This is a genomic window from Ureibacillus terrenus, from assembly GCF_006569205.1.
GTDB classification, from domain to species: Bacteria; Bacillota; Bacilli; order Bacillales_A; family Planococcaceae; genus Ureibacillus; species Ureibacillus terrenus.
On the sequence record NZ_VIGD01000010.1, the window covers coordinates 1 to 115,343 of the forward strand.

A 115,343-nucleotide genomic window follows, 5' to 3' on the forward strand; every position below is an offset into this window, starting at 1 on the left:
CCAAAGATTCTAGGCATCCACCCTCGCACCTAGATACACGCCCGAAGTGTGCCCAAATGCCTCCGATCCCTTTTGTATCAAGGGGCGAGAGGCATTTTGTTTGCCTAGTGACTGTCGAACTCGGGTCCATGTTTCCTGCGTAATTAAATATGCTTTGTGTTCGGATAAAATGGAGAGAAGCTCTTCTTTTGTATATCGTTTTTCTTCGACTTTCTTACCGGTCACCATTTCCACGACTTTACTCCAACTAGAAAAGTGATTTTTATATGTGGCGGAAATCGGCAAATCATGAGATTCCGCAAAAGCATCCCATTCTTTTTGGGAATTCAAATATTGTGGGTATTTTTGGGCCACGGAAATTAAAAACTTTTTCTTAATTTCATCTGGTGTTAAACCTTCATGCACCAGCATTTGTACGGTTTTCCAATTGCCAAATAAAGAGCGATAGTTTTTTGCTTCCGGCAACTGATGTTTTCTTTCATAATCATCCCAATATTTCGGGGTGTAGAAATAATCTTGATGATTTTTGGCGATCAGTAAATACACTTCTTTCTTAAATTGTTTCCAACTTTGAAAATCGCTTTTAATGGTTTCATAATCAGGAAGACCATGTTCTTCAGCATACAGCTCCCAATTGTCTCTGTTTTTCAAGCATGAATAATCTTTGGCTGCGATGATTATTACGTGTTTCATTCCATTCATACTCCTTTTTCTATTTCGTCTCTTTTTTATAAAAAAAACCCCAAATAAAGCGGATCGCTTTACTTGGGGCATCCGGGGGGTATGATGGATTTTCTTCGGGGCGATTTTTATCGTTTTAATTTTAATTTCACAATTGTTAGAATAGGGATAAAAGCAATTCTTCTTTTTGAATATTCTAGCAAAGGATGGGAGATTTCTGTGAAAATTGGAATACCAAAAGAAATAAAAAACAATGAAAATCGGGTAGCCATGACACCTGCAGGGGTGGTTACTTTAACAAGCGCAGGACATGAAGTGTACATTGAAACGGGAGCGGGACTTGGATCTTCATTTACCGACGAGGATTATATTGCAGCGGGTGCAAAAATTGTACAATCTGCGGAAGAAGCGTGGTCCCAGGAGCTCATCTTAAAAGTAAAGGAGCCCATAAAAAGCGAGTATCAGTATTTTTATGAGGGGCAAATCCTGTTTACTTATCTGCATTTGGCCCCTGAATTCGAATTGACGCAGGCGCTTTTGGACAAAAAAGTGACCGGAATTGCTTATGAAACAGTCCAATTGCCGAACGGTTCATTGCCATTGCTGACGCCGATGAGCGAAGTGGCGGGAAAAATGAGCGTGCAAATCGGGGCCCATTTTTTAGAAAAGCTGAACGGAGGCAACGGAATTTTATTGGGCGGCGTATCCGGTGTTCCAAGGGGAAAAGTGACCATCATCGGCGGTGGAGTGGCCGGAACCAGCGCCGCACGGGTTGCAATCGGAATGGGGGCGGATGTGACAATCATTGATGTCAATCCGGACCGTTTGCGTCAATTGGAGGATATTTTCGGCTCCTCCATTCAAACCTTGATGTCGAATCCATATAATATCGCCGAATCTGTGAAACATTCGGATCTGGTCATCAGTTCGGTGCTGATTCCGGGTGCAAGGGCTCCAAAATTGGTGACGGAAGAGATGGTAAAACAGATGAAGCCGGGCTCCGTCATTGTGGATATTGCCATCGATCAGGGGGGAAGCACCGAAATTACCGCAAACAATCCGACATCCCATGATAAGCCGATTTTTGAAAAACATGGAGTTCTGCATTATGCGGTGCCGAATATCCCGGGCGCTGTGCCGAGAACATCGACCATTGCGTTGACGAACGTGACAGTTCCATATGCGCTGCAGATAGCCAATAAGGGATTCAAAAAGGCTTGTTTAGAAAATGAGGCTTTGAAAAAAGGGCTCAATACGCTAAATGGACATGTTGTCTACAAAGCCGTCGCGGATTCCCAACAACGGGAATATGTTGCCGTTGATACTTTGCTGCTTCCATGAGAATATCTACTACTTGGAAAATTGGTTTCCAAGTAGTTTTTTTATTTTGTTTATTTTTTGTAATATTTTTAAAATTCGATTAATAGAATGAAAATTAGAGATTTTTATACTTAAAAACAACAAATTAATAGAAAGGTGTTTAAGGGGGAGCATGATGAAAAAGTACCAGCGCATTTTATTCACTGTATTTGCAGCGATGATCTTGCTTCTTTTAACAGCATGCGGAGACGGGGAAAAAGATACGTCTGCGAATACGGAGGAAACGGGAGACGGCGTCATCCATGCAGCAATTAGGAAGAGAGTTGTTGAATCTGGCAAAAGGATTGGGAATTGAACCGGGTGATTTCGGATTAAGAAATAACCAATTTGTTTATTTATCCCTTGCGGCGATGTTGACGCTTATCGTGCTGATTATTTTATGGTTTGTGATTCGTCAGCAAAACTCAAGAATCGGACGGGCTTTCTCTTCGATCCGGATGGATGAAAAAGCTGCGGAATCCATGGGAATCAATCTTACTTATTATAAAGTGCTGGCATTTGCCTAGGGAGCTTTCATAGCCGGTCTTGCCGGGGCGCTATATGCGCATACCGTCGGCTATATTTCCCCCTCTGATTTTTCGTACCACCGGGCAGTGGAAATTTTAATCTTTACCGTTTTTGGAGGGAGCGAAGTGGTCATCGGTTCCGTCTTTGGGGCAACCATTCTGACTTTACTTCCTGAGGCTCTGCGCTTCCTAAGCGATTATCGTTATATTTTCTACGGCATAATGCTGGTCATTTTAATGGCGGTCCGCCCTCAAGGGATTTTAGACCTTCAGTTGTATTATCGAATGAAAGGAAAAAACGCATCAGAAGGGGGAGCGGCGAATGGTCCTTGAAGTAAGGAATATTACGAAAAGATACGGAGGAATCACGGCCCTCAAAGATATATCCTTTTCCATTCGGCAGGGCGAGGTATACGGATTGATCGGACCGAATGGAGCCGGAAAAACGACAATGTTCAATTGCATTACCAATTTTGTTGAACCGACCAGCGGAGAAGTATATTTCAAAGGAGAAAACATTACCGGCTTAAAACCATATAAAATCACCGAAAGAGGGATTTGCAGGACATATCAGAATATTCGCCTGTTCCCGCAAATGACGGTTTTGCAGAATGTAATGGTCGGAGGGCATTCGAGGCTTTCATCCGGAGTGTTCAAGAGAGTTTTCCGGATGAAATCGCAAAAACATGAGGAGAAACGCCTAATGGAAAGAGCGAAAGAATTGTTGGAGCTGGTTGGATTGGGGCAGATGGAAAAACTGTTTGCCGAAAATTTGTCCTATGGCCAGCAAAGAAGATTGGAAATTGCGAGGGCATTAGCGGCCAGTCCCACGCTTTTGCTGCTTGATGAACCGGCAGCAGGCATGAATGAAACCGAGACGGAAAACTTGTATGAATTGATCAAAAAGATCCAATCGATGGGCGTTACAATTCTAATCATCGAGTATGATATGTCCCTTGTGATGAGGTTGTGCGACCGGATTGCGGTATTGAACTTTGGGGAGAAGCTGGCCGAAGGAACGCCGGAAGAAATTCAAAACGATCCGGCAGTGATTGAGGCCTACCTCGGCAAAGAGGAGGAAGAGACGATTGCTTAAGTTGACAAACATCGAAACATATTATGGACAAATCCAGGCATTAAAAGGGATTCATTTGCAAGTGGAAAAAGGGCAGATCGTGGCGCTTCTCGGAGCCAATGGGGCCGGAAAATCGACGACGATGCGGACGATTGCAGGATTAGTAAAACCGAAACAAGGAACCGTTGAATTTTTGGGGGAAGATGTGACAGGATTGCGTCCGCATCAACTATTAAGGAAAGGGATTTCCCTTGTTCCGGAAGGTCGCGCGATTCTTGCGGGCATGACGGTTCTGGAAAATCTCGAAATGGGGGCATATCACCGAAAGGACAGCAGAGTGAAAAATGATATCCAAAATGTGATGAGGCGCTTTCCGATATTGGAGGAACGCCAAAATCAATTGGCCGGAACCCTTTCGGGAGGACAGCAACAAATGCTTGCGATTGCCCGTGCGTTGCTTTCAAAACCAAAGCTGCTATTGCTGGATGAACCGTCTATGGGCCTGGCGCCGATCATCGTTGCCGAAATCTATAAAATCATCAAGGACATCAAAGAAGAAGGAACGACCGTGCTGCTGGTGGAACAAAACGCAAAACAAGCTTTGAAAATTGCGGATTATGGTTATGTCATGGAAACCGGAAAGATTATTGCGGAGGGAACGGCGGAAGAATTATTGAAAGATGAACGGATTGTCGAAGCGTATCTGGGGAAAAAATCTGCCGCAGTTTAATGCAAAAGAGCTTCCTGCCTGGGAAGCTCTTTTAATTTAGCGGACGATGATCAGTTCTTTTGGATATTTTGTCAATACTTCAACCCCATCTTCTGTTACAACAACGTCGTCTTCTATGCGGACGCCAGCTGTATCCGCTTTATAAATGCCGGGCTCGATCGTAAACACCATCCCCGGTTTGAGCGGCAATTCATTCGTTCCTGCAACGGATGGAAATTCATGAACCGAAATGCCGAGTCCGTGGCCTAAACGATGGGTGTAGTATTCGCCGTATCCGGCTTCCGTAATTATGTCCCGGGAAATTTTATCTAAATCCATGCAGCGGACGCCGGGCTTTACGGCTTTGATGGTTTCTTCGTTTGAACGTTTTACAGTTTCGTATATTTTCCGTTGTTCTTCTGTAATCTCTCCAAAAGCGACCGTGCGCGTAATATCGGAACAGTATCCTTCATAAACCACTCCTAAATCAAACAGCACAAAATCGCCTTTTTGAATTTTCCGGTTTCCGGGAGTGCCATGGGGTGAAGCCGCTTTCGGACCTGATAATACCGTCGTTTCAAATGACATGGAGCAGCCTTTCTCTTTGATGGCATTTTCGATGATGTGCACGATTTCCAGTTCCGTAATGCCTTTTTTTACCGCGTTGACACCGACTTCGATGGCAAAATCGGCAAGTTCGGCCGCTTTTTTCAATTTTTCAATTTCAACCTCATCTTTAATTACTCGAAGCCGATTGATTTGTTCATCAATTGAAACAAACCGGACATGGGGAAAACGGGATTGAAGGGCCTCATATCTCTCGACGGTTAAATGTCCTTTTTCGATGGCGAATGCCGAAATTTCTTTTGCGCGGGATTGAATTTCATTTGCTAATAGTTCCCAAGGCTGATCCGTGTCGCTATGGCCAATCACATCAAATGGCCAACCGGAGGCCTTTGCATCCGAAACTTCCATTTTCGGACAAATCATGAAAGGGTCGATATCTTGGAAAATGACCAATCCCAATAACCTTTCATGCGGATTGCTCCGAAAGCCCGAAAAATAAAAGATATTGTCCGGGGTTGTTACAAAAGCAAGATCAATGCGGTTTTCCTTTAAATAAGATTGGATTTTTTTGATACGTTTGTCCATGAAATTTCCTCCAATGTTGGATTTTCCGGCATCATTTGAAATCATACAGTAATAGTATAGCAAAAAGAAGGAAAATTTAAGGATTTGTAGAAATATTCAAGTGGATTTTAATTATATAAAGGGGGAATTAATAGAATGGAAATCTCTTACCATGGACATGCCGTCGTGAAAATTAAAACAAATGGTACAACAATTTTAATTGACCCTTTCATTACGGGAAACCCATTAACTGATTTAAAAGCGGAAGAAGAAAAACCGGATGTCATTTTGTTGACTCATGGACATAACGACCATGTGGGAGACACGATTGCCCTTGCAAAAGCAAATAATTCACAAGTAGTGGCATTGAATGAATTGGCCGTTTATTTGCAAAAACAGGGGGTAAACGCGCATCCGATGGGCGTTGGCGGCGCGTACCAGTTCCCGTTCGGTAAAGTGAAATATACCCTCGCTTTCCACGGTTCCACATATGAAACCGAAACGGAAGTCGTGAATGCAGGAAATCCTGGAGGCATTTTATTCTTTGCGGAAGGGCTGACAATTTACCACGCCGGCGATACTGCGCTGTTTGGCGATATGAAATTGATTGGCGACCGCAATAATATTGATGTCGCTTTCTTGCCTATCGGCGATAATTTCACGATGGGGCCTGAAGATGCGGCATATGCGGTCGAATTATTGAGACCGAAAACGGTTGTGCCGATTCACTACAATACTTTCCCATTAATCAAGCAAGATCCTAACGAGTTTGCAAAATTAGTGAAAAATAGCAAAGTGCAAATATTAGAGCCGGGCCAAAAAGTCGAATTGCCTTAATTCGTTATATGTGAAACAGGCTCATCAAAAAGATTAAAATTGGAAAGCGGGTTATGGAAGAAGGCATTTCATTGAAAAATACCATGCCCGCTTTCTTATTTTTTTCAATACATACTTGAAATGTGTTACACTATTGGAGGAGAAAGTACGATGAAAATAGGTGATATCGATGTCAACGAAACATGAGAAGATCTTGCAATATATCGAGTCACTACCTATTGGCGAAAAAATATCGGTCCGGCAAATCGCGAAAGAAATGCAGGTAAGCGAAGGGACGGCTTACCGTGCCATCAAAGAAGCCGAAAATCGCAGTCTGGTAAGTTCCATTGAACGGGTGGGAACGATTCGGATTGAAAAGAAAAAGAAGGAAAATATTGAGCGGCTGACTTTTGCGGAAATCGTCAATATCGTAGATGGGCAAGTGCTCGGTGGAAAAGCGGGGTTACATAAAACTTTAAATAAATTTGTCATCGGCGCGATGCAGCTGGAAGATATGATGCGCTATACGGATCCGGGAAGCCTCCTCATTGTCGGCAACCGTTTTAAAGCGCACACCAACGCTTTAAAAGCGGGCGCGGCCGTATTGATTACGGGCGGTTTTGATACAACGGAAGAAAATAAAAAGCTTGCGGATGAATTGGAGCTTCCGATTATTTCATCCAGCTATGATACATTTACCGTTGCGACGATGATTAACCGTGCCATCTATGACCAGCTAATTAAAAAAGATATTTTATTGATTGAAGATATTTATGTACCTTTGGAGGAGACGGCAAAACTTAGAAGCGGGCAGACGGTGGCAGATTTCCACGCTTTAAATGCGCACACAAACCACGGCGCTTTCCCGGTTGTTTCAAAGAACAATAAATTGGTCGGAATCGTGACGGCAAAAGACGTGATCGGGAAAGACGAAAAAGAGCTGATTGATAAAGTCATGACAAAACACCCGATTTCCGTTTCAATGAAGACAAGCGTCGCTTCGGCAGGGCACCGGATGGTTTGGGAAGGGATTGATCTGCTTCCTGTCGTCAATGATGACGGCTACTTGCAGGGGGTCATCAGCCGCCAGGACGTATTAAAGGCGCTGCAGACATCCCAGCATCAGCCTCAACATGGCGAAACGATTGATGACATTGTGAAAAGTGAAATGAAAGTGCTCGGCACCGAAGATGTCGTAGTCGAATTTACGGTGACGCCGCAAATGACAAACCAATATGGGGCAGTTTCTTACGGCGCTTTCACCACTCTGCTTACGGAGGTCGGGTTAATTGCATTAAAAAGAAGGAAACGTGGAGATGCCGTACTGGAGAATATTTCAACCTATTATATCAAGCCAATCCAAATGGACAGCGTGCTGAAAGTGGTGCCGCATATCCTGGATATGAGTAGAAAATTCGTGAAAATGGATTTTGATGTATTTCTCGAAGACATGCTTGTCGGAAAAGCGATGGCCACCTTCCAGCTGCTTGACCGGTAATGCAAAAAAGTTGTCCAAAGAGAATGGACAACTTTTTCAAAGCGCATTTCTTACTATTGCTGTTTATTTAATTCATATTCTTCCTGAACAAATTTTCCTTCATGTTTTGCCCTTTTGAAGCTATAGTAGGATTCTACGAGTCCCACAATTACAAAAACCGCGCCCACAATATAGCCTAATAATGTATCTTGGACAACGAATGTGTTTAAGCCGAAAAATACAACAAAGAGGCCCAATGCAACTCCGGCTTTTGCTTTATACCATTTTTTCTGGATTGGCAAAGTGGATCGAAATTGTTTTGTTTTAAAGTAAAAATAGGCGGCAAATGAAGCGATAATAAGTGTAACAAAAATTGCATTTAGCATTTTCAGAACCTCCTAAACAAACTAAAATTATTGTAACGATTTTTTTGTAAAAATGCTAATATACTAAAAAAATTTTTTGCGTATGTGGAGGGTAATCATTTGAAAAGACAAATCATTGACAAAATTGAACAATATGACACTATCATCATTCACCGGCACATCCGTCCAGACCCGGATGCTTACGGATCCCAATTTGGATTAAAAGCGTTAATTCAAGATAACTATCCGGACAAAAAAGTGTATGCGGTTGGCACCCATGATGAATGTCTCTCTTATCTGGGCTGTCCGGATACCGTTTCCGATGAAGAATACAAAGGTGCTCTTGTCATTGTAACCGATACCGCAAATACCGGCAGAATCGATGACGATCGGTATTCCCGAGGAGATTTTCTCATAAAAATCGATCATCATCCAAATGATGACGCCTATGGGGATTTGTTATGGGTCAATACAGGATCCAGTTCTTGCAGCGAGATGATTTATGAATTGTATGAAGAAGGCCGGGAATATAAAAATTGGAAGTTGTCTGAAAATGGCGCGAAATTCCTTTTTGCGGGAATTGTCGGGGACACTGGGAGATTTTTATATCCAAGCACGACGACAAGAACTTTTGAAATTGCTGGGCAATTGATCAATTATCCATTCGACCGCAACGCAATTTTCAATGGCATGTATGAGATGGATTCAAACCTGTTAAAATTGCAGGGGTACGTGTATCAAAACTTTGTAATGGATGAAAATGGTGCCGCGTATATCAAACTTCCGAAAGAACTTTTGGAAGAATTTGGTGTGACGGTTTCCGAAACCTCCTCTTTGGTAGGGTCTCTCAGCAATATTAAAGGGGTCCGTGCATGGATCATGTTTGTTGAAGAACCGAATGAGATCCGTGTAAGACTGCGCTCAAAGGGTCCCGTTGTGAACCAGCTTGCAAAAAAATACAATGGCGGCGGACATCCTCTGGCGGCAGGGGCAACCGTCCATTCATGGGAAGAAGCGGAACAGGTCATTGCGGATTTACAACAACTTTGCAAAGAGTACCGATAAATTCAGGAGGGATGCAGATTGTCCGTTTACCCACAAGTACGTACAAGCGCGGATTTATTAAAAAGTACGATCCGTTTGGAGGAACTCATCCCTTTTTTAGTTGAACAAAAGGCAGAAGCTTGTGCAATTGTCAATTCCAAATTGTACGGGCTTTTGCCTTTTTACCATGGTTTAAAAAAGGCGGGGATTCATCCGGTCGCCGGTCTTTCGGTACAAGTACGGTTTGAAGGGATCGTTCTGCCCCTCCTGATTTACGCCCAAAACAACGATGGATATAAAAATCTCTTAAAGATTTCCAGCAGTATAGCCATCACGGAGGATGAACAATTGCCGTTCAAGTGGCTCAAAGGCTATTCAAAGGGAATCTGTGTGGTGATTCCGGCTGACAAAGATCATGCCATCTGGTTGAAGCATGTTTCCTCCATTGAAATTTTGCAAGGAGTTTTTCGTGGACGGATATGGATTGGAGTTTCCCGGGGCGAAGGGGAAAAATCACCTGCCGAGGACGAAATTATCCGTTTGGGGGAAACATTTAACATCCCCATTATGGCCCTTCATGAATGCCTCTATTTAAAACGGGAAGACGCATTCAGCTATCGGGTTGCACGAAGCATCGATCAGGGAATCAAGCTAAGCGAACAAATGCAAATGAGTGAAGAAGAACACCATTATACTCCGACCGGAAGCGAATGGATGGAATGGTTTCATGATCATCCGGAATGGCTGGAAGAAAGCAGGAAAATGCTTTCCGGCTGCCATGCGGATATCGAATCGAAGGGGCACATCATGCCCAAATATCCTTTGCCTGCAGGACAAAGTGCGGAAAAGGTGCTGAAAGCATTGGCCATAAAAGGATTAAAAGAGAGGTTAAAAACGGATGTCCCGGATCCAGTCTATCTTGACCGCCTGGACCATGAATTGGAAATCATCTGTTCGATGGGCTTTGCAGATTATTTTTTAATTGTGGCAGACTTTATGAATTATGCCCGGGAGCAGCGAATTTTGACGGGGCCCGGAAGAGGATCTTCAGCAGGTTCGCTCGTTGCTTATTCTTTATACATTACCCAGGTGGATCCGATTCGTTACGGGCTTTTGTTTGAACGTTTTCTAAATCCTGAGCGGGTTTCAATGCCGGATATCGATATAGACTTTGTGGATACAAGACGGCACGAAGTCATTCAATATGTTGCAAAAAAATATGGGGAAAAACATGTGGCGCAAATCATCACCTTCGGAACTTTGTCTGCAAAAGCCGTCGCCAGGGATGTTGCAAGGATGTTCAATTTTGAACCGGAAACCTTGGAAATGATTTCCCGCCTGATTCCAAATAGATTGGGCATCACGTTAATAGAAGCTTACGACGCAAGCGAACCGTTCAGAAAATGGATCGGGGAGGAACCCATCCGAAAACGTTGGTTTGAAACGGCATTAAAGTTGGAAGGGTTGCCCAGAAATGCATCCACCCATGCCGCAGGGGTGGTATTATGCCCAATGCCATTGGTGGAAGTGGTACCAATTGAAAAGGGGCATGACGGGATTTTCATCACCCAATGGCCAATGCAGGAAGTGGAACAGATGGGCTTGTTAAAAATGGACTTCCTGGGGCTGCGCAATTTAACAATGATTGAACAAATTCTAAAAATGATTCATTATAACCGAAATATATACATTGATTTAAATGAAATTCCATTGGATGACCGGAAAACGTTTGAACTGTTGCAGCATGGGGATACATTGGGGATCTTCCAGTTGGAATCGGAAGGCATGAGAAATGCATTGCGGGAAATTGTTCCTACCCGTTTTTCCGATATTGTTGCAGTCAATGCCCTTTACAGACCCGGACCGATGCAATTTATACCGGTTTATGCGAGAAGAAAAAAAGGGTTGGAGCCTGTTGTGATGCCCCATCCGGATTTGGAGCCGATTTTGGGGGAAACGTATGGAATCATTGTGTATCAGGAACAAATCATGCAAATCGCCCATCGATTAGCAGGGTTTTCTTTGGGGCAGGCCGACTTGCTGAGACGCGCGGTGAGCAAGAAAAAACGGGAAGTGCTGGAAGAGCAGAGAAAGGCTTTTGTCAATGGGGCAGTAAAAAATGGATATGGCAAGGAAGTGGCCGAATCGGTGTACGAACAGATTGTCCGGTTCGCCGATTACGGGTTTGCGAAAAGCCATGCGGTGGCATACAGCATGATTTCTTACCAGATGGCCTACTTAAAGGCCAATTTCCCATTGGAATTCTATGCGGTCATGATGACCTTTGCAGCGGGAAACCAGGAAAGATTGTTCTCGTTTATTGTCGAAGCCCGAAGCAAAGGCATAACCGTTTTGCGCCCTTCCCTTCATAAAAGCAGCCGGGGGTTCACCGTGGAAAATGGAAAGATCCGATACGGTTTGTCTGCCATATCGGGCCTTTCCCAATCATTTTTGCAAAAATTGATACAGGCCCGAAAGGAGCAAGGAGAGTTTCATGATTTGTTCGATTTGGCCGTTTCTTTAAGCGGCAAGCATTTTAACCGCAAATCAATCGAATCATTGATTAAGGCGGGGGTGCTCGATGACTTCGGAAAGGATCGGGCAACGCTTCTTGCGACGATTGAAGCGGCGGAAAAGCATGCTAAAATTGCCCGTCCGACGGATGAAGATGATTTGTTCGCTTCGCAAACTTCTTTATTTGGCAAGCCCAAATACCAGGAAGCAGAACCGATGCCGGATAAGATCAAATTGCAATTTGAAAAGGAAGTATTTGGATTTTATTTATCCGAACATCCTGCCACAAATGTCCGAAAACGAATACAAGTGAATACAAATACGCTTCTTGTAAAAAGCGCTCCCCAAGATGCGTATGTTAAATTGGTGGGGATGGTCGAGTCCATTCACCAAATTCGCACGAAAAAAGGGGAACTGATGGCTTTTGTCCAAGTGCAAGATGAGTTTGGTGCAATTTCGGCCACAATCTTCCCGAAACTGTATAATGACTGCCTTGGATGGATCAAGGAAGACGCAATGGTGTATATGGAAGGGAAAGTGCAATACCGCTTCAATCAGCCGCAAATCGTCGTAAAAATAATAAAATTCATTCAATAACGAGATAATTTTATACAGGAATTACGAAAACTGTGCAATTTTGCACAGTTTTTTCTTTACAAATCGGAAGACATTTTGTAAACTGGAACAAAAGTGGTCTGACCACTTTTGAAGAGGCATATACTTATTATGGATAGAATGAATGCTCGATATAAGGGGTTGTTAAAAAAATCTAAAGTGGACATGAATGAAAAACAAGAAAATAAAAAGGTCTTTTTGGAAATCGTTAGTAAATTGAAGGACATCATCATTACCCAAAAACTAAAACCCGGGGATAAACTTCCCTCCGAAAGAGTTTTATCCGAAATGTTGGGCGTTGGACGTTCTTCAGTGAGAGAAGCGTTGCGCAGCCTGGAGCTGCTTGGAATTATCGAAACCCGCCACGGGGGAGGGACGTTTTTGGCTTCCTCCCAGCAATACCGGTTGGTTGAATTGTTGGCGACCTTTATCCTGCAGGAGAACCAGTCGATCCAAGACGTTCATAAAACGAGGGAAATTCATGAAAGGGAAGCCATCCGCATTATTTGTTCAAATGAAAGATTAAGAGAACTTCCCGTATGGGAAAGCTTGTTTTTGAATATCGAATTGGAAACAGATGTTATTCGGGACCATATTTTGCGTGAACTTATGATCGCTTCTGAAAACCGGCTGGCTTTGAGAATATGGATTCAACTCGCCGCTTATAGCGCAGGTTCATTAAGAAAAGTCACTACAGAGGAAGAAAAGCCCATTTTACAAAGGCTTTTGAAGTCATTGCAGCTTGGATATGAAAAGGAAGCATTAGAAGCATATAGTGAATGGATGGATTATTTGAAAAAACATGATGATAAAAATGATTAATTAGGAGGAAAAAGTGTGGCAATAAAAAATTTGCTGACTATAAACAGAAAAAAGACGAAAGGGGCTCTCGCCAATCCGAAAAAAGAAAGCTCGTTTCCGGCGGATTTGATGACGAAATGTCCATCATGCCGAAAAATCTTTCTGACAAAAGAAGTGGAAACGAATCTGAAAGTATGCCCTAATTGTGATCATCATTTTAAAATGACCGCTTGGGAGAGAATCGACTCTTTCCTGGATCCGGAAACATTTACACCGTTTGACGAGCATTTGCGTACGACAAATCCTTTAAATTTCCCATCCTATATCGAAAAAGTGGAAGCGGACATGAAGAAGACGGGACTTTCTGAAGCGGTGCTCACCGGCAGCGGAACATTAAAGGGAGAAAAAGTCGTTGTAGCGGTGATGGATTCCCATTTCCGCATGGGTTCAATGGGCTCTGTAGTGGGTGAAAAAATTACCCGCGCCATCGAGAAAGCGACTGAAATGCAAGTGCCTTTCATCATCTTTACCGCAAGCGGCGGTGCCCGGATGCAGGAAGGCGTCATTTCTTTGATGCAAATGGCGAAAACAAGCGTTGCTTTAAAACGCCATAGCGAGGAAGGATTGCTGTTTATTTCCATCATGACAGATCCGACGACTGGCGGCGTTTCTGCAAGTTTTGCTTCTTTGGGAGATATCAACATTGCCGAACCGAAAGCCCTCATCGGTTTTGCCGGTAGAAGGGTGATTGAGCAGACGGTTCGGGAAAAATTGCCTGATGATTTTCAAACCGCAGAATTTCTATTAGCCCATGGCCAATTGGACGCAATTTTCCATCGAAAGGAAATGCGGGATAAAGTGGCGACGATTGTGAAATTGCACAAGAGAGGGGGAGTTTCTGGTGTCTAAGTCGATGTCTTTTGAAGAACCGATTATTAAGCTGAGACAAAAAATTGAGGAATTGAGGGAACTGGCGAAGTCGGCGGATGTGGATATGTCCGAAGAAATCAGAACATTGGAAGAACGTTTGCACCAATTGGAGTTGAAAATTTATTCAAACATGGAACCATGGGACCGGGTGCAGGTTGCGAGAAATCCGGAACGTCCGACAACGCTGGATTATATAGAAAAAATATTTACGGATTTTATCGAACTCCATGGCGACCGTTGTTTTGGCAATGATGAAGCAATTGTTGGAGGAATCGCGTTTTTTGATGGCCAACCTGTCACGGTCATTGGACATCAGCGCGGGAAAGCAACCAAGGAAAACATACGGCGGAATTTTGGGATGCCCCATCCGGAAGGTTACCGAAAAGCATTGCGTTTAATGAAGCAGGCGGAAAAATTTCGCCGTCCTATTATTTGTTTTATCGATACGAAAGGGGCTTATCCAGGGAAAGCTGCGGAAGAACGTGGGCAAAGCGAAGCCATCGCAAGAAATTTGTTTGAAATGGCCGGCTTGAAAGTGCCTGTCATCTGCGTTGTCATTGGGGAAGGAGGAAGCGGTGGTGCATTGGCGCTGGGGGTGACCAACCGCATCTATATGCTGGAGAATTCCACATACTCCGTCATTTCCCCTGAAGGTGCCGCTTCAATTTTGTGGAAGGATGCCGCCCTTGCAAAACAGGCGGCTGAAGCGATGAAAATAACGGCCCAAGACTTGAAAAAAATGGGAATCATAGATGAAATTATCCCTGAAGTGACAGGAGGGGCCCATCGCGATCCGGAAACACAAGCAAACATTTTAAAGCAATATTTGAAAAAAGGGCTTGATGAATTATCGGCCATGTCGGAAGAAGAAATTATTCGGGACCGGTACGAGAAATTCCGGAAAATAGGGGATTTTATTGAAGAATCCGTTTAACGGGATGTGAAGAAAATTCTCCAAGGAAATGACAAAATCCAACTATCCATGGATTTTGTCATTTTATTTTATAATGAATGTTAAATGAACAGATTGAAGTTTCTAGTTCCAATGGAATTTTTTTATGTTATTGTAAACATTGGAGGGAGATACGTGAGAAGAATTGGAGTATTAACGAGCGGCGGTGATGCACCCGGCATGAATGCGGCCATTCGTGCCGTCGTTCGAAAAGCAAATTATCATGGTGTCGAAGTTTATGGAATATATCATGGATATGAGGGATTTATTCAAGGTAAAATGGAATTGTTGGATTTGGGCTCCGTTGGCGGCATCATTCAGCGAGGCGGAACGAAATTGTATTCTTCCCGATGCGCCAAATTTAAGGAACAAAAATATCAATTGCAGGGGATAGAAAAAATGAAGGATGCGGGAATTGAAGGGCTGATTGTGATTGGTGGGGACGGCTCTTTCCGCGGGGCTTACGCATTGGCGGATTTGGGATTAAAATGTATTGGTGTTCCTGCAACGATCGATAATGATGTTCCAGGCACGGAATATACCATCGGCTTTGATACGGCGTTAAATACGGTTGTGAATGCCGTTGACAAAATACGGGATACAGCAACAAGCCATGAAAATACTTTCATTATTGAAGTAATGGGCAGACATTCCGGAAATATCGCTTTATGGTCAGGACTTGCTGCAGGGGCCGAATCCATTATCATTCCAGAAGAACCCTATGATATAGATGAAATCATTGCGCGCATAAAACGCGGAGAAGCTCGCAGGAAAAAACATAGCATCATCATCGTCGCCGAAGGGGTAATGCCCGCCTCGGAACTTGCACGCATGCTAAAGGAAAAATCAGGAATCGATATGAGGATTACCGTGTTAGGCCATATTCAGCGGGGGGGTTCGCCATCGGCCTATGACCGGGTCATGGCAAGCCGATTTGGCGCCTTTGCAGTGGAACTGTTATTGGAAGGAAAGACCCGACGCGCCGTCGGTATAAAAAATAATCAATTATATGATTATGATTTACAGGAGATTTTTAAAACGGAACAGAAAAATACTAGCGGCTTATATACTTTATCAAAAGAACTTTCAATATAAATCAAACTGAAAATGGAGAGAATGGATATGAGAAAGACAAAAATCGTTTGTACAATCGGACCTGCAAGTGAATCTCCCGAGGTTCTGGAAGAACTTATAAAAGCAGGAATGAATGTTGCGAGACTGAACTTTTCCCACGGAACCCATGAAGAACATGCAATGCGGATTGCGACGATACGGGATGTTGCCAATAAATTAAATAAAATTGTCGGCATCCTGCTCGATACAAAAGGTCCCGAAATCAGAACACACGATATGAAAAACGGGGAAGTTCACTTGCAAACGGGACAAGTCATTGATATTTCGATGAAGGAAGTCCTCGGGGACGAGACTTGTTTTTCCGTAACGTATGACAAATTAATTTATGATGTCGACCAAAACGATATTATTTTATTGGATGACGGACTTATTCAATTGCGGGTGCTAGCCAAAGATTATGAAAAAGGATTAATTCATACTATTGTTGAAAATGCCGGGGTGTTGAAAAACAAAAAAGGTGTAAATGTGCCGGGGGTCTCCATCAAACTGCCTGGCATCACGGAAAAAGATGCAAAGGACATATTATTTGGAATTGAACAAGGAGTAGATTTTATCGCCGCTTCCTTCGTCCGTACCGCAAAAGATGTGTTGGAAATCCGGGAGCTTCTCGAACAAAACGGCGGAGGGCACATTCAAATCATCCCTAAAATAGAAAACCGGGAAGGCGTGGACAATATCGACGAAATCATCGAAGTGTCCGACGGATTAATGGTTGCCCGGGGTGATCTAGGGGTGGAGATTCCTGCGGAAGAAGTCCCTCTTGTACAAAAAGCGTTGATAAAAAAATGCAATCAATTGGGGAAACCGGTCATTACGGCAACCCAGATGCTGGATTCCATGCAGCGCAATCCTCGGCCAACCCGTGCAGAAGCAAGCGACGTAGCAAACGCAATCCTCGACGGAACGGATGCGATCATGCTTTCGGGAGAAACGGCTGCCGGCCTTTATCCTGTGGAATCGGTAAAAACGATGAACAGAATAGCGGAATTTACGGAAAACTCGTTGGATTATCGTGCGATTGTCCAAACGAGAAGCCGCGAAAAAGAAACTACGATGACAGAAGCCCTTTCCCAGGCGGTTTCACACACATCCATTAATTTGGGGGTAAAAGCGGTGCTTGCGCCGACAGCGGGCGGTGTGACGGCCAAATTGATCGCCAAATATCGTCCAGGCGTGCCGATTATCGCCATTACGGATAACCCTTCAACAGCGCAAAAATTGACGCTTGTTTGGGGTGTCTATCCGATTGTTACCCATAAAGCGAAGACAACGGATGAAATATTGGAATTGGCGGTGGACGAAGCGCTGAAATATGGTTATGTAAACCATGGAGATGTTGTCATTATCACTGCGGGAGTTCCTGTGGGCGAATCAGGAACGACAAACTTGATGAAAGTCCATGTAATCGGCGACCTGTTAGCCCGCGGCCAAGGAATCGGCAAACAATCGGTGGTAGGAAAGGCGGTTGTTGTGAAAAACGCGGAAGAAGCGCAAGCATATGATGTGGAAGGAAAAATTCTCGTAACCGTCGGAACGGACCGGGAAATGATGCCGGCAATTGAGAAATGCATTGGCATTATTACGGAAGAAGGCGGATTGACAAGCCATGCGGCAGTAGTTGGTTTAAGTTTGGGAATCCCTGTCATCGTAGGTGTGAAAGAGGCGACATCCATCATCCGTCATGGCCAGGAAATTACGATGGATGCGGAAACGGGAGTCATTTATAAAGGTCACGCAAGTGTCCTATAAGCAATTAATGAGTAGAAGGGCTGTCTAAAAAGTAAACACTTTTTAACAGCCCTGTTTTGGTCAATTAATCAATACCGTGATGGAAACATCGTGAAAAGGGAATATTGAGAGGAAACTTGCCGAAAGATTTTTAGTACACTGAAACTTTTTTCTATATTTTCGTAATAAAATTTTGTAAAGGAAAATTACTTTAATGGAGGGTAGTCGTTGAAAAAAATCTTCTTCGCTTCTATCGCGTTTATTCTGTTTGAAATTGCGATGTTTATTGTTGTCGGGAATTGGCTGGGAGTTTTCCCTACATTGCTCCTCATCATACTGGCAAGTTTGGCAGGGATTGCCATCACGAAAAATCAGGGGTTGAAATCCATTCAAAATATACAGGAAAGCATTTATAGGGGAGAACCACCCGGACATGCAATGATTGATGCATTTTTGGTTTTTTTGGGAGGGGTATTGTTCTTGATGCCCGGATTTATTTCGGATTTAATTGCCATGACATTGGTTCTTCCATGGACAAGAAAAATGTATAAACCTGTAATAATCGAGTGGATTCGAAAAAAAATGGAAAATAAACATGTGATTATAATCCAGAGATAGATTTTTGTTTTATTTTCACGGCAATCAACAAGAAAAACGGACTGAGCAAAATTCCATATACGCCGAACAGCAAAATGGATGCCGCGCTGATGAGAAAGGTGTGGACCGTCCGCAATTGAAAAGTGGATGCCCACAGCAATGATTCGGTAAGCTGCCTTGTAATTTGTATAAAAATATAGAGCAATAATATGGCCAGGCTCAAAAACTTTTCCCCGATTGCAAAAAAGTAAATCGAAATAGGGATCAGAAACAGACCGATACCGAAAAACGGCAAAACATCCGCGAAAGAAATCAAAAACGCTTTGTTGACCGGATTTTCAAATCGCAGCAGTGCAAGTCCAATGCTGAGCAGAAAGAAAGTGATTATAAACAATTGAAAATTCACGAACAAAAAATAGCTGAATAAACTGGTTGCTTTCGCAAAATACTTTTTCCAAATGGTGCGGTATTGTTTTGGAACATAGATAAAAAACCAGTGCCGGTCCCTTTTGGATTCGAATATGGCAAAGAAGAAAGCTACGAAAAAAATAAATATTTCAAACAAATACTGGAAGATATCCTGCAAATAACTAGCCATTCCCATAAGGGCGGTATCGATATATTTCAATGATTGTTTAAAAATGTTTTCTAAAATAATCATGTATTCGGAATCAAATAGCTGAAGTTCTTCCACCTGCTTTTTGATTTCGGGATAAATGGCTATAATGCTTTGAATTGTAATATAAAAAAAGGAATAAAATGATATAAAAATAAATATAGATATAATGATGGCGCTTATGATATAAGGTAGTTTCAATCGTTGATGGCAAAATTGGATCATCGGATATAATAAATACGCAAAGAAAATGGCAAGGGAAATCGGCAATACCAGCCAAAGCAGCACAAAATATAGGACGAGGACAAAAAATTGGAGAATATTTTTGTTAGAATAAACAGAAAATTTATTCAATTGCAATGCGGATCACCCCTGGTTTAAGTAAATATAATCTCGTTAAAACGAAAATATTCTCGAAAAATCAACATTTTTATTGCAAATGCGGTTTTTTCTTTATTTTTGAAAAATTATTCACAAAGCCGTCAAAATTTATTATAATAGTCGTTGTAAGCGATTTAATAATAGGTTCATTTTGAGCGAAACGACCGTAAGTCTCATAGAAGAAAAAGAAAGCACTTACAAGGTGGGACTGACACTCATTAAATTTTAAGAGAGGGAGCGATTTTTTATGACAGCAACACGCGGATTAGAAGGTATTATTGCTGCTGAATCTAAAATCAGTTCAATTATCGATGATACACTTACATATGTAGGGTATAGCATCGATGATTTGGCTGAAAACTCTTCTTTCGAAGAAGTGATTTATCTATTGTGGCATCAACGCCTGCCAAATAGAGAAGAATTGGAAGAACTTAAACAACAACTTGCCGAAAACGCAGAAATTCCTCAGCAAATTATAAATTTATTCAGAGCAATGCCACTAGACAAAGTTCATCCAATGGCTGCATTGCGTACAGCTGTTTCTTTGTTGAGCGCATACGATGATGAAGCGGATGTAATGAGCGAAGATGCCAACTATCGCAAAGCGATCCGCATCCAAGCGAAAATCGGGACAATCGTAGCCGCATTCTCTCGCGTACGCAGAGGTTTAGAGCCTGTTGCTCCAAAACTTGAATTAGGATATGCTGCTAACTTCCTCTACATGTTGCACGGCAAAGAACCGGATCCAATCGAAGTGGAAGCATTCAATAAAGCGCTAGTGTTGCATGCTGACCATGAATTGAACGCATCTACATTCACTGCCCGTGTTTGTGTAGCGACATTATCAGACGTATATTCCGGAATCACAGCAGCAATCGGCGCATTAAAAGGTCCTCTTCATGGCGGAGCAAACGAACAAGTAATGAAAATGCTTACTGAAATCGGTTCAATCGAAAACGTTGAACCTTATATCATGAACAAATTAAAAAATAAAGAAAAAATTATGGGATTCGGTCACCGCGTATATCGCAAAGGAGACCCACGCGCGAAACACTTGCGTGCAATGAGCGAAAAATTGACTGCGCTTAAAGGCAAACCTGAATTATATGAAATGTCAGTGAAAATTCATGATATCGTAGTAAGAGAAAAAGGTCTTCCAGCCAACGTTGACTTCTTCTCGGCATCAGTTTATGATTCGCTTGATATTGAGCATGATTTATTCACTCCTATCTTTGCTGTATCCCGTACTTCAGGATGGCTTGCCCACATCCTTGAACAATATGCGAACAACCGCTTAATCCGTCCACGTGCAGAATATGTTGGACCAAAACATCAAAAATATATCCCAATTGACGAAAGATAATTTATAAATGGTGAGAGAAAATTTCTAGAAAATATGCTAAAATACACTAGGACTGTGTTGCATGACACAGTCCTAGACTTATGAATATAGGAGGCAACATACATGACTAACGGTAAAATTACAGTAGAAAATGGTAAATTAATAGTTCCTAACAACCCTGTCATTCCTTTCATCGAAGGAGACGGTACAGGACCAGATATCTGGGCAGCCGCTGTTCGCGTATTCGATGCAGCTGTTGAAAAAGCATATAACGGCGAAAGAAAAATCCAATGGAAAGAAGTTCTTGCCGGAGAAAAAGCATATAAGCTAACTGGCGAATGGTTGCCACAAGAAACTTTGGACACAATCAGCGAATATTTGATCGCCATCAAAGGTCCTCTTACAACTCCTGTCGGTGGAGGAATCCGTTCTCTTAACGTAGCATTGCGTCAACAATTAGACTTGTACGTATGCTTGCGTCCAGTACGTTACTTCCAAGGCGTGCCATCTCCTGTAAAACACCCTGAATATGTAGACATGGTTATCTTCCGTGAAAACACAGAAGATATTTACGCTGGAATCGAATATGAAGCGCAATCAGAAGAAGCGAAAAAATTGATTAAAATCCTTCAAGACGAATTCGGCGTAAAGAAAATCCGCTTCCCTGAAACTTCAGCTATCGGTATTAAACCAATCTCCATCGAAGGTACTGAACGCCTCGTTCGCGCCGCAATTGAATATGCAATCCGCGAAGGCCGCAAATCTGTAACTTTAGTTCATAAAGGTAACATCATGAAATTCACAGAAGGCGGATTCAAAAAATGGGGTTACGCATTAGCTGAGCGTGAATTCGGCGATAAAGTATTCACTTGGGAACAATACGACCGCATCAAAGCGGAAAAAGGTGTAGAAGCTGCAAACGAAGCCCAAGCGGAAGCAGAAGCAGCCGGCAAAATTATCATTAAAGATACAATTGCAGACATCTTCTTGCAACAAGTATTAACTCGTCCAAAAGAATTCGACGTTGTGGCTACAATGAACTTGAACGGTGACTACATCTCTGACGCATTGGCTGCACAAGTTGGCGGTATCGGTATCGCTCCAGGTGCCAACATCAACTATGTAACTGGACATGCCATCTTCGAAGCAACTCACGGAACTGCACCTAAATATGCAGGTTTAGATAAAGTTAACCCATCTTCCGTAATTCTTTCCGGTGTGTTAATGTTCGAACACCTTGGATGGAAAGAAGCTGCTGACTTAATCATTAATGCAATTGAGAAAACAATCGCTTCCAAAGTGGTAACTTATGACTTCGCCCGCTTAATGGAAGGCGCAACTGAAGTAAAATGCTCTGAATTTGCAGATGCTGTTATCAAAAATCTTTAATCTCTAAAATATGTTCGGAATTTTACCGTATATGATCAAAAGGTCGTCCCAGGCTTGCAACGGGGGCGATCTTTTTCATTTTCTCATAGAATCTGTTGAATTCGGCAATATTTGCCGCAACATCGCAAGATTTGCTATTATTGTAGCTATTTTCTGAAAAAAATGATACTATGGAACTGATGTTAATATTTAGGGGGAATCGTTCAATTGTTAAAAGGGGCTAGAACCAAGACCGGTAAAAAAATTGATGAACTGACTGTCGGCGAAAGGATCCACTTGGTTGAAACCATAGAAGACAAAGATTTGCTATTATACTTGGGTTTAACCAATGACAGCAATCCTTTGTACATTCAACATGAATATGCCAAAGAGACAGCCTTCAAAAAACCGATTGTCCCGCCAATCATGTTGAATGGGATTGTAACAAGCGCCATTTCGAAATATTTGCCCGGTCCAGGTTCGCATATCCGGGAACAGAATTTAATAAACTTGGAACCGGTATATCATTATGAAACCATCGAAATTTTGTTGGAAGTTCAACAAATTGATTATGAAAACAACCTTGTGATGATTCAAGTCAATGGAATGAACAAAAAGCATCAGCTTGTATTGCAAGGAATCTTCAAAGTTTTCCCTCCAATGAAATAACAAATTCCTGGTTTGAAATGGGGGTTTCAAATCATTACGCACTTGATGGAGGAAAAAATGACAGACAAAAAAACTATTTTAGTCGTAGAAGATGAAGCACCTATTGCGACATTGCTGAAATATAATTTGGAACGTGCAGGGTATGAAGTTTTAGTTTCCAATGACGGAAAAGAAGGATTGGAAATTGCCTTAAACGAATCGCCGGATTTGATCTTATTAGATCTTATGTTGCCCACGATGGATGGGATCGAAATCTGCAAAGAATTGAGGGGACAAAAGAAAAACATTCCCATCATTATGTTGACAGCCCGGGACGATGAGTTTGATAAAGTGTTGGGGCTTGAATTAGGTGCCGACGACTATATGACAAAACCTTTCAGTCCAAGGGAAGTCATCGCCCGTGTTAAAGCGGTTTTGCGCCGTTTCCATCCAGCGCAGCATGAACAGGAAAAAAAGAAATATTATCAGTTTGGCAATCTGGAGGTTTATCCGGACCGATTTGAAGCGTTTTTAGATAAACACCCCCTTGAATTTACACCGAAAGAGTTTGAATTGCTTGTTTATTTATTGGAAAACAAAAATCGCGTGTTGACCCGTGAACAATTGTTAAGCGCCGTATGGAACTATGATTTTATGGGGGATACGCGGATCGTTGACGTTCATATCAGCCATTTGCGGGATAAAATTGAAGAGAATAGCCGGAAACCGAAGTTTATCAAAACAATAAGGGGAATCGGTTATAAATTTGAGGAGCCGAAATGATGAAGCTGCCTAGTAATCGCTTGTTTTTTATTTTCATTGCGTTAACCGGTTCGGTCATAGCTGTCCTTGGCATTGTACTGGGTCAGCTATTTCCTTTCCTTATGGAAAAAATTTTTTTAACAAATCATATTCCCTTTACCGAAGAACAAATTGATGAATTGAAAATTCAGTTTGCCTTTGTCCTTGCGCTCCTGTTGCTCATCGCGTTTTTGCTCATTGCATACATCGGAAATCGCCTCATTCAGGAATTGCTCAATCCGATTGAAAATGTAACCCAAACGGCCCGTGAATTAATAAAGGGAAATTATCTCGCAAGGTCATATGCGAACGGTCCGGCAACGATCCTTGAATTGCGGAAATCCATCAATATATTGGCCCGCAATCTTCAAGAAATTGAAAAGATGAGGGAAATTGAAGAGGAGCGCCTAAAAACGTTAATCGAAAATATGGGCAGTGCTCTCATCATGATTGACAGGGAAGGGACCGTTTCCATCGCCAACGCCCTTTTTTTGGAAGAATTTCATTTGACCTTCCTTGAAGTGGAGGGAAGGAACTTTCTATCCCTCGGTCTGCCACGGGAATTGGAGAAATTTATTGACCAAGTGTTTTTAACGGAGCTGCCTTATCGGAAGCAAATTGAAATGGAAATAAACAACGAAAAAATATACAAACAAGTATATGGGGCGCCCGTTGTAGGGGAACATGGACGATGGCTCGGAATCGTGATTGTGGTGCATGATATCACCGAATTAATACGTCTGGAACAGATTCGAAAGGATTTTGTGGCGAATGTTTCACATGAACTCAGGACTCCAATTACTTCGATTAAGGGTTTTTCTGAAACGTTGCTGGATGGGGCGTACAGAGATGAAAAGATGCTCCTTTCCTTTTTGGAGATCATTTATCAGGAAAGCAACCGCCTTCAAGTTTTGATTCAGGACTTATTGGAGCTGTCAAAAATTGAACAGCATGGTTTCAAGGTGCAATTGGAGCCGACAAGTCTGAAAGATGTCTTGATTCGGGCGGTTGAAGTGACGAGTCCAAAAATGGATGAAAAAAACATGGAATTTGATGTGGATATTCAACGGGATATCAAAGTGTTCGGCGACAAAAACCGCCTGATTCAAATTTTCACAAATCTTATAACAAACAGCATTACCTATTCCCCTCCTCATACGGTGATCACATTAAGAATCAAAGAAGATGGAGACCATGGAATCGTTGAAGTGGAGGACGAAGGAATCGGCATTGAAAAAAGTGAAATTCCGAGAATTTTTGAAAGGTTCTACCGGGTGGATAAGGCCCGCAGCAGAAATTCGGGAGGCACCGGTTTAGGCCTTGCCATTGTGAAACACTTGGTGGAAGCCCATCGGGGAAAAATAGAAGTGGAAAGCACAGTGGGCAAAGGAACATGTATGAGGGTAAAGATTCCTTTATACAGGGAAAATTAACATTCTTTTTACAATCCTGTAATGAAAACTTCATACTAGGCATTTATAGTACTATAGTGAAACCCCTATTCAATCAGGATTTGTCCTCTTATCAAAAAAGCCGCCTTTTTTGGCGGTTTTTTGTATTTTTATCGCATTTTCGAGTTTTTTTAGTAATTTTTAAATTTTCTTTGAAACTTTCATTGTAACTATTTCGTAAATCAATTAACTTAACTTTTACAGAGAAAGAGAGGGAGAACATATTGAGCGTTAAGAGGGCTTTGTTTATTTCAGGATTAACAATTATTTCAATTATTTCCATTATTATCATCTTTACAACCTGGTATACCGTAGATGAATCGGAACAGGCGGTTGTGATCACCTTTGGACAGGCGACAGAAACGGTTACAGATTCCGGGTTGCATTTTAAATTGCCTTGGCCGATTCAAAAGGTGGAAGTGCTCTCAAAAGAAACCTACAGTCTGCAGTTCGGTTATGAAACGACAAAAGACGGGGAGATTATCACAAAAGACAGCGAAACGAAAATGATTACCGGTGATGAAAATATCGTGCTCACCGATTTGGTCGTTCAATATAAAATTTCCGATCCGGTGAAATATTTATTCCATTCGGATGATCCAAAACAGCTGTTGCATCACGCGACATCAAGCGCCATCCGTTCCATCATCGGCAGTTCCACCATTGATGAAGCGTTAACGGATGGAAGGGCGGAAATCGAGAATCAAACAAGGGATTTATTGGTGTCTGTGACGGAAAAATATGATATCGGTGTGACGATTTTGGCAGTAAAATTGCAGGATGTGGAATTGCCGAACAAGGAAGTCCGCGCTGCTTTTACAGCTGTAACGGATGCGCGGGAAACGAAAAACACGAAAATTAACGAAGCGAAAAAATATGAAAACCAAAAACTCAGCGAGGCCCAAGGGGAAAAGGATGCAATCATTTCCCGCGCGGAAGCCGAAAAAATAGCCCGCATACAACAGGCCCAGGGGGATGTGGCCGTTTTTAATAAACTTTACAATGAATATGTGAGAAACCCGCAAGTTACGCGTCAGCGCCTCGTTTTGGAAACATTGGAGGAAGTGCTTCCAGGGGCAAAAATTTATATCATGAACGATAAAGGAGAGACATTGAAATATTTACCGCTGCAACCACAGCAAACTGCCGGAGAGGACGGAAAAAAGAGCGGTAATGAAGGGAGCGGTAAAAAACAATGAGCAACAATTACTATGACGGAGACTTAGATAAATTCCTCCGGAACCTTTTTGGAAACAAAAATAAAGGAAAGAAAAATGCTAAGGTAAACAAAAAGGGGCCGGACGATAAAAAAATCATCAGGACTGCCAAACCGCCAATGGAACCGAGGAAATTTATAAAACCTGCCATCATTCTTACCGCGATTGTCGCAGTCATTGTTATATTCATTTCAAACGTTTATGTTGTAAAAGAGAATGAGTTTAAAATTGTCCGCCAGTTTGGCGAAGTGGTGAAATATCAGGATAAGCCGGGCCTTTATGTAAAAATCCCGTTTATCCAAAGCGTGACGACTTTACCGAAGAATTTAATGATTTACGATATGTCATCGGAAGAAATTAACACGTTGGATAAAAAGCGGATTATTATTGATAACTATGCGGTATGGCGTGTAACCGATCCAAAGGCGTTAATTACAAACGCAAGATCTTTGGTGAATGCCGAAGCGCGGATGGAAGAGTTCATTTATTCGGTATTGCGGACAGAACTTGGGCAAATCAATTATGATGAGATCATCAACGATGAAAATTCAGGGCGGGGCAGCCTTTCCGACAAAATCACAAAAAATGTAAATGAATTATTGAAAAAGGACAATTACGGAATTGAAGTGGTGGATGTCCGAATCCGCCGTACAGATTTGCCGGAAGAAAACGAAGAGTCTGTTTATAAACGGATGATTTCCGACCGTGAATCCATCGCACAAAAATATTTATCCGAAGGGGATGCGGAAAAGAACCGGATTGAAGCCAATACCGACCGCCAAGTGGAAGAAATGATTTCCACAGCGAAAAAAGAAGCGGCATTGATCATTGCGGAGGGGGAAGCGGAAGCGGCGAAAATTTATAATGAAGCTTTCTCGAAAGATCCGGAATTTTATGAATTGTACCGCACTCTGGAAAGCTACAAGAAAACAATCGGCGATGATACGGTCATCATTATTCCTCAGGACTCCCCTTATGCCAAACTATTGTCGGGATATACCGAAAATCGATAATTACGAAGAGAGACTTGTATTTTTGAAGGATGGTGCCGGATTGAGGATCAGATAATGGAGGATAGGGAAACGTTGATGTTTCCCTATCCGCTTTCTTTTTTGAATCAATAAAAAATGATGGATAGATTAGCAATAATTACAACTTTATCAGCCTATCAGCCTCATTATATACTACTATATAGTAATAATGATAGAATTGAGGCGATTTTATGAGCCGCTTAAATCGATGGATCCAGAACAGTTTATTGGCGGTCGTAATGGCTTGCAGTGTTACTGCGTTATTTTATTCGACGCCGTATGCTTGGTCCAAATTGGAAATTTTACATATTCCAGTATTATTTATCATCGTTTTTCCCTTTTCCATCATCATTGCGGAAGATGTACGCACCAGCTTCAAAAAAGTGTTCCGTTATGAACAGCGCCGCAACAAGCGTTCCATCTGGCAGGTGGGGGTCGGAATGATTTTTTATTTTGCACAGGTGGGGATTGTCGAAGTGTTTTTCCGGTCCTGGATGGAAGCGGAGTTGGGCGGCATGCCATTGTACTTGGTCATTTCCTTTTTGAACGCTTTTCTGCTTACCGTCATTTATGAAGAAATTTTTTATACGGAAGAAATCAATCAGCCGCGTACAAAATGAATAAAGTTTGGAAAAAAACACGTATTTGTCGTTTTTCGGCAGATACGTGTTTTATAATGGAACTAACTGTGAAACAGTAATGGAAGACGATTTATTTCCGAAGGAGTGCAAATGAGTGGGAAAAGAGAAAGTGCTTTTATTGGATGGAAACAGTTTAGCTTATCGGGCTTTTTTTGCATTGCCGCTTTTATCGAATGACAGCGGCATTCATACAAATGCCGTTTATGGTTTTACGACCATGCTTCAAAAAATATTGGAGGAAGAAAAGCCGACAAAAATGCTTGTGGCGTTTGACGCCGGAAAAACGACGTTCCGTCATGAATCCTTTGAAGACTATAAAGGCGGCCGTTTGAAAACGCCTCCGGAATTGTCGGAACAGATTCCATATTTGCAAAAACTGATCGATGCTTACCGCATTCCAAGGTACGAATTGGAGATGTATGAAGCCGACGATATCATCGGCACCCTTGCCAGACAGGCGGAAGAAAAAGGCATGGATGTGGTCATTGTTTCGGGAGATAAGGACCTGACGCAGCTGGCGACAGAGAAAGTCAAGGTTTGCGTCACACGAAAAGGAATGACGGATATTGAACAATATACGCCGGAATATATCAAAGAAAAGTACGGACTTACGCCGGAACAAATCATCGATATGAAGGGACTTATGGGAGATGCGTCCGACAATATTCCGGGAGTTCCGGGCATCGGGGAAAAAACGGCGATTAAATTATTAAAAGAATATGGAACGATTGAAAATTTATATGAACACATCGGCGAGATGAAGCCGTCCAAAATGAAAGAAAAGCTGATCGAGAACGAAGAACTGGCGAAGTTGAGCAAACAGTTGGCGACAATTCATACAAATGCGCCGATTGAAATCACCCTTGATGATATCGATTACCCGGGGCCGGATGAGGAAGCGGTGCTTGAAATTTGGAAAGAGCTTCAATTTAAATCGTTAATTGAAAAGCATGATTTCAACATCGAAGAAAAAGAAAAGGCCGCCATCCATTTTGACATTGTCCGGGAACTTTCGGAGGACCTGTTCCGCGATGAAATGGCGGTTCACGTAGAAATGGAAAATGAACAATATCATACGTGCAACATTCTGGGGTTCGGCTTCACGGACGGTTCAAAGACTTTCTTTGTACCGGTAAACGTCTTCAAAGGGAACGAAATCCTGAAATCCTACTTTGAAGATGAAACAAAGAAAAAATATATGTCGGATTTAAAAGCGGCCCAATGCATTTTGAAACGCCACGGCATCCAATTGAAAGGCGTGGAATTTGACTTGCTCCTTGCTTCCTATATCCTCAATCCTGCAATTTCCGGCGACGATGTGGCGACGCTTGCGAAAGAATTCGGTTATACCGATGTTTATTCCAATGAATCGGTTTATGGAAAAGGAGCAAAATGGGCATTGCCGAAGGAAGAAGCGCTGGCCGAACATGTCTGCAGAAAAGTGCTTGCCATTTGGAACTGCAAAAATCGGGTTACTGAAAAACTGAAGGAAAATGAACAGTTCGATTTATACCATGATTTGGAATTGCCATTGGCGGTAATTTTGGGCGAGATGGAGAGCCGGGGGATTAAAGTGGATCTTTCCACCCTCGAAGAAATGGGAAAAGAGCTGCAGGAAAAAATTGCGCAGCTGGAGGAAGAAATCTATGAATTGGCCGGAGAGAAATTTAATCTCAATTCACCGAAGCAATTGGGCGTCATTTTGTTTGAAAAACTGGGGCTGCCGGTCATCAAGAAAACGAAAACCGGTTATTCCACTGCGGCGGATGTCTTGGAGAAATTAAGATACCACCACAAAATTGTTCAATTGATTTTGGAATACCGGACACTTGCGAAGCTGCAATCCACTTATATTGAAGGATTGATCAAAGAAGTCCATCCGGAAGACGGCAAAGTTCATACCCGATTTATGCAGGCATTGACTTCGACGGGCCGTTTATCTTCAACGGATCCGAACTTGCAAAACATCCCGATCCGTTTGGAAGAGGGAAGGAAAATCCGGAAAGCCTTTGTGCCTTCCCGTGAAGGGTGGCTTTTGTTCAGCGCCGACTACTCTCAAATCGAATTGCGGGTTCTTGCCCATATGTCAAAAGACAAAAACCTGGTGGAAGCATTCAAACAAGGAATGGATATTCATACACGGACGGCAATGGAAGTGTTCCATGTTTCCCATGATGAAGTGACTCCGAATATGAGAAGGGCGGCAAAAGCGGTGAACTTCGGCATCATCTATGGAATCAGCGATTATGGCTTGTCCCAGAACCTGGATATTTCAAGAAAAGAAGCCGGCGAATTTATCGAAAAGTACTTCCAAAGCTTCCCGGGCGTAAAGGAATATATGGATAACATCGTGCGGGAAGCCAAATTAAAAGGCTATGTCACAACGATTTTAAACCGCCGCAGATATTTGCCCGATATTACGAGCAAAAACTACAATTTAAGAAGCTTTGCCGAACGGACGGCTATGAACACGCCGATCCAGGGAAGCGCAGCGGATATTATTAAAAAAGCGATGATTGACATCGATGCGAGATTGAAAGAGGAAGGATTGCAAGCGAAACTTTTGTTGCAAGTGCATGACGAATTGATTTTCGAAGCGCCGAAAGAAGAAATTGAAAAGTTGAAAGAAATCGTGCCGGAAGTGATGGAAAATGCCATTGCCCTTGATGTACCATTAAAGGTGGATATCGCTTATGGCGAAACTTGGTATGATGCAAAATAAGGAAGTGAAATAATGCCTGAATTGCCGGAAGTGGAAGGGGTTGTTCGGGCGCTTGCCCCAAATATAGAAGGGAAATCGATTCTGGAAGCGACCTTGTCGGAAACCGTTTGCGAAGCTCACCGGCAAGGTAAGCAATGTATTGTGAAAAATATGGAGCCGGCGGACTTTGAAAGGAAAATGCGCGGCATGACGGTCAAAAAGCTGAGCCGGCGGGCCAAGTACATTTTCTTTGATTTGGAAAAAAATAATGAAACATTCCTGATGGTCAATCATTTAGGCATGACAGGCGCCTGGTTTATCGTCCAACATGAAAATGAAATCCTGGAGGAAAAGTTCCGGAATCATATTCATGCAAAGTTTTCGTTGTCAACAGGAGAGCTTCTCATCTTTTCGGATATACGGAGATTTGGAGAGTTCCGGTTGCTTGGAACCATTGATGAGCATCCGCCGCTTCTTCAGATGGCTCCGGAACCATTTGATGATCAGGCGTTAGACTATTTTTTGGAAAAATGCGGTCTTCCGAAATATAAAAACAAGCCGATCAAGGAAGTCATTATGGATGGACAAGTGATTTCCGGCTGCGGCAACATTTATGCGACGGAAGCCCTCTTTCGCGCAGGCGTCCATCCAGCGAGAAAAGCGGGAAGAATCAGCAAAAAAAGAAAGATCGACTTGTTTGAAGCCATTAAAAATGTGTTATCGGAAGGAATCGAAATGGGAGGTTCAACGATTTCCGATTACCGGAACATCAATGGGGAAGCAGGCGGAATGCAGCACAGGCTGAAGATGTATGGCAAAAAGGTTTGCCCAAACTGTTCCGCGAAAACAAAATCCATGATAATTGCGGGAAGAACAAGCGTCTATTGTCCAAAGTGCCAACATTAGAAAGGTGTTTATGTATGATTATCGGTTTAACGGGTAGCATTGCCAGCGGGAAAAGCACTGTAAGCAAGATGTTAAAAGAATACGGATTTCCAATCGTTGATGCGGATGTGGTGGCGCGCCAGGTGGTGGAACCCGGCAGTGAAACGTTGAATAAAATTGCCGAGGCTTTTGGAAAAGAAGTTTTGACAGAGACAGGGGAGCTTGACCGGAAAAAGCTTGGCTCCATCATCTTCAACGATGAAGAAAAGCGGCAGCTGTTAAACAGCATCATCCATCCGGCCATCCGCAAAGAAATGCTCCGGCAGCGGGATGAATATCTTGCAAAAGGCGAGAAAACGGTCATTATGGACATCCCCTTATTATTTGAAAGCAAATTGCAGCATTTTGTTGATAAAATTTTGGTTGTGGCCGTATCGGAAGAGGTGCAATTGGAGAGATTAATGAAAAGAAATCAATTATCCGAGGAAGAAGCAAAAGCGCGCATCCGTTCCCAGCTGCCGATGCCGGTGAAAGTGCAGGGAGCCGATGCGGTGATTGACAATAACGGCACCATTGAAGAAACCCGCCGGCAGCTTGAAAAAATTTTGAAAGAATGGGGAGTCCTTTAATCGGAGAAAATTTTTCTTCCATCCCATGGCGGGCAAATCGTCAACATAGGTCTCATCCCATGTTGCCAATGCGTTTTTTTCAATTTATGAGGAAGCATTATCCGTACTTTCGGCTTTTTTTCAGAAAATAATGATTTTTTAATTCTTATAATTGTTGGTACACGATTATTCATAATATGCTATACTAATTGAGAAATAGTAAACATAATTGAAGTAAAATAGGAGGCTATATAATGACAGTTTCGATTGCAATAAACGGCTTTGGTCGAATTGGTCGTATGGTATTCCGACAAGCAATTGTTCAAGATGATTTAAATATAGTAGCAGTGAATGCAAGCTACCCTGCAAAAACTTTGGCACACATGGTCAAATATGATTCCATCCATGGACATTTTGAAGGAACTGTTGAATATGAAGAAGATGCATTAATCGTGAACGGCAAGCGTGTGCAACTTGTTGCCGAACGCGATCCTGCGAAATTGCCATGGAAAGATCTTGGAGTAGACATTGTTATCGAAGCAACAGGCAAATTTAATGACCGTGAAAAAGCGGCTCTTCATTTGCAAGCCGGTGCGAAAAAAGTTATCCTGACAGCTCCAGGAAAAAATGAAGATGTAACGATTGTTGTTGGAGTGAACGATCACGTATTGGATGTGTCAAAACACGATATCATTTCCAATGCTTCTTGTACGACAAACTGCCTGGCTCCAGTTGTAAAAGTGCTTCATGAAGAGTTTGGCATCGAAAACGGTTTAATGACAACTGTTCACGCATACACAAACGATCAGAAAAACCTGGATAACATGCATAAAGATTTGCGCCGTGCACGGGCATGCGGCCAAAGCATCATTCCGACAACTACAGGCGCGGCAAAAGCGTTGGGCAAAGTCATTCCTGAGCTGCAAGGCAAAATTCACGGCCTAGCTCTTCGCGTGCCAACGCCAAACGTCTCCTTGGTGGATTTGGTGGTCGATCTTAAACAGGATGTAACGGCTGAACAAGTAAATGAAGCTTTCAAAAAAGCAAGCGAAGGCCCATTAAAAGGAATTTTGAATTACTGCGAAGAACCTCTTGTATCTGTTGATTACAATACAACAACTTACTCATCCACTATTGACGCGCCTCTCACAATGGTTATGGGAACTAGAAAAGTGAAAGTAATGGCATGGTACGATAATGAATGGGGCTATTCGGCACGCGTAATCGATTTGACAAAAAAAGTGGTAAAAGCGCTTGAAGCCGTAACTGCATAATGATCCGTTCCTGGTTCGTGTAGACGGAGTCCATCGGGCTTTGTCTACACTTTTTATTTTCAAAGCGGAACCGTTCCCTTCGAATAAATCATGAAAATTTTTTTATCGGATCCTCGATTTTTTCTTGCAAATATATTAAAATAACAACTTATGAATTTGTTATCAAGATTGTACATATGGGAAAAGTGATACATTTGATGTGTTTTGATATAATATTCAATAAGAAACTAGGCAGGGAGAAATTTTTATGAGATGTCCAAGTTGTCATCATAATGGAACACGTGTGATTGATTCGAGACCTGTTGATGATAATAAAGAGATTCGCAGACGGCGTGAATGCGAATCATGCGGATACCGTTTCACCACTTTTGAAAAAGTGGAGGAAACGCCATTGATTGTTGTCAAAAAAGATGGTTCAAGGGAAGAATTTAGCCGGGAAAAAGTGTTGAGAGGGCTGATTCGCGCTTGCGAAAAACGCCCTGTTCCGTTAGAACAACTTGAACAAATCGTTTATGATATTGAAAAAGAATTAAGAAGAATAGGAAATTCGGAAGTGCGCTCGGTGGATGTCGGGGAAATGGTAATGGATGAGCTGGCAAAAATTGATGAAGTGGCTTATGTACGTTTCGCTTCCGTCTACCGCCAGTTTAAAGACATTAATGTATTTATGGAAGAATTGACCGAATTATTGAACCGGCAATCTAAAAAGTAGCGATAGGGGGAGCAATAATGGTTCATTTGTATAAAGAGCTGCAACCCAAGGATCATTTTGACATCATCCTCCCTCATTTATCTTCCCATGACCGGCAGCTGTTGACGTTGTTTTATCAGCCTCTCACAGGCCCGGAACCGATCAGCTTGTATCTGACTTTATGGGCGGAAGGGGAAGATCCCCAAAAAGAGCCTTTGACCCATTACTATTTAATGAACGTGCTGGATATGCCGATCGGAAAAGTTTTTCAGGCGCGCATTTCTTTGGAGGCGATTGGACTACTAAGATCGTATCGGAAAGATGACGGGGAAAACCGTTCTTTTCTCTATGAGCTGGTGCGTCCACTCGATGCGGAAACCTTTTTTCAGGATCCGCTTCTATCGATGTTTTTATTCAGCAAAATTGGCGAACACGCTTACCGCAAGCTGCGCAAACGGTTCATCAATCGTTTCGATAAAGAATCGTACCGGGAAGTATCCCGAACGTTCATGGATGTCTATAAACCCGTCCACACAAATGTTCCTCAAGAATTCATCGAGCATCACGTGGAAACCAATAAACGGAATTACCCGTTTTATTACGAACAATTTGATTTTGATTTATTGCAAGCCGGGCTGTCGGAGCAATTGATTCCTTCCAGGGTATTTACCCTTGAAGTGAAAGAATGGATTGCGAAGCTCGCCTTTCTTTATCAGCTATCCCCGCTGGATATGCAAAAAATTGTGATATTGGCCATTGACGATGAAATGCGCATATCGCTGGAACGTTTAAAGAAAGCGGCAGCGGATTACTATAAATTGACCGTTTCAAAAGAAGTGCCGACATTTGAAAAAACATTCGAAACGGATCAACAGGAAGAAAACCGGCATCAGCCGGCAACTAAAGAAGAGGAGCTGATCCATTATCTTGAAACGACACCGCCGATTCAAGTGTTGCGGGATATAAACAACGGAAAGGAACCGGTGCCGTCTTCCGTCGAGCTGGCTGAAGATTTGATTTTGAAGCATGGAATGCCTGTCGGTGTTGTCAATGTCCTGCTGGAATATGTCATGCTGACGACAGATATGAAACTGCCCCGCAAATATGTGGAACGGATTGCGGACCACTGGATGCGAAAAAATGTTCGGACGGCGAAAGAAGCAATGGAACTCGCCCGTACCGAACGTGACCAATATATGAAATGGAAACTTGAAAACGAAGCCAAGAAATCATCCGCTGCAGGCTATAAAAAGCCTTCGCACAAAATTATCCGGGAAGAAAAAGTGCCGGACTGGTTCTATAAACGAAATGAACCCGAACCTGAGAAAGATAATGGCCCTTCAAAAGAAATCAATTTCGAGGAAGAACGAAGAAAAATTTTGCAAAAACTTGGTGTTTTAGACGGGTAGGTGAACGACAATCGAATCGATCAAAAAAGCATTGGAAAAATTTCAAATACCGTCCTTCGAAGAACGATACAATGCCATTCGGAATCAAATTTTAGAGCATCCGGACGTCCAAAAGTTTTTGGCGGAACATGATGATGTCGTCAACAAAGACATGGTGGAGCGGAGTTTGCCGAAGCTGTATGAGTACATCAGCCAATCCAGCGAATGCTGCAATTGCGGATCAACGGAGCAATGCACCAATTATTTAAAAGGATTTATACCCAAATTATGCATTGCCCATAATTCCATCGATGTGGAATATGAGCGCTGCAAGCAAAAAATGATAGAGGATGAGCGTAGAGAAATCGAATCGATGATTTCGAGCATGCATATGCCGAAAGACGTGTTATCCGCCACTTTAAAAGATTTATATATTGATGATACGTCCCGTGTGGAAATTGCCAATTATGCCGCCGACTTTATCGCCCATTACAAAAATACGGGGGAACTGCCGAAAAAAGGATTTTATCTGTATGGAGAATTTGGCGTCGGGAAATCCTTTGTTTTAGGGGCGATCGCCAATGAACTGGCAACTCTGAAAGTCGCTTCCGTGCTTGTGTTTGTTCCGGAATTTTTGCGGGAATTAAAAAATTCCATCCACGATCAGACGCTGCAGGAAAAAATCGACTATGTGAAGCAGGCTCCGGTTTTAATGCTCGATGATATCGGTGCGGAGACACTCACCAGCTGGACAAGGGATGAAATTTTAGGCCCGATTTTGCATTACCGGATGAGCGAGCAGCTGCCGACTTTTATCACATCCAATTTTGACTACGACGGTTTGGAACATCATTTGGCGCAGAACTCCCGTGGTGATGTGGAGGTAGTAAAAGCTGCGAGAATTATGGAGCGGATCAAAGCGGTGACCGTTCCGATCCGCATGACCGGCAAAAACCGCAGAAGATAGGCGAAAGATTATTTCCATGGTTGCATTTCTCAAATTCTCGGCGTATACTTTCAATTGTAGTGATATATTTCAGAAGCGGTGAAGAGGATACGAAGTTTGTGAGACGGCTGATAGAGAGGGAAACCTAGGCTGGAAGTTTCCTAGTACGACGCAACACTTTACTACCTCGGAGCTTTGGCGGGGTAAAATCCGCCAACGGACATCGGTACGTTACACCGGCCCAGAGCTTCGTCTGAAACGTTGTTTTCGGAAGGAAGAAGGGTGGAACCACGAGCGAGCGCGTCGTCCCTTTATTGGGATGACGTTTTTTATTTTAGATTGGCCTCCTGGATTGGAGGATTATGAATAAGAAGACATGCCAAATAAAATAGAGTAAAGGAGAATGATTATGGCTGAAGTGATTCAATTGACATTCCCTGATGGAGCTGTAAGGGAGTATCCTAAAGGTGCAACGACGGAAGACGTGGCAGCCTCCATCAGCCCTGGACTGAGAAAAAAAGCGCTTGCTGGAAAAATCAACGGAAAATTAATAGATTTAAAAACGCCGATTGACCAAGATGGCGCCATTGAAATTGTAACCCCTGACCATGAAGATGCCCTTGAGATACTCCGACATTCCACTGCCCATTTGACAGCCCAGGCGGTGAAACGGTTGTTTCCTGGTGCAAAATTGGGGGTTGGTCCGGTCATTGAAGGCGGATTCTACTACGATATCGACTCACCAACACCAATTACGGCTGATGATCTTCCGAAAATTGAGAAAGAGATGAAAAAAATCATCTCCGAAAACCTTGAAATTGTGCGCAAAGAAGTGACGAGGGAAGAAGCACGCCGCATTTACGAAGAAATCGGTGATGAATATAAATTGGAATTATTGGATGCGATTCCGGAAGGCGAACCGATTTCCATCTACTACCAAGGTGAATTTTTCGATCTTTGCCGCGGGGTCCATGTTCCGTCCACTGGCAAATTAAAAGAGTTCAAATTGCTTTCGTTGGCAGGAGCTTATTGGCGGGGCGATGCCAACAACAAAATGCTTCAGCGCATTTACGGCACAGCGTTCTTTACTAAAGAAGATCTGCAAAACCACTTGAAAATGCTTGAGGAAGCGAGAGAACGCGACCATCGGAAACTTGGAAAAGAATTGGAACTTTTTACTTTATCACCGACAGTGGGCCAAGGCTTGCCAATCTGGCTTCCAAATGGAGCGACAATCCGCCGCATCATCGAACGCTATATTGTTGATAAGGAGCTCAGCCTGGGTTATAAGCATGTTTACACACCTGTGCTTGGTTCCAAACGTTTATATGAAACATCCGGCCATTGGGAGCACTATTCCGAAGACATGTTCCCGCCGATGGAAATGGACAATGAAACATTGGTTCTCCGCCCGATGAACTGCCCTCATCATATGATGGTGTATAAAAGCGGCATGCATTCTTACCGCGAATTGCCGATCCGGATCGCCGAACTTGGCATGATGCACCGCTATGAAGCATCCGGCGGATTGTCCGGATTGCAGCGTGTGCGCGGAATGACTTTAAATGACGCCCACATCTTTGTTCGTCCGGACCAGATCAAAGACGAGTTCAAACGGGTATTAAACTTGATACTTGAAGTATATAAAGACTTCAATATCACGGATTATCGATTCCGTTTATCGTACCGCGATCCTCAGGATAAAGAAAAATATTATGATGATGATGAAATGTGGGAACGCGCCCAAAGCATGTTAAAAGAAGCAATGGATGATCTCGGCCTTGAATATTTTGAAGCGGAAGGCGAAGCGGCATTCTATGGTCCGAAACTTGACGTGCAAGTGAAAACGGCCATCGGCAAAGAAGAAACATTATCGACTGTGCAGTTGGACTTCTTGCTTCCTGAACGTTTCGATCTAACATACATCGGTGAAGATGGGGAAAAACATCGCCCGGTTGTCATCCACCGCGGTGTCGTATCCACAATGGAACGCTTCGTTGCCTTTTTGATCGAAGAGTACAAAGGAGCCTTCCCGACTTGGCTAGCCCCTGTCCAAGTGGTTGTGATTCCGGTATCCAACGAAGTGCATTTTGATTACGCGAAAAAAGTGGAAGAAGAGCTTCGCAAAGCAGGCATCCGCGTTGAATTGGATTTGCGGGAAGAAAAATTGGGCTATAAGATCCGTGAAGCCCAAATCAAGAAAATTCCATACATGTTGGTATTGGGCGATAAAGAAGTGGAAGCGAATGCGGTGAATGTTCGCCGTTACGGTTCAAAAGATTCCAAAATAGTGCCATTTGATCAATTCCTTGAAGAAATCAAAAAGGATGCACGAGTGTAAAAATCCATCAGGCAGGGATGCCCTTCAGACCAAGGGCCTTCCCTGCGCCTCCTTTGAAAATGTCCGATGGAAGCAATGGTTTATTCTTTTCTGACGCGCTCATATTTTATGTAAAGAATAAAAAAACTTGACATCCGATACTATGAATGTTACGATAACAAAGGTTAAGAATACAAGCTAATGGTTGAAAGCAGAGGCTGCCCGCTTCTCACCTGTTCGACGCATTGGGGCTGTTGACAGGTTTGGAAAATGTGAAAAGTGAATACGCTTTTTTTGCGTATTTTTCGGCGGGCGGACATCTTCTGAAATGTCCGTCTTTTTTTGTGGACATAACAGAACAACAGCAACATTTCAACCGGGGATTTTCAAACTGTGTATTCGCGACATAACCTTGGAGGTGGATTTTTATTAGCAAAGAGTTGTACGTAAACGAAGGGATACGTGCACGTGAACTTCGTGTCATTGATCAGAACGGTGAACAAATCGGAATTTTATCCCGCAATGAAGCTTTGGAAATGGCTGCTCGCGTAAACTTGGACCTTGTTCTTGTAGCCCCTCAAGCGAAGCCGCCTGTTGCCCGGATCATGGACTACGGCAAGTTTAAGTTTGAGCAGCAAAAGAAAGAGCGTGAAATCCGCAAAAATCAAAAAGTCATCCATATGAAAGAAGTTCGTTTAAGTCCGACGATTGACGAACATGACTTCCAAACAAAACTTCGAAACGCAATCAAATTCCTTCAAAAAGGGGATAAAGTAAAATGTACTTTGCGTTTCAAAGGACGCGCGATTACGCATACAGACATTGGACAACGGGTGTTGGACCGTTTTGCCGAAGAATGTGCTGAATATGCTACGGTGGAACAAAAGCCGAAGTTGGAAGGCCGCAGCATGTTTTTAATCCTTGCCCCAAAAACGGAAAAATAAGATTACGAAATAAGGTTTAGGAGGAAATACTATGCCAAAAATGAAAACTCATCGTGGCGCAGCTAAGCGTTTCAAAAGAACAGCTACAGGTAAATTCAAATTTGACCGTGCTTACGGCAGCCACTTAGCTGCAAGCAAAACAACGAAACAAAAACGTCAATTGCGCAAAGCAAAAGTAATGACTGCAGGCGACTATAAACGCATTAAATCTTTACTAGCATACAAAAAATAATCGGAACGTTTGATAAAATTTTCGAAAGAATAGCAGGAGGTAATTTACTATGCCACGCGTAAAAGGTGGAAATGTAGCGCGCAAGCGTCGTAAAAAAGTGTTGAAATTAGCAAAAGGTTATTTCGGTTCAAGACATACTTTATATAGAACAGCAAACCAGGCGGTAATGAAATCCGGTCTTTATGCATATCGTGACCGCCGTCAAAGAAAACGCGATTTCCGCAAATTGTGGATCACGCGCATCAATGCGGCTGCACGCCAAAACGGCCTTTCTTACAACCGCTTAATGTACGGCTTAAAACAAGCGGGAATCGAAGTAAACCGCAAAATGTTGGCTGATTTGGCAGTAAACGATGCAAAAGCTTTCGCGCAACTTGCCGAAGAAGCGAAAAAAGCGATTGCGAAATAACAATTGATTGATTCATGAATGAACGGAAACAATTTCAGAGGCTGGTAGGGAAATCCTATCAGCCTTTTTCATTCAAGGAGAAGCCCGGATGAAAGAAATGATCGTTATTTACTTTATCAGTATTTCCGCGATTTGTTTTGCATTGATGGGAATTGATAAATCGAGGGCGAAAAGAAAGAAGTGGCGCATTTCCGAAAAGGCGCTGCTGATGTCGGCAATCTTGGGAGGAGCTTGCGGGGGGGGGCTGATCGCAATGGTCTTGTTCCGGCATAAAACCAAACATGCCATCTTTGCTTTGGGACTGCCATTGCTTGCCATCGCACAAATTTGCTTCTTCTTCTATTTCTGAACGCCGACAGCGCTTTATCCTCAAGTTCAAGCGGGTCATGTCCTGCAATAGAACATAACCCGCTGGAAGTTGGGGAGCTTTTCAAGCATGCAGAGCCGATCTGCACGGCTGACTATTTTTCTTTGTCCTCCTTCATCAATTGTTCAATGGGATTTTTCCAATTGATTTTCGCTTTCGGATAATTCATTAAAATTTCCTTCTCCAAAAATTTAAAATCTTCTTTCGTCAATCCTTGGAGCTTTGCCGGATCATGGACCCAGACGAAAATGGAAACCACTTCAAAGGCGTCATCCGTTGTCCCTAAATATTTTTCACCTTCGAACATGGCCCCTTTATACGTAATGAAGAAATTTTTTCGCACGTTTTTGACATCATCATAAAAATAATATTGTCCCTTTTCATGGGCTTCATCCAATTTGCGTTTAGGATCCGTCAAGTAACGGAAAGCTTTATAAAACAAATAGATAATGACGAGTATGATAATAATACGCAGAAGAAGAGCCATAAAAAGTTCCCCCTTGTATAAAAGGTATTATATCCTATACGATTAAGATAGAAAATAAGTTTCATTTTTTATGGAAAATGAGGGATGGCATCTATGGAATTTATCGAACTGTTCGACATGCAAGCACAACTCGATTCATTCATACAAAAAAATCAGCAAGTCAACCGGGATGTGTTTTTGGAAAAAGGATTGGCGTTGACGATTGAGCTGGCGGAGTTGGCGAATGAAACCCGCTGTTTTAAATATTGGAGCACGAAAGGTCCTTCCGAACGGGAAGTGTTATTGGAGGAATTTGTGGATTCCATTCATTTTCTGCTTTCATTGGGAAATGAAAAAGGCTACCGGCTTCATGCATGGCCGGAAGTGAAGCGGAAGGAAGATTTGACGACATGGTTTTTAAAAACCCAGGAGGCTATTTTGACCTTTATTCATCATCCAACCGAGGAGCATTATCTGAAAGTTTGGCAATATTACGGAGTGCTCGCCTATAATTTGGGTTTTACATTGGAGGATATTATAAAGGCATATATTGCGAAAAATGAAAAAAATTATGAGCGGCAACGCAATGGTTACTAAGGAGGAAGAAAAAATGGATGAAACTTTGCAAATGCTGAAAGATTTGACGGACGCAAACGGCATAGCCGGCAACGAAAAAGCGCCGAGAGCGGTCATGAAAAAGTATATCGAGCCTTTTGCGGACAACATTGAGTATGATAATTTGGGAAGTTTGATTGCGGTAAAGCGCGGCGATGAAAAGGGCCCAAAAATTATGATGGCCGGCCATTTGGATGAAGTCGGGTTCATGGTGACACAAATTGATGACAAAGGATTTATTAAATTCCAAACAGTCGGCGGCTGGTGGGCCCATGTCATGCTTTCGCAACGGGTGACGATCACAACCCGTTCAGGGGAAGAAATCATCGGCGTCATCGGTTCAAAACCGCCGCATATTTTGCCGCAGGAACAAAGAAAGAAAACGGTTGAAATCAAAGACATGTTCATTGATGTGGGCGCGACATCAAAAGAGGAAGCGGAAAGCTGGGGAATACGCCCAGGGGATATGATTACGCCGTATTTTGAATTCAATGTGATGAAAAACGAAAAAATGCTCCTTGCAAAAGCCTGGGACAACCGGATCGGCTGCGCCATTGCCATCGAAGTGTTGAAGCGCTTGAAAAACGAAAAACATCCAAACATTGTATATGGAGTAGGCAATGTGCAGGAAGAAGTGGGCTTGCGCGGCGCCAAAACATCCACTTTCAAAATACAGCCGGACATCGGTTTTGCAGTGGATGTGGGGGTTGCCGGGGATACGCCGGGAATCACTTCAAAAGAAGCGATGTCAAAATTGGGGGCAGGGCCGCAAATCATTATCTATGATGCTTCGATGGTTTCCCATAAAGGGTTGCGGGATTTCGTCATCGAAGTGGCGGAAGAGAACAACATCCCATATCAATTTGAAGCAATGCCGGGAGGAGGAACGGATGCCGGATCCATCCATTTGACAGGCAGCGGAGTGCCGACCCTTTCCATTGGCGTTGCCACTCGTTATATACACTCCCATGCGTCCATCTTGCACCGCGACGATTTTGAAAACACGGTCAGATTGATGGTGGAAGTGGTAAAACGGCTTGACTGGGATGCCGTGAATAAAATCAAGTTTGAATGAGAGGATTCATATTTTCTCTCTTTTTTGTTTTTTGGCACAATAAAGAAAAGATTTATGCATAAACTGTCCATTTTTTGCCGCAAAGAATACGAATATTTATGAGTGTTTTTCTTGATACAGTATGAATATAATTGTATTTTTATTCTTATTGTTTGAATATTTCTTTAATTGAATAAAAATAAAAAAATAATAAAAATGCACTTGATTTTATAAATATGCAATTGTATAATGAAGACATCTAACGATAAAGGAGCGGAACTTGATTGATGAAATTGTTGGAGGAAGTGCAGCTACAGCCCGTTTCCAGTCTGAAGGGCAAAGATTTGCTTACGCTGCTTGATTATACAAGTGAAGAAGTGCAAGAGCTGATCAGCCTTGCATCAAAAATGAAAAAAATCACGAAAAACGGCAGATGTCCAAAGTTGTTGGAAGGAAAAATCCTCGGAATGATTTTCGAGAAAAACTCAACCCGTACGCGCATTTCCTTTGAAGTGGGAATGCATCAGTTGGGAGGGAAAGCCATATTCCTTCATGCGCGGGATATGCAGCTTGGACGCGGAGAACCAATTTCCGATACAGGTTTGGTATTATCAGGCTATTTGGATGGGATTATGATCCGCGCCAACTCCCACAAAATGGTGGAGGAATTGGCGGAGTATGCAACGATTCCGGTCATTAACGGATTAACAGACCTCTATCATCCATGCCAGGCTTTGGCCGATCTTGAGACGATCGTTGAAAATAAAGGAACATTCAAAGGATTAAAAACTGCATATGTCGGAGACGGGAATAACGTTGCCCACTCATTGGTAGTTGCAGCTGCCCATGTAGGAATGGATATTGCGGTTGCTACGCCAAAAGGCTATGAGCCAAATGAACAGATTGTAAAGAGAGCGCAGGCAATTGCCGAGAAAAACGGCAGCACCATTACAATTACAAATGATCCGGTTGAAGCCGTAAAAGATGCAGATGTCGTGTATACAGATGTATGGACTAGCATGGGCCAAGAAGAGGAAGCTGCACAGCGATTGAAAGATTTCCAAGGTTATCAAATCAATGATGAACTTGTGGCTCATGCAAAACCGGACTTCATGTTCCTGCATTGCTTGCCTGCCCATCGGGAAGAAGAAGTGGCAACATCCGTTATCGACGGTCCGAATTCATACGTCTTCGAGCAAGCAGAGAATAGACTGCATGCTCAAAAAGCAGTTTTACTATCCTTGCTTTCTTAATTTAGGTAAGAAAAGAAAACTAATGTGCTCTGCCCCGAAAGCGGAGCGTCAGGGGCAAGCAGAGAATAGACTGCATGCTCAAAAAGCAGTTTTACTATCCTTGCTTTCTTAATTTAGGTAAGAAAAGAAAACTAAAGCGTTCTGCCCGGAAGCGGCAGGGGGGCAGAAAACACTTGAAGTTGAAATGGTTTGCTATACGATGTGGTTTTCAGGGTGGGTTGAAACACATCGCTACTATATCAAGACAATCCGGGAGGCGCTGGATTGTCTTTTTTTAGTGTGAACAAACCCATAAAGAAATTGAATCCGGAAGGTATAATGTTAATTGTACAAGGCATAATGACGAAAGAAAATGGTTCCGTTATGATGGAATTGAGAACGAATCATAATGGCGGCCGGGGGTGAGAAGCTTTGGGGATTTATTAATCGATTTACTAAGCGGAAAATCCTTGTTATTAAAAAAAATTAAAGAAGAGAAATGGCAGGATATCAGCGATGTTCACATCACCAATTCGGAATTTTCGATATTGGAAAAGGCTTACAAAAAAAATAAACAGCTGATTTCCCATATCGCAAAACAAGTGGAATTTTCAAGACAGGCAACCCATAAATTCATTAAACAATTGGAAGAAAAACAACTGGTGATCACCAAAAAGGCGAATCTGAGGGATAAATACATCGAACTGACCGGATTGGGAGAAGCGTGTTATGAAAAACATGTCGCGCTAAAAAAAGAATTGGAAAATATGATTGCCGAACAAATCGGTGAAGAAAAATTAAAAAGGTTAAAAGAAATATTAAAGATGGACTGGGGAATATAGCAAAAGGGCTTGGAGATGCTTCTCCAAGCCCTTTAATGTTGAAATGCCTTTGCCAAGGCTTCCGTAAATTTGGAGTGTTCTTCTTCACTCGTGTTTTGCCACCATTTTTCCAATAATACGCCAAGTCCTGGTAGCAGATGTTCATCTCCGCGGGAAATGGCGTCCTGAATGGTTTCCCGAAATTGTTCCGGACCATCCCCTTTTACATTCTCTGTAACTGCATGTCTAATTTGAAAGTCCATACCATTCGCCTCCTCGAGTAGTAGTTTGTTCCACTCGAAGGAGATTATGCGCTTTTTTTGATTTAAAGCTTTTGTCTGACGTTCGCTAAGCCAATTGAAGCATGCGGTCCAGTGCCAATAAAGCGTCTTTTGTAGTTTCGGGATCCACTTTAATCACGTTTCCTTCTTCGCCATTCACAATGATTTCAAGTGCCCAGACAAGATGAGGCAAATCGATCCGGTTCATCGTCAAGCAAGGGCACATATTGTCGTTGAGACAGATAATATGCTTGTCGGGATGTTCGGCAATAATCCGTTTTACAAGGTTCATTTCTGTTCCGATTGCCCAGCTGGAACCTGCCGGCGCCTTTTTGAGCGTTTCAACAATATATTTTGTGGAACCGTGATAGTCGCTTGCCTGAACCACTTCAAATGAACATTCGGGATGTACAATGATGTTCATTTCAAGGTATTTTTCCCGCACTTCACGGACATTTTCGATCGTAAATCCTTGGTGGACGGAGCAATAGCCGTCCCATAAAATGATTTTAATGTCCTCTGCATCTCCATCATATTTTAATTCGCCTGCGATCGGATTCCACAATGCCATTTGTTCCAATGGGATTCCCAAATCATAAGCGGTATTTCTTCCTAAATGTTGATCCGGTATGAAGAAAATCCGCTCTTTTTGTGTGAATGCCCATTGCATCATTTTTTTGGCATTGGAAGAAGTGACACAGGCGCCGCCATTTCGTCCGGTGAATGCCTTAATGGCGGCTGTAGAGTTGACATACGTCAAAGGAATGATGGTATCTCCAAAAATGGAAATCAGTTTTTCCCATGCTTCTTCCGTTTGATAAATGTTTGCCATATCCGCCATGGAGCAGCCGGCCCGAAGATCGGGCAAGTACACAATCTGGTCATCGGCTGTCAACATGTCAGCCGTTTCGGCCATGAAGTGCACGCCGCAAAAGACGATATGTTTCGCTTCCCTGTTTTGGGCGGCCGCCTGGGCAAGCTGCAATGAGTCACCGGTTGCATCGGCAAATTGGAAGACTTCATCTTTTTGATAATGATGGGCAGGTATAAACAATTCACTGCCTAGCTGCTCCTTTATTTCGCGAACACGATTTTCCATTTCTTCCCTGGACATGTGCCGATATTTTTCTGGCAACATTCCAAATGTCGGGAGATTGCAAATTGATGTCATACTTCAACGTCCTTTCTTTTGACTAATGCACTAATGTCCAAAGCTTTGACCGAATGGGTGAGCGAGCCGAGAGAAATCCATTCAACGCCCGATTCAGCGTAGCTGCGCAAATTTTCCAATGTGATGCCCCCGGAAGCTTCCGTCGCAATATGTTCCGGGACGAGCGGCAGCCATTCCTTGATTTCTTCCGGAGTGCGATTATCAAACATAATGATATCCGCACCGGCTTCAATGGCCTCCAATAATTGTTCCTTCGTCTCGATTTCCACTTCGACTTTCACCGTATGGCCAATTTTGTATTTGGCCAATTGGACGGCTTTTGAAATGCTTCCGGCAAATGCGATATGATTGTCCTTTAACATGATGCAATCATATAAACCGCTGCGGTGATTGTATGCCCCGCCCGTTCTGACCGCGTATTTGTCGAGCATTCGGAGGCCCGGCATCGTTTTTCGGGTATCGCAAATTTTTGCTCTTGTCCCTTCCGTCAACTCCACCGCTCGCCTTGCATTTGTCGCGATGCCGCTCATCCGCTGAATCAAGTTTAAAATGACCCGTTCACCGCTCAAAAGGCTCCGCAATGAACCTTCTATGACGGCGATTTTGTCCCCTTTGCGGAGTTCTTCCCCGTCATCTTTCAGCAAAGTGACTTCCAGCGCCGGATCGAGCAATCGAAAGCCGGTTTCGATAATATCGGCACCGCAAAAGATGCCGTCTTCTTTTGCATAGAAAGTAAAGGAGCCCTGTTCTTTGGGCGAAAAAATCGTTTCGCTGGACAGGTCGCCATCACCGATGTCTTCATTGAAGAACTGTTTCAGCATTTCTTGCAATTTGATTTTGTTCATAAAGTCCGTCCCTCACATCATGTTTTCCTTGTTTAAAAATAATCCATTTATGTTGCCATTCATCCACTGTGGATGGAAAGTCCTTACGGATATGGGAGCCGCGGGATTCTTCGCGCAAGAGTGCCCCATGTACAATTAATGATGCCGTGATATGCATAAATAGTTGTTCGATTGTTTCCCTGTCTAATGCATCTAAATCAAGGTTTGAAACATCTTCGTACGTTGGCAATTTTTTCAGTAATTCGGCCAGTCCTTCTTTCTCTCTGACAATGCCGGCTTTTGCAAACATTTCTTTTTGCAAAAGACATGGCGGCATTAACGGTGGAAGTTTTGAGGATTTATGGCCGGCTTCACGGATTGTAAAGTTTTTTTGACTGCTTCCGTATTGAAGCAGGTGTTCGGCCATCAATTTTCCAAACGTCACGCACTCGAGCAGTGAATTGCTGGCAAGGCGATTTGCGCCATGTACGCCTGTACAGGCGGTTTCCCCGACGGCAAAGAGTCTTGGGATGCTTGTCCGTCCATATGCGTCGCTGATGATGCCCCCCATGAGGAAATGGCTTCCGGGAGCGATCGGAATCCGTTTTTTTGATAAATCGATTCCATGCTCTTTGCAAATGCTTGTAATCGTTGGAAACTTATCTTCAAAGTCTTTTATTTTGGAAATATCGATATAAACTTCATGTCCTTTGGCGCGATGTTTATATATTTCGTAGGCGGTAATATGCCGCGGAGCCAAATCTTCCAGAGGATGGACCCCTTTCATGATCCGGTTTCCCTCTTCATCGGCAAAGAGACCGCCGGCTCCCCGGACCGCTTCGGAGACAAGCCCATGGGTCTTGCCGTCCACGTAGATCAAGCTCGGATGGAATTGGACAAATTCCATATCGGTAATTTCTGCTCCCGCAAGATATGCAAGAGCGATACCGTCACCGAAACTATCGGGGCAGTTGGAAGTGTATTCATACAGTGCTCCCGCGCCGCCGGTCGCAACGATGACATAAGAAGCGAGATAGGTTGCATTCCCTTCGCGGGATTTTGTTTTCACCCCGATGCATTCGCCATTTTCATTGATCAGAAGTTGATAGGCCAATTCATGATCATGGATTTTTACGCGTTTAGGCAATGAATCCAGCAAATAGTTTACTAGATGACGCCCGGTCGCGTCCCCTCCGGAATGGATGATCCTTGGTTTGCTGTGGGCTCCTTCAAGCCCGAGGGAAATCGAACCATCGGGAGCGCGGTCCACCGGAAAATGTTGTCCGATTAATTGTTGGATTGTATTCCTTCCTTCTTCCACCAGTTTTTTTACGTTTTCCTCATCATGGTGAAAAACGCCTGCATGGAGCGTGTCTTGCATGTGTAAACTTGTGCCGTCTTCTTTGCCGGTCACCGCCGCGATGCCGCCTTGCGCTTTATAGGAGCTTCCGTTTGTTACATCGCTTTTTGTGATGATATGCACTTGATATTTTTCTGCAAGAATTCTTGCTGTCTGCAGAGCGCCCGCGCCGCTCCCGAGAATGACGATGTCTGTTTTGATCACCATAACGTTACCTTCTTTACAGTTGTCTTGACACTTATATTTACATAAAATAAGGGATAACACAAGCATTTACACACATTATTTTTGTAATGTAATGTATACTAATTGTTCATATTTTTAGCAGAAACGGGGTATATTCATGATTTATTTGGACTATGCTGCCACAACACCTATGATGGATGTAAGCATCGAGGCGTATTGCGCCGCCGCAAGAGAAGCGTTCGGGAATACTTCCAGTCTGCATGACGAAGGAGGAAAAGCGTCATTTTTATTAGAAAGTTCAAGGGACGTGATTGCCAAAAAACTGGGGGTATCCAGAGACGGTGTTATTTTTACGGGGAGCGGTACGGAAGGCAATATTTTGGCAATTTTGTCTTTGGCCCGCGCAGGGGACGGAAAGCATGTCATCACTTCCAGCGCGGAACACACGAGTGTCCATGCCGCAATGAACACCCTTGAGAGGGAAGGCTATGAAATTACAAAACTTCCCCTTTCGGAACAAGGAATTGTGGATGTTGAACTGTTGGAAAAATCAATCCGCCCCGACACATCGCTCATTTCAATTCAACACGTCAATTCAGAAATCGGCTCCATCCAGCCGGTGCTTGAGATTGCAAAAGTTGCGCGGAAATACAATATTCCATATCATGTAGATTGTGTCCAGTCCTTCTGCAAACTGGACGTAACCGAATTTTCAAAATACGTTGACGCCATTACGGTATCCGCCCATAAAATCGGTGGACCAAAAGGCTGTGGTGCGGTATATTTAAATCCGCGCAGAAGAATTTTGCCTCTGTTTCCCGGGGTGACCCATGAAAAAGGATTAAGGGGCGGCACTGTCGATACCCCGGCGGTTTACGCTTTTGCCACGAGTGTAGAACATTATCAATATGATATTAATAAATTTTGGAAGCTAAGAAATCAATTAAAAGCGTCCGTTCAAGGAACAAATTGCTACTTCATCGAAGCGGATGAAGCCCATCAGCTTCCAAGCATATGCGGCATGTGCATTAAAGGGGCGGAAGGGCAGTACGTCATGCTGCGCCTGAATGAAGAAGGGATTTGCATTTCAACGGGAAGTGCCTGCGACATCAACAGCAAATCAGGGACAAAGGCGATCCTTGCGATGGGGCGCAGTCTTTCGGAAGCCCGCACCTTTTTCCGGATCTCCTTTGGTATCCATACAACGGAGGAAGAAATTCAGCAATTAAGAAATGCATTAATTCAAATCGATCAGGAAATCAAAACCATGAAATAAAGGCGGTCTTTGCACAATGAAACGGATTGAATCGGTACAGAATGCGCAGGTCAAGCATTGGAAAAAACTTGTGACTTCAAGAAAAGAGCGGGATAAAACGGGGGAGTATATCGTTGAAGGCTTTCACTTAGTGGAAGAGGCATTGAAAAATAAAGATCAGGTCATACATCTCATTATCCGGGAAGGCACCGCTCTTCCAAGGCAATGGCCGTTGGATGATGTTGCCCTTGTGGAAGTGACGGAAAAGGTGGCGAAGGAAATTGCCGAAACGGAAACTTCCCAAGGAGTCTTTGCCCATTGTAAACAAACGGTATTTACCGGGGCAGATCAGGCAAAATGGACGAAATTGCTCCTGATTGACAGCGTGCAAGATCCCGGGAATATCGGCACAATGATTCGCACGGCCGATGCAGCCGGCATTGACGCTGTCGTTTTGGGAAAAGGGTGCGCGGATGCCTATAATCCGAAAACATTGCGTTCAGCACAAGGCTCCCATTTCCATCTTCCGGTTATTCGTGGCGACTTATCCGAATGGATCGGCATATTAAAGCAGCGGGAAATCCCTGTATATGGAACGGCTCTTGAGAATGCAGTCGATTATCGGGAAGTGGAAAAGCCGGAACGGTTCGCTTTGCTTGTGGGAAATGAAGGAAGCGGCGTCCAAAAGGAGCTTTTGGAGAAAACCGACCAAAATGTGATAATTCCGATTTTGGGACAGGCAGAATCATTGAATGTGGCAGTCGCGGCAGGAATTTTATTGTATAAGTTCATGGAATGAAAATCTCCTGTTTTTTTCTGCCGGAAAGGACATGGAAAGCGCCTATTAATAACGGTCATAAGTTTTTTAATAAAGGAATTGAACCAATATACAAAGGCACCCACTTGAAACAGTTGTTAATTTATCGTAGAATTAACTATGATTTTTCATGGAGCGATTATATTGGAAAAATGCGTTTGTAGCGGGAAGAGTAAATATTCAGGACTGCATTACAGGGAGCGTAAGCCGTGACTGGAAGCTTATGCATGCAGCGAATATTGAAGTTCACCCCGCGAGCAGCATCCGGGACCAGAGAGCATTCTCTGTAAAGGATTGCCGGCGAAATGCCGTTATGCCAATGAAGTGATTGCAGTATTGCAATAACTAGGGTGGTACCGCGAACGTTCCTCGTCCCTTGGTCCGGGACGGGGATTTTTTATTATATGGAACTTTATATCGCTGCCAATCTTAGGAAAAACTAGAATTTACGAATTTCATCCAGGGAAAAATGTGCAAATCCGCATGTCGGACAATTTACAACACTTCAATTTAAGGAGGTTACATGATGGAACAGCAGTTAAAACAAATTGAGCAGGAAGCCATTGCGGAAATTGCTGCTTGTACGGACTTAAAAGAATTGAATGATGTACGAGTTAAGTATTTAGGAAAAAAAGGGTCCATTACGGAAGTGTTGAAAGGGATGGGTAAACTTTCCCCTGAAGAGCGACCAAAAATCGGGGCCCTTGCCAATACGGTGCGTGAGAAAGTAACGCAAGAATTGGAACAGCGTGCAAAAGTGCTGGAACAACAACAAATTCAGGAACAGCTGGAAAAGGAATCCGTTGACGTTACGCTTCCGGGACGTAAGGTGCGGACAGGAAACAGACATCCATTGACACGGGTTGTGGAGGAATTGGAAGATTTGTTCATCTCCATGGGATATGAAGTGGCAGAAGGTCCTGAAGTGGAGACGGATTATTACAACTTCGAAGCCTTGAACTTGCCGAAAGGGCACCCTGCCCGCGATATGCAAGACACTTTCTACATTACGGAAGAAACATTGCTTCGCACCCATACTTCACCGGTGCAGGCGAGGACGATGCTTGCGAAAAAAGGAAAACCGTTCCGCATCATTTGTCCGGGAAAAGTGTATCGCCGGGATACAGACGATGCGACCCATTCCCATCAATTTATGCAAATTGAAGGGCTTGTGGTAGGAGAAAACATCCGCATGAGCGACCTGAAGGGTACTTTGGATAAACTGGCAAAAAGAATGTTTGGAGAGGACCGGGAAATCCGCCTGCGTCCAAGTTTCTTCCCATTTACAGAACCGTCGGTCGAAATGGATATATCCTGCTTCCGCTGCGGAGGAAATGGATGCAATGTATGTAAACATACCGGCTGGATTGAAATACTGGGAGCCGGCATGGTTCATCCAAACGTGCTTCAAATGGGCGGCTATGATCCGAAGAAATTCTCCGGCTTTGCCTTTGGTATCGGCGTAGAGCGCATCGCGATGTTAAAGTACGGCGTGGAAGACATCCGGAACTTCTATATCGATGACATTCGATTCTTATCACAATTTCGACGTGCAGAAGGGTAAGGGGGTCACAGCATGTTAGTTTCATTGAAATGGTTGCAAGAATATGTGGATATTGAAGATATATCGCCTGAAGAGTTGGCAGAAAAAATTACTCGTGCCGGAATTGAAGTCGATTCCGTCATCGACCGTTCCCAGGGGATGACCAATATCGTCGTAGGTCATGTATTGTCCAAAGAAAAACATCCGGATGCGGATAAATTAAGCATCTGCAAAGTGGATGTCGGAACGGACGTGCGGCAGATCATTTGCGGCGCGCCAAATGTGGAAGCAGGCCAAAAAGTCATCGTTGCGTTGCCTGGAGCCAAACTTCCAGGGGGCATCAAAATTAAAAAAGCAAAAATGCGCGGCCAAGAATCCAACGGAATGATCTGTTCCTTGCAGGAGCTTGGCATTGAAGGGCGTGTTGTGCCTAAAGCGTTTGCTGACGGGATTTACGTTTTGCCCGATGACGCGGTACCCGGCTCCGATGCTTTGGAACTGATCGGCCTGCGGGATACCGTGTTGGAGCTCGACTTGACGCCAAACCGTTCCGATGCCCTTTCCATGCTCGGAGTGGCTTATGAAGTGGGTGCCATTTTATCACGGGATGTGAATTTTCCGGAAATTAAATATGAAACTTCTAAAGAAAAAGCGGAAGACTACATCAAGGTGCGTGTGGATGCAACGAAAGAAAACCCATTATACGCGGCAAAAGTCATCAAAAATGTCAAAGTGGCAGAATCGCCGTTATGGCTGCAGCATTATTTAATGGCGGCAGGAATCCGGCCGCACAATAACGTTGTCGACATCACAAACTTTGTATTATTGGAGTATGGCCAACCGCTTCATGCATTCGACTACGATTCTTTAGGCACCGGCGAAATCGTCGTCCGTTTGGCGAAAGAAGGAGAAAAAATTGTAACATTGGATGACCAGGAACGGACGCTAAAAAGCCATCATCTTGTCATCACCAACGGCAATGAACCGGTTGCGGTTGCCGGTGTGATGGGAGGCGCCAACTCCGAAGTGACGGAAGACACGACAACGGTAGTCCTTGAAGCCGCTTATTTTGAAGGGCTTTCGGTACGCACCACTTCAAAGGATTTAGGTTTGCGTTCCGATTCCTCCGTACGCTTTGAAAAGGGCGTGGATCCAAACCGGGTGCTGGAAGCCCAGGAGCGTGCAGCCCAGCTCCTTTGCGAATTGGCAGGAGGGGAAGTGCTGGAAGGAACTGTGCTTGTGGATGAACTTGATAAAACGCCTGCGCGGATTGTCATTTCCCCGGATGAAATCAATGCAAAATTGGGAATGAAAATTCCGTTGGATGATATGATCTCCATTTTGCAGCGTCTAAAATTTGATGTGGAAGCCAAACGCGGTTTGTTGGTCATCGATGTGCCGACCCGCCGGCAAGATATTAAAATTGAGGAAGATATCATCGAAGAAATCGCAAGACTTTATGGCTACGATGAAATTCCGCTCACTTTGCCGGAAGGAAAAATGCACATCGGAGGATTGACTCCATATCAGCAAAAACGCCGGATTGTCCGCAATTTCTTGGAAGGAGCGGGATTATATCAAGCAATCACTTATTCATTGACTTCGGAAGAATGGTCCCAAAAATTTGCGTTGAAAAAAGAAGAAACGACAAAATTGTTGATGCCGATGAGCGAAGAACGTTCCACTTTGCGTCAAAGCTTGATCCCTCACTTATTGGAAGCGGCAAGCTATAACTTGGCCCGCCAGGCGGACTCTGTAGCTTTATATGAAATCGGTTCGGTGTTCCTCGGAAAAACAGAGGAAGGCTTGCCTTTTGAAGAGGAACATGTGGCTTTTGTCATCACCGGCAAATGGGTGGACGATGCTTGGCTGGGAGATAAACGAAACGCCGATTTCTTCACCGCCAAAGGTATCGTGGAAGGACTTTTGGAAAAACTCGGTTTGACTGAACGGATCACCTATGAAAAAGGAACGATGGAAGGGTTGCATCCTGGACAAACAGCCAATATTTTACTTGACGGAGAACGTGTAGGCATCATTGGGGGCCTTCATCCATCCGAACGTAAAGAATGGGATTTGAAAGAAACATATGTAGTGGAACTAAATCTGCACGCTCTTTTGCGCGCCGAAGCTAAAGGCGTTGAATATGATCCGGTTCCGCGCTTCCCGCTTGTGACACGGGATGTGGCCGTTGAAGTCGACCGCACTGTTCCGGCAGGAGAACTTGAAGCCATCATACTCAATTCCGGAACGAAGTTGTTAAAAGCGGTGAAAGTGTTTGATGTTTATGAGGGGGAAAATATCGAAGCCGGCAAAAAATCCGTCGCCTTCACATTGACATACTTTGATCCGGAAAGAACATTGACGGATGAAGAAGTGGCGAATGCCCATGATAAAGTATTGAACGCTTTAAAAGCGGCCGGCGCTGCCATCCGATAAGGGATCAAAAAAATTGAAATCAATTGATTATTGAGGCTGGAACTTGATTCCGGCCTTTTTTGTTTATTAGAAGTTTTTTTAGGAGCGCATGAGGGAAATATTGTATAATTTTGTTGATGGAAACCAATGGAATAAGGAGTGACCGAGCTTGAAAAAAATCCGAAAGGCCATTATTCCCGCAGCAGGACTGGGTACACGATTTTTGCCGGCTACCAAAGCGATGCCAAAAGAAATGCTGCCGATCGTCGATAAACCGACGATTCAATATATTGTGGAAGAAGCGATTGCTTCAGGCATTGAAGATATCATCATTGTTACCGGGAAAGGGAAGCGCGCGATTGAGGACCATTTTGACCATGCCTTTGAACTGGAAGCAAATTTAATAGAAAAAAAGAAATACGATTTATTGGAAAAGGTGCGTTTTTCCTCCGACATCGATATCCACTATATCCGTCAAAAACAGCCTCTGGGACTTGGCCATGCCGTCTGGTGCGCCCGCAAATTTATCGGGGACGAACCTTTTGCTGTTTTGCTCGGAGATGATATTGTCCAAAGCGAAGTGCCCTGTTTAAAGCAATTAATCAATCAATACGAGAAAACATATTCCAGCGTCATTGCAGTAATGGAAGTGCCTGACGATGAAATACACCGCTACGGCGTCATTGATCCTGTTTCAACCGATTCCCCTTTAATGCAAGTGAAAAAATTTATGGAAAAGCCATCAAAAAATGAAGCTCCCTCCAATTTGGCAATTATTGGACGATACATTTTAACTCCGGAAATTTTCAGTTTTCTGGAACAAATGAAAATGGGAAAAGGCGGAGAAATTCAGTTGACGGATGCGATTGAAGAATTGAATACCATTCAAAGGGTGTTTGCATACCGCTTTGAAGGGAAACGCTACGATGTCGGAAATCCGTTAGGGTTTATTGAAACAACCATCGATTTTGCGCTGCAGCGGAAGGATTTGGGCGAGGAAGTAAAAAGGTTCATCATTAAAAAGGCTGAAGAGCTTTCTGTTCAAAGTCAAAATTAATAAAAGATGATTTTTTTACGTAAAATGGAAATAGGAATCCGGTTAAGCCGTTTAAGTTTTGAAGAATTTCAGATTTGAAAAGACCATCAGGCTTCCAATAGAGGATGAAGTGAAAAATGATGAGAAATGAGGCAATTCCATTGAGAACTCATCCAGTTCAAACCACATTATTAAATTGCGGCATAAGCAACGAGGTTCTGAATACCTATAAAGAAAGAGTCGAGAGATTTCATTTCGAATTAGAAAACTCCGATGACATGACCGGATGGATTGATTATCCATTGATGGATCATGAACAATTATTCCGTGAAATCGAATCGCTCAAGGAAGAGATTTCCGGAAACGCAGATGTGTTTGTGGTGATCGGGATCGGAGGTTCTTTTTTAGGAGCCCGTGCAGTTCAAGAGGCTTTAACTCCTTACTTTGGTGCCCGGGAAAATGGAACCGAAGTCAAATATGTAGGCCATCATATGAGCGGCGCCTATTTACAGCAATTGCTCCACTATTTGGATGACAAAGAGATATACATCAATGTCGTTTCAAAATCCGGTTCCACGATGGAAACGGCTTTGGCCTTCCGTGTATTGAGGCAATACATGGAAAACCGGTACGGGGATGATGCGGCACAACGCATCATTGTCACAACCGATCCGGAAAAAAGTCCTTTAAAGAGGATTGCGGAAAAAAACGGCTATAGACATTTTGCCGTACCGCCCGATATAGGAGGCAGATATTCGGTTTTTACGCCGGTAGGGTTATTGCCGATTGCCGTGGCAGGAATCAATATCCGATCCTTTATGGAAGGCGCAAGGAACGCCGCTCTGGAATTAAAAGAAAGCGATTTGACCCTCAATCATGCTTATCAATATGCGGTCATCAGAAATAAACTATACAACGAAGGCTATAGTGTGGAAGTCCTCGCTTCCTTTGAACCTGCTTTAAAACAATTCCACGAGTGGTGGAAGCAGCTGTTTGGAGAAAGCGAAGGGAAAGAGGGGAGAGGCATATTCCCGACGTGTCTAACCTTTTCCACGGATTTGCATGCCATTGGCCAATTCATTCAGGAAGGAAGCCCGATCCTGTTCGAAACCCTTCTCCATTTCCAAGAAACAGAAGGGGACTATATTGTGCCGTTTGATCAGCGCAACGAAGATGGTTTAAATTACTTAGCCGGCCGCTCCTTCAATGAAATCAACGCGACATCCAAACAAGGGACGGCATTGGCCCATGCGGAAGGCGGGGTGCCGGTCATCCAGCTGGAAATGAAAAAACTGGATGAATATCATTTGGGTTACCTGATGTATTTTTTCATGAAAGCCTGCGCCATGAGCGCCAAATTAATCGAGGTCAACCCTTTCGACCAGCCGGGAGTGGAAGCGTATAAACGAAAAATGCTTGAGTTGTTAAAAAATCCGAAATAACATAGGGACTTATTCAACATCATTTTGATTATTTTCCTTAGCCTGTTCCAATGATATTGGTCTGGCAATGCCATATAAAGCGCCAAGCACACCGCTGATGGCATGGATTAGTCCAAAAGTGTAGAGATCGAAGTAAAGCCGGCTTGTTTCTTGATTGAGTGCAAAAATCGGGCCTTTGATGGAATTTTTCATATCAATAAAAAGATATAAAAGGATGCCGATTAGGACGATTCCTCCAAAAATGCCCATGATTTTTCCAACGCTTGTTACCGTCCCGATAGCGGTCGCAAAGTAACGAAAAGTCGTTAATAAGCTTAAACATAAGAACGGGAATAGGAAAATAACGCCGATGAATCCCAGATTCCCTGTTGCCCCCTTTGGCTGTACGTTGAACAGCTGATTGACGATTAAAAAGCCGAAAAAGGAAATGGCCAAACTAATCAGCCAACTTAAGCGGATCACATGCATCATCCATTTCTCGTTAGTATTTTTACTCCCCAATATTATATCGCATCCAGAAAATAATTCATGAATTTTATGAAAAAAGTGCAAAACCAAGGAATTTTGGACATTTTGTAGAATGAATAATAATGAAAATCATGAAAGGGGATGCGATGATGTTGACGAAAGATGATGCAGTGCTTGTTTTGATTGATATTCAAGGAAAGCTTGCGCGCATAGTGGACAAGAGTGAATTTGTAATCGGCAATATTGCCAAAATGGTGCAGGGGGCAAAAGTGTTGGGGCTTCCAATCCTATGGCTTGAACAATATCCAAAAGGATTGGGTCCGACAGTGGAAGAAATTTCGCGTCATTTGACAGAGGAGCGGCCGATCGAAAAGATTACATTCAGCGCTTATGATACGCCCGAGTTTGTGAAGGCACTCGAAGCAACAGGAAGAAAAAAAGTATTAATTGCCGGGATCGAAACCCATATTTGCGTCTACCAGACGGCTGTCCACTTGCTTCAAAATGGTTATGAAGTGGAAGTGTTGGCGGATTGTGTTTCTTCCCGGACAGCCTTGAACAGGGAAATCGGATTGGAAAAGATGAAGCAATGCGGCGCAAAATTGACAAGCGTCGAAATGGCGCTGTTTGAAATGCAGCAAATCGCCCGTGGAGACGAATTTAAAGCTATCAGCAAAATTGTCAAATAAAAAAGGATATGAAAAAAAATTATCATCCACTCAGGATGATAATTTTTTTGTTTTTTTCTCAGAAGCTGCGAAACGGTTGCAGATACGGTTTTTCAGTTGTTATTCTTTTTCAAAAAATTGATCATGTCTTTCGCGAATGGACGGATTTTCTTTCTTTTTAGGAATATGAAATTCTTCCTCCATTCCAAACTCTTCCATATTTCTGACACCCGCCCGATCTTTTCCTTTTACGATATTGAATAAGGTTTTATGGTTTTCCAAATCCATCCGATGATCCATGCCGGTCGCTCCTTTCGTGCTTAATATGGAGAAATTGCGGTAGGTTATACATAGAAAAAATTGGAGATGATGAAGGGGAAGGTTTTATATAGCGGCGATTTAAAGCGCCGTGCATGTTCCGATTCGGATAAGGAGAGAAGCGGATGGCCGATTAATTTGGCTAATCATAAACCATAATTATTTTTAATGATAAAAATTGTCATTTATTATGAATAACTGATAGAATCCAACAATATATTCTATGAATGAAAAGGATATTATGTAGGATTTGGGAGGAAGGAACATTGTCAATCAACAAAGGGCAATTAATAGAGTTGATCGAAAATTTACCGACATCTGCGCATATTACGACTTACTACTATTTGAAAAATTTAACGAAAAGAAATGATGTTTTTGATGAAATAGATTTTGAAGATTATTCTTTTATCATGGATCAAAAGAAAAAAGAAGATTCTTTTTGGGTAGATGCGTTTATGGAGTATCATTTAAATTCCTAGCAATAAAGGATTGTTGAAAAAAAAAGAATAGGAAGTAGATGAAATATCCTAGTAATTTATTCCTATTACAAAAAGTTTTCAAAAATTTTACGGGGCTCATTTATGTGAAACTAGTAACAATAAAGGTTTATAAGATTTAATATTACAAAGTAACAAAACTGAAAAAATCCTTCCATAAATTTTGTGATGAATTCATCATCAAAACCCGGTATGATGAATTTGCACAAAACAATGGAAGGGTGATTGAATGTTCAAGAAATTGAAAAAAGGTGCAGGCGCACTTGTGTTATCAATTGGATTATTATTGCCAGCAACCGTTTTTGCTGCTGAAACATATACCGTTGTAAAAGGCGATACGCTTTGGAAAATTGCGGTGAAGACCCAAACGAGTGTGCAGGAATTAATCAATGCGAATCCGCAATTGCAAAACCCGAATTTAATATACCCGGGTCAAAAAATTAATATACCGGAAAAAGAAGGACATGCTTATGAGCAGGAAGTCATCAGACTTGTCAATGTCGAGCGCGCCAAAGCCGGATTGCCGGCGCTGCAATATGATTGGGAATTGGCGAGGGTTGCAAAACATAAATCACAGGATATGCATGACAAGAAATATTTCAGCCATACAAGCCCGACTTACGGCTCACCGTTTGATATGATGAAAAGCTATGGAATCAAATATCGTTCGGCCGGGGAAAACATTGCCATGGGCCAATCCACGCCGCAACAAGTTGTGAATGCATGGATGAACAGCTCCGGCCACCGCGCCAATATCTTGAACAAAAACTTCACGCACATCGGAGTCGGTTATGTGAAAGACGGCCACTATTGGACGCAAATGTTCATTCAAAAATAAACAATTGACACTATTAAAATAAAAGTCTGTCCGGAAAATGAAAAATTCACTTTCCGGACAGACTTTTTCTTTATTCATCTTTTGCGCCAAAAATAAGATTCTAATATAATTTTTCATGGTAGAAATTTTTTGTTGTTCATAAAATTAAGGAATATGAAAAATGGTCGACGTCCCGATCGGCCATTTTTTATAGTTATGCTTGCATGTTTCTGCATATTTTTTTCGCTTTTTCCGTATTCGAAAAATGCCATTTGGATATGGAGCGGAGGGTTTCTTCCCCGTGACGGGTTAAAATTTTGGCTGCCATCTCGTCCACGAGCAGGCCGGCTCCCTTTTGAAGGGGAAGCCCAACCATCGAAGACAGGCGGTCCATTTCGCGCAAAAAGGCATAGCGGGCAATGATGGAAGCAGCCGCAACAGCAACGTGGAGCTGTTCCGCTTTCGTCGAAAAAAGGACATTTTCCCGAATCACATCTTTTTCGTTCTGAAGATAGCCATAGTATGTTTCACGTTCCACAAATTGATCGATTAAGATGTAATCCGGTTCGGCAGGAGAAATTTTTTCAAGCACATGTTTGATCGCCTGATTGTGTAAAAGTGCTTTCATTTTCCCTTGATTGTAGCCTTGGCTGTGCAGGGCATTATATTTTTCGTTGCGCAAGATTAGCAGGCTATGGGCGCATGAGGCGATAATATCCGGTGCGATTTCCCGGACCGCCTGATCGCTCAGTTGTTTTGAATCTTTTACCCCCATTTCTGTTATGCGCCCGATTTGATCTTTTGGCACAAAGACGGCGGCGACAGTAATGGGGCCGAAATAATCGCCGGTTCCGGTTTCATCCGAACCGATGACGGACAATGTTGAAAAGTTTTCAGGCAATGTGTCGCCTTTTAAAACCATCGATGTTTGCGTACCCGGTCTCTGTCTTGTCCCGCCAAAGCGGCGCGCTTCCCGCTCTGCCCCTGCCCCTTGAAACATGACTTTTCCGGTGCGGTAAATGGTGACGGTTACATCCGGAAGTTTCGCGGAAAATACAACACCCGGCGCATTCCGTTCCACTTTATTTTCTATATATGCAGCTTCCACCTCACGGCATTGTTCGGGGGACAAATGCAATACGATATTTGTCATAGATAGATCCTTTCTTTTTTTGGGAATTTAATTTGATTTTATCAAAAAAACGTCAACATGATAAACTCATCCAAGTCCCGGTTGTATGATAAGCAACAAAGATGTTATGATTTATTTATTGATTCTGGAAACTTTTTTATTTACATACGATTGCAAGACCAGTTTCTCGAATGTCAGCTTTTTAGGGGGTGTCATCTTGGCTGAACAGGAAAAAAATAAAATAGAAGTCAAAATTTATGGGTCCACCTATAAACTGGTAGGTCCCGAATCCATCGGCCACTTGCGGCTGGTCGCTTCCATAGTGGATGATAAAATGCGGGAAATCAAAGCTCATAACCAATCCCTTGATACGACGCAATTAGCAGTCCTGACAGCGGTGAATACGGTCCATGAATTATTAAAGCTGAAAGAAGAAGTAGAGAGATTGGAAGAAGAATTGAAAAAATTGAAGGGTTGAACTGCATGTTGGATATTATTTTGATTGTTATTTTTGCCATTAGCTTGTTGATCGGAATAAAACGCGGTTTTATCTTGCAGGCCATTAACCTTGTCGGTTTTTTTGTGGCATTGATTGTGGCTTTTATTTATTATAAACCTCTCGCGGAAAAGTTTATGTTATGGATTCCTTATCCGGGGCTGGAACCGGATTCTTCTCTTACGCTGATGCTTGATGCATTGGATGTGGACCGGACTTTTTACCGCATTATCGCTTTTGCGGTCATTTTCTTTGTAGTAAAGCTTGCGATGCAAATTGTGGCTTCGGCATTTGATTTTTTAACATTTTTGCCTGTTTTGAAGTCTTTTAACCGCTTGTTGGGTGGATTGCTGTGCTTTGTGGAATTTTATTTCATTCTTTTCATTCTGCTATATGTGATGGCACTTTTGCCGATTGATACCGTTCAGGAATATATGGGAAGCTCCATTGTGGCCAATCTGATGCTCGAGCATACGCCGGTTGTGACCCAATTGTTCCAAAAGCTGTGGTACATTTATCTGGAAAATCAATAAGCAAATAAGGGTTCAAAAGTATCTTCCGGGCTGCGATGGAGATACTTTTTTGCAGTTTAATAAAGCAATAAAGGTGGGAAACTGTTGAATAAAAAAACCGTTGTTCGTACATTGGAAAAGATCGCGTTGTATTTGGAACTGAAAGGGGAAAACCCGTTCAAAGTATCGGCCTTCCGAAAAGCGGCGAATGCATTGGAACTGGATGAGCGGAGCCTTGATGAGATTGACGATTATACGAAAATCAAAGGGATCGGAAAGGGTACGGGGGCGGTCATCGAAGAATTAATCCGGACAGGCGAATCACAGCAATTAAAGGAATTGGAACAACAAGTGCCGAAAGGATTGATTCCCCTTTTGAAAATACCGGGGCTTGGCGGAAAAAAGCTGGCAAAGCTGTATCATGAACTGGGTGTGGATAGCGCTGAATCTTTAAGGGAAGCGTGTGAATCAAAGAAAATCCGATCGCTTCCGGGATTTGGGCCGAAAACGGAAGAAAAAATTTTAAAAGAGCTGGAACGTTTCGGGGAGAAAAAAGAACGGCTCCCCATCTGGTATCTTGAATCGGTTGTGCAAGAAATCGAAACCCTTCTTTCATCCATTCAGGAGATTGAACGCTTTTCTGTTGCAGGGAGCTTTCGCAGGGTCAACGAAACGAGCAAAGATCTGGATTTCGTGATTGCGACGAAGCATCCTGAAATCGTAAAGGAACAGTTGTTAAACCGACTGGCCGTCAAAGAAATTGCCGGCAGCGGGGAGACGAAAGTTTCGGTTGTGCTTGATTTGGACGAGCTTGTCAGCGTCGATTTCCGCCTGGTGTCGAATAATGAATATATTACGGCCCTCCATCACTTTACCGGTTCCAAGGAGCACAATGTCCGTATGCGGCAGTTGGCGAAGGAACAGGGCAAAAAGATCAGCGAATATGGAGTGGAGCAAGCGGATGGGCAAGTGATGACTTTCCAATCGGAAGAAGATTTTTTTGCCCATTTCGGCCTTCCTTATATTCCGCCGGCAGTACGGGAAACGGGGCAGGAACTGGACCGGTTGGATGAACTGGACCGGCTGGTTGCAATCGAAGATATCAAAGCGGATTTACATATGCATACGACTTTTTCCGACGGCGCCCATTCCGTGCAGGAAATGGGGGAAGCTTTAATCGGGAGAGGATATCAATTCGGAGCCATCACAGACCATTCGCAATCTTTGAAAGTGGCCAATGGATTGACACCCGAAAGGCTTAAAAAGCAGCGGGCAGAAATTGAAGCTTTTAATGAATCCCATCCAGGATTCACACTGTTTGCAGGAACGGAAATGGACATTTTGCCGGATGGCTCCCTTGATTATGACGACGATGTATTGAAAGAATTGGATTTTGTCATTGCTTCGATCCACACAAGCTTTTCGCAGCCGCAGGAAAAAATCATGGAACGTTTATTCAATGCTATTACAAACCCTCATGTTCACATGATCGCGCATCCAACGGGGCGCATCATCAGCCAGCGGGAAGGCTATCATCCGGATGTGGAACAATTGATTTATTGGGCCAAAGAGTACGGAAAAATTTTGGAGTTAAATGCGAGCCCCTACCGGCTTGATTTATGTGTGGAACATTTAAAACTGGCAATGGAACTTGGAGTGCCGATTGCGATCAATACCGATGCCCACGCCATTGAACAGCTTGATTATATGGCAATCGGAACAATGTATGCCCAAAAAGCGTGGCTGAAAAAAGAGCTGGTTGTCAATACATGGAGCGTGGAACAATTTAAGGAATTCATCCGGAAAAATAAATAATCATACGCATACAGACAGGAGTGTTCAGAGTGATTGCTGAACGAGCATTAAAAACCCTTGAGTTTGATAAAGTACGTGCCCAGGTGGCCGAATTTTGCACCTCTTCCCTTGGAAAGCAACAAATTGAAAAGCTTGTGCCGGAAACGGATTTCGAGAAAGTGGGAGAACTGTTGAAAGAGATGGATGAAGGGCTCGCCATATTACGCGTCAAAGGGCATGTGCCAATGGGAGGGATTTTCGACATCCGTCCCCATGTGAAAAGGGCCCAAATCGGAGGCATGCTCAGCGCGATGGAATTGATGGAGATTTCAAGCACCATCAGGGCAAGCCGAATTTTGAGGAATTTTATTGAGGAGATAGAAGAAAAAGAAGAAATTCAAATACCGCATTTTATTGAACGGAAAAATCAATTGCCGGTCTTGACCGCTTTGCAGCATGAAATTGATGAATGCATCGACGAAAATGGGGCTGTGCTTGATTCTGCCAGCGTGGAATTAAGAAACATCAGACAGCAATTGCGTTCAGCGGAGGCAAGGGTCCGCCAAAAATTGGACAGCCTGGTGCGGGGACCCGGCGCGGCCAAAATGCTTTCGGATACCATCATCACGATCCGGAACGACCGCTATGTAATACCGGTAAAACAAGAATATCGAAGCTACTACGGCGGAATTGTGCATGATCAGTCTTCTTCGGGCCAGACATTATTTATAGAACCGGAATCGGTTGTTCAAATCAACAATGAAATTCAACGCTTAAAGGTACGGGAAAAGGCGGAAATTGAAAAGATTTTGTCCGCCCTTTCGGCAAAAGTGCGGGAAGCGGCAAGCGACTTGCTAGTTCTTGTGAACATATTAGGGGATATCGATGCCATTTTGGCCAAGGCGAAGTACGGTGCCAAAAATAAATGCACGAAGCCAGCTGTCAATAATGAAGGTTACTTGCGCTTGATCCAGGCAAGACACCCGTTGATTCCCATCGAAAAAGCGGTGCCGAATACGATTGAATTTGGCAGGGAAATTACGGCCATTGTCATCACCGGTCCGAATACAGGAGGGAAGACCGTTACTTTAAAGACGGTTGGATTATGTACATTGATGGCGCAAGCGGGGTTGCCCATACCGGCATCGGATGGTTCTGAACTCTCCGTTTTCCGTCAAGTATTCGCTGATATCGGGGATGAACAATCCATCGAGCAATCATTGTCCACCTTCTCTTCCCATATGGTGAACATTGTAGGCATATTAAACCAATTTGATGAGCATTCCTTAATTTTATTTGACGAGCTTGGCGCAGGTACGGATCCACAAGAAGGAGCGGCGCTTGCCATTTCCATTCTGGATGAAGTGGTGGGGCGCGGAGCCCGCGTTATGGCGACGACCCACTATCCTGAGCTGAAAGCTTATGCCTATAACCGGAAAGGGGTCATCAATGCCAGTGTGGAATTCGATATTGAGACGTTGAGCCCCACTTACCGCCTGTTGATTGGCGTTCCCGGCCGTTCCAATGCATTTGAAATATCAAAAAGGCTTGGTTTGAAGGATTCCATTATTAACCGGGCGAAATCTTTCACGGGAACTGACCGCCGGGAAGTGGAATCAATGATTGCTTCCCTTGAAGAAAGCAGAAGAAAAGCGGAACAGGATGCGGAAGAAGCACATGAAATATTGCTGGAAGCCCAGAAATTGCATGACGAGCTGGAAGAGAAGCTGAATGAATGGAATATAAAAAAAGAAAGTCTTGAGAACAAGGCAAAAGAGAAAGCGCGGCACATTATCGAAAACGCCAAGAAAGAGGCGGAACAGATCATCAAAGAATTGCGGGAAATGCAACAGAATGCAAACCGGGTGATCAAGGAACATGAGCTGATTGAAGCGAAAAAGCGGTTGGAAGACATTCTTCCGGAAGAAAATCCAATCCTGAAAAAACAGGCCAAAATCCGTGAGCGGGCGCAAAACCTCCAGCCGGGGGATGAAGTGAAAGTGTTAAGCTTCGGACAAAAAGGAACGCTCATCGAAAAAGCATCAGAGCATGAGTGGGTTGTGCAAATTGGCATGCTGAAAATGAAAATCGATGAATCGGATTTGGAGTATGTCGCACCGGAAAAAGAAAAACAGGCCGTGAAGCTGACAACGGTGAAAAACCGCAATCCTCATGTCAAGTGGGAATTGGATTTGCGGGGCGAGCGGCTGGAAGATGCCATTTTAAAAACCGAAAAGTATCTTGATGACGCCCTTCTTGCCAATTACAGCCGCGTCACGATTATACATGGAAAAGGGACAGGCGCTTTGCGCCAAGGAATTCATGAATATTTGAGAAAACATAAACGGGTGCGTTCATTCCGGTTGGGCGAAGCTGGTGAAGGTGGCCTGGGAGTAACGATTGTGGAACTAAAATAAAAGGGGATGGTGAATGTGGATTCAAATTTCTGGAAACATCCTTTGGTCGAAACAGCGGGTTATTTCAGTGTGGTCGTATTGTGTTTGGTGCTCGCGATGGTATTGTTCGAAGTTGTAACGAAATATAAAAACTGGGAAGAAATTAAGAAAGGAAATGTGGCTGTCGCTTTGGCGACAGGGGGGAAAATTTTGGGTGTCTGCAATATTTTCCGCTATTCCATTGAAAGGCATAACACATTTTTTGAAATGATCGGTTGGGGGTTATATGGTTTCTTTTTGTTGATCATCGCTTATTTTTTATATGAATTTTTAACACCCCAATTCAATATCGACAAGGAAATTGAGGAGGACAACCGGTCCGTCGGATTGATTTCGTTCACCATTTCGCTAGGGCTTTCCTTCGTCATCGGCGCCAGCATCTCATAGGAGGTTTTTATGGAAAAGCTAGCAAAAGTGTTGATTGTCATAGCCGTACTATTTTTTGCCATAGGAATTTATTATTTGATTGCAAAATAAAGGTTATTTTTGTTTTTTAAACAGTGGAGGAGACGCAAATATGTGTTTCCACCCTTTTTTTGCTGTTTAACGGCATTGAATAATTATTTCAAAATAATAAATAATGCAATTTTACGACATAAAACGACATAGAAAACGCCGCTGAAATTATTGAATGAAAAAGAAAATAATAGAATAATAGAGAAAAATATTTATAATTTTAAAAAAATAGTTTGAAAGTGCAATCCTTTTCAATTATAATAAATGATAACAATTGTAAGAAAATTTTCACTTTTTAAGCAAAGGGGGATGTGTGGATGTCAAATAAGGTGTGGCTTAAGCATTATCCTGCTGAGATACCGCATACATTGGAATATGAAGAAATTCCCGTCCAAACTTTTTTGACAAGGGCTTACCGGAAGAACCAAAATAAAATTGCCATCCATTTTATGGGAAGGGAATTGGATTACCGGGAACTGTATGAATCGGCATTGAAATTTGCGAATTACTTGCGTTCATTAGGGGTGGAAAAGGGCGATCGGGTGGCCATCATGTTGCCGAATTGTCCCCAGGCGGTCATCGCTTATTATGGCATTTTATATGCGGGCGGCATTGTCGTTCAGACGAATCCGCTTTATACGGAAAGGGAACTGGAATACCAGATGCAGGACTCTGAAGCAAAAGTGATATTGGCGCTGGATATTTTATATCCGCGAATTATGAAAGTGATTCGCCAGACGAAAATTGAAAACGTTATCATTACCGGGATCAAGGATTATCTTCCATTTCCGAAAAATCTTGTTTATCCGTTTATCCAAAAGAAACAATATGGTTTCAGCGTGAAAGTGGAACATCAGGGGAATACGCACTTATTTACGGAAATTATGAGGGTGGAAGAGCCGAGTCCGATTGAAGTGCCCTTCAACTTTGAAGAGGATCTCGCCCTTCTTCAATATACAGGAGGAACAACGGGCACTCCAAAAGGGGTTATGCTGACCCATAAGAACTTGATTGCCAATGCGATGATGTGCGATGCATGGCTATACAAGTGCGAGGAAGGAAAAGAAGTGGTTTTAGGTTTATTGCCTTTCTTCCATGTATACGGAATGACAACAGTGCTGATTTTAACCGTAATGAAACAAAACAAAATGGTTTTGTTGCCGAAATTTGATGTGGATCAGGTGTTAAAAACCATCCATAAACAGAGGCCGACCCTTTTCCCTGGTGCGCCGACCATGTACATCGGTTTATTGAACCATCCGGATTTGAAAAAATACGATTTGTCTTCCATCAATGCTTGCATCAGCGGTTCAGCCCCGCTTCCTGTGGAAGTGCAGGAGAAATTTGAAGAAGTGACAGGAGGAAGGCTGGTGGAAGGTTACGGCCTGACGGAGACATCGCCGGTCACACACGCAAATTTCATCTGGGATAAACGGGTGATCGGTTCCATTGGGGTTCCATGGCCGGATACAGATGCGGTCATCATGAAACCGGGTGAAAATGAAATATTGCCTCCGGGAGAAATAGGGGAAATTGCCGTACGCGGTCCGCAAGTCATGAAAGGGTATTGGAAGCGTCCGGAAGAAACTGCCCAAGTTTTTGTGGACGGATGGTTTTTGACCGGAGATTTGGGGTATATGGATGAAGAAGGTTTCTTCTATGTCGTCGACCGCAAAAAAGATGTCATCATCGCAGGCGGATTTAATATTTACCCTAGGGAAATCGAAGAAGTATTATATGAGCATGAAGCGGTCAAAGAATGTGTCGTTGCCGGGGTGCCGGACCCATATCGGGGGGAAACGGTGAAGGCATATATCGTATTAAAAGAAGGAAAAACGGTGACAGAGAAAGATCTGGACCGATATTGCCGGCAACATTTGGCAGCGTATAAAGTGCCGCGCATCTATGAATTCAGGGATTCATTGCCTAAAACGGCGGTAGGAAAAGTATTAAGGAGAATATTGGTTGAAGAAGAGAAAATGAAGCTCAAAGAACTTCAGGCAAATTAAATATATGTAATATTGACAGAATGTTCATAAAATTATAATATGAAAATATGAATGAATAATCATTCATATTTTCATATTTTTTGGTGGTGAACATTGTGAATCGTGATAAACCGAAATACATGCAAATTATAGATGCCGCGGTGATTGCAATTGCAGAAAACGGTTATCATAAAACGCAAATCTCAAAAATTGCAAAGCAGGCCGGCGTTGCGGATGGGACTATTTACCTGTATTTCAAGAATAAAGAGGATATTTTGATTTCTTTGTTTAAAGAAAAAATGAGTGTTTTTATCGAAAGTTTGCAAGAGATCATCGAAATGGAGACAAGCGCTACGGAAAAACTATCAAAGATGATTGACAACCATTTTAAGGTGCTGGCCAACAACCGTCATCTTGCGACCGTCACCCAGCTGGAATTGCGCCAATCCAATAAAGAGTTAAGGTTAAAAATAAATGCCATTTTAAAAGAATATTTGAAGCTTCTCGATAATATATTGATAGAAGGCATGATGAATGGCGAGTTCAATCCGACGATGGATGTGAGGGTGGCAAGGCAAATGGTATTTGGCACCATCGATGAAACGATCACATCCTGGGTGATGAACGACTTTCGATATGATCTCTTAGACAATGCGCCAAAAGTCAAACACTTATTGCTCAATGGAATAAAAAACAAATAAGGGAGTGTCGTCATGGAATTTCTCAATTGGAAATTGGAAGAAGGAGTTGCAATTGTTTCCATCAATCGTCCTCCTGCCAATGCGTTGGCACAGAAACTCATCCGCGAATTGGATGAATTATTGACAGAAATTGAACAAAACAATGATGTCAGAGTTGTTCTGCTGCATGGAGAAGGACGATTCTTCTCGGCAGGCGCCGATATCAAAGAGTTTACATCGGTTTCAACGCAAGCCGAAGCGGTGGAGCTTTCAGAAAATGGACAAACTGTTTTCAACCGCATCGAGTCTTTCCCGAAACCGGTCATCGCAGCAATCCACGGGGCAGCACTGGGCGGCGGATTGGAACTTGCGATGAGCTGCCATATTCGTTATGTTGCAGAAGATGCGAAATTGGGGCTTCCTGAATTGAATCTTGGTATTATTCCTGGATTCGGAGGGACACAAAGACTTCCCCGCTATGTCGGAACGGCAAAGGCGGCTGAAATGATTTTTACAGGCGAGCCGATTTCAGGCAAAGAGGCTGTTGAATGGGGACTAGCGAATAAAGCAGTCCCGCAGGAAGAATTATTGCCGCAAGCTTTGGAGCTGGCGAAAAAGATTGCCAAAAAGAGCCCTGTTTCGTTGAAAGCCGCCATTCATGCATTGCAATATGCAAAAGCATCCTTTGAAGACGGAATCAAAGCCGAAGCCGAACAATTCGGCATCGTGTTCCAATCGGAAGATGCAAAAGAAGGAATCCAGGCATTCATTGAAAAACGTCAACCTGCATTCAGCGGAAAATAATTGATTTAGGGGGTTATCATACATGAATATTTTCGTATTAATGAAACGCACTTTCGATACAGAAGAAAAAATCGTAATTGAAAATGGCCAAATCCAGGAAGAAGGCGCTGAATTCATCATCAACCCTTATGATGAATATGCCATCGAAGAAGCAATCCAAGTAAGAGACCAGCATGGCGGCAAAGTGACGGTGATTTCCCTGGGAAGTGAAGAAGCGGAAAAACAACTCCGTACTGCCCTTGCAATGGGTGCCGACGAAGCGGTTTTAATCAATGTCGAAGATGATGTGGAAGAGCTGGATCATGCCGGCGCGGCTTATATTTTGGCTGAGTATTTGAAAGACAAAAATCCGGATTTAATTTTGGCAGGGAATGTGGCGATTGACGGCGGTTCCGGCCAAACTGGCCCTAGAGTTGCCGATCTGCTCGGCATCAATTATGTAACGACAATCACAAAATTAGAAATCGATGGAACTAACGTAAAAATTGTCCGTGATGTTGAAGGAGATTCCGAAATTATTGAAACAAGCCTGCCTCTCCTCGTGACAGCTCAACAGGGCTTAAACGAGCCAAGATATCCTTCTTTGCCGGGCATCATGAAAGCGAAGAAAAAACCGCTTGAAGAGTTGGAGCTGGATGATTTGGATATCGATGAAGACGATGTGGAACCGAAAATCGAAACAGTGGAAGTATTTTTGCCTCCAGCCAAATCTGCCGGACGCATTTTGCAAGGCGATTTAAAAGTCCAAGTGAAAGAACTGGTGAACTTATTGCACACAGAAGCGAAAGTAATTTAATGGATCTAATGAATAACAGAATGGAAGCGTCATAGCCGTAGATAAAATCGATTCGTACAGTAATGGAGGGAGTACAATGTCAAAAAAAGTATTAGTATTAGGTGAAGTTCGTGACGGCGCTTTGCGCAACGTTTCTTTTGAAGCGATTGCGGCCGCGAAACAAATTTCCGATGGCGGAGAAGTGGTTGCTGCCCTTTTCGGCGACCAGGTGGCGGATCTGGCAAAAGAATTGATTGCATACGGTGCTGACCGAGCGCTCGTTGTGGAACATCCGCATTTAAAATTCTATACATCCGATGGGTACAGCCAGGCATTGCTCGCGCTAATTGAACAAGAAAAACCTGAAGGGATCGTCATCGGCCACACTGCTTTGGGAAAAGACCTGTCCCCGAAAGTGGCATCCCGCCTGCAGGCAGCATTAATTTCAGACGTTACTGAAATCGAGGGTTCAGGCGATGATGCGGTATTTGTTCGCCCGATTTATTCCGGTAAAGCATTTGAAAAAGTAAAATTCAAAGAAGGGCTTGTATTTATTACTGTTCGTCCGAACAATATCGCGCCGCTTGAAAAAGATGCAGGCCGTACAGGAGACGTCCAATCCGTTTCCGTAGATATCAAAAACTTGCGCACAATCGTGAAAGAAGTCGTCCGCAATGCCTCAACGGGTGTGGATTTATCCGAAGCGAAAGTGATCGTTTCAGGAGGACGCGGCGTGAAGTCCGCGGAAGGATTCAAACCGTTGAAAGAACTTGCGGACTTGTTGGGCGGTGCTGTAGGAGCTTCCCGTGGCGCCTGCGATGCCGGCTATTGCGATTATGCAATGCAAATAGGACAAACCGGCAAAGTCGTAACACCGGATTTGTATATTGCTTGCGGCATTTCCGGGGCGATCCAGCACTTGGCCGGCATGTCCAACTCAAAAGTGATTGTTGCCATCAACAAAGATCCGGAAGCAAATATTTTTAAGGTGGCGGATTATGGTATTGTCGGAGACTTGTTCGAAGTGGTTCCATTATTAATTGAAGAAATTAAAGCATTGAAAGTGAATGCTTAAACCGCAGAACGAAATGTTCATATATTGCCACGTCTCAATGGTTTGAGATGTGGCAGTTTTTTGTAGTATGATAAATTTCGCCGGCGGGCAAAATATCGCATATTAAGAAAGTTTGAACTTTACTGGAAGAGTTTCGAGTTCCGGAACTCTTTACTACACTTTCCATTTTCCACATGCTATACTACATAAAGATGTAATATTAAGGAGGCATTTAAATGGCAATTGTACATGCTACGGATCAAAACTTCGCGCAAGAAATTTCTTCAGGTTTGGTATTAGTAGATTTCTGGGCAAACTGGTGCGGACCATGCAAAATGATTGCACCTGTTTTGGAAGAACTTGATGCCGAAATGGGCTCGGAATTGAAAATCGTTAAAGTGGATGTAGATAACAATCCGGCGACAGCCGCAGATTATCAAATTATGTCAATTCCTTCTTTGCTTTTATTCAAAGATGGCCAGTTGGTTGCAAAAACTGTCGGATTCCAGCCAAAAGAAGCTTTGGTTGAGTTTATCAACAGCAATAAATAATATTCCGCAGAGCACATTGATATGTGCTCTTTTTTTATGCAAATATTTTTAAGGAAAAGCATCCATGCTGAATACTTCTCGCTTTTTATTGATGGATGCCTCTATAATAGAGTTAGCGAAAAATTGGTTGATGGTATGCAAGGTGATCTTTCATGAATGAAACAATCCAGTATAAATTGTCTTTGTTGCCTGAATTGCCCGGATGCTATTTAATGAAAGACAGGCAAGGAACGGTGATTTATGTAGGGAAAGCAAAAGTTTTAAGAAACAGGGTGCGCTCCTATTTTACCGGTACCCATGATGGTAAGACCCAACGCCTGGTCAGCGAAATCGAAGACTTTGAATACATCGTTACATCCAGTGATCTGGAAGCTTTAATCCTGGAACTCAACTTGATTAAACAATATGACCCGAAATATAACGTCATGTTGAAGGATGACAAAAGTTATCCTTATATAAAAATCACCAACGAAAAATATCCAAGAATCATCACGACGAGAAAGGTGAAAAAAGATAAGGCGAAATATTTCGGCCCTTATCCGAATGTTTCTGCCGCGAATGAAACAAAAAAACTATTAAACCGCATTTATCCATTGAGGAAATGCAACCGGCTTCCTGACCGGGTTTGTTTGTATTATCATATCGGACAATGCTTGGCGCCATGCGTCAAAGACGTGGATCCGAAAATTTATGAAGAAATGACGGATGAGATCGCGAAATTCTTAAACGGCGGACATGAAGACGTGAAAAAAGAACTGGAGAAAAAAATGATGGAAGCCGCGGAAAAGCTTGAATTCGAAAGAGCAAAGGAATATCGGGATCAAATCCAAAATATTGAAACGGTCATGGAAAAACAAAAAATTGTATCGGGCGATTTCACTAACCGTGATGTATTCGGCTATTCGGTGGAAAAAGGATGGATGTGCGTCCAAGTATTCTTTGTACGGCAAGGGAAATTAATCGAAAGGGATGTTTCCATTTTTCCGATATACCGGGATCCTGAAGAAGAGTTTTTAACATTTGTCGGCCGTTTTTACGATGAACACATAAAACCCAAGGAGATTTTGATTCCGGATACGATTGATAAAACTATTTTAGAAAAGTTTTTGAATATAAAAGTACTGGTTCCGAAACGTGGATCGAAGAAGGAACTGGTAGAGCTGGCAAAGAAAAATGCGATGCTGGCCCTCGAAGAGAAATTCCAGCTTATCGAACGGCAGGAAGAACGGACAATCGGCGCATGCCAACAATTGGGCGAAGCGATGAATATTCCGGCTCCCCTCCGCATTGAAGCGTTCGATAACAGCCATATGCATGGCGCGGATCCGGTCAGTGCGATGGTCGTATTTATTGACGGAAAACCGGCGAAAAAAGAGTATCGCAAATATAAATTGAAAGAAACGGCAAAACATGATGACTATGGAGCGATGCAAGAGGTCATCCGCAGACGGTATATCCGCGTATTAAAGGAAAATTTGCCGCTTCCCGATTTGATCATTGTGGATGGCGGAAAAGGGCAAATGGAAGTCGCACGTGAAGTGCTGGAAGACGAACTGGGACTTTCGATTCCGATTGCAGGGCTTGTGAAAGATGAAAAACACCGCACATCGGAACTTTTATACGGCGACCCTCCCGCTGCGATTCCTTTGGAAAAAACGAGCGATGCCTTTTATTTGCTTCAGCGCATCCAGGATGAAGTGCACCGTTTTGCAATCACGTTTTTGAGACAGCGACATCAAACCAGCGCGTTCCGTTCCGCTCTTGATGGAATTGAAGGGGTGGGTCCAAAACGGAAAAAGCAATTATTAAATCATTTCGGCTCCATCAAAAAAATCAAACAGGCGACCGTGGAAGAACTGATGGAAGCAAAAATGCCCAAATCAGTTGCAGAAGCCATTTATCGACATTTTCATGAAGACACATTGTCAAAGGAATAGCTGTATGATATTGTAAATTTAAAGTTGAATCGTTTCGTTTCAGGAAAGATGCGGGGATAGCGGTACCCGTCTCAAAAGGAACTTCCAAAATGAGCTTTTGGAAGAGATAGCGCCGGATATTTTCCGTATTCTTGCTTTATTGCAATAGAAAATAAAAGGTTTGGGGAGCTCTCTCAAAAGAATGTGCTGTTGATTGAGGCAGCTTTTCACCACCCTTGTGAAGAGTTGCTTTTTTCTTTCGAAATAGAAGCATGGCAATATCACTGGTTTTGTGAGATTAAGGGGAGTGTGACAATGATTAACATTGTAGTGAAATTGGATGAAAAAAATTTGTCTTCACCGGAACAAATCGGAGAAACCGCCAAAAGGCTGATTGAAGAGAAGAAATTTGGCCGCAATGTTGTGGCGGTCGTTCCCCCAACATCGTTGCTCAATGGCAGTGTGGAAAAAATCGTCCACTCGCTTTCCGATTCTCCTGCGGAAAAGGAATTGGATGTCATCCATTCGACAAACGCCCTGGTGGCGAGCAGTTTGCTGTCCATCGCCATTCAAAAAAGGGGGTTCAGGTCCCAATCTCTCGCCGGTTGGCAAGTCGGAATCAAAACGACACGAAAAACATCCGGATACGCCCGTATCGAAGATGTCAACGGCGATGTCATCATCGAGCGGTTTAAAAAAGGGGAAATAGTGATTGTCGCAGGTGGACAAGGGGTTGATGAAGAAAATAATATCACACTCCTTGGGGAAGGCGGTGCTGATACGACAGCCGTTGCGATTGGAAAAAGCATTGGCGCTGAACGGGTGGAAATTTATGCGGAGCTTGACGGGGTGTATACGGGCGATCCGAATGTGGTGCAGCATGCCCGCAAACTGAAAGATATTACATATGATGAAATGTTGGAATTGTCTTATTTAGGTTCGAAAATCGTTCATCCGAGAGCGGTGGAGTTGGCCAAAAAATTTGAAATGCCCCTCGTCGTCCGCTCCAGTACAAAAAATGTCCGTGGTACAGTCATTAAGGGAGAGATTGAAATGGAAAAAAATTTGATTGTCCGTGGTGTCGCATATGAAACAGACATCATCCGTTTTACTGTCGGTTATGAAACATTGGAAAAATCTTCCCTTGCCAATTTATTCAATACATTAGCAAAACACCATGTCAATGTGGACATTATCGTTCAATCTGTCATGGAAGAAGTAAAACCGACCATTTCTTTTTCCATCGCGAAAGAGGATTTGGCGAATGCTGTGAAGGTGCTTGAAGATCACAAGGAGGAGCTTGGTTTTCAATTTGCGGATTTTGAAGTCGGTTTGGCGAAAGTGTCAATTGTCGGTTCCGGCATGGTTTCCAATCCGGGAGTGGCCGCAAAAATGTTTGCACGCTTATGCAAGGAAAACATTCCGGTGAAAATGGTTTCCACATCGGAGATCAAAGTCTCCGTAGTTGTACCCCAAGACGATATGATTCGTGCGGCGAATGCGTTGCATGATGAATTCGGCCTTGCGGAAGAGTTGGCATGAAATAAAAAAGGGGCGCTTTTGCCCCTTATTGCTCAATTTTTTCCTTCAAATCCATTTTTACTGTAAAAATAACTTGTTCCTGATGTTCTTTTTTCTCTTCAAAACATTCGGTCAAATAGCCTTTAAAATTTTGGATTTGTTCGGCGATAAACCCGGCTTCCAACCGGAAATTCCGCTCTTTGATTTTCAGCAATTCCGGGTCATTCGTCAACCGGAAAACAAAACCGTCCTTCATTTCCTTCTCCAGGGCGAGATCGCCCCAACCGGCATCTTTAAAAAAGGAAATGATCAAAGGGATATCGGTGCACGGGAATTTCCGAGCCAAATCTTTGCCTGCCCAATAAAGGATATCGTTCTCGTGCTTCCCTAATATAGATGGTAATAAATAATCTCTTATGAGTTCATAGCCAAATAAAGGAAACGTTTTTTGAACAGATGACATAATACAAGAACCTCTTTCTAGATTTTACTTTTTTTTACGAGATTATTGAAATGTCTAAAAATAGATAAAAAATGCATTTTCGAGAATGAATGGTAATTTTTCCAGAGAAAAACGGAAAATTTTTAGCCCAACAAATATTCATAACGTACCTTGACGGTAATAGTTCATGAGGGTACAATGAACTTGTCATAATATTGTACCATTATGATTCATACAGTCAATGCATAAAGCGTTTACAATTTGTGACGACTTATTGACTACTATTTCTATCATTTAAGGGGGTAAAAGTCTTGCAAAAGTATGAGTTTTACTGGCGCCGACTACATTCTTTACTTGGTGTTATTCCTGTAGGGCTATTCTTAGTATTCCACTTGTCTCTTAACTTCACTGCAACAGGTGGGGCAGAGACATACGACTCAGCGACTGGGGTAATGGATTATATCCCTGGCTGGCTATTATTGACTATTGAATGGATTGTGATCTACATTCCAATTTTATTCCACGGATTATATGGAATTTATATTGCCTTTACAGCGACACCAAACAACAAGCGCTTCAGTACATTCCGTAACTGGATGTTCTTATTGCAACGCATTACGGGCGTGTTCCTTGTAATTTTCATTGCTTGGCACATGTTCCAAACTCGCATCCAAAAAGCTTTAGGCAATGCCGAAGTAAGCTTCGATATGATGAAAAATATCGTGGACAATCCTTGGATGTTGGCATTCTATATTGTAGGTATCCTATCAGCTACATTGCACTTATCCAATGGTTTATGGGCATTCTGCGTAAGCTGGGGTATCACACAATCGCCACATTCCCAAAAAGTATTCTCATGGCTTTCAATGATTTTCTTCGTAATCATCAGCATTATCGGTGTATCAGCAATTCTAGCATTCGTATGATTTAACAGAACATCCAATTAGAAAAGAGGAGTGAAACTTAGTCATGGCCAAAAAGAAATTAATCGTTGTTGGTGGCGGCTTAGCCGGTCTGATGGCAACGATGAAAGCAGCCGAAATGGGTACTGAAGTAGAACTATTCTCATTAGTTCCTGTTAAACGCTCACACTCAGTTTGTGCACAAGGCGGAATTAATGGGGCAGTAAATACAAAAGGTGAAGGGGATTCTCCATGGATCCACTTTGACGATACAATCTACGGCGGTGACTTCTTGGCGAACCAACCGCCAGTTAAAGCGATGTGCGAAGCGGCACCTGGTATCATTCATATGTTTGACCGTATGGGAGTTATGTTTAACCGTACTCCTGAAGGTTTGCTTGACTTCCGCCGTTTCGGTGGTACTTTGCATCACCGCACAGCATTCGCGGGTGCGACAACTGGTCAGCAATTGCTATATGCGCTTGATGAACAAGTTCGCCGCTACGAAGTGGAAGGTTTAGTTACAAAATATGAACACTGGGAATTCCTAGGCGTTGTTCTTGATGATGAAGGACGTTGCCGTGGTATCGTAGCACAAGACTTGAAAACTTCCGAAATCAAAGCATTCCGCTCTGATGCCGTAATCATGGCAACAGGTGGACTTGGAATGATTTTCGGTAAATCCACAAACTCTGTCATCAACACTGGTTCTGCGGCATCCATCGTTTATCAACAAGGTGCTTCTTATGCAAACGGTGAGTTCATCCAAATTCACCCAACTGCCATCCCAGGTGATGACAAAAACCGCTTGATGAGTGAATCTGCCCGCGGTGAAGGCGGACGTATCTGGACTTATAAAGATGGTAAACCTTGGTACTTCTTGGAAGAAAAATATCCTAAATACGGTAACTTGGTACCACGCGATATCGCGACGCGCGAAATCTTCGACGTGTGCGTAAACCAAAAATTGGGTATCAACGGCGAAAACCTTGTATACCTAGACTTGTCCCATAAAGATCCGCACGAACTCGATATCAAACTGGGCGGTATCATCGAAATTTATGAAAAATTCGTTGGCGACGACCCTCGCAAAGTTCCAATGAAAATCTTCCCAGCAGTTCACTACTCAATGGGCGGATTATGGGTTGACTATGATCAAATGACTGAAATCCCTGGTCTGTTTGCTGCTGGTGAGTGCGACTATTCTCAACACGGAGCGAACCGCTTAGGCGCCAACTCATTGCTTTCTGCGATCTACGGCGGTATGGTTGCCGGACCAAACGCAGTAAAATACATGGAAGGCTTATCAAAACATGCTGAAGATCTTCCACAATCTTTATATGATGCATATGTAAAACAAGAACAGCAAAAATGGGATAACATCCTAAAAATGGACAAAGGTAATGAAAACGCATACTTGCTCCATAAAGAACTTGGCGAATTGATGACAGACAACGTAACAGTTGTACGTTACAATGACCGCCTACAAAAAACATATGATACACTTGGCGACATGTTGGAGCGTTGGGAAAACATCAACATCCACGATACTCAAAAATGGAGCAACCAAGGTGCACACTTTACTCGTCAATTGAAAAATATGCTATATCTTGCGCGAGTAATTACAAAAGGCGCATTGTTGCGTAACGAATCTCGCGGTGCGCACTATAAACCAGAATTCCCTGAACGTGACGATGAAAACTTCTTAAAAACAACTATGGCGAAATTCGATCCATCTACTGGCGAGCCAATCATTACTTATCAAGAAGTGGACGTTTCATTAATTCCACCTCGTAAACGTGACTACTCTTCGAAAGGAGATAATTAATCATGAGTACACAACAAGTGGAAAGTGGAAAAACTGTAAGATTTAAAATTTTACGTCAAGATAACCCAAACGGGCCAAGCCGTTGGGAAGAATTTGAAGTACCTTACCGCCCAGGGATGAACGTTATTTCAGCGTTGATGTATATCCGTCAAAACCCTGTAACTGCTGATGGAAAAGAAACAACTCCAGTTACGTGGGATATGAACTGCCTCGAAGAAGTTTGTGGTGCATGTTCGATGGTGATTAATGGTCGTCCACGTCAGTCTTGTTCAGCGTTGGTTGATCAATTGGAACAACCAATCCGTTTGGAACCAATGAAAACTTTCCCGGTTGTGCGTGACTTGCAAGTTGACCGCAGCCGCATGTTCAACGCATTGAAAAAAGTTAAAGCATGGATTCCTATTGACGGAAGCTACGACTTAGGTGAAGGTCCACGGATGCCTGAGCGCAAACGTCAATGGGCATACGAATTATCAAAATGCATGACTTGCGGTGTGTGCTTTGAAGCTTGTCCAAACGTTTCCGAGAAATCCAACTTCATTGGTCCGGCGCCACTTTCTCAAGTACGTCTATTCAATACACACCCAACAGGTGCGATGAATAAAGACGAACGTTTAGATGCAATTATGGGCGAAGGTGGACTTGCAAACTGCGGTAACTCCCAAAACTGCGTAGCTGCATGTCCTAAAGGAATTCCTTTGACAACATCCATTGCATCCTTAAACAGAGCGACGACTGTACACATGTTCCGCAAATTCTTCGGTTCAGACCACATGGTAGACTAATCATAAACAAAAGCAGCCAATTCGGTTTTCTGAATTTGGCTGCTTTTTTTTTGAAATCAAGAACATTTTTTTGCTATTTGCATAATATAGGAGGCGGTTTCCATGGGAACCCCATCAAGTAGATTCCATCCTACAAATTTTCAACCATCTCCAACAACGTTCGACAGTTTCCTTCATTTCTAAGAAAAGGGAAGTATTGTATAATAATGATTGCTATATTAAAAACAAGGGGATGGGAATATGAAAGAAACATATATCGAAGATTTGGAGCAATGGGAAAAGGAATTCACATTTTATACAGAAGAAATTGTCCGTTTTTCCGATGTAGACATGTATGGCCACCTCAACAATGTCGTACCTTTTTCATATTTCGAACATGCGCGGATCGAATACTTCAAGTCTCTGAATATAAAAAACAATTGGGGTTCTCAGGAGGAACAAAAAATCCCTGTGGTGGCGGATATTCAATGCGATTATTTAAAACAAGTGTATTACGGCGAGAAACTGCGGGTTTATGTAAAAACCGCCCGACTAGGAAATTCCTCGATTGACCTTCATTACATGGTGAAAAATGAAAAAGGGGAAATTGTTCTAACAGGAAGAGGCGCTTTAGTGCAGATCGACAAGGAAACGGGCAGACCGGCGCCTTGGACCGAAGAACAAAAGATAATATTGTGCGGGAAATAGTAAAAATGCCCTCACAGCATCACCCTTCCTGACATACCTTACATAGAGAGGAGATAGGAGGGTGTTGCCTTATGAGTAGCCCGCAGCATCGTTCGCTACTAACGAAAAGAGAGCGGGAAATATTTCAGTTGTTAATTCTGGATTATTCAACAAAGGAAATATCCCAAAAATTGGGTATCAGTGAAAAAACGGTGCGTAACCATATTTCAAACACAATCCAAAAGCTGGGGGTTTCCAGCAGGTCACAGGCACTAATTGAATTATTAAGGCTAGACGAACTTTCATTACACTAAAAACAAAATCTTTTTATGTCAAATTACTATATAAATCAATAATTTTCTCCTATATTAAAATAATAAAATTTGAAGCAAATATATGAAAAATTGGCATGTTTAATGATGGGATGAATCGGGCACATTAGCATTGATGATTCTTTCCAAGTTTTTTAGTGGGCGTTCCAATGAAGATTGACGCTTCTTCCTATCTTTGTTTTTTGATAAAGAATCGTTGAACTTGGTAAAGATTTAAGCCAAAATAGAATAGATAATATATCAAACAAATGAAATAGGATAGAGGCGGTATAAGTGAATGCCCCAATAGGCGTAATTGATTCAGGTGTTGGCGGCTTAACGGTAGCAAAGCAAATCATGAGAGCTTTGCCAAATGAAACGATTTATTATATCGGTGATACTGCAAGGTGCCCCTATGGCCCACGTAAAAGTGGCGAAGTGCTCACTTTTACGATGCAGTTGGCAAAAGCTCTGGAGCAAAAGGATGTCAAACTGCTCGTCATCGCCTGTAATACAGCAACAGCAGTTGCCCTTGATGCATTAAGAAAAGAACTTTCCATTCCAGTAGTAGGTGTCATCAATGCAGGAGCCCGGGCGGCAATCAAAAAAACAAAGCGGAATGAAATTGTTGTCCTTGCTACAGAAGGAACCATTAGAAGCGGTGCATATGAAAGAGCGCTACTTTCTTTAAATACAAAAGCAAAAATCATTCCTTTGGCGTGTCCGACATTCGTACCGCTTGTAGAAAGCGGGGAATATGAAGGGCAATTCGCTTTTGAACTCGTAGCAAACGGTTTGATGCCGCTAAAAAATAAAAGTTTCGATACAGTCATTTTAGGCTGTACCCATTATCCGATGATTCAGCATCATATCGAAAAAGTTGTGGGACCTGATGTAACGGTTTTATCATCAGCGGAAGAAACAGCAAAAGAAGTAAAGGAACTTTTAGTGAACCTTGATTTGTTGCGAACTGAAAAAAGCGAACCGCATCATATTTTTTATGTAACCGGTTCAGTGCCGATTTTTCGCACAATTGCTGAAAACTGGTTGGAAAGAAAAGAGTTGGATATCAGAAAAATAAAATTAAATTAATAAATCCTCAAACTCCCATTGCGTCTCATGCGATTCAGTACAGATGCGGCGTTTTCCGAATCGGTTGTACCGAATTGCATGAGACATGAAGAAAGCTCGAAAGGTCCTTTTCGAGCTTTTTTACTTGTAGACAAGTGCTACAAGCTATAAAAGATTGTATGCCCAAGTGCATTTAAAAATGTGCAACGCTTTTTTCAAAAGGAAAAGTATGTTAAGATATGGACGATTATTTTTAGGAGGAAAGCGCATGAGAACAGATGGAAGAGAAGTCAATCAATTAAGACCGGTATCAATCGAAACAGATTATTTAATGCATCCGGAAGGATCCGTATTAATTCAGGTGGGGAATACAAAAGTGATTTGTACGGCAACAATCGAAGATAAGGTGCCAAGTTTTCTTCGCGGACAAGGCAAAGGATGGATTACCGCGGAATATTCAATGCTGCCTAGAGCCACAAAAGAACGGACAATCCGCGAATCTGCCCGAGGCAAAATCAGCGGACGGACGATGGAAATTCAACGATTGATTGGACGGGCCTTAAGGGCAGTCGTTGATCTGGAAGCCTTTGGAGAACGCACGATATGGATTGACTGCGATGTCATTCAGGCGGATGGCGGAACACGGACAGCTTCCATTACCGGGGCATTCGTGGCTTTGACACAGGCGGTCGCAAAAATCCATAAAGAAACGCCTTTTGAAAAATTTCCGATTACGGATTTTTTGGCCGCAACAAGCGTCGGAATCCTTGAATCCAATGGGGCAGTATTGGATTTGAACTTTGAGGAAGATTTTGAAGCGATGGTGGATATGAACCTTGTCATGACAGGAAGCGGACGCTTCGTCGAAATCCAGGGTACCGGCGAAGAAGCCACATTTTCGCGCGAAGAATTAAACACATTGCTGGAACTTGGAGAAAAAGGAATCCGGGAATTAATCGAAATCCAAAAATCGGTTCTCGGAGAAGATGCAAAACTAATCGAGGATGCAAAATTACAACAAACTGAGGAAGCCGGGGAGTCAGAGAATCATGAAGCAAGTAGTCATAGCAACGAAAAATAAAGGGAAAGCAAAAGATTTTGAGGCCATTTTCAAGCCGCTTGACTATGAGGTTGTCACGATGCTGGATATCGCGAGCGACATGGAAATCGAGGAGACAGGTTCAACCTTTGAAGAAAATGCGATTATAAAGGCGGAAACCCTTTCAAAAGCCCTTGGAAAAATCGTCATAGCGGATGACAGCGGTTTGGAGGTGGACGCCCTTGGAGGCGAACCGGGCGTGTTTTCCGCCCGCTACGCGGGGGATCATGACGATGAAGCGAATATTCAAAAAGTGCTTGAGAAATTAATAGGGGTGCCGGATGAAGAACGCACGGCCCGTTTCGTCTGCGCCATTGCGATCAGCGGTCCGGACATCGAAACGAAAACGTTCCGGGGCACCTGCGAAGGGAAAATTTTGCATGAAAAGCGGGGCACAAACGGTTTCGGCTATGATCCCATTTTCTATGTTCCGGAATTGGGCCGCACAATGGCCGAATTGACGCCGGAAGAAAAAGGGGCCATCTCCCATCGCGGGAATGCCATCCGGAAATTGACAAAAGAACTTCCAAACATTTTGAAATGATTGAAAAGATAATTATTTTCTATTATTAATTGAATCCTCCATAAGAATTCGTTATAGTAGTAGGGAACAATTGTTGAGATGGAGGAAATGAAATGATACCAAACTGTCCAAAATGCAATTCGGAATATACGTATGAAGACGGAAATTTGTTGGTTTGCCCTGAATGCGCCTACGAATGGACAGGGGAAGAACAGGCAGAAGAAAATGGGCTGGTCGTTAAAGACGCCTATGGAAATATTCTGCAAGACGGTGATTCCGTGACGATCATCAAAGATTTGAAGGTAAAAGGAACTTCATCCGTTTTAAAAATGGGAACAAAGGTGAAAAACATCCGGTTAGTGGAAGGCGACCATAACATCGATTGCAAAATTGACGGTTTTGGAGCGATGAAGCTGAAATCGGAATTCGTGAAGAAAGCATAAAAGGGGCTCAAGCAGCCTCTTTTTTTATGGATTGCAAATTGAAATTCGGGGCAGATAAAATTATGGAAGCAAGTATTTTTCTAAAAGGATTTGCATATCTACTCTATAACACATTTTGGAGTTAGGAGTCTGAGGCTTTTACATTTTTGGCAAAATTGTTTAATATCATTTATGAGGATGATGTTTCGCTTTTAGATATCAGACGGTTAGGGGGAAGGCAATGAGAATATTAGTGATGAGCGACACCCATGGAGACGCGGAAATTATCCGGAAGGTGCGGAATCGCCATCCGGAGGCGGATACGGTCATTCACTGCGGGGACAGTGAACTCGATTATGAGCATCCCTATTTGGAAGGGGCGAAACGGGTCCGGGGAAATTGCGACCGGGACAAACGTTTTCCTAATGAAGAATTGTTCGAAGCGGAAGGAAAAAAGATTTTGGTGACCCATGGCCATTTATTCAATGTAAAGTCCACGACGCTGAATTTATTCTACCGCGCGAAAGAAGTGGAAGCGGATGCGGTATTCTTCGGCCATTCCCATTTGCTTGGGGCGGAGTTGATCGATGATATTTTGTTTGTCAATCCGGGCAGTTTGTTAAAGCCGCGCGGAATCGATCAAAAAAGCTATGTGCTTGTAGATTTCCTTGAGGAGATTTGGAAGGTGACGGCCTACACCGATCAAGGGGAAGAAATCTTTCAGACAGAGTTTGTTCAGGAATAATCGGATGAACATGTAGTGTGAAAATTATCAAAAAATTTCATTTTGCTGTTGACATTTTCACACTACACTAATATAATAAATATTGTCCGTCGGGGAAATGAAAAAATGAAAAAATGAAAAATGTCTCAGTAGCTCAGCTGGATAGAGCAACGGCCTTCTAAGCCGTCGGTCGGGGGTTCGAATCCCTCCTGGGACGCTAGAAAAAAGCCTTACAGCCTCCATGGTTGTAAGGCTTTTTATTGCAGTTTTCAAAACAAGAAGGTTTCCCTGATAAGTTGATAGGTTAAAAGGGGATAAAAAAGAAGGCATTATCCAAATGCCTTGGGGGAAACGGAGGGTCTGTCACCATATGAACAAGATCAGCGCGGCCGCGGCGATGCCGACATAAATCCAGAAGGAATTTTCCTTCATGCAAGATGTGAATCTTTTCATTTCATCCCCTCCTTTTCATTACAATGTATTCCTTTATAAAATACAAAGTATGAACAAATGCACCAATCTCTGCTGATTCGTTATCTTTTTTCAATCAAGTCCTCATCAAAATATATACCACATCCGGCGCAAGAAAAAACAAGGCGTCACAGCGACGCCTTGCCTTTGACCACTTTTCCGGTGATGGTGATCGAGCAATCCTCTTCCTCGATGGTCAATTCCACTGTTTCTCCAACATAGACGGGCGATTGGAAATGCAGCCGGAATACCGCCGGGAATTGCATGTTGTCGAATTCGTTTGCCAGGATGCCCCAAACCTTTGCCATCGTCAACATGCCATGGGCGACTTTTCCGGAAAATCCATGGGCTTTTGCGTATTCAGGATTCAGATGGATCGGATTGACATCCCCTGACAGCTCCGCATAGCTTTCAATATCCTGTTCGGTCACTTTAAACCGTATTGTTTTCAAAGAAACCACCTGCAATCAAATGAGAGATTCCGTTAAAACAAAGATGATTCTCCTGATCAAAGATTACCAGTTCTTCAATCAGAAACCATCTGCCTTGGCGAAATGAATGGCTGCGCAACTTGACGGCTCCAACATAAGCCCTGTCCGCATACATGATCCGATGCGGCCTGCATTCCTGCTTACGCAGTATAACGGGTTCGGCCAGTTGCCATGGTTTTTCGATGTGCCGATAGGCGATCATCGGAAGGGCAGGGGGGAGGGGGATTCCTTCAAAGCCTTCCTCTAATGCCGCTTCCAAACTGTAATAGATCGCCTTTTTCACACCTGCCAAACCGCAATACCGCTGGACTTCTTCTTTCGTAAAATGAAAAGAAAAATATTCCGATTTCAAATGATCACCTCATGTATTCAAGAGGAAGCCTCCTTCTTTTTGCAAACCAAAAAGAAAAGGGGAAGCGCCATCTTTTTATATACGTGGAAGAAGATTTTCCTCCGCTTCTGCGGTTTCACACCGTTTCAAACAGCACGGCTACCCCGACGCCGCCGCCGCTTCCGATTGCGGCAAGAACGTACCTCGCCTGTGGCCGGCGCTGAACTTCGTAAAACAACCTTGTTACCAATACCGCCCCGGAGGCCCCGTATGGATGGCCAATCGCAAGGGCGCCTCCACGTACATTTAATTTTACATAAGGAATCGACAGTTCCCGGGCGCACGCGACAACCTTGGAAGCAAAGGCTTCGTTGATTTCGATGAGATCCAGATCGCCAATCGTCAATCCGTTCCGTTCCAGCAGCGCCTTGATTGCCGGCACCGGGGCAACTCCCGGATAAAAAGGGTGCACCCCTGAAACCTGGCTGTCCACGAAACGGAGAACCGGCTGATACCCCAGTTTTTCTGCAAGATGCGCCTCCATCACAAGCACTGCGCCTGCTCCGTCATGGATGCCGCAGCTGTTCGCAGCCGTGACCGTTCCATTTTTTACAAAAGCTGGAGCCGCCCGCTTGATGATTTTTTCTATATTCCGTTTGCGGCGCCAAACCTCATCCTGTTCCAAATCTCCTATGGGAAGTATTTCCTCTTCATGGAATCCCAGCTCAAAAGCCTCTCTGCTCCGCTTCCAGCTCAACAATGCATATTCATCCTGCATTTCCCTGGTGATGCGAAACTTTTCAGCAACATATTCCGCCGCCACTCCCATATCCGGATCGCCGATGGAATCCGGCGAAAAACGGGCCCGCTTCGGGAAGGGGGAGGTGCTGGCGCTCTCAACTCCCCCTGCGATGAAGCATGAACCGGAGCCGGCGCGAATCAAAAGGCAGGCCATCCGGACGGCTTCAAGCCCTGCGGAACACTGACGGTCAAGCGTAATTCCCGGCACGGAAAAGGGGAGGCCTGCTTCCAAAGCCGATAGACGGGCGATATTGCCCCCCGGACCGACGACATTGCCGAGAATCACATCATGGATATGCTGTTCAATACCTGCCGATAAATGGGACAGGAGCGGCGCGGCCAATTGATGGGGTTCCAGATGTTTTAAGGCGCCTTTCTCGCGGGCTATCGGTGTTCTTTTTGCAGCCACAATCACGGCCTCGTTCATTTTGTCCTCCCCCTTCGCTTTTCCGGCAAGTCCTGTTGCATTCTGGTGGAAAAAATTATAAAGCCGCACCCGCCGATTTCCCCTCGAGCAGCGCCCCGAGTTCCCCCCTGGCGATTTTTCCGCTTGTCGTCAAGGGCATTTCTTCAATAAAAAACCATTTGCGCGGAACTTTATAGGAAGCCAAATGTTTTTTGCATAATCTTTTTAATTCGAGAACGGATGCCTTCCCCTGAATGACAGCAGCGGGAATCTGCCCCCAATAAGGGTCCTTCAATCCGGCCACTGCCGCTTTTTCCACTCCCGGATGCATCGATAATACCGCTTCGATTTCTTCGGGGAAAATATTTTTTGCCCCGTACAAAATCATATTGTTTTCCCGTCCGGCAAGATAAAGATTCCCTTCCTGGTCCATCCAGCCCAAATCATCCACCGTAATCCAGCCTTCATCATCCGCTATGGATTGCACCGATTGACCCGGTTCATGAATATAGCCGATGAATGTCATCGGACTTCGCACATAAATTTTACCGATTTCGCCTATTTCACAGATTTCTCCGTTTTTGCGGCGAATTTGAATCTCTACGTTATGAAAAGGGCGGCCGACGGAATCCGGTTTGATGTCATCCTTGGAAAAGGTGACAAAACTCAGTTCGCCCGCTCCGTAAAATTCATACAAGTGAAGGTTCGGAAACATCTTGCGGATTCTTTGACGGGTATGGGTTTCAAGTTTCGCACCGGAGGAAATCATTTTCAGGGGCTTCGGTACATTCACATTTTCTCTTAAAAGCGCTTCGGCCATTGTCGGCACTAAATACATGACCGTCAGCGGAGATTCTTCCAATTTCATAAGCGTTTTCACAGGAGAAAATTTCTCCAATAAATGCACGGTTCCTCCGATGTATAAAGTGCTCATTGCGCCATATAAAAAATGGGAATGAAGAAGAGGCCCGGGAATCAGCACATGGTCGTTTTCCCCGATTCCCAAATCGCACCGTGTGCATGCAAAGCTTTCGATCCAGGACGAATGGGAGCGGATAAAAGCTTTCGGTGAACCGGTCGATCCGGAAGTGAAACCGAGATAAAAGGGAAGCGACTGGTCGCTTACTTCCGATCTTACCGGTGTCGGCACTTCTTCCAAGTCTTTTTTCCATTCTTCCCAAACCAACAGATTTGGATGAAGCCCTTTCACTTTTGGAAGGAAACCTGCCGTTGTAATCAGGACATCGGGTTGCGCCAGTTGAAGGCGTTTGGAAAGTTCCTGCTTCTTCCATTTCAAATCAAGGGGAACCGCGATCCATCCGGCTGCTACAGCCCCTGCAAAAAGTAGAAGAAACGGAATTCCGTTCGGCAAAAAGAATGCGGCGGTTTTGTTTTTTGAGCTTCCGGCTTGAAACCAGGCAGCCGTTTTCCGCACCATTTCATCCCATTGGCGGTATGTCAACATTTGATGATCGGCAATGATGGCGGCTTTGTCGGGAAAATGCTGCGCATGCCGCGAATAAGGTGAAGTAATCATCACCTTATCCCTCCTTTAATTGTGCCGGAGCAGAATGAGAAAAGATCGGATATTTCTGCAATCTGTAAACAAGTATGGACGCGATGGCGGCTTTCGCGAGATCGCCGGGAACATAAACAAGGCTCAATTTGATTGCATCGAGCAGAGGCAAATCCATCACAAATGCCTGCACCGGAACACCTGTTAAATAGACGGAAAAGACGCCGGCCGTCAAATTGGCGGCAAGGATGTGCCGGAACTTCAACATATGCAATTTCGAGAAAATCAGGCCGATGAAAAATGCCGCAATCACATAGCCGATCAAATAGCCTCCGCTCGGCCCAAAAAAGACTCCGATTCCTCCTCGTCCGCCCGGCAACAGCGGCATTCCCGCGGCGACGACCAATAAAAAGACGACAATGCTTAAAGAACCGAGCCGCGGACCAAGAATGCCGCCGGCCAAGAGGACACCCAATGTTTGAAGAGTGATCGGTACAGGAGTAAATGATAGAGTTATTGGCGGTATGAGTCCCAAAATTCCCATAAAAGCCGCAAATAAGGCCACATATGTAATCTCCCTGATTTTCATCTTCAATCCTCCTAATAGTTAACTATAATATTGATAAGGTTGACATAAATTTATCGCAACAACCCTATATATGTCAACCTATTCATTTAATAGGTTTACTTATATTTTCCATTAAATTTGGACAAGCAAAAAAATAAACCTTACAACCGAAAAGGATGTAAGGTTTATATTATTTACTAATAATGGTATTTCCCGAGAAATAATTTGGAAGAGGAAATATGATCAAACAAATTATTTTTCTATCAACTTTGCGACTTTTCGCATTCTCTCATGCAATAAACCGTCTGAATGATTATTTTCCCCATAGACAAATTCGTTCATATAGTAAGTCAAATACTTTCCATAGTTGCTTTTTGAACCGGTTGCCAATTCCTCGACGTAAAATGCACCCGAAGGGAGATCGTCAAGCAGCAGGCTGGCCATGCCGGCATACACCCCGCAAGCGACTTGGAAGTAAGTGGCGTTTGTTTTATATTCCTTAAAGACATCGGTGTTTTTCATCGAATTATACATGTAAATTTCCCGATCTTCATAGACCATAAGGACGCCTATTAAATCTTCCCCCTCCACTTCGCCATCTGCGGGATCAATGATTTTCTTATTAAACTGCAAAAGTTCATCTGCATGCTCCAAATATTGTTGGATTAATTCCGTTGTATATTCATTGATCCGATAAATAAACCCGATTTCAAAATCGAACATTTCCCCTAATGTCAATACTTCTTCATGGGGCACAAGACACCCATAAAATTCCTTATCCCCAAGGGTAATCTTATATTCTGCGGCATATACTTCATCGTGAATGGAATGGGGAAGGTGGTTCCGGACGAACATCGGCCGGTTTAAAACGGCCTCTTCAAGGAAACTTTTCACGGACCAAGTGGTATAAATGGTTTTTGGCTGTATTAGATTTTTATCTTTATAAAAGGAAGTGTCATGTTCGACAATGTAGCATGCCAAAGGTTGATGTCCGGAATGCTTTTGCATTAACTTTACCGCCATCCATTGCACGATTCCGGGGTTCATTCCGGAAAAGAGGATCGCCTTCGAATGGTTGAAGGTATCCCTTATATTTTTGAATTGATAATATTGTTCTGTTAATGATAAATGTTTGCCCTCATATGTTCCGTTGTTTTCCAATGCCGTGTTGATATAACTGATGCCAAGCTGATTGCAGCAGGCGAGCATATCAATCGTATTTGCGCAGGACACATCCACCACTAACCGCGTGTTGCTTGAACGCAAGTGCTCCATCAGCTGTTCTGTATTGTTGAGATCCAATTCCAAGAGATGCATGTTGTCCGCCAAATGGGGACAAAATTCTTTATAATAATCCAAGTCCCCTTGTTTTATGTCGATCAAATAAAGCCCTGAATTTTTTATAATGGAATGGACCGGATCCTGCTGATCTATCGCAGAACGGTTGAGAATCGACAAGAAGGCCTTGGCAACTCCGCCCATGCTTCCGAGAAGCGAGATGGCAAATTGTTTTTGCTGTTTCATGGCATTTCCCCTTTGCTACTGTAATCAACTGGCACTTGTATTTTCTATATTGAAAGAATATTAAGAAATTTTTTTGCCCGATAATCGGATTCAATGTGATTAAATTTGATTAAAGAAAGATGAAAACCGGTTTTTATCATAAAAATTTTTTGAAAAAGGTATTTTTTTATAGAATAGTAAGATGGTTTCCAACAATATCTATTATACTTTATTTAAATACTTAATTGGTGAATTTTGATTCGAATCAGGAAGAATTATGGGGAAGCCATAGTGGATGTTGAGGAAAAGTTTTGAGGAACTATGGCGGGAAAACCGTGCAGGAATCGAAAAGAAAAAGGAAATCCCATCCAATTCATAAAATTGGATGGGGCTTTTTTATTATCCCAATAATTTAATAAATTCTCTCATTAAGCCGGGCAAATCAGGCCATGCATGTCCGCTCACAAGATTTTGGTCCACGTGAAGGTGTTCATCGACATATGTGCCGCCGGCTGCTTTCACTTCAGGTTTGCACGCGATGTAGGCCGTCAGTTCCCGTCCTTTGATCACTTCCGGGATTGTGGCGAAAATTTGGGCGGCATGGCAAACTGCCGCTATCGGTTTTCCCGCCTCAAAGAAATGTTTGACAATGGATGGAACATGTTCATTCAATCGGATGTACTCTGGTGCGCGGCCACCCGGGATGATGAGGCCATCATATTCTTCCGGTTTAATGTTTTCAAAGGCTTCATGGGCTTCGATTCCATATGCCGGACGCTCAATATACGTCTCGACGCCATCGACAAAGTCATGGACCACCGTCTGCAATTTTTTTGCAGTAGGTGCTGCAATCGTTACATCATACCCTTCTTCCAGGCAACGGTAATAAGGATAATAGATTTCAAGAGCTTCCACTGCATCCCCAGCGAGAATCAACACTTTTTTGCTCAACGATGACCGCCTCCTATTTGAAAATTTGTTATACATAAATTCCCTATTAAGATGGGGAATTCCTGCTTTTTAATAAGAATTTTACAGATTTTCTTATGAATTTGTAATCGAAAAAAGCCGTAAACCAAATTTTCCTGAAAGAATTTGGAATTAATTGGAGAAATTTATAATAAAAAATATATTGCGGTTTTGTTAGTCGAAGAATTAGAGACCCGTATTTGGACAAGAAAATTAGTCAATAATGGAAGTATGGAACAACTTGCACTTCAGGAGGGAATGGATGGATGAAAAAAATAATGATCACGGGATTTGCCCTGTTTTTGCTCGCCGCATGCGGAACGGACACGATCAAGGACAATGAAGGGACGCAACCTGTTGCAGTAGACAACACGGTAAATGAACCGGCAACCAATGGAACAAGTGGAGATGTAGCGAATCCGGCCGTTTCGATGAGAGAAGCAGCAGAGGCATTTTTGAAAGCTTATCCAGATGCGAAGATTGAATCCATTGATTTGGACGCCGATTTTGGACGATTGCGTTATGAAATTGAGGCGTTTGATTCAGCGAAAGATTATGAAGTGGAAATCGATGCGACGACAAAAGTGTTGAATGTGAAGGAAGTCGAAGCAAATCGGGATCGGGAAGAAGCGTTGGACTTATCAAGTGTGATTGAACCGAAAGAAGCAATTGAAAAAGCTTCTGCCCAAAATGAAGCAAAAGGCTTTTCTCCAAAAGGATGGACCCTTGAAGCGGAATTAGGAAAACCGGTTTATACAATTGAATATAAAAAGGGATTGAAAGAACTCGAAATTAAAGTGGATGCGACAACGGGCGAAATTTTGGAAGCGGATATGGACGACTAGTTGTTGGTACAGGCCTGTGCGTCATCAGTGAAAATAAAAAACAATCTGCCACCAGATACGGCGCAGATTGTTTTTTATTTGCCCCCTTTTTTCGCGTCAAGATATTTTTTGTGGACAAGAAACGTGAGGATTCCAATGAACACTAGATATATGAATGTGATAGGTCTCGGAGTCGCGAAGAAGAGCAACAATGCGAATCCAAGTACAAAATAGAATAGCGCGACGAACCATATACTGTTTTGCCAATCCATAATGAATGCCCTCCTTGCATTCATTATAACGAAAAATGGGTTTGCAAGATTTAAACATTATTAGTCAAACTTCTATAAGAAAATTCCGGACAATCCTCGAAAATTCAAATGATGTTGTCTATATGTACCAACTGAAACCGGAACGAAAATATTTATATATCAACAGTGCGATTGAAAGGGAAATTGGTTATGCGCGGGAAGAGTTTTATAAAGATCCACAGCTGCCGTTTAAAATCGTCCATCCGGATGATTTTCAAGTGCAAATTCGCAAAATTACAGGAACTTCCGGTTACAATAAACCTTTTCAGGCGAGATTTGTTCATAAAAATGGCTATTACATTTGGTGTGAAGACCGGGTGATTCCTTTTTATGACGAAAACGGTGAATTGGAAAAAATTGAAGGTTTCAGCAGGGATATTACAGAAGTCAAGGCTTTGGAGAAAAAACTCGAAGAATTAAGTTATTATGACAGTCTCACTAAACTTTTCAACAGGAATTATTATGAAAAAATCGAGGAAAAATTAAATACTGCCGAAGACCGGCCGATTGGAATCATTGTCTGCGATTTGGATAATTTAAAAATCGTCAATGATTCTTTGGGGCATACTTGCGGCGACCAACTTTTGATCGTATTGGGGAATTTATTGAAAAACCTGCTAGGCGGCGAAACGATTGTACGTTATGGGAGAGATGAATTTGTTATATTAATAAAAAATACAAAAGAAAATGATGTAAAAGCTATCTATCATCAGATCCGGAAGGAAATCGAAAATTACAATAAACATTACCCGCATTTGCCCATTGAATTGTCCATGGGCTGGTCATTTTCCCAACTTCAATCGGCGTCATGAAAGAAACGTTCAAAGCGGCAGATCAAATGATGTATAACGAAAAGTTCAATAAAAAGAGAAATTCCATGTTTCATGATGGATTGGCCGAGCAAAAAAACCAGCAGCCCCAATAGTCGAGGTTACTGGTTAAATGTGCGTCCATAATTGAACGGACCCCTTTAATCATAGTATCCAAAGATTTCCGAAATCTGTTTTGCCGTTTTCTGAACCGCCGTTATCAAATTTTCTTCCATAAGGGAAGGAATACGATCATTTTTTGAAATCACCGCAAGGGAGGCAAATATTTCGCCGGTATAATCCCGGATTGGGGCAGCATAGCTGGAATAACCTTCTGCATATGCGTCTTTCAAGATCGCAAAGCCCCGGGATCGGATTTTTAGCAGTTCTTTCCGCAATGTCTCCGCATCCGTTATCGTATAAGGCGTATATGGTTTTAGCGGTTTGGAAAGTACATAATCAATAATTTGCTGGTTTTTATAAGCAAGGATGACGAGGCCTTCCGCCGTGCAGTGAATATCGTTTTGTCTTCCGGTTTTTGTGATAAGATTCATGGAATCTGTTCCCGTTTCTCTCATCAAATAAGTCACTTTATGCTGCTCCAGCACGCAAATGTGGACGGGCAGATTAAATTCCTTCACAAATTGTCTCAACAGGGGCCTTGCATCACCGAATTCTTCAATGTGAAATTTGACGATGCCGCCAAGCCCCAAAATGGAGTAGCCTAATTGATATTTTGCATTTCCTGGATTTTGAAGCAGGAAGCCTTCCCTGACCAGTTCTTTTAATAGCCGATGGACGGTTGATTTGGGCAGGCCGATGAATTGGGAAATTTCCGTCACGGACAGTTCCTGTCTTCTTTTATTGAATAATTTCAATATCCGCATGGCGTTCTTTACCGATTGTACAAAGTATTTTTCATCCAAAGCGTGTTTCATGAATAAAAATCTCCTCCGTGTGTTGAATCATGCAAGAGATTTCCTTGCTTGTTTCTGTGACAAGCCTGATGATTTTGGAAAGCTGAGGTTTCATGCGGTTATACAAACCGGCAATGCTGATGGATGCCATCACTTCACCCCCGCGATTAAAAATGGGAGCTCCCACAGAAAGAACATTCTCCACCATTTCCCGATCGCTGAGAAAATATCCTTTCCTTCTGCCTTCCTCCAAACGTTCCAGCAATTGTTCGATGGAAGAAATGGAATATTTGGTTGGCCGTTCAAATCCGTCCGCATACCATTCCCGGATTTTATGTTCATCGACGTAAGCAAGCAGAGCAAGTCCCGATGCGGTGCAATGGGCCGGATTCCGTTTGCCGATATGGGAGCGCAAATGGACCCGGTATTGATTGTCTTCCTTCTTTAGATATAAAACTTCCTTTCCCTGCAATACCGCGATATGGGAAGATTCACCGGTTTCCTCCGTACATTTTTTTAAATATTTCGTCATTTCTTTCAATGAGGAAAAACGGTCGAGCATGGCATTGGCAAGATATAAGACCGAAAGCCCCAAATGATAGGTGTTGGAGCGGGTGTTTTGGACAATGAACCCTTCGCTTTCCAGCGTTTGAAGCAGACGGCAGGCGGTGCTTTTTGAAATGTTGTTTTCGGCCGCAATCTCATCAAGGGAAAGTTCCGTTTGTTCGACGGAAAAAGTTTTTAAAACCTTCAGTGCATTGGTCAATGAACTATTTTCAGTCCTGGCCATACTTTTCCCCCTTTATGAAAGATATATAAAGAAGCAAGAAATCATGAGTGACGGAATCAACATTAAGAAAATTCAGTTTATTTCAAGGTTGTTCCATATAGCAGAATGTAAGCCTTTCCATTTCTATTTTTCCAGACTATTATCACTATTACAACAGTGTTTTTTGGTAAGGGGGATGGGAGATGGGACTGCATCAGGTTCATGAAACAAGTGTAGGTTTAAGAGATTTTCAATTTCAGAGACTCAATGAATTATTGCTGTTTGCAAGCCGGTTCAATAAATTTTATAAAGAAAAACTGGATGGAATTCCATTGCCGATCAAAGATTTCCAAGATTTAAAACGATTGCCCTTTACGACGAAAAAAGAACTTGCAAAAGATCAAATGGATTTTCCTCCTTTTGGCCGCAACCACACTTACCCGGTTGAAAATTACATCCGATATCATCAGACATCCGGAACAACCGGCAGGCCATTAAAGGTTTTGGACACGCGCAAAAGTTGGGATTGGTGGATTCAATGTTGGGTTGAAGTGCTGAAGAGCGCAGGGGTGACCCGGGCGGACAGGTGCTATTTGGCATTTTCATTTGGACCGTTCATCGGATTTTGGGCAGCCTATGAAGGCATCCAAAGATTAGGGGCCCTTGCAATCCCGGGGGGATCAATGTCTTCCGAGGAAAGACTGAATAGCATGATTCAAAATAGCGCAACGGTTTTGTTATGTACACCAAGTTATGCATTGCATCTTGCGGAAGTGGCGGAGAAAATTGGAGTTGACATACAAAATTCCAGCATCCAAAAAATTATTACAGCCGGAGAGCCGGGGGGATCCATCCCATCGGTCAGAAAACAGATTGAGAATTTGTTTGGTGCAAAACTTTATGATCATGTCGGGATGACGGAAATGGGGGCATATGGTTATTCCTGCCGTGAACAAAATGGCCTCCATGTCAATGAAAAGGAATTTATCGTCGAAATCATTGATCCCGAAACATTGGAGCATGTCAAACCCGGAGAGAAGGGTGAGCTTGTCCTGACAAATTTGGGCAGGTACGGTTACCCGATGATCAGATACCGTACGGGGGATATTGTGATTTATCAAGAAAATCCGTGTCCATGCGGAAATCCCTATCAGTTTTTGCCCGGCGGGTTGGTCGGAAGAGCCGATGACATGGTGGTGATCCGGGGAGTAAACATTTATCCGACGTCCATCGAGGCAATTATCAGGGAATTTCCTGAAATCAAAGAATTCCGGATTATATATTATACAGAACATGAAATGGATCAAATGAAAGTCCAGATAGAAGGACCGGAGAATGTGGTTGAATCTCTCGCAAGACTGCTTCGAGTCCGGCTCGGGCTCCGCATTGAAGTGGAGAGGGTGGAGGACGGCAGCTTGACAAGATTTGAAATGAAGGCAAGACGAATCATTGACAAACGAAAAAACAAAAGCAAGGTGACGTAAGAATGGAATACCAATTTAAAATACCTTTTGGCGACACAGATGCTGCAGGAATTGTATATTATCCGAACTATTATCGTTATATGGATAATGCCACCCATGAATTTTTTGAAAAAATCGGATATCCGACGGAAGAAATGTTGGAGAAAAAGCAAGCAATCCCATTGTTGGAAGCCCATTGCAACTTTTTTGCACCAGGGCGTTTCCATCGGATCATTACGGTGAAGACAAGCGTGGGAGAAATACGGGATAAAGTATTTAAGTTAATTCATCAATTTAAAGATCAAGACACCGTCATAGCGGAAGGTTATGAGGTGCGCGCCTGGGTTTCCCTTGATGGAGGAAAGCCGAAAGCTCAGCCTATACCGGAAGAGCTTAAACATAAATTACAACGATATCAAACAGGGGGTTGAAATGATGGTAAAGGAAAGAGATGTATTGGTTATTGGTGCAGGTCCTGTCGGCATGACGGCTGCTCTTGCACTGCGCAGCAAAGGCTTGAATGCGACGATTTTGGAAGCGGAAAAGGAAGGAAGGGTGCGTCCGGGAAGCCGAGCAATTTACATTCATAAGGCGACCTTGGAATTTCTTGAACAAATTTCTCCGGGATTGGGAAAAAAGCTTGCGGATATCGGAATCGTTTGGCAGGTAAAACGGACTTTTTATAAGGGAGAAGAAGTGTATAAGAGGATCTATGAGCCGCCAAAACCAAATACGCTTCCGGCTTTTACGAGCCTGCATCAGCATGAAATCGAAAAAGCGATGTATGATGCTTGCAATAAAGCGGGCGTAGAGTTTGTTTGGGAAGAAAAGGTGACAAATGTGAAAACTTCCGAAGAGGGGGTAACGGTGGAAACGGAAAATGGAGAGTGGCAAACAAAATATGTTATTGCATGCGACGGTGCCCGTTCGGTTGTCAGAAATTCAGTCGGAATCAAATTCCAGGGCCCACGAAAATCGGACGCCTTTGTCGTGGTAGATGTGGCGGAAGATGAAGAAAATCCTTTGCCGATTGAAAGAGTCTTCCATTATCAGCATCCAAATGTGGGCGGCCGCAATGTGTTGTATGTTCCTTTTGCAGGCGGCTGGCGGATCGATCTCCAATTATTCGAAGAAGATGACCGGGATTATTACGGTTCGGAAGAAGGGGTGCGGGAATGGCTTCCAAAAGTGATGGATCCAAAATATGCGGACCGCATTACATGGATTTCAACTTATACGTTCTACCAGGTGGTGGCCGAAAAGTATACGGATGACCATCATCGGGTAATTTTGGCGGGAGAAGCGGCCCATCTCTTCGCCCCATTCGGAGCGCGCGGTTTGAATTCGGGAGTTCCGGATGCCATCGTTGCCGCTGAAGGGATCAAAAAGGCGCTGGAAGTGGAGGCGAATGAAGAAGAACGAAGAAAATACATCCGGCAGGCGGCGGAAGAGCGCCATAAAGCCGGGCTTTGGAACCGCGAATGTTCCAACCGCGCGCTGGAGCACATTCAGGGAACAAATGAGGAAATTAAGTTAAGAAGAGAAATTGCGGCATTTTTGGCTCCTCATATTCCAAGTCTTGGAAGATGGCTCGATGAAGGTCCGTTCGGGCCGCGCACCGGCCATCCGGAATTAACAACGAAATATTGATTTTTTAGGAGGGAAGGGAGAAAACCCTTCCTTCCAATTTCTTTGCAGGGGGGATTTGAATGTTCACAAAGGATTACGAATTGCCTTATAAACGTGTTTGGGGAATGTTGTTTTTGGGGTGGGTGTTTGCTTATTTTGACCGCACCATTACCGGACCGGTCGTATCTTGGATGATCGCCAATGATGTTGCCTTTTTGGCGGAATCATCCAACCCGTATGCGCTTGGTGGATTGCTTGGCAGCTTATTTTTTGCGGGCTATATGCTGACGCAGTTTCCGGGCGGCTATTTCGGCGACCGATACGGCCATCGGAATATGGTGATTTTAAGTATATTATGGGCAGGGATTACGACTCTCCTTACAGGCCTTTTTGAAGGATTGTTGGTATTTGTCGCGTTGAGGGTATTAACCGGATTAGGGGAAGGGGCATTCTATTCGAATGACCGTTCATTGATTGCCCAGGTGACACCCCCGAAAAAGATTGGCCTCGGTATGGGGATTGTGATGGGCGGACTTTCGGTCGGATTGACACTTGGTTTGGCAGGAACGGTTTATTTGATCGAATGGGCAGTACCGTACATGGGGAATAATGCATGGAAGTCCCCGTTCATTATTTTGGGGGCGCTTACCATCCTGTTTGGTTTAGGCATGTTTAAAGCAATCCCAAAAAACAGTGATGCCAAATCTAAGCCGGGCGGATTTATTCAATCGGTCAAAGGCTTGGGAAGCTATTCTTCGATTTTTTTGGTTATCATTATGATCGTCTACATCATAACAGATTTTCTTGGTTTATCCGAAGGGATTATGGCAGCTATTTTTACGTTTTTTTCCGTTTTGTTTGTTTTCTATATTTACCGTTCCAAAAAGGAAGTGCGCCCCGTATTAAAAAATCGCAATTTGTTCCTGCTTTATCTTTCAGCCATTCCAATCATGTGGCATTTGTGGTTCTACAGTTTTTGGTCCATCTCCATCGTGCAGGAATTTGGAGGCGGAACGCTTTTGGCCGCCGCTTTGGTGGCTTCATTCAACGCGATTGCCGGACTGATCGGTTTTCCGTTGGGCGGTTTGATTTCTGATAAAGTTTCTCACCGGGAAAATGGCCGGCGCAATATTCTGTTTATTTTAACAGTATTTTTTGCATTATCCGTTTTTCTATTCGCATTCTATTTAATGAGCGGCGCTTCGAATTTAATCGCCATGTCCATCATCTTATTTTTTTCAGGCATTTTGTTTTTCGCCGTACAATCGATTCAACATGCTTTTGTTTCGGATTTGGCGCCGGCCGAACATCGGGGCTCCGCATTTGGGTTGTGGAATTTAATCGCGGAATTTGGCGCTTTGCTCTCTCCGGTTGTATCGGGCGTGTTGCGTGATACAACAAACAGCTGGAGCGCTCCGTTGTTGTTGGACGGATTATTGGTTGCGGCAAGCTGTGTTTGCATCATTTTGATCGGGAAAACAGTGCAGAATCAGGAAAACATTGATGAACAGGCAACAGAAGAAATCGGCATGACCTCATAAAATTGCCTTCTTTAAAAATTTGGAAATTAATTTCCTGTCATTTTTGTTTTTTCATAATCGCATTCCTAAATAGTGGCATAAGCATTTTCGCCGAAGTTGCACAAAATAAGACAACGGAGGTGAAAATGATGAAAAGGAAACATAAAATGAACTTCAATACAGGCGGCGGGAAATATAACAGAAGGAAAAGGGCGGAAGAAATTGCCCGGGAATTCGACCACCATGTAGCCAATATCAGAAACCGCAAGACGAACGATAAATCCTAGAGCAACCTGAATTTCAGGAAATTTCATTGATCCCAATCAGGCGGGGAGGCTGGGCCCTTGCACTGATTGGGTTTTTTGTCTGGTTATCATTTGAATAGTGAAAGATTGAGCAGTTTCGAGTTTGCGTTAAATTTTGCAAAATATTCAAACATAAATCGACAATTTTGTTGACGGTATTTTTATGAGGACATAGTTAATGGATAATGATTGTGAACAGCAGGAAGATATTTTCATAAAGCATTTTTATGTGCGTAAAATTGCAAAACTATGTTGAATTTTGTTATGCTATACGTAAAATGTGTTTATCTTCTGCAAATCTCGATTTTTTTCTATTAGTTTCTTGGTTTTTCTGAAGGTGATGTTGACAAAAAAAGATGAGAAGGGTGATGTTCGTATGAAAAAAGTGAAATTCTACACTAATCTCAATCAAGTGGAGCAGCTTTCACAAGAAACAAAGGAAACATTGCAGCCGATTACGGACAAATATGTATTCCGCGCGAATGATTACTATCTCAATTTGATAGATTGGGAAGATCCGAATGATCCGATCCGCAAAATCATTATACCGAATATAAATGAATTAAACGAATATGGTGATTGGGATGCAAGTGATGAAGCGAAAAACTATGTAGTCCCTGGCTGTCAGCATAAGTATACTACTACGGCATTGCTTGTCGTTTCCGAAGTATGCGGTGCATACTGCCGCTTCTGTTTCCGGAAAAGATTATTCAATAATGATGTGGAAGAAGTTCAAATCAATCCGCAACCGGGCATTGATTATATCCGCGAACATCCGGAAATCAACAACGTATTGTTGACAGGCGGCGACTCATTGATGCTGTCGACGAAACGGCTTGAAAATATCATCAGTCAACTCCGTGAAATCGATCATGTAAAAATCATCCGTCTCGGTTCAAAACTTCCTGTTTTTAATCCAATGCGCATTTACGAAGATGAAAAACTTCTGGAAATGTTCAAAAAATATTCAACACCGGAAAAACGCATTTATTTGATGGCTCACGTCAACCACCCTAGAGAAATTACAGAAGAGGCCAGAAAAGCTTTTGAAGCTTTGCATAATGCAGGAGTCATTGTCATGAACCAAACGCCGATTTTAAAAGGAATCAATGATGACCCGGATGTTCTGGCGGAATTATTGGATAAACTGTCCTGGGCAGGGGTGCATCCTTACTACTTCTTTATTAACCGCCCTGTGGCAGGCAACTATGATTTCGTTCTGCCTTTAAAAGATGTATATGAAATTGTGGAGGCTGCCAAAGCAAAAACTTCAGGTTTAGGAAAACGTGTACGGCTTGCGATGAGCCACAAAACAGGAAAAATTGAAATTTTGGCAATCAAAGATGGAAAAGCATATTTGAAATATCACCAGGCGAAATACGGAAACTATGGCGAATTTATGGTGCTAGATTGCCCGGATGATGCAGCTTGGTTTGATGACTTGATCGGATATGAGGAGTATGTGAAAGAAACGGTTGAAGTTTAATCAAAAACTTTATGCTTCAGGACAGGCAATGAATAATGGGCATCAAAATAATGAAATGAAATTTTCTTCCGTGGAATGTTATTGGAAGAATGCAAAATTTTCTAATTAAGTCGGAAGTCTGAAAGTTTATGACTAAAAAATCATCAATTTTGTTTACAGTCTTTCTTTTATTGCAAAATTAATAGATAATTATAACTAGTAGTGTAAAGAATATGATTTCAGCAAACAAAATTCGTGACTTATATAGTCATTAATGCCTATTATGTGACAATGTTTTCCATTTCAAACTAATTCGTATTCGCCAAATTCGATTCAATCTTCATTGAGGGACAAATCATTGTTTGTCCCTCGTCGTCCTTGCATATATCGAATCCAAACCACGTTTGCTGAAAGAAGTATTCTTTACCTATTTTTATGCCGAGAAACATGAAATCTGATTTCATCCAAGAATAAAATGGAGGGTGTCCGGAAAGCCGAAAACTTTCTGGATGCCCTTAATTTTTCATGGAATGATATAAATGTCCTTCTTCCTAAATCGGTTCCTCTTTTACTTCCGATGTCTAAAACAAAATCATCCGGCTTTAATAGAAAGCCTTTGATCCCGATTTTTCTACAATACCTTTCTCCTTTCTGATTCCTCCATTAAGAGAAATTCGTCCTGAAATTGGGCAAATCAGAAATTTGCTTCAAGTTCAATCATTCTTAAGTGTAAAGAAAAGCGGATTTGCAATACTAATTCATAAAAGGAAATCAAAAGAAAACATTTCCCAAACAGCATAAACTTGTAAACCTTTGGAAAAGGATGTTGCATGGTGATAAGAAAAACGATTTGGCTAATGGTTACCTTGATTCTCTTTCTCCTTTTTTTCGTGTCAGGTTATTTGTATCATTTATTTGCTCCAGGGATGGAAATTCGTACGGTCATCACGCCTATTGATAAGGAAACATACCAATCCCTTGAAAGCGTGGAATATGCGGAGCATCCCGAACAAAAAAATTTCCGGAAATTGACCTTCACTTTTACACTTAAATATTCGGACAAGATGAAAGACATTAAAGCGGAAATGAGCGAACCATTGAAAAACTTATTGACCTATGATGTTTATTGGACAGGGGAAAGTTTTGCATTTGACGATGAGAAACGCAATAAGTTTATTGTGCAGGAAGACATCGTTCTTTATATGGGGGAAGTTTCTGAAGAAGATCTCGTTAAATTATTGGACGACGGCGTTTTTATTGTGGCTTGGATGGAAGATGGCAAAGAAAAAAGGAAAGAATTCAATCTTGGTGAAACGGTCTTATTTATCCAATAAAATGTAGGAAATCCAATAGAAAGGTAATAATCAGTTTTCACAGAGTTTTAACTTTTCCGTTCTACAATTTTGCAATGGGGTAGTATAAACTAAAAGAGGTATTCATTGATATTGAAAATTATTGTTTAAAGGATGATGGCGTTGAAAAAGTTACTACTTGCTGCACTTATATTCGTTTTATTGTTCGGCGGTTTTTTTATCTATTTGAAAGCGGTACCGCCACTGCTTACGGGAACAATCGTTAAGAGCGAAGATGGCCAAACGGTAGTTATCGCTTTAGGAAACAAAGGTTTTAGGGATTTGAAAGTGACGGGTGTTAAAGTCAATAATTATGCGGATCCCGCTGATTTGAAAATGCAGGTCGGCCAATCTTCGGAAGATTTGGTGGCAACGTTTGAAGAGGATCCGGGAGACGGGAAAAGCATCGAATTTAAAAATGTTGAGGACGTATCCATCCCTAAAGGGACAAATCCAGAAGAACGGCAGGAAAAGGTTTATGGGCTCACTGTAAACCATCAGGAACCGATTCATAATGTGCATATCAAATACCGCTATTTTGGCATTTTGTTTAACGATACAATCATATTGGATTAAAAATCAAGGTCGTCTATATTAGACGACCTTGTTATTTCCAGTTTTTATGTAAAAATGCTTTTGTCCGTTCATGCTGCGGATGTAGGAAGAATTGTTCCGGTTCGTTTTCTTCGATAATTTCTCCTCCGTCCATAAAAATGACGCGATTTGCCACTTCTCTTGCAAAGCCCATTTCGTGAGTGACGACGATCATCGTCATATGTTCCTCGGCCAAATCCTTCATGACCTTCAACACTTCCCCGGTCAATTCCGGATCAAGAGCTGAAGTGGGTTCATCGAAAAGCAATATTTCCGGATTTAGCATCAGGGCACGCGCAATGGCCACCCTCTGTTTTTGTCCGCCTGAAAGATTGTTCGGATAAGCGTCCGCTTTATCGGATAATCCGACTTTACGAAGCAAATCATAACAGCGTTTTTCAATCTCTCCCAATGATTCCGTTTTTCTAAGTTTGGGAGCCAGCATAAGATTTTCCTTCACTGTCAAATGGGGGAATAAGTTGAATTGCTGGAATACCATTCCCATTTTTCCGGTGATTTTACGAATCTCCGTTTGTTTAGCATATTGACCGTCTTTAACCAGATATTCACCGTCGATACAAATACTGCCATCATCAATTTCTTCCAAATGAATTAAACTCCGAAGCAGCGTACTTTTTCCTGAACCTGAAGGTCCGATAATGGCGATCACTTCTTTTCGATCGACGGAAAAGGTAATGGATTTTAACACTTCCTGATTTCCAAAGGATTTTTTTAAGTTTGAAACTTCAATGAGTGCCATCATTTTCACCTCTATTCGTATTTATACCGACGTTCCAGCCACTTGAAAAAGACGGTCAGGATAAGCGTCATGGCAAGATAAATAACACCTGCAATGAAATAAGGAACAATAGTAAATTCCCTGTTTACCGCAGTTTGGGCGAAATGCAGCAATTCAGGGACTGCCACTGCATAGAGCAATGCAGTATCCTTCACAAGGGTAATGGATTCATTGGCCACGGCAGGCAAAGCCACCCGGAACATTTGGGGCAGGATGACGCGTGTCGTCGTTTGCCATTTTGTCAGGCCGAGCACTTTTGCCGCTTCATATTGCCCCTTATCGATGGAAAGGAGTCCTCCGCGAAAAATTTCTGCGAAATAGGCGGCATAGTTTAACACAAACCCGATGCATGCGGCAACGAACCGGTCAAACACCAAATATTCCCCTACCACCGGAATCATCGGCAGTCCGAAACAGATCAACAACAATTGCAGGAGCAAAGGGGTGCCGCGCATGACCGTTATATAAAGTTGCGCAAGCCATGATAGAGGTTTAAAACGGCTTTTTACCGCTAGCGTCAACAAAAATCCCAATGGTATGGACAGAAGTATGACGATGAAGAAGAGCAATACAGTCATCTGCGCCCCTTCTATCATCGGCCAAATAATCCGATTCCAATAATCAACCATGATGTTTCCTCCCAAAAAATAAGAGTTCCATCTTAATTAGGAACTCTTATCAAAATGATGGAATTATATACAATCACAAAATTATTTTAATACCCGGTCTTCACCGAACCATTTTTTAGAAATTTCAGCCGCAGTACCGTCTTCATTCATCTCATCCAAAGCAGCCTGCAATTTTTCCAGCAATTCCTCGTTCCCTTTTTTCACGCCGACCCCATATAATTCAGGGGCAAGTTCTTCATCCAAAATTTTAAATGTATCCGGTTCCTGCGTCATGTAATATTCAATGACCACTTTGTCAATGACGACCGCATCAACACGGCCATTTTTTAAATCTTGCAGAGCAAGCACATTGTCTTTGTACTCGTTCAGCTTCACCTTTTTGCTGATAGGATGTTCATTTAACGCATCCAAAGCGGAAGATAACGACTGAACGCCCACTTGTTTGCCTGCAAGTTCATCGAGTTTTGCAATCGGTGAATCAGCCAATGTTACAACAACTTGTGCGTTTTCCAAGTAAGGTTTTGTAAATAAAACTTTTTTCTTGCGTTCATCTGTAATTGTGTAACCGTTCCAAATCAAGTCGATGCGTCCGCTTGACAGTTCGCTTTCTTTCGTCGTCCAATCAATCGGCTGGAATTCCACTTCGACGCCCATTTTTTCAGCTGCGGCACGGGCCATGTCAATATCAAATCCTACGATTTCGTTATTTTCATCGCGGAATCCCATTGGTGCAAATTTATCGTCAATCCCGATGATCAATTTTTCTTTTTCGTTTGCTTCATCTTTTGAACCGTCCGCATCTTCTTTAGAGGACGAACCGCAAGCGGCAAGCATCATCATGGCCAAGGCCAGCACAAAAAACAATATAAAATTACGCTTCATGTGATAAACGCTCCTCTTATCAATAATCTAATTCTTTAGCAAACTAAAGCGCATTAGCAAAAAAATGCAACACGAAATATGTTCCTGACAGATTTCGTGTACATACATGATGAAATACTAATACAAACCTTTAGTTTTCTAATACCTTCGAATTATATAGTAACCGTCATGATAGGCGTATGTCTAGTTAAAAAATTTTACAAACTATTAAAATACAATTAAAAATTTTCAAATATGATTCAATTTTCTGCATTAGGCATGTTCCAAAAGTGATTCCAAAAACTTACCGGAAAAAGTACAATGATTATATTCAGGAGATTTAAGAAAGGGATGAAGAAATGATTGAAGCCGTTCGTGTGGAAACTGAAGACCAATTGGAAAAAGCTTTAGCCATTCGCAAGGAAGTCTTTGTTCAGGAACAGGGGGTGCCGGAGGATCGCGAAATGGATGAATATGACCGGATTGGCGCTCCATGCAGGCATGTTTTGATCCTTGCCGATGAAAAAGCGGTCGGTACCGGCAGAATCCGATTTGTTGAAGGGGCAGGCAAGTTGGAGAGAATTGCTGTGTTAAAACCTTACCGCCAAATGGGAATCGGCAAGGTGATTGTGCAGGAATTGGAAAAGATTGCGAAGGAAGAGGGATGCTCAAAGGTAAAATTGCATTCCCAGACCCATGCCAATCCCTTTTATGAGAAATTGGGTTATCAAATAAATTCGGAGGTCTTTTTTGAAGAAGGGATTCCCCACAATTTGATGGTGAAGACGTTGGATTGAAGGATGATTCCTTGACCGGGTGCGGGAATTGGCTGATGAGCGTAATTCACGATGGCATTGTGCCTTGATTTGGAGGAATGCTTTTCATTATTTTGGAGAATAATGTCACTTAAGGTGAATGATGTTATGGCACAATGTCCGCTATGCAACTCTTTATATGAGATTGAGGTTTATTGTCCAAATTGCAAGAATAAATTGGAGGATTCCGGGAAGGTTTCGGATTATTTAGATCCATACGGTCACTACAATGATGAAGAAACGGTGAAAATGGGCGATGGATATCCGAATACTGCAAAAGATCAAATCTGCCCTCATTTGATGGTCTGCCGTGAGTGCAGCTATGATGAGGTACGATTCATCCGGGAAATATGATGCCGGGGGAAAAATGAAAAAGGAAATCGGGGGTGTATGGATGTTTCTTCAACAGAGTTTTTTTGAAAGTGAACATGGGGATGTAAAATTGTTTGAAGGGAAAAATGTATTTTCCCAAGTCAAGCTAAATGTTTATTCCTTTTATCAGGACGGAATTCTCATAGATTGCGGCGCCCACTCCATGAAAAAAGCGTTCATAAATTTTTTTGACCGCCTATCCATCGATCGGGTCGTCATCACCCATGCACATGAGGATCACGATGGTTGCGCCAAATATTTAAGCGAGCGGGGCATTCCGGTTTATTTGCATCCGATGTCGATCGAAAAAAGCAGAAAAAGGGCTGATTATTTGCTGTATCGCAAATTTTTCTGGGGCATCCGGCCTCCGTATCATGCCATTCCCCACGAAGAAACTTTTCAATCCCGCAAGTATAGATGGCGCATAATTGAAACACCGGGTCATGCGGTGGATCACGTAGCGTTTTTAAATGAATCGACGGGACAACTATTTTCCGGCGACTTATTTGTGACGCCGCGCACGAAATTGATTATGCGCACCGAGAACATCCCTCAAATCATCCAATCCATCGAGAAACTATTGCGGCTCGACTTCGGCGAAATGTTTTGCAGCCATGCGGGATATATCAAAGACGGGAAGCAGGCGTTACGAAACAAACTGGACTATCTATATGAATTGACGGATAAAGTGCGGAGTTTGGCCCGGGAAGGCTGCTCCATCGAGGAAATTCAACGGCAATTGTTCCCCCGGAAATATCAAATATCCGTTGTATCCAGAGGGGAATGGGATTCGAAACATATTATTACCTCTATTTTGTCCGGCAGCCATTTAGTAAATTCCAGTGCAAAACAATGAAAGTTTTTAATGATGACGGTCACCGGCAGTGGTGGCTTTTTCTTATTTTAGAACCTTTCTGAAATAATTTGAAACAAAAAAAGGGGCATTTTCGTAAATATGGGAAAAGATATGGAAAGCGGGGAAGCATATGAAAGAAAGCGGATGCTTAAAATGCGGAAGCAGAAATGCGGCGACGAAGGAAGTGGCCATGACGGGCACCGGTTTGTCGAAGTTGTTTGATATCCAACATCATCAATTTGTGGTCGTTTACTGCAAGGATTGCGGCTATTCAGAGTTTTATCACAAGGAATCTTCCATGGCCTCCAATATACTTGATCTATTTTTTGGAGGATAAAAATTGGGTTTTCTTCACAAATAAAAAATCATCCGTTGCCAAACGGATGATTTTTTATTTTTTGACAGAAGCAAATTATTCACACAATAAAATAAGGCGGACAAAATTTGCTTTTTTTGCAACAGAGCGGTCTTTCATAACGAATCCTGCCTTGTGGATCAGATCCTCGATCGGCTTGACGGACACGAATAAAACCCGGTCCGCTATCCGACGTGCGTGACGGATGATTTCGAATTCTTCTTCCAGTGAAACATGTGTGCAAATGTTGTATGGCAAATCCACGATGGCCACATCGAAATGCTCCGTCACATCTGCAATGGAGCCCTTCGTCACAGTGGTCTCATAGCCGAAATGAGCGATATTTTCCCTTGCGGCGACGCAAACAAGGGGACTGATATCCCTTCCAACAATATTGACATTCATCGACAGAGCTTCAATCAATACTGTGCCGATTCCGCAGCATGGATCAATGGCGCGAACGCCTTCAGGTTCCGGAATGGCGATATTGACAATGGCCCGCGCAACGCGGGTGCTGAGGGCTGTTGAAAAGTTGTTTGGCTTTTGAAGATGCTTGCGCCAAATCGATTCCGCTTTTACCGTTTTTCCCAAATACCATCGATCGTTGATGCAAAGCAATCCTAAAAGGATATCGGGATTGTTCAAATCCGGTTCACCATTGATGGACAGTCCAATTTGTTTTTCAATTTTTCTGCGTTCCGGGTGATGGATTTTTTTTGTATTTCCGATATCCATTTTGTTGAGGCAAACGACCTTAAACGTGGCATCATTCAATTGCCATGTTTTGAGCGATTGTTCAAGGTCTTCCAGACTATCCGCCTCAAAATATACTTCCAAGCGATCCTCCATAAAAGGGCTGCGGCTCGGATCGACACGTCGGTCGCTGATAATGTAGTTCTCCTTTGTATCGAATCCAAAGAAAGACCTCATTTCCATCCGGGAGAGTTCAAATTCATCGGGATGTTGGATATAGGTGTATATATATTTCGGTTGTTTAATCAAGCTCATCTTCCTTCATTCAAATAATATTTGCGGGCATAAAAAGAGACAGTCGTTTTGACCGTCTTTGAAAACATTCCTCTAAATATATCACATTATCGGAAAAAATAAAAAAGTCAAGGAATTGCATTTCAAGTGGCGGACAGTCCCAATGGGAGTTTTCCAACTTGAAATGAATAAAAGTGCGCTTTTTGCGCACTTTTGAAATGAGAAGTTAATTTTCCGACAACTGTTCAACCGGCACTTCCTGCTCGTTTTCGGGATCATCCAACGGATAGATTCGGGCTGTTCCTTTGGCTTCGTCGACATGTTGAATGTAAATGCGCCGGCCGTTAAATAAAATATTGGCCAGTTCCCCTGATTCCGCAATTTCTTTGGCCCGTTGCAGATTCATGGATCAGTCCTCCAATATCAATGAAGTCATTAACAGTATGGCCTAATTGCAATTTTTCATACTTTTTGAAGAGAATCATAATTTAATGACAATTTGGAAATAGTGAAGGAAAAACAATGAATAGGTTGTGGGAAAAATGGGGCGAATTTATACATCAAACAAATATGCGTTGCCAAGGAAAGTGCCGTGGGTAATGAAACAAACATGGAACGATATTTTATTGCTTCATTATCCTGTAAAAAAAGAAAGGTTGGAAATCTACCTTCCGCCGAATCTTTCGCTTGATACTTTTCAAGGAACGGGGTGGATGACCATTGTCCCGTATTTGATGAAATCCGCAGGGATTCGTGGGCTCCCTTCCATACCGATGGGAAAGGGAATGCCGGGAATCAATGTGCGGACTTATGTCAAAGCCGGCGAAAAACCGGGGATTTATTTTTTGAATTTGGGAATCCATCAACGATTTGCGGCGAAGTTGGCCAAAGAGCTGTTTCACCTTCCGTATTTTTCAGCGGATCTGTCTTTTTCAAAAAAAGGAAAGATGATTGAAGTCGAAAGCCGGAAATTTCCGTTCTCATTATCTTGTCAAATTCGGGTTCAGACTTCTTCTTTTGTGATGGAGAAGGGCAGTTTAGGGGAATGGTTGTTGGAGCGGTATTGTTTTTATACGGCAAACCCGAAAGGGAAGCTATTGCGCTGTGATATTTTTCACGATCCATGGTTGCTTCAGGATGCAGAAATCATCGGGCTGGAAAATCATATTTTACGGACTTTCAATATCAAACCGGAATCTTCCCTCCCCATCCTGCATTATTCCAGACAATTGCATGTGCATTTATGGCCGCCGGTTTCCGTCAAATAGCGGATAGCTTTAAAAAACTGTCATGTCCGCTTCAATATTGGCAGCCCATCATCGCCGATTTTCAGGCTGCATTTCCACCAACGATTTCGGTGACATGCATTTTCGTCAATAGGAAAAAGGCTGTCTGAAAACCTTTCAGACAGCCTTTAAATCGTGCATCTTAGTGTCGAAAGGGAGTAAAGCGGTGGTGGCAGAAGGCGGCATCAAGAATGCCCGGTTCAAAGATTAATAGTATCCTTTTGAACCGAAGCTAGTTCCAACGATGATCAACAAAATGAACAGCACCACAATCAACGCGAAGTTGTTGCCGAAGCCACCATAGTAGCCTCCGTAGTAATTTTGGCCCATTACTTTCACCTCCTTTTCACTTTTAATGTATGAATAGCCTTAAAAATGGGTAAGTACATATGTGGAGATAATCCGAGATTTTAATAAAAAAATTTATATATTTTTCATAGTTTTGGCCGCCCGGTATCCGATAAAAATGATGGATGTTCAGATTGTTTGTAATTGTTTGTTTGGAAAAAATCGCAAAGTAATAATTCATAAAACCTTTACTAATTTTTCTAATAAAGTTCGTTGAATTACTTTTTTTGTAAAAATAAAATAATCGCATAGGCAAAAAGAACTGGAGGGATTGTAATGAAATTACAAGAAAAAGTAGCGATTGTAACAGGTGCCGCATCCGGAATGGGAAAAGCGATTGCTGAATTGTATGCGAAGGAAGGCGCGAAAGTCGTTTTGGCCGATTACAATTTGGAAGGCGCGAAAGCGGTTTCAGAAGGAATTGTGAAAAACGGCGGGACAAGCATTGCTGTAAAAGCGGACGTATCGAAATTGGAAGATGTGGAAAACATGATCCAAACAGCCGTTGATGAATTTGGGACCCTCGATATACTTGTAAATAACGCGGGCATCATGGACGGATTCGAACCGGTCGGGGAAATCACTGATGAAAAATGGGACCGCATTTTTGATGTCAATTTGAAAGGCGTCATGCGGGCCATGCGGAAAGCGGTTAATTACTGGCTGGAAAACAATAAGCAGGGAATCATCATCAATACGATTTCAACGGGCGGATTAAACGGTGCCCATGCCGGCGTGGCCTATGTCGCATCCAAACACGCCCTTGTCGGTTTGACGAAGAACACCGGTTTTATGTACGCACAGAAGGGCATCCGTGTAAATGGCATCGCTCCCGGCGCCGTTGAAACAAACATAGGTGCAACGATTACGGATGTCAGCCAATTGGGTATGGAGCGGGCAGGATTAACCCATAAATTATCGCCGCGTTCCGGAAAACCGGAAGAAATCGCCCAAGTTGCCCTCTTCCTCGCCTCCGATGAGTCAAGCTTTATCAATGGCACTGTCATTGTCGCTGATGCCGGATGGACTGCGGCATTCTGAAAATGGCCAACCTCCTTTTCCAAAAGGAGGTTGGCCATTTTGCCGGAAGTGCGGTTATTGACGGATGCATTTGAATTCACCCCGGTGAAAAACTAAAATAAATGGGAGGAGAAAATAAAAAAGGGGAATACTGCTTTGAGATACATCGTCTTCGATTTTGACGGCACCCTTGCCAATTCAGCGCAAATTTATATAGATGCATGGAATGCCTATGCGGAAAAGTATGGCTATCGGCCGATCAAATTTGAAGAACTGCGGGAGATCCGGGATCTTGATTATTACGGGAAAGCCAAAAAATATCATTTTCCGATGCATAAGCTGTCCATTATATTGCCAAAGATCCAACAATATTTCAAAGAACACATCCATGAAGTAAAATTGTTTGAAGGAATAAAAGAAATGCTGGAATCCCTTTCTTCTTCCGGCTATAAAATCGCTATTATTTCATCGAACAAAAAAGAGAATATCCGGGGGATTTTGGAACGGGAAAACATCCATTCCGTGGATGAAGTGATCTCTGCCCGCAAACTGTTCGGCAAGGATGCCGCCATTCGCCGATTTATGAAGCGCCATCAATTGACGGCTCAAGATCTTCTATATGTCGGGGATGAATTGCGCGATATCGTGGCATGCAATAGAGTCGGGGTATCGTTTATGTTTGTCACCTGGGGACTGGACGGATTGAAGTTAATCGAAAGAGAAAAGCCTGCGTATGTGGCAAATTCGCCTAAAGAGATTGTCGAACAGCTGAGCCGTAAAGCCATTGGTGAATAAAGAAAAGTCTCCCTGAAACGGGAGGCTTAATTTTTTTCTTGGAGATGGCCGATTAAATTTTGGATAAACCCGCAGAATAAAACGATTGCCTGTTCAATGGACATTTCTTCGTGAAAACCCTCCAAATAATCAAGGGGCAAGTTGATTTCCCACAAACCTTCCATGTCCGAAAAAAGGGCGCTGTAGTTTTTGACGGAATCTGTATGTAAATGTTCTTCCAAATATTTTTTAATTTCTTCTCCGTATTTCTTTTTGACTTTTAATCCGAACAGGGCCATATACGTGCGGAAAACATCATCCATTTCGATGCAAAGGGCATCGACTTTGATTTTTTCAAAAGCAGGGCACTCTATATAAAGAAATTCATTGATATGCTTTTGAAAGTAGGAAATCGGGGTATTCAAAAAAGTAGGAGATTCTGTTTGGATCGTTTCCTCTGTTTCTTTATCGCATCGCTCCATATAGATTTTTTCCAATGCCATTCAATATTCCTCCTTTAATTCTCCCATATAGTATAACCTAACGGAAAGGAAATTTACTTCAATCATTTTGAAAAAGTGAGAGAAAAATATGATAAATATCAATTTTTTTCATAAATATAGACTAGCAGATTATCGAAAAGGAGCAGGAACTTATGATGAAATTTGCGGTATTAATGCTTGCGGCATTTGCAGGAGCGGCGGTGGCCGTGCAAAGCAAAGTCAATGGGGGATTGGGAAAGAAAGTGGGCCTGATTGAAGGTTCCTTTATTTCTTTCCTGATTGGGACGCTTGTTTTATTTTTCCTTATGATTTTTTTTGGAAAAGGGAATATTTTTGCGATGACAGAAGTGCCCAAATGGCAATTGATCGGAGGAATTTTGGGGGCCCTTTATGTGTTCATCACCATTTTTTCCGTCAATCAAATCGGGGTCGCTTCCACCCTGATGGCGGTTGTGCTGGGACAAGTGCTCCTTGGAGCCGTCATAGATCATTTCGGGTTGTTCGGAGGAGGAGATTATCCGATTACCATGAAAAAAACGGCGGCAATTTTGCTGTTAATATTTTCGCTATATTTGTTTCATCGATGACAATGCAGTCTCTTAGAAAAAATCTTGAATAAACCGATAAAATCTATCATAATATAGATATTTTTGGAATAAATTCATGTAAAATAGAATTTGGAAAGGGGAAATGAGAAATGTCGCAATTTAAAGCATTAGTCGTGGATAAAAAGGGAGAAGATGTGGAAATCGATATTCGGCAATTGTCCTTCGACGATTTGCCGAAAGGGGAAGTGCTGATTCGTGTCCATTATTCCGGTGTGAATTATAAAGACAGTCTTGCGACAATCCCTAATGGGAACATTGTGAGAAACTATCCTTTTGTTCCGGGGATTGATTTGGCAGGAGTTGTTGTAGCATCGGAGGATCCGCGCTTCAAGGAAGGCGATGAAGTGATTGCAACGAGCTATGAAATCGGTGTTTCCCATTATGGGGGATATAGCGAATATGCGCGCATCCCGGCCGGGTGGGTTGTGCCGCTTCCGGAAGGACTCACGTTGCGGGAAGCGATGATTATTGGGACTGCAGGTTTTACTGCGGCCTTATCCGTTTATCGCCTGGAACAAAACGGTCTTGCTCCTGGCCAGGGAAAAGTGCTTGTAACTGGTGCTACAGGAGGTGTAGGCAGCTTTGCCGTCGCCATTTTGTCAAAGCTTGGCTATGAGGTCGAAGCAAGCACCGGAAAAGAATCGGAACATGAATTTATAAAGCGCCTTGGAGCAAAATCCGTGATTTCAAGGGAAGAAACGGTCGGTCCGGGAAGACCGAAATCGTTGGCAAAACAAAGATGGATTGCGGCGGTGGACCCGGTTGGCGGGGAATCCCTGGCATCGATTTTGAGTCAAATCAAGGTGGGAGGACAAGTGGCAGTAAGCGGTTTAACAGGCGGCGCAAGCCTTCCGACTACGGTTTATCCGTTCATATTGCGAGGTGTTGATCTGCTCGGCATCGATTCCGCATATTGCGATTATCAAACGAGACAGGAAGTATGGAACCGCTTGGCGAAAGAGTACAAACCGGACCGTTTAGAGGATTTTATTCAAAAAGAAGTAGCATTGGAAGAATTGCCGGATGCTTTTCCGATCCTATTAAAAGGACAAGCAAAAGGAAGAATTTTGGTCCATTTGAACTCCTGATCAAAATAAAAAACTGTCTTGATATTTTTTCAAGACAGTTTTTTTTTGTCTTTTTTCTTCTACTATACCAATTTGCTTTAAAATAAAAAAGTTTCAATATTGGCAATTTTTTTTA

118 protein-coding genes, 1 tRNA gene, 1 pseudogene and 2 other annotated features are annotated in these 115,343 nt (G+C 42.9%); of the genes and pseudogenes, 91 read left to right on the forward strand and 29 right to left on the reverse strand.

Annotated features, from left to right (window positions below; all coding sequences use genetic code 11):
- Positions 1-9: 9 nt before the first annotated feature.
- A complete protein-coding gene (locus FKZ59_RS08630; protein ID WP_141602358.1) occupies positions 10-693 on the reverse strand; it encodes a hypothetical protein in 684 nt (227 codons plus the stop codon).
- Between the two features lie 207 nt (positions 694-900).
- Here FKZ59_RS08630 and ald point away from each other — a divergent pair, with 207 nt between their 5' ends.
- From ald to FKZ59_RS08655, 5 genes and pseudogenes are all read left to right on the forward strand, one after another.
- Positions 901-2,022, forward strand: a complete 1,122-nt coding sequence (gene ald / locus FKZ59_RS08635) for an alanine dehydrogenase (protein WP_141602359.1) — start codon at positions 901-903, stop codon at positions 2,020-2,022.
- A 154-nt stretch (positions 2,023-2,176) separates the two neighbouring features.
- Positions 2,177-2,356, forward strand: a complete 180-nt coding sequence (locus tag FKZ59_RS08640) for a hypothetical protein (protein ID WP_141602360.1) — start codon at positions 2,177-2,179, stop codon at positions 2,354-2,356.
- A pseudogene (locus FKZ59_RS08645) lies at positions 2,346-2,900 on the forward strand (branched-chain amino acid ABC transporter permease). Before FKZ59_RS08640 ends, FKZ59_RS08645 begins: the two are co-directional and overlap by 11 nt.
- Positions 2,890-3,663, forward strand: a complete 774-nt coding sequence (locus FKZ59_RS08650) for an ABC transporter ATP-binding protein (protein WP_141602361.1) — start codon at positions 2,890-2,892, stop codon at positions 3,661-3,663. The pseudogene FKZ59_RS08645 and the gene FKZ59_RS08650 overlap by 11 nt, the downstream one beginning before the upstream one ends.
- Entirely contained in the window at positions 3,656-4,372 is a 717-nt protein-coding gene (locus tag FKZ59_RS08655; protein ID WP_141602362.1) for an ABC transporter ATP-binding protein, read from the forward strand. Before FKZ59_RS08650 ends, FKZ59_RS08655 begins: the two co-directional genes overlap by 8 nt.
- 36 nt (positions 4,373-4,408) lie before the next feature.
- On the opposite strand, the gene FKZ59_RS08660 is transcribed toward FKZ59_RS08655, so the two are convergent.
- Positions 4,409-5,503 (reverse strand): M24 family metallopeptidase, encoded by a 1,095-nt coding sequence (locus tag FKZ59_RS08660; RefSeq protein ID WP_141602363.1) that lies wholly within the window; start codon positions 5,501-5,503, stop codon positions 4,409-4,411.
- A 135-nt stretch (positions 5,504-5,638) separates the two neighbouring features.
- Here FKZ59_RS08660 and FKZ59_RS08665 point away from each other — a divergent pair, with 135 nt between their 5' ends.
- Positions 5,639-6,319 carry a metal-dependent hydrolase gene (locus FKZ59_RS08665; RefSeq protein WP_141602364.1) on the forward strand — a complete coding sequence of 227 codons (681 nt, stop codon included), beginning with the start codon at positions 5,639-5,641 and terminating at the stop codon, positions 6,317-6,319.
- Positions 6,320-6,488: 169 nt separating this feature from the next.
- On the forward strand, positions 6,489-7,796 hold the full coding sequence (locus FKZ59_RS08670; protein WP_141602365.1) for a DRTGG domain-containing protein: 1,308 nt from the start codon (positions 6,489-6,491) through the stop codon (positions 7,794-7,796).
- A gap of 53 nt (positions 7,797-7,849) precedes the next feature.
- On the opposite strand, the gene FKZ59_RS08675 is transcribed toward FKZ59_RS08670, so the two are convergent.
- Positions 7,850-8,161, reverse strand: a complete 312-nt coding sequence (locus tag FKZ59_RS08675) for a YtpI family protein (protein ID WP_141602366.1) — start codon at positions 8,159-8,161, stop codon at positions 7,850-7,852.
- Positions 8,162-8,260: 99 nt separating this feature from the next.
- On the opposite strand from FKZ59_RS08675, the gene FKZ59_RS08680 reads away from it, so the two are divergent.
- The 8 genes from FKZ59_RS08680 to FKZ59_RS08715 all read left to right on the forward strand — a co-directional run bounded on the left by FKZ59_RS08680 (position 8,261) and on the right by FKZ59_RS08715 (position 18,476).
- A complete protein-coding gene (locus tag FKZ59_RS08680; RefSeq protein ID WP_141602367.1) occupies positions 8,261-9,205 on the forward strand; it encodes a DHH family phosphoesterase in 945 nt (314 codons plus the stop codon).
- Between the two features lie 18 nt (positions 9,206-9,223).
- Entirely contained in the window at positions 9,224-12,295 is a 3,072-nt protein-coding gene (dnaE, locus tag FKZ59_RS08685) for a DNA polymerase III subunit alpha (protein WP_141602368.1), read from the forward strand.
- A 129-nt stretch (positions 12,296-12,424) separates the two neighbouring features.
- A complete protein-coding gene (locus FKZ59_RS08690; RefSeq protein ID WP_246045852.1) occupies positions 12,425-13,135 on the forward strand; it encodes a FadR/GntR family transcriptional regulator in 711 nt (236 codons plus the stop codon).
- A gap of 15 nt (positions 13,136-13,150) precedes the next feature.
- Positions 13,151-14,023, forward strand: coding sequence for an acetyl-CoA carboxylase, carboxyltransferase subunit beta (gene accD, locus FKZ59_RS08695; RefSeq protein WP_141602369.1), 873 nt, complete (start codon positions 13,151-13,153; stop codon positions 14,021-14,023).
- Positions 14,024-14,027: 4 nt separating this feature from the next.
- A complete protein-coding gene (locus FKZ59_RS08700) occupies positions 14,028-14,978 on the forward strand; it encodes an acetyl-CoA carboxylase carboxyltransferase subunit alpha (protein WP_408057480.1) in 951 nt (316 codons plus the stop codon).
- 153 nt (positions 14,979-15,131) lie between these two features.
- Positions 15,132-16,091 carry a 6-phosphofructokinase gene (pfkA, locus tag FKZ59_RS08705; RefSeq protein ID WP_141602371.1) on the forward strand — a complete coding sequence of 320 codons (960 nt, stop codon included), beginning with the start codon at positions 15,132-15,134 and terminating at the stop codon, positions 16,089-16,091.
- Positions 16,092-16,118: 27 nt separating this feature from the next.
- Positions 16,119-17,879 carry a pyruvate kinase gene (gene pyk, locus FKZ59_RS08710; RefSeq protein WP_141602372.1) on the forward strand — a complete coding sequence of 587 codons (1,761 nt, stop codon included), beginning with the start codon at positions 16,119-16,121 and terminating at the stop codon, positions 17,877-17,879.
- Positions 17,880-18,086: 207 nt separating this feature from the next.
- The gene (locus tag FKZ59_RS08715; RefSeq protein ID WP_141602373.1) at positions 18,087-18,476 is read left to right on the forward strand and encodes an FxsA family protein; all 390 of its coding nucleotides are present in this window, start codon (positions 18,087-18,089) and stop codon (positions 18,474-18,476) included.
- On the opposite strand, the gene FKZ59_RS08720 is transcribed toward FKZ59_RS08715, so the two are convergent.
- Positions 18,460-19,431 carry an AI-2E family transporter gene (locus FKZ59_RS08720; protein ID WP_141602374.1) on the reverse strand — a complete coding sequence of 324 codons (972 nt, stop codon included), beginning with the start codon at positions 19,429-19,431 and terminating at the stop codon, positions 18,460-18,462. The genes FKZ59_RS08715 and FKZ59_RS08720 overlap by 17 nt on opposite strands.
- A 268-nt stretch (positions 19,432-19,699) precedes the next feature.
- Between FKZ59_RS08720 and citZ the strand changes: the two genes are divergently transcribed.
- The 20 genes from citZ (at position 19,700) to FKZ59_RS08820 (ending at position 40,698) form a co-directional block, all read left to right on the forward strand.
- Complete coding sequence (gene citZ / locus FKZ59_RS08725) at positions 19,700-20,815, forward strand: citrate synthase (protein ID WP_141602375.1); 1,116 nt, start codon at positions 19,700-19,702, stop codon at positions 20,813-20,815.
- Positions 20,816-20,917: 102 nt separating this feature from the next.
- The gene (gene icd / locus FKZ59_RS08730) at positions 20,918-22,183 is read left to right on the forward strand and encodes an NADP-dependent isocitrate dehydrogenase (RefSeq protein ID WP_141602376.1); all 1,266 of its coding nucleotides are present in this window, start codon (positions 20,918-20,920) and stop codon (positions 22,181-22,183) included.
- A 207-nt stretch (positions 22,184-22,390) separates the two neighbouring features.
- On the forward strand, positions 22,391-22,831 hold the full coding sequence (locus tag FKZ59_RS08735) for a MaoC/PaaZ C-terminal domain-containing protein (RefSeq protein WP_141602377.1): 441 nt from the start codon (positions 22,391-22,393) through the stop codon (positions 22,829-22,831).
- A 57-nt stretch (positions 22,832-22,888) separates the two neighbouring features.
- Positions 22,889-23,593, forward strand: coding sequence for a response regulator transcription factor (locus FKZ59_RS08740; protein ID WP_141602378.1), 705 nt, complete (start codon positions 22,889-22,891; stop codon positions 23,591-23,593).
- Entirely contained in the window at positions 23,593-25,044 is a 1,452-nt protein-coding gene (pnpS, locus tag FKZ59_RS08745; RefSeq protein WP_141602379.1) for a two-component system histidine kinase PnpS, read from the forward strand. Before FKZ59_RS08740 ends, pnpS begins: the two co-directional genes overlap by 1 nt.
- 242 nt (positions 25,045-25,286) lie before the next feature.
- Complete coding sequence (hflK, locus tag FKZ59_RS08750; protein ID WP_181733240.1) at positions 25,287-26,261, forward strand: FtsH protease activity modulator HflK; 975 nt, start codon at positions 25,287-25,289, stop codon at positions 26,259-26,261.
- Positions 26,258-27,292 (forward strand): protease modulator HflC, encoded by a 1,035-nt coding sequence (gene hflC, locus FKZ59_RS08755; RefSeq protein ID WP_141602381.1) that lies wholly within the window; start codon positions 26,258-26,260, stop codon positions 27,290-27,292. Before hflK ends, hflC begins: the two co-directional genes overlap by 4 nt.
- Positions 27,293-27,501: 209 nt before the next feature.
- Complete coding sequence (locus FKZ59_RS08760) at positions 27,502-27,930, forward strand: DNA polymerase I (RefSeq protein ID WP_141602382.1); 429 nt, start codon at positions 27,502-27,504, stop codon at positions 27,928-27,930.
- A gap of 115 nt (positions 27,931-28,045) precedes the next feature.
- A complete protein-coding gene (polA, locus tag FKZ59_RS08765; RefSeq protein ID WP_141602383.1) occupies positions 28,046-30,673 on the forward strand; it encodes a DNA polymerase I in 2,628 nt (875 codons plus the stop codon).
- A gap of 12 nt (positions 30,674-30,685) precedes the next feature.
- Entirely contained in the window at positions 30,686-31,558 is an 873-nt protein-coding gene (gene mutM, locus FKZ59_RS08770; protein WP_141602384.1) for a bifunctional DNA-formamidopyrimidine glycosylase/DNA-(apurinic or apyrimidinic site) lyase, read from the forward strand.
- A 14-nt stretch (positions 31,559-31,572) separates the two neighbouring features.
- Positions 31,573-32,166 (forward strand): dephospho-CoA kinase, encoded by a 594-nt coding sequence (gene coaE / locus FKZ59_RS08775; RefSeq protein ID WP_141602385.1) that lies wholly within the window; start codon positions 31,573-31,575, stop codon positions 32,164-32,166.
- 233 nt (positions 32,167-32,399) lie between these two features.
- Positions 32,400-33,419, forward strand: a complete 1,020-nt coding sequence (locus FKZ59_RS08780; RefSeq protein WP_141602386.1) for a glyceraldehyde-3-phosphate dehydrogenase — start codon at positions 32,400-32,402, stop codon at positions 33,417-33,419.
- A 247-nt stretch (positions 33,420-33,666) separates the two neighbouring features.
- Positions 33,667-34,131: a transcriptional regulator NrdR gene (gene nrdR, locus FKZ59_RS08785; RefSeq protein WP_141602387.1), complete on the forward strand. Its 465-nt coding sequence runs from the start codon at positions 33,667-33,669 to the stop codon at positions 34,129-34,131.
- Between the two features lie 17 nt (positions 34,132-34,148).
- On the forward strand, positions 34,149-35,519 hold the full coding sequence (locus tag FKZ59_RS08790; RefSeq protein WP_141602388.1) for a replication initiation and membrane attachment family protein: 1,371 nt from the start codon (positions 34,149-34,151) through the stop codon (positions 35,517-35,519).
- Positions 35,520-35,538: 19 nt separating this feature from the next.
- Positions 35,539-36,465: a primosomal protein DnaI gene (dnaI, locus tag FKZ59_RS08795; RefSeq protein ID WP_281279209.1), complete on the forward strand. Its 927-nt coding sequence runs from the start codon at positions 35,539-35,541 to the stop codon at positions 36,463-36,465.
- 388 nt (positions 36,466-36,853) lie between these two features.
- Positions 36,854-38,785: a threonine--tRNA ligase gene (gene thrS, locus FKZ59_RS08800; RefSeq protein ID WP_141602390.1), complete on the forward strand. Its 1,932-nt coding sequence runs from the start codon at positions 36,854-36,856 to the stop codon at positions 38,783-38,785.
- 182 nt (positions 38,786-38,967) lie between these two features.
- Positions 38,968-39,114 (forward strand) — a sequence feature (ribosomal protein L20 leader region).
- 90 nt (positions 39,115-39,204) lie between these two features.
- Complete coding sequence (gene infC / locus FKZ59_RS08805) at positions 39,205-39,708, forward strand: translation initiation factor IF-3 (RefSeq protein WP_141602391.1); 504 nt, start codon at positions 39,205-39,207, stop codon at positions 39,706-39,708.
- A 31-nt stretch (positions 39,709-39,739) separates the two neighbouring features.
- Positions 39,740-39,940 carry a 50S ribosomal protein L35 gene (gene rpmI, locus FKZ59_RS08810; RefSeq protein ID WP_141602392.1) on the forward strand — a complete coding sequence of 67 codons (201 nt, stop codon included), beginning with the start codon at positions 39,740-39,742 and terminating at the stop codon, positions 39,938-39,940.
- A gap of 49 nt (positions 39,941-39,989) precedes the next feature.
- Positions 39,990-40,349, forward strand: coding sequence for a 50S ribosomal protein L20 (gene rplT, locus FKZ59_RS08815; protein WP_141602393.1), 360 nt, complete (start codon positions 39,990-39,992; stop codon positions 40,347-40,349).
- Positions 40,350-40,437: 88 nt separating this feature from the next.
- Positions 40,438-40,698, forward strand: coding sequence for a DUF1294 domain-containing protein (locus FKZ59_RS08820; protein ID WP_141602394.1), 261 nt, complete (start codon positions 40,438-40,440; stop codon positions 40,696-40,698).
- A 112-nt stretch (positions 40,699-40,810) separates the two neighbouring features.
- Here the strand turns inward: FKZ59_RS08820 and FKZ59_RS08825 are convergent, their stop codons facing one another.
- The gene (locus FKZ59_RS08825) at positions 40,811-41,203 is read right to left on the reverse strand and encodes a sigma-w pathway protein ysdB (RefSeq protein ID WP_141602395.1); all 393 of its coding nucleotides are present in this window, start codon (positions 41,201-41,203) and stop codon (positions 40,811-40,813) included.
- A gap of 93 nt (positions 41,204-41,296) precedes the next feature.
- Here FKZ59_RS08825 and FKZ59_RS08830 point away from each other — a divergent pair, with 93 nt between their 5' ends.
- The 4 genes from FKZ59_RS08830 (at position 41,297) to FKZ59_RS08845 (ending at position 44,925) form a co-directional block, all read left to right on the forward strand.
- Positions 41,297-41,779, forward strand: coding sequence for a dUTP diphosphatase (locus FKZ59_RS08830; protein ID WP_141602396.1), 483 nt, complete (start codon positions 41,297-41,299; stop codon positions 41,777-41,779).
- Positions 41,769-42,872 (forward strand): M42 family metallopeptidase, encoded by a 1,104-nt coding sequence (locus FKZ59_RS08835; RefSeq protein ID WP_141602397.1) that lies wholly within the window; start codon positions 41,769-41,771, stop codon positions 42,870-42,872. Before FKZ59_RS08830 ends, FKZ59_RS08835 begins: the two co-directional genes overlap by 11 nt.
- A 266-nt stretch (positions 42,873-43,138) precedes the next feature.
- On the forward strand, positions 43,139-44,104 hold the full coding sequence (gene argF, locus FKZ59_RS08840; RefSeq protein WP_141602474.1) for an ornithine carbamoyltransferase: 966 nt from the start codon (positions 43,139-43,141) through the stop codon (positions 44,102-44,104).
- 401 nt (positions 44,105-44,505) lie between these two features.
- Positions 44,506-44,925 (forward strand): MarR family winged helix-turn-helix transcriptional regulator, encoded by a 420-nt coding sequence (locus FKZ59_RS08845; RefSeq protein WP_141602398.1) that lies wholly within the window; start codon positions 44,506-44,508, stop codon positions 44,923-44,925.
- A 32-nt stretch (positions 44,926-44,957) separates the two neighbouring features.
- On the opposite strand, the gene sspI is transcribed toward FKZ59_RS08845, so the two are convergent.
- From sspI to nadB, 4 genes are all read right to left on the reverse strand, one after another.
- On the reverse strand, positions 44,958-45,167 hold the full coding sequence (sspI, locus tag FKZ59_RS08850; RefSeq protein ID WP_141602399.1) for a small acid-soluble spore protein SspI: 210 nt from the start codon (positions 45,165-45,167) through the stop codon (positions 44,958-44,960).
- Between the two features lie 85 nt (positions 45,168-45,252).
- On the reverse strand, positions 45,253-46,356 hold the full coding sequence (gene nadA, locus FKZ59_RS08855; RefSeq protein WP_141602400.1) for a quinolinate synthase NadA: 1,104 nt from the start codon (positions 46,354-46,356) through the stop codon (positions 45,253-45,255).
- Positions 46,353-47,201 (reverse strand): carboxylating nicotinate-nucleotide diphosphorylase, encoded by an 849-nt coding sequence (gene nadC, locus FKZ59_RS08860; protein ID WP_141602401.1) that lies wholly within the window; start codon positions 47,199-47,201, stop codon positions 46,353-46,355. Before nadC ends, nadA begins: the two co-directional genes overlap by 4 nt.
- Positions 47,155-48,747: an L-aspartate oxidase gene (nadB, locus tag FKZ59_RS08865; RefSeq protein WP_141602402.1), complete on the reverse strand. Its 1,593-nt coding sequence runs from the start codon at positions 48,745-48,747 to the stop codon at positions 47,155-47,157. Before nadB ends, nadC begins: the two co-directional genes overlap by 47 nt.
- A 136-nt stretch (positions 48,748-48,883) precedes the next feature.
- Between nadB and FKZ59_RS08870 the strand changes: the two genes are divergently transcribed.
- From FKZ59_RS08870 to FKZ59_RS08895, 6 genes are all read left to right on the forward strand, one after another.
- A complete protein-coding gene (locus FKZ59_RS08870) occupies positions 48,884-50,002 on the forward strand; it encodes a cysteine desulfurase family protein (RefSeq protein WP_141602403.1) in 1,119 nt (372 codons plus the stop codon).
- A 16-nt stretch (positions 50,003-50,018) separates the two neighbouring features.
- A complete protein-coding gene (locus FKZ59_RS08875) occupies positions 50,019-50,780 on the forward strand; it encodes a TrmH family RNA methyltransferase (RefSeq protein WP_141602404.1) in 762 nt (253 codons plus the stop codon).
- A 166-nt stretch (positions 50,781-50,946) separates the two neighbouring features.
- Positions 50,947-51,178 (forward strand) — a binding site (T-box leader).
- A gap of 146 nt (positions 51,179-51,324) precedes the next feature.
- Positions 51,325-52,362: a phenylalanine--tRNA ligase subunit alpha gene (gene pheS / locus FKZ59_RS08880; RefSeq protein ID WP_141602405.1), complete on the forward strand. Its 1,038-nt coding sequence runs from the start codon at positions 51,325-51,327 to the stop codon at positions 52,360-52,362.
- A 12-nt stretch (positions 52,363-52,374) separates the two neighbouring features.
- Positions 52,375-54,780 carry a phenylalanine--tRNA ligase subunit beta gene (gene pheT, locus FKZ59_RS08885; RefSeq protein WP_141602406.1) on the forward strand — a complete coding sequence of 802 codons (2,406 nt, stop codon included), beginning with the start codon at positions 52,375-52,377 and terminating at the stop codon, positions 54,778-54,780.
- A gap of 148 nt (positions 54,781-54,928) precedes the next feature.
- Positions 54,929-55,816 (forward strand): UTP--glucose-1-phosphate uridylyltransferase GalU, encoded by an 888-nt coding sequence (gene galU / locus FKZ59_RS08890; protein ID WP_141602407.1) that lies wholly within the window; start codon positions 54,929-54,931, stop codon positions 55,814-55,816.
- Between the two features lie 140 nt (positions 55,817-55,956).
- Positions 55,957-57,237: a glucose-6-phosphate isomerase gene (locus tag FKZ59_RS08895; RefSeq protein WP_141602475.1), complete on the forward strand. Its 1,281-nt coding sequence runs from the start codon at positions 55,957-55,959 to the stop codon at positions 57,235-57,237.
- Positions 57,238-57,246: 9 nt separating this feature from the next.
- Here the strand turns inward: FKZ59_RS08895 and FKZ59_RS08900 are convergent, their stop codons facing one another.
- Entirely contained in the window at positions 57,247-57,708 is a 462-nt protein-coding gene (locus tag FKZ59_RS08900; RefSeq protein WP_141602408.1) for a hypothetical protein, read from the reverse strand.
- Between the two features lie 146 nt (positions 57,709-57,854).
- On the opposite strand from FKZ59_RS08900, the gene FKZ59_RS08905 reads away from it, so the two are divergent.
- Entirely contained in the window at positions 57,855-58,394 is a 540-nt protein-coding gene (locus FKZ59_RS08905; RefSeq protein WP_141602476.1) for a hydrolase, read from the forward strand.
- A 99-nt stretch (positions 58,395-58,493) separates the two neighbouring features.
- Here the strand turns inward: FKZ59_RS08905 and FKZ59_RS08910 are convergent, their stop codons facing one another.
- Entirely contained in the window at positions 58,494-58,673 is a 180-nt protein-coding gene (locus FKZ59_RS08910; protein WP_141602409.1) for a hypothetical protein, read from the reverse strand.
- Positions 58,674-58,957: 284 nt separating this feature from the next.
- On the opposite strand from FKZ59_RS08910, the gene FKZ59_RS08915 reads away from it, so the two are divergent.
- A complete protein-coding gene (locus FKZ59_RS08915) occupies positions 58,958-59,170 on the forward strand; it encodes a hypothetical protein (protein WP_141602410.1) in 213 nt (70 codons plus the stop codon).
- Between the two features lie 247 nt (positions 59,171-59,417).
- Positions 59,418-60,026, forward strand: coding sequence for a SafA/ExsA family spore coat assembly protein (gene safA, locus FKZ59_RS08920; RefSeq protein WP_141602411.1), 609 nt, complete (start codon positions 59,418-59,420; stop codon positions 60,024-60,026).
- Between the two features lie 193 nt (positions 60,027-60,219).
- Here safA and rnhC read toward each other — a convergent pair whose 3' ends face one another.
- The gene (gene rnhC, locus FKZ59_RS08925; protein ID WP_141602412.1) at positions 60,220-61,158 is read right to left on the reverse strand and encodes a ribonuclease HIII; all 939 of its coding nucleotides are present in this window, start codon (positions 61,156-61,158) and stop codon (positions 60,220-60,222) included.
- Between the two features lie 196 nt (positions 61,159-61,354).
- Between rnhC and zapA the strand changes: the two genes are divergently transcribed.
- From zapA to FKZ59_RS08990, 13 genes are all read left to right on the forward strand, one after another.
- Positions 61,355-61,615: a cell division protein ZapA gene (gene zapA / locus FKZ59_RS08930; protein WP_141602413.1), complete on the forward strand. Its 261-nt coding sequence runs from the start codon at positions 61,355-61,357 to the stop codon at positions 61,613-61,615.
- A gap of 5 nt (positions 61,616-61,620) precedes the next feature.
- Positions 61,621-62,166 carry a CvpA family protein gene (locus tag FKZ59_RS08935; protein ID WP_141602414.1) on the forward strand — a complete coding sequence of 182 codons (546 nt, stop codon included), beginning with the start codon at positions 61,621-61,623 and terminating at the stop codon, positions 62,164-62,166.
- 84 nt (positions 62,167-62,250) lie between these two features.
- The gene (polX, locus tag FKZ59_RS08940) at positions 62,251-63,960 is read left to right on the forward strand and encodes a DNA polymerase/3'-5' exonuclease PolX (protein WP_181733241.1); all 1,710 of its coding nucleotides are present in this window, start codon (positions 62,251-62,253) and stop codon (positions 63,958-63,960) included.
- A gap of 29 nt (positions 63,961-63,989) precedes the next feature.
- Positions 63,990-66,356, forward strand: coding sequence for an endonuclease MutS2 (locus FKZ59_RS08945; RefSeq protein ID WP_141602416.1), 2,367 nt, complete (start codon positions 63,990-63,992; stop codon positions 66,354-66,356).
- 6 nt (positions 66,357-66,362) lie between these two features.
- Positions 66,363-66,782 (forward strand): DUF350 domain-containing protein, encoded by a 420-nt coding sequence (locus FKZ59_RS08950; RefSeq protein ID WP_141602417.1) that lies wholly within the window; start codon positions 66,363-66,365, stop codon positions 66,780-66,782.
- A 386-nt stretch (positions 66,783-67,168) separates the two neighbouring features.
- Positions 67,169-68,860, forward strand: coding sequence for a long-chain-fatty-acid--CoA ligase (locus FKZ59_RS08955; protein WP_141602418.1), 1,692 nt, complete (start codon positions 67,169-67,171; stop codon positions 68,858-68,860).
- A 95-nt stretch (positions 68,861-68,955) separates the two neighbouring features.
- Positions 68,956-69,540 (forward strand): TetR/AcrR family transcriptional regulator, encoded by a 585-nt coding sequence (locus tag FKZ59_RS08960; protein ID WP_141602419.1) that lies wholly within the window; start codon positions 68,956-68,958, stop codon positions 69,538-69,540.
- A gap of 12 nt (positions 69,541-69,552) precedes the next feature.
- A complete protein-coding gene (locus FKZ59_RS08965; protein ID WP_141602420.1) occupies positions 69,553-70,323 on the forward strand; it encodes an enoyl-CoA hydratase in 771 nt (256 codons plus the stop codon).
- Positions 70,324-70,345: 22 nt separating this feature from the next.
- Complete coding sequence (locus tag FKZ59_RS08970) at positions 70,346-71,119, forward strand: electron transfer flavoprotein subunit beta/FixA family protein (RefSeq protein WP_141602421.1); 774 nt, start codon at positions 70,346-70,348, stop codon at positions 71,117-71,119.
- Between the two features lie 76 nt (positions 71,120-71,195).
- Positions 71,196-72,173 (forward strand): electron transfer flavoprotein subunit alpha/FixB family protein, encoded by a 978-nt coding sequence (locus FKZ59_RS08975; RefSeq protein WP_141602422.1) that lies wholly within the window; start codon positions 71,196-71,198, stop codon positions 72,171-72,173.
- A gap of 215 nt (positions 72,174-72,388) precedes the next feature.
- Positions 72,389-72,703 carry a thioredoxin gene (trxA, locus tag FKZ59_RS08980; protein ID WP_141602423.1) on the forward strand — a complete coding sequence of 105 codons (315 nt, stop codon included), beginning with the start codon at positions 72,389-72,391 and terminating at the stop codon, positions 72,701-72,703.
- A 152-nt stretch (positions 72,704-72,855) separates the two neighbouring features.
- Positions 72,856-74,640: an excinuclease ABC subunit UvrC gene (uvrC, locus tag FKZ59_RS08985; RefSeq protein WP_141602424.1), complete on the forward strand. Its 1,785-nt coding sequence runs from the start codon at positions 72,856-72,858 to the stop codon at positions 74,638-74,640.
- A gap of 294 nt (positions 74,641-74,934) precedes the next feature.
- Positions 74,935-76,161 carry an aspartate kinase gene (locus tag FKZ59_RS08990; RefSeq protein WP_141602425.1) on the forward strand — a complete coding sequence of 409 codons (1,227 nt, stop codon included), beginning with the start codon at positions 74,935-74,937 and terminating at the stop codon, positions 76,159-76,161.
- 25 nt (positions 76,162-76,186) lie between these two features.
- Here FKZ59_RS08990 and FKZ59_RS08995 read toward each other — a convergent pair whose 3' ends face one another.
- On the reverse strand, positions 76,187-76,603 hold the full coding sequence (locus tag FKZ59_RS08995) for a YslB family protein (protein ID WP_141602426.1): 417 nt from the start codon (positions 76,601-76,603) through the stop codon (positions 76,187-76,189).
- Positions 76,604-76,893: 290 nt separating this feature from the next.
- On the opposite strand from FKZ59_RS08995, the gene FKZ59_RS09000 reads away from it, so the two are divergent.
- The 11 genes from FKZ59_RS09000 (at position 76,894) to FKZ59_RS09050 (ending at position 85,130) form a co-directional block, all read left to right on the forward strand.
- Complete coding sequence (locus FKZ59_RS09000; protein ID WP_141602427.1) at positions 76,894-77,508, forward strand: succinate dehydrogenase cytochrome b558 subunit; 615 nt, start codon at positions 76,894-76,896, stop codon at positions 77,506-77,508.
- Positions 77,509-77,551: 43 nt separating this feature from the next.
- On the forward strand, positions 77,552-79,312 hold the full coding sequence (gene sdhA / locus FKZ59_RS09005; protein WP_141602428.1) for a succinate dehydrogenase flavoprotein subunit: 1,761 nt from the start codon (positions 77,552-77,554) through the stop codon (positions 79,310-79,312).
- A gap of 2 nt (positions 79,313-79,314) precedes the next feature.
- Positions 79,315-80,097, forward strand: coding sequence for a succinate dehydrogenase iron-sulfur subunit (gene sdhB / locus FKZ59_RS09010; RefSeq protein ID WP_141602429.1), 783 nt, complete (start codon positions 79,315-79,317; stop codon positions 80,095-80,097).
- Positions 80,098-80,337: 240 nt separating this feature from the next.
- A complete protein-coding gene (locus tag FKZ59_RS09015; RefSeq protein WP_141602430.1) occupies positions 80,338-80,784 on the forward strand; it encodes an acyl-CoA thioesterase in 447 nt (148 codons plus the stop codon).
- Between the two features lie 71 nt (positions 80,785-80,855).
- Positions 80,856-81,077 carry a helix-turn-helix domain-containing protein gene (locus FKZ59_RS09020; protein ID WP_016837203.1) on the forward strand — a complete coding sequence of 74 codons (222 nt, stop codon included), beginning with the start codon at positions 80,856-80,858 and terminating at the stop codon, positions 81,075-81,077.
- A gap of 291 nt (positions 81,078-81,368) precedes the next feature.
- Positions 81,369-82,166, forward strand: a complete 798-nt coding sequence (racE, locus tag FKZ59_RS09025) for a glutamate racemase (protein ID WP_141602431.1) — start codon at positions 81,369-81,371, stop codon at positions 82,164-82,166.
- A 247-nt stretch (positions 82,167-82,413) separates the two neighbouring features.
- Complete coding sequence (rph, locus tag FKZ59_RS09030; RefSeq protein WP_141602432.1) at positions 82,414-83,226, forward strand: ribonuclease PH; 813 nt, start codon at positions 82,414-82,416, stop codon at positions 83,224-83,226.
- Complete coding sequence (locus FKZ59_RS09035; protein ID WP_141602433.1) at positions 83,195-83,788, forward strand: XTP/dITP diphosphatase; 594 nt, start codon at positions 83,195-83,197, stop codon at positions 83,786-83,788. Before rph ends, FKZ59_RS09035 begins: the two co-directional genes overlap by 32 nt.
- A gap of 92 nt (positions 83,789-83,880) precedes the next feature.
- A complete protein-coding gene (locus FKZ59_RS09040) occupies positions 83,881-84,210 on the forward strand; it encodes a zinc ribbon domain-containing protein YjdM (protein WP_141602434.1) in 330 nt (109 codons plus the stop codon).
- 220 nt (positions 84,211-84,430) lie between these two features.
- Complete coding sequence (locus tag FKZ59_RS09045; RefSeq protein ID WP_141602435.1) at positions 84,431-84,934, forward strand: metallophosphoesterase; 504 nt, start codon at positions 84,431-84,433, stop codon at positions 84,932-84,934.
- Between the two features lie 122 nt (positions 84,935-85,056).
- A tRNA-Arg gene (locus tag FKZ59_RS09050) sits at positions 85,057-85,130 on the forward strand.
- Between the two features lie 382 nt (positions 85,131-85,512).
- Here the strand turns inward: FKZ59_RS09050 and FKZ59_RS09055 are convergent.
- The 7 genes from FKZ59_RS09055 to FKZ59_RS09085 form a co-directional block, all read right to left on the reverse strand.
- Positions 85,513-85,836: a MaoC family dehydratase gene (locus FKZ59_RS09055; protein WP_181733242.1), complete on the reverse strand. Its 324-nt coding sequence runs from the start codon at positions 85,834-85,836 to the stop codon at positions 85,513-85,515.
- Positions 85,817-86,227, reverse strand: a complete 411-nt coding sequence (locus FKZ59_RS09060; RefSeq protein ID WP_141602437.1) for a hotdog family protein — start codon at positions 86,225-86,227, stop codon at positions 85,817-85,819. Before FKZ59_RS09060 ends, FKZ59_RS09055 begins: the two co-directional genes overlap by 20 nt.
- A gap of 115 nt (positions 86,228-86,342) precedes the next feature.
- Positions 86,343-87,434 carry an acetyl-CoA C-acyltransferase gene (locus FKZ59_RS09065; RefSeq protein ID WP_141602438.1) on the reverse strand — a complete coding sequence of 364 codons (1,092 nt, stop codon included), beginning with the start codon at positions 87,432-87,434 and terminating at the stop codon, positions 86,343-86,345.
- Positions 87,435-87,489: 55 nt separating this feature from the next.
- Entirely contained in the window at positions 87,490-88,950 is a 1,461-nt protein-coding gene (locus FKZ59_RS09070; protein WP_141602477.1) for an AMP-binding protein, read from the reverse strand.
- Positions 88,951-88,954: 4 nt separating this feature from the next.
- Positions 88,955-89,518, reverse strand: coding sequence for a biotin transporter BioY (locus FKZ59_RS09075; RefSeq protein WP_141602439.1), 564 nt, complete (start codon positions 89,516-89,518; stop codon positions 88,955-88,957).
- A gap of 231 nt (positions 89,519-89,749) precedes the next feature.
- Positions 89,750-91,021 (reverse strand): S-adenosylmethionine decarboxylase related protein, encoded by a 1,272-nt coding sequence (locus tag FKZ59_RS09080; RefSeq protein WP_141602440.1) that lies wholly within the window; start codon positions 91,019-91,021, stop codon positions 89,750-89,752.
- 378 nt (positions 91,022-91,399) lie between these two features.
- Entirely contained in the window at positions 91,400-91,951 is a 552-nt protein-coding gene (locus tag FKZ59_RS09085) for a DJ-1/PfpI family protein (RefSeq protein WP_141602441.1), read from the reverse strand.
- A 284-nt stretch (positions 91,952-92,235) separates the two neighbouring features.
- On the opposite strand from FKZ59_RS09085, the gene FKZ59_RS09090 reads away from it, so the two are divergent.
- Both FKZ59_RS09090 and FKZ59_RS09095 read left to right on the forward strand, forming a co-directional pair.
- Positions 92,236-92,814 (forward strand): PepSY domain-containing protein, encoded by a 579-nt coding sequence (locus FKZ59_RS09090; protein ID WP_141602442.1) that lies wholly within the window; start codon positions 92,236-92,238, stop codon positions 92,812-92,814.
- A gap of 286 nt (positions 92,815-93,100) precedes the next feature.
- Positions 93,101-93,916 (forward strand): sensor domain-containing diguanylate cyclase, encoded by an 816-nt coding sequence (locus FKZ59_RS09095; RefSeq protein ID WP_141602443.1) that lies wholly within the window; start codon positions 93,101-93,103, stop codon positions 93,914-93,916.
- 158 nt (positions 93,917-94,074) lie between these two features.
- Here the strand turns inward: FKZ59_RS09095 and FKZ59_RS09100 are convergent, their stop codons facing one another.
- Positions 94,075-94,851 (reverse strand): IclR family transcriptional regulator, encoded by a 777-nt coding sequence (locus FKZ59_RS09100; RefSeq protein WP_141602444.1) that lies wholly within the window; start codon positions 94,849-94,851, stop codon positions 94,075-94,077.
- Positions 94,832-95,620 carry an IclR family transcriptional regulator gene (locus tag FKZ59_RS09105; RefSeq protein WP_141602445.1) on the reverse strand — a complete coding sequence of 263 codons (789 nt, stop codon included), beginning with the start codon at positions 95,618-95,620 and terminating at the stop codon, positions 94,832-94,834. Before FKZ59_RS09105 ends, FKZ59_RS09100 begins: the two co-directional genes overlap by 20 nt.
- A gap of 182 nt (positions 95,621-95,802) precedes the next feature.
- On the opposite strand from FKZ59_RS09105, the gene FKZ59_RS09110 reads away from it, so the two are divergent.
- The 8 genes from FKZ59_RS09110 (at position 95,803) to FKZ59_RS09140 (ending at position 103,909) form a co-directional block, all read left to right on the forward strand.
- Positions 95,803-97,083 carry a phenylacetate--CoA ligase family protein gene (locus FKZ59_RS09110; protein ID WP_141602446.1) on the forward strand — a complete coding sequence of 427 codons (1,281 nt, stop codon included), beginning with the start codon at positions 95,803-95,805 and terminating at the stop codon, positions 97,081-97,083.
- Between the two features lie 2 nt (positions 97,084-97,085).
- A complete protein-coding gene (locus tag FKZ59_RS09115) occupies positions 97,086-97,493 on the forward strand; it encodes an acyl-CoA thioesterase (RefSeq protein WP_141602447.1) in 408 nt (135 codons plus the stop codon).
- 4 nt (positions 97,494-97,497) lie between these two features.
- A complete protein-coding gene (locus FKZ59_RS09120) occupies positions 97,498-98,712 on the forward strand; it encodes an FAD-dependent monooxygenase (protein WP_141602448.1) in 1,215 nt (404 codons plus the stop codon).
- Between the two features lie 59 nt (positions 98,713-98,771).
- Entirely contained in the window at positions 98,772-100,232 is a 1,461-nt protein-coding gene (locus tag FKZ59_RS09125; RefSeq protein WP_141602449.1) for an MFS transporter, read from the forward strand.
- A 128-nt stretch (positions 100,233-100,360) separates the two neighbouring features.
- Positions 100,361-100,498, forward strand: a complete 138-nt coding sequence (locus FKZ59_RS14745) for a hypothetical protein (RefSeq protein WP_181733245.1) — start codon at positions 100,361-100,363, stop codon at positions 100,496-100,498.
- Between the two features lie 394 nt (positions 100,499-100,892).
- Entirely contained in the window at positions 100,893-102,002 is a 1,110-nt protein-coding gene (locus FKZ59_RS09130) for a KamA family radical SAM protein (RefSeq protein WP_141602450.1), read from the forward strand.
- A gap of 812 nt (positions 102,003-102,814) precedes the next feature.
- Positions 102,815-103,315: a hypothetical protein gene (locus tag FKZ59_RS09135; protein ID WP_141602451.1), complete on the forward strand. Its 501-nt coding sequence runs from the start codon at positions 102,815-102,817 to the stop codon at positions 103,313-103,315.
- A gap of 141 nt (positions 103,316-103,456) precedes the next feature.
- Positions 103,457-103,909 (forward strand): hypothetical protein, encoded by a 453-nt coding sequence (locus FKZ59_RS09140; protein ID WP_141602452.1) that lies wholly within the window; start codon positions 103,457-103,459, stop codon positions 103,907-103,909.
- Between the two features lie 31 nt (positions 103,910-103,940).
- Here the strand turns inward: FKZ59_RS09140 and FKZ59_RS09145 are convergent, their stop codons facing one another.
- From FKZ59_RS09145 to FKZ59_RS09155, 3 genes are all read right to left on the reverse strand, one after another.
- Positions 103,941-104,687 carry an amino acid ABC transporter ATP-binding protein gene (locus FKZ59_RS09145; RefSeq protein ID WP_141602453.1) on the reverse strand — a complete coding sequence of 249 codons (747 nt, stop codon included), beginning with the start codon at positions 104,685-104,687 and terminating at the stop codon, positions 103,941-103,943.
- Between the two features lie 11 nt (positions 104,688-104,698).
- On the reverse strand, positions 104,699-105,355 hold the full coding sequence (locus FKZ59_RS09150) for an amino acid ABC transporter permease (protein WP_141602454.1): 657 nt from the start codon (positions 105,353-105,355) through the stop codon (positions 104,699-104,701).
- 81 nt (positions 105,356-105,436) lie between these two features.
- A complete protein-coding gene (locus tag FKZ59_RS09155; RefSeq protein WP_141602455.1) occupies positions 105,437-106,237 on the reverse strand; it encodes an amino acid ABC transporter substrate-binding protein in 801 nt (266 codons plus the stop codon).
- A 338-nt stretch (positions 106,238-106,575) separates the two neighbouring features.
- Between FKZ59_RS09155 and FKZ59_RS09160 the strand changes: the two genes are divergently transcribed.
- From FKZ59_RS09160 to FKZ59_RS09175, 4 genes are all read left to right on the forward strand, one after another.
- The gene (locus FKZ59_RS09160) at positions 106,576-107,013 is read left to right on the forward strand and encodes a GNAT family N-acetyltransferase (RefSeq protein ID WP_141602456.1); all 438 of its coding nucleotides are present in this window, start codon (positions 106,576-106,578) and stop codon (positions 107,011-107,013) included.
- 126 nt (positions 107,014-107,139) lie between these two features.
- Entirely contained in the window at positions 107,140-107,385 is a 246-nt protein-coding gene (locus FKZ59_RS09165; RefSeq protein WP_141602457.1) for a hypothetical protein, read from the forward strand.
- Positions 107,386-107,425: 40 nt separating this feature from the next.
- Positions 107,426-108,259: an MBL fold metallo-hydrolase gene (locus tag FKZ59_RS09170; RefSeq protein WP_141602458.1), complete on the forward strand. Its 834-nt coding sequence runs from the start codon at positions 107,426-107,428 to the stop codon at positions 108,257-108,259.
- A 130-nt stretch (positions 108,260-108,389) separates the two neighbouring features.
- Entirely contained in the window at positions 108,390-108,596 is a 207-nt protein-coding gene (locus tag FKZ59_RS09175) for a zinc ribbon domain-containing protein (protein WP_141602459.1), read from the forward strand.
- A 75-nt stretch (positions 108,597-108,671) separates the two neighbouring features.
- Here the strand turns inward: FKZ59_RS09175 and FKZ59_RS09180 are convergent, their stop codons facing one another.
- A complete protein-coding gene (locus FKZ59_RS09180) occupies positions 108,672-109,550 on the reverse strand; it encodes a TRM11 family SAM-dependent methyltransferase (RefSeq protein WP_408057481.1) in 879 nt (292 codons plus the stop codon).
- 277 nt (positions 109,551-109,827) lie between these two features.
- A complete protein-coding gene (locus tag FKZ59_RS09185) occupies positions 109,828-110,007 on the reverse strand; it encodes a small acid-soluble spore protein H (protein WP_141602461.1) in 180 nt (59 codons plus the stop codon).
- Positions 110,008-110,143: 136 nt separating this feature from the next.
- Between FKZ59_RS09185 and FKZ59_RS09190 the strand changes: the two genes are divergently transcribed.
- Entirely contained in the window at positions 110,144-110,869 is a 726-nt protein-coding gene (locus tag FKZ59_RS09190) for a YqjF family protein (protein ID WP_141602462.1), read from the forward strand.
- A gap of 225 nt (positions 110,870-111,094) precedes the next feature.
- On the opposite strand, the gene FKZ59_RS09195 is transcribed toward FKZ59_RS09190, so the two are convergent.
- The gene (locus FKZ59_RS09195; protein ID WP_141602463.1) at positions 111,095-111,217 is read right to left on the reverse strand and encodes a YjcZ family sporulation protein; all 123 of its coding nucleotides are present in this window, start codon (positions 111,215-111,217) and stop codon (positions 111,095-111,097) included.
- A gap of 294 nt (positions 111,218-111,511) precedes the next feature.
- On the opposite strand from FKZ59_RS09195, the gene FKZ59_RS09200 reads away from it, so the two are divergent.
- Both FKZ59_RS09200 and FKZ59_RS09205 read left to right on the forward strand, forming a co-directional pair.
- The gene (locus FKZ59_RS09200) at positions 111,512-112,276 is read left to right on the forward strand and encodes an SDR family oxidoreductase (protein WP_141602464.1); all 765 of its coding nucleotides are present in this window, start codon (positions 111,512-111,514) and stop codon (positions 112,274-112,276) included.
- Between the two features lie 135 nt (positions 112,277-112,411).
- Entirely contained in the window at positions 112,412-113,050 is a 639-nt protein-coding gene (locus FKZ59_RS09205) for an HAD hydrolase-like protein (RefSeq protein ID WP_141602465.1), read from the forward strand.
- 26 nt (positions 113,051-113,076) lie between these two features.
- On the opposite strand, the gene FKZ59_RS09210 is transcribed toward FKZ59_RS09205, so the two are convergent.
- Positions 113,077-113,532, reverse strand: a complete 456-nt coding sequence (locus FKZ59_RS09210) for a protoporphyrinogen oxidase (RefSeq protein WP_141602466.1) — start codon at positions 113,530-113,532, stop codon at positions 113,077-113,079.
- Positions 113,533-113,687: 155 nt separating this feature from the next.
- Between FKZ59_RS09210 and FKZ59_RS09215 the strand changes: the two genes are divergently transcribed.
- Positions 113,688-114,119, forward strand: a complete 432-nt coding sequence (locus FKZ59_RS09215) for a DMT family transporter (RefSeq protein ID WP_141602478.1) — start codon at positions 113,688-113,690, stop codon at positions 114,117-114,119.
- A gap of 110 nt (positions 114,120-114,229) precedes the next feature.
- A complete protein-coding gene (locus tag FKZ59_RS09220) occupies positions 114,230-115,228 on the forward strand; it encodes an acrylyl-CoA reductase family protein (RefSeq protein ID WP_141602467.1) in 999 nt (332 codons plus the stop codon).
- The last annotated feature ends 115 nt before the right edge of the window (positions 115,229-115,343 follow it).

Bases quoted from the DNA above. Each gene is read 5' to 3' on its own strand.
- FKZ59_RS08630 (WP_141602358.1), bottom strand. From the start codon at position 693: ATGAAACACGTAATAATCATCGCAGCCAAAGATTATTCATGCTTGAAA.
- coaE (WP_141602385.1), top strand. From the start codon at position 31,573: ATGATTATCGGTTTAACGGGTAGCATTGCCAGCGGGAAAAGCACTGTA.
- sdhB (WP_141602429.1), top strand. From the start codon at position 79,315: ATGAGTACACAACAAGTGGAAAGTGGAAAAACTGTAAGATTTAAAATT.
- FKZ59_RS08905 (WP_141602476.1), top strand. From the start codon at position 57,855: ATGTTGACGAAAGATGATGCAGTGCTTGTTTTGATTGATATTCAAGGA.
- FKZ59_RS09080 (WP_141602440.1), bottom strand. From the start codon at position 91,021: ATGAAACAGCAAAAACAATTTGCCATCTCGCTTCTCGGAAGCATGGGC.
- hflC (WP_141602381.1), top strand. From the start codon at position 26,258: ATGAGCAACAATTACTATGACGGAGACTTAGATAAATTCCTCCGGAAC.
- FKZ59_RS08700 (WP_408057480.1), top strand. From the start codon at position 14,028: ATGTCTTTTGAAGAACCGATTATTAAGCTGAGACAAAAAATTGAGGAA.
- FKZ59_RS09185 (WP_141602461.1), bottom strand. From the start codon at position 110,007: ATGAATCTGCAACGGGCCAAAGAAATTGCGGAATCAGGGGAACTGGCC.
- FKZ59_RS09075 (WP_141602439.1), bottom strand. From the start codon at position 89,518: ATGAAAATCAGGGAGATTACATATGTGGCCTTATTTGCGGCTTTTATG.
- FKZ59_RS09110 (WP_141602446.1), top strand. From the start codon at position 95,803: ATGGGACTGCATCAGGTTCATGAAACAAGTGTAGGTTTAAGAGATTTT.
- FKZ59_RS08780 (WP_141602386.1), top strand. From the start codon at position 32,400: ATGACAGTTTCGATTGCAATAAACGGCTTTGGTCGAATTGGTCGTATG.
- pnpS (WP_141602379.1), top strand. From the start codon at position 23,593: ATGAAGCTGCCTAGTAATCGCTTGTTTTTTATTTTCATTGCGTTAACC.
- nadC (WP_141602401.1), bottom strand. From the start codon at position 47,201: ATGAACAAAATCAAATTGCAAGAAATGCTGAAACAGTTCTTCAATGAA.
- FKZ59_RS09070 (WP_141602477.1), bottom strand. From the start codon at position 88,950: ATGATTACTTCACCTTATTCGCGGCATGCGCAGCATTTTCCCGACAAA.
- FKZ59_RS09195 (WP_141602463.1), bottom strand. From the start codon at position 111,217: ATGGGCCAAAATTACTACGGAGGCTACTATGGTGGCTTCGGCAACAAC.
- FKZ59_RS08950 (WP_141602417.1), top strand. From the start codon at position 66,363: ATGGTGAATGTGGATTCAAATTTCTGGAAACATCCTTTGGTCGAAACA.
- sdhA (WP_141602428.1), top strand. From the start codon at position 77,552: ATGGCCAAAAAGAAATTAATCGTTGTTGGTGGCGGCTTAGCCGGTCTG.
- FKZ59_RS08955 (WP_141602418.1), top strand. From the start codon at position 67,169: ATGTCAAATAAGGTGTGGCTTAAGCATTATCCTGCTGAGATACCGCAT.
- safA (WP_141602411.1), top strand. From the start codon at position 59,418: ATGTTCAAGAAATTGAAAAAAGGTGCAGGCGCACTTGTGTTATCAATT.
- FKZ59_RS08640 (WP_141602360.1), top strand. From the start codon at position 2,177: ATGAAAAAGTACCAGCGCATTTTATTCACTGTATTTGCAGCGATGATC.
- FKZ59_RS09020 (WP_016837203.1), top strand. From the start codon at position 80,856: ATGAGTAGCCCGCAGCATCGTTCGCTACTAACGAAAAGAGAGCGGGAA.
- FKZ59_RS09175 (WP_141602459.1), top strand. From the start codon at position 108,390: ATGAAAGAAAGCGGATGCTTAAAATGCGGAAGCAGAAATGCGGCGACG.
- FKZ59_RS09125 (WP_141602449.1), top strand. From the start codon at position 98,772: ATGTTCACAAAGGATTACGAATTGCCTTATAAACGTGTTTGGGGAATG.
- FKZ59_RS08870 (WP_141602403.1), top strand. From the start codon at position 48,884: ATGATTTATTTGGACTATGCTGCCACAACACCTATGATGGATGTAAGC.
- FKZ59_RS08670 (WP_141602365.1), top strand. From the start codon at position 6,489: ATGTCAACGAAACATGAGAAGATCTTGCAATATATCGAGTCACTACCT.
- FKZ59_RS09090 (WP_141602442.1), top strand. From the start codon at position 92,236: ATGAAAAAAATAATGATCACGGGATTTGCCCTGTTTTTGCTCGCCGCA.
- citZ (WP_141602375.1), top strand. From the start codon at position 19,700: ATGACAGCAACACGCGGATTAGAAGGTATTATTGCTGCTGAATCTAAA.
- nadA (WP_141602400.1), bottom strand. From the start codon at position 46,356: ATGACATCAATTTGCAATCTCCCGACATTTGGAATGTTGCCAGAAAAA.
- icd (WP_141602376.1), top strand. From the start codon at position 20,918: ATGACTAACGGTAAAATTACAGTAGAAAATGGTAAATTAATAGTTCCT.
- FKZ59_RS08650 (WP_141602361.1), top strand. From the start codon at position 2,890: ATGGTCCTTGAAGTAAGGAATATTACGAAAAGATACGGAGGAATCACG.
- nadB (WP_141602402.1), bottom strand. From the start codon at position 48,747: ATGGTGATCAAAACAGACATCGTCATTCTCGGGAGCGGCGCGGGCGCT.
- thrS (WP_141602390.1), top strand. From the start codon at position 36,854: ATGGCTGAAGTGATTCAATTGACATTCCCTGATGGAGCTGTAAGGGAG.
- rnhC (WP_141602412.1), bottom strand. From the start codon at position 61,158: ATGACAAATATCGTATTGCATTTGTCCCCCGAACAATGCCGTGAGGTG.
- FKZ59_RS09065 (WP_141602438.1), bottom strand. From the start codon at position 87,434: ATGAACGAGGCCGTGATTGTGGCTGCAAAAAGAACACCGATAGCCCGC.
- FKZ59_RS08965 (WP_141602420.1), top strand. From the start codon at position 69,553: ATGGAATTTCTCAATTGGAAATTGGAAGAAGGAGTTGCAATTGTTTCC.
- FKZ59_RS09105 (WP_141602445.1), bottom strand. From the start codon at position 95,620: ATGGCCAGGACTGAAAATAGTTCATTGACCAATGCACTGAAGGTTTTA.
- FKZ59_RS09190 (WP_141602462.1), top strand. From the start codon at position 110,144: ATGGGGCGAATTTATACATCAAACAAATATGCGTTGCCAAGGAAAGTG.
- FKZ59_RS08875 (WP_141602404.1), top strand. From the start codon at position 50,019: ATGAAACGGATTGAATCGGTACAGAATGCGCAGGTCAAGCATTGGAAA.
- FKZ59_RS08935 (WP_141602414.1), top strand. From the start codon at position 61,621: ATGTTGGATATTATTTTGATTGTTATTTTTGCCATTAGCTTGTTGATC.
- FKZ59_RS09150 (WP_141602454.1), bottom strand. From the start codon at position 105,355: ATGGTTGATTATTGGAATCGGATTATTTGGCCGATGATAGAAGGGGCG.
- FKZ59_RS09170 (WP_141602458.1), top strand. From the start codon at position 107,426: ATGTTTCTTCAACAGAGTTTTTTTGAAAGTGAACATGGGGATGTAAAA.
- FKZ59_RS09215 (WP_141602478.1), top strand. From the start codon at position 113,688: ATGAAATTTGCGGTATTAATGCTTGCGGCATTTGCAGGAGCGGCGGTG.
- FKZ59_RS09180 (WP_408057481.1), bottom strand. From the start codon at position 109,550: ATGGAAATGAGGTCTTTCTTTGGATTCGATACAAAGGAGAACTACATT.
- rph (WP_141602432.1), top strand. From the start codon at position 82,414: ATGAGAACAGATGGAAGAGAAGTCAATCAATTAAGACCGGTATCAATC.
- FKZ59_RS08900 (WP_141602408.1), bottom strand. From the start codon at position 57,708: ATGATGCATGTGATCCGCTTAAGTTGGCTGATTAGTTTGGCCATTTCC.
- pheS (WP_141602405.1), top strand. From the start codon at position 51,325: ATGGAACAGCAGTTAAAACAAATTGAGCAGGAAGCCATTGCGGAAATT.
- FKZ59_RS09145 (WP_141602453.1), bottom strand. From the start codon at position 104,687: ATGGCACTCATTGAAGTTTCAAACTTAAAAAAATCCTTTGGAAATCAG.
- FKZ59_RS08990 (WP_141602425.1), top strand. From the start codon at position 74,935: ATGATTAACATTGTAGTGAAATTGGATGAAAAAAATTTGTCTTCACCG.
- FKZ59_RS09015 (WP_141602430.1), top strand. From the start codon at position 80,338: ATGAAAGAAACATATATCGAAGATTTGGAGCAATGGGAAAAGGAATTC.
- FKZ59_RS09155 (WP_141602455.1), bottom strand. From the start codon at position 106,237: ATGAAGCGTAATTTTATATTGTTTTTTGTGCTGGCCTTGGCCATGATG.
- sspI (WP_141602399.1), bottom strand. From the start codon at position 45,167: ATGGACTTTCAAATTAGACATGCAGTTACAGAGAATGTAAAAGGGGAT.
- FKZ59_RS09100 (WP_141602444.1), bottom strand. From the start codon at position 94,851: ATGAAACACGCTTTGGATGAAAAATACTTTGTACAATCGGTAAAGAAC.
- FKZ59_RS09200 (WP_141602464.1), top strand. From the start codon at position 111,512: ATGAAATTACAAGAAAAAGTAGCGATTGTAACAGGTGCCGCATCCGGA.
- FKZ59_RS08760 (WP_141602382.1), top strand. From the start codon at position 27,502: ATGAGCCGCTTAAATCGATGGATCCAGAACAGTTTATTGGCGGTCGTA.
- FKZ59_RS08660 (WP_141602363.1), bottom strand. From the start codon at position 5,503: ATGGACAAACGTATCAAAAAAATCCAATCTTATTTAAAGGAAAACCGC.
- FKZ59_RS09095 (WP_141602443.1), top strand. From the start codon at position 93,101: ATGGGTTTGCAAGATTTAAACATTATTAGTCAAACTTCTATAAGAAAA.
- FKZ59_RS09165 (WP_141602457.1), top strand. From the start codon at position 107,140: ATGGCACAATGTCCGCTATGCAACTCTTTATATGAGATTGAGGTTTAT.
- FKZ59_RS09115 (WP_141602447.1), top strand. From the start codon at position 97,086: ATGGAATACCAATTTAAAATACCTTTTGGCGACACAGATGCTGCAGGA.
- FKZ59_RS08740 (WP_141602378.1), top strand. From the start codon at position 22,889: ATGACAGACAAAAAAACTATTTTAGTCGTAGAAGATGAAGCACCTATT.
- argF (WP_141602474.1), top strand. From the start codon at position 43,139: ATGAAATTGTTGGAGGAAGTGCAGCTACAGCCCGTTTCCAGTCTGAAG.
- mutM (WP_141602384.1), top strand. From the start codon at position 30,686: ATGCCTGAATTGCCGGAAGTGGAAGGGGTTGTTCGGGCGCTTGCCCCA.
- FKZ59_RS09130 (WP_141602450.1), top strand. From the start codon at position 100,893: ATGAAAAAAGTGAAATTCTACACTAATCTCAATCAAGTGGAGCAGCTT.
- FKZ59_RS09220 (WP_141602467.1), top strand. From the start codon at position 114,230: ATGTCGCAATTTAAAGCATTAGTCGTGGATAAAAAGGGAGAAGATGTG.
- FKZ59_RS08970 (WP_141602421.1), top strand. From the start codon at position 70,346: ATGAATATTTTCGTATTAATGAAACGCACTTTCGATACAGAAGAAAAA.
- uvrC (WP_141602424.1), top strand. From the start codon at position 72,856: ATGAATGAAACAATCCAGTATAAATTGTCTTTGTTGCCTGAATTGCCC.
- FKZ59_RS09120 (WP_141602448.1), top strand. From the start codon at position 97,498: ATGGTAAAGGAAAGAGATGTATTGGTTATTGGTGCAGGTCCTGTCGGC.
- FKZ59_RS08910 (WP_141602409.1), bottom strand. From the start codon at position 58,673: ATGGATCATCGGATGGATTTGGAAAACCATAAAACCTTATTCAATATC.
- nrdR (WP_141602387.1), top strand. From the start codon at position 33,667: ATGAGATGTCCAAGTTGTCATCATAATGGAACACGTGTGATTGATTCG.
- rpmI (WP_141602392.1), top strand. From the start codon at position 39,740: ATGCCAAAAATGAAAACTCATCGTGGCGCAGCTAAGCGTTTCAAAAGA.
- trxA (WP_141602423.1), top strand. From the start codon at position 72,389: ATGGCAATTGTACATGCTACGGATCAAAACTTCGCGCAAGAAATTTCT.
- FKZ59_RS08830 (WP_141602396.1), top strand. From the start codon at position 41,297: ATGGAATTTATCGAACTGTTCGACATGCAAGCACAACTCGATTCATTC.
- FKZ59_RS08825 (WP_141602395.1), bottom strand. From the start codon at position 41,203: ATGGCTCTTCTTCTGCGTATTATTATCATACTCGTCATTATCTATTTG.
- FKZ59_RS08835 (WP_141602397.1), top strand. From the start codon at position 41,769: ATGGTTACTAAGGAGGAAGAAAAAATGGATGAAACTTTGCAAATGCTG.
- rplT (WP_141602393.1), top strand. From the start codon at position 39,990: ATGCCACGCGTAAAAGGTGGAAATGTAGCGCGCAAGCGTCGTAAAAAA.
- FKZ59_RS08820 (WP_141602394.1), top strand. From the start codon at position 40,438: ATGAAAGAAATGATCGTTATTTACTTTATCAGTATTTCCGCGATTTGT.
- FKZ59_RS09035 (WP_141602433.1), top strand. From the start codon at position 83,195: ATGAAGCAAGTAGTCATAGCAACGAAAAATAAAGGGAAAGCAAAAGAT.
- FKZ59_RS08995 (WP_141602426.1), bottom strand. From the start codon at position 76,603: ATGTCATCTGTTCAAAAAACGTTTCCTTTATTTGGCTATGAACTCATA.
- FKZ59_RS09045 (WP_141602435.1), top strand. From the start codon at position 84,431: ATGAGAATATTAGTGATGAGCGACACCCATGGAGACGCGGAAATTATC.
- FKZ59_RS08975 (WP_141602422.1), top strand. From the start codon at position 71,196: ATGTCAAAAAAAGTATTAGTATTAGGTGAAGTTCGTGACGGCGCTTTG.
- FKZ59_RS08690 (WP_246045852.1), top strand. From the start codon at position 12,425: ATGGATAGAATGAATGCTCGATATAAGGGGTTGTTAAAAAAATCTAAA.
- FKZ59_RS08790 (WP_141602388.1), top strand. From the start codon at position 34,149: ATGGTTCATTTGTATAAAGAGCTGCAACCCAAGGATCATTTTGACATC.
- FKZ59_RS09210 (WP_141602466.1), bottom strand. From the start codon at position 113,532: ATGGCATTGGAAAAAATCTATATGGAGCGATGCGATAAAGAAACAGAG.
- FKZ59_RS08675 (WP_141602366.1), bottom strand. From the start codon at position 8,161: ATGCTAAATGCAATTTTTGTTACACTTATTATCGCTTCATTTGCCGCC.
- pheT (WP_141602406.1), top strand. From the start codon at position 52,375: ATGTTAGTTTCATTGAAATGGTTGCAAGAATATGTGGATATTGAAGAT.
- pyk (WP_141602372.1), top strand. From the start codon at position 16,119: ATGAGAAAGACAAAAATCGTTTGTACAATCGGACCTGCAAGTGAATCT.
- FKZ59_RS09040 (WP_141602434.1), top strand. From the start codon at position 83,881: ATGATACCAAACTGTCCAAAATGCAATTCGGAATATACGTATGAAGAC.
- FKZ59_RS09160 (WP_141602456.1), top strand. From the start codon at position 106,576: ATGATTGAAGCCGTTCGTGTGGAAACTGAAGACCAATTGGAAAAAGCT.
- FKZ59_RS14745 (WP_181733245.1), top strand. From the start codon at position 100,361: ATGAAAAGGAAACATAAAATGAACTTCAATACAGGCGGCGGGAAATAT.
- FKZ59_RS08665 (WP_141602364.1), top strand. From the start codon at position 5,639: ATGGAAATCTCTTACCATGGACATGCCGTCGTGAAAATTAAAACAAAT.